Below are 113,718 nucleotides of genomic sequence, written 5' to 3' on the forward strand. Positions count from 1 at the left end.
GGTCGCCGGGACCGCCGGGGCCGCTGTCCTCGTCGGCCTTCCGGTAGTCGCGATCGGCCGCCTTGAGCGCCGGAGTCCAGCTCTCCAGCGCCCTGTGTGCCCTGGCCAGCGTGTCGCGCTGGGTCTCGATCGACTGCGAGTGGACGCTCCCGAGCCCCCAGCCCGCCACGCCGAAGCCCGGCCAGGGCACGTCGAGCTTGCTGTCGGCCGCCTGCAGTCTGGTGAGCAGATCGGTCTGATCGAAGACCTTTCTGCCTGCCTTGTCGAGCTCGTCCTTGGTGAAGGAGATGCCCGACGACATCTCCATCCCTTGGCCGCCGTAGCCCGGCAGGCCCGGCATCCCGTTGGTCATTCGATCACCGGATCCGTCGTGTCGTGGCCGACCGTCCAGCAGCTCTTGTCCTCCGGCACGTACGTGTTCCGCTCCAGGTCGCTGTACTCGCCGCCCGCGCCGCCGCCCATGAACGGCATGAAGGGCATGCCGCCCGCCATCCCCGGTGAGGAGCCGCGCCCGAGGGGGGTGACCAGCGGGGACTGACCACCGCCGATGGCCGGCGAGCCGATCACCGAGGGGATGCCCGGCGTACCGCCGGTGGTGGGGAGGCCGTAGCCGATCTGCGGGTTGAGCGTGGTGGAGGGCGTGGTCACGGTCGGCGGAGCGATCGTGGCGGTCGGCGGCTGGTAGCCGGCCATGTCGGTCTGGCGCGGATCCGTGGGATTCGTGCCGCCGGTGGTCGTCGTGTCGTCGGCGCCGATGACGGGCGGCGCCGTGGCGCCGTTCTCCGAGCCGGGGTTCTGGGTCTGGCTTGGGTCCTGGGCCGCGGGCGGGTCCGTGCCCGGGTCGGCCGGGGTGTCCGGGGCAGGGCTGGTGGGGTCGCCGGGGGCGGAGCCGCCCGGGTTGGAGCCACCGGGATCGGATCCCCGCGGGTCGGAGCCGCCGGACGGGGACCCGCCGGAAGGGGAGCCTCCGCCGCCGGTGCCGCCGGAGCTCGCGCTCGGCGCTCCGGAGCCGCCGTTGTAGGAGCCGCCGCCGTCGTTCACGGGAGTCGTGAAGGCGGGGCCTTCCGTCCCGGGGCCCGTGGGGTAGTTCGGGTCCTGCGTCTCGGCGGGGCCGCTGGGGATGCTGACCGTCGGGAGCTCGTAGGAGACGCTGTGCGGAAGATCGATGTCGTAGATGCTGACGATCTTCTGGTTGAGCTCGTAGAGCGCACGCTGGGCCTTAGTGTTCTCCAGCGACTTCCTGACGGTCTCCTCTTCGCTCCGGGTCAGGCCGGCGGACGGGACCGACACGTCCTCGTCGACCTGGGTCTTGGTGTCAGTGAGGTGCCCCGCGTACGTCTGCAGCGCGGTGCCCATCATGGACAGCTTGCTGGACAGCTCGTTGCCGGAGGCGTGCAGCAGCTCCAGCGCGGTGCGGGCCTTGGCGGCGTCGGGCCCCTTCCAGACATCGGCGATCTTGCCGGCGTGCGCCTCAAGGGCGTTGATGGCCTGCTCGATCTTGCTCGCCGCGTTCTGGTAGGTCTGCCCGGTGCTTTCGATGGTGAAGGAGTCGGTGTTCTGGAGCAGCGCCTTGATCTCGCTCTTGTCCTTGTCGACCCAGGCGCCCTGGGGCGTCCGGTCGAAGGAGAGGATCGTGACGACCTCCCGCTGCTCCCCCATCAGGCCTCACCCTCGTTGGTCTGGCGGGCCCGGTCGTGGTTGTCCGCGCTCGCCTCCACGGCCTCGACCACGCCCTGATACGCCTCGATGAACTTCTGGTAGACCTCGGCGAACTTCCTGCCCGCGTTGTTCGACCCGACGGTCGAGGCGAGCGCCAGGGCGTCCTCCCACTGACCGATCTGGGCCGAGGAGAACTCTCCGCCCGTCGAGATCTGGTTGATGTTTCCGTTGGGTCGCTCACCGCCGCCGAGCATGGCGTCGAGGCTGCTCCTCAGCTCCTGTGCGACCCCTCGTATGCCCGTCGGCGAGTTCTCGCGGGCTCCACCCTCGAACAGGTGTGGATCGACGGCAAGGGGGTCGGTGCCCCCGTCCATCGCATCCCTGCTTGTCATGCTTCACCTCTAGCAGCAGAACTCTCGGCCACCGCGGCTGGCGATGACCGAGAGGATCGACGGTCCGGGTCAGTCCGTCCAGATGCCGATGTTGCGCCGCTCGGCCTGCTCATAGTTGCCCTTGGCGACGTTGACGGCCGAGGCGGCCTGGAACAGTTGCTGGCCCATCGCCTTCTCGTGGGCGTTCCACTTCTGGCGCTTCTCCTCGAAGAACCGCTCGGCCTCGCCTTCCCAGTGCGCGCCGAGCTCCCTCTTGATGTCCGCGTACAGGTCGTCGGTCGCGCGGTCGAGCTCGGTGACGACCTTCTTGAGCTCCTCGTAGGCCTGCTCCATCGAGCCGAAACGGACGTACGTGTAGTCGTCAGGCGTGGTCATGGCGTTCTCCGTCCTGCTCAGCGGTTGGCGTTGATGAGGGAGTCGATGCGACCGCCCTCACCGGCTCCGACGAAACCGCCGGCGATGTCCATGTTCTGGTCGGCCGCGTTCCGGTAGACGCCCGCGCCGATGTTCATCCGGTCGTAGATGTCCTCGAGGATCTTGATGACGCCCTTGAACTCGCCGTCCCACTGGGTGAGGGCCGTGGCGAACTTCTGGGCCGCGCCACCCTTCCAGCCCTGGGTGGTCAGGTCGGCCTTGATCTGCTCGACCCGCTGCCGCATGCCCTCGATGTACTGGGCGGTGTCCTGGCAGTAGCCTGCCGCGTTCGTCAACTGAGTGGGGCTGGCCCCGTACAGTGCCACTGGACCTCCAAGTCGATATGGCGTTGCTGCTACGGCGGGCGGTCACCCCCTGATGGAACCGACTACCCCCGCGATCAACCTCAAAAGGCATGTTAGCCACCATTGACCCCCTTATTCCCAGAAACCCCAAATCACGGATCAGTCGCACTCTTGCAACTTTCCGGTGAACGCCCTGGTGGCGGGCCTGTTATGTCCTGACAAACGCCTGGCCCAGGCGGTGGGCGGACGGCGTCAGAGGTCCATCCGGCGGCGGATGCGGTCGAGCTCGCCCATCACGTCCTCGAACGCCTTGTCGTGCAGCGCCCCAGCTTCCCTGATCTTGCCGAGCGCGGCCTCGGGGTCGGAGAGGTGCTTCATGGGGTTGTCGTCCTCGCCGAACATCTCGCTCGTGGCGGCGTTGAGCCGGCTCTGGAAATCAGCCGTGGCCTCCGCGAGCGTGATCTTGATCAGGTCGGCCAGCTCGCCCGAGGACAGCCGCATCGCCTTCGGATGGATCTCCAGCGTGCGCATGCCCTGATGGTCGTACTCCACGGTGACGAAACCGTCCTCGTCCTGGGCGTGGCCGACGTACGACCCGACCTCCTGCTGGAACTTCTCCAGAAGGGCGATCTGCTCGTCGGCGCCCTTCAGCAGCTTGTCTATGTCGATCTTCGCGAAGTCGCCGAACTCCTGCATCTCACTACCCTTCCTGTCGGGTCATCCGGACAGCCCGCGCACCCATGTGTAGACCTCCAGCACGCCCAGGGCGAGCGGGAAGAGCTGGACGATCAGTACGATGTCCAGGATGTCGGCCGCGCGCCCCCAGAACGGCGAGGGCTTCCCCGTCGGCAGCCACAACCCGATGCCCACGCTCGTCAGCGCCACCCACAACACCCCGATGGCCACGGCCAGCGAGCCGACGATCCCGCCGGAGCTGATCAGCGACAGCGCCAGCATGGAGAACCCGGCCAGGCCCGTGCCGATGAGCCAGATCCGCTGGCCGAACCCGCGGAAGATCCGGGCTCGCATGATGAGCGTGAGCGACAGCGACACCATCATGACGGCCGCCACCCAGCCGTCGGCGAACACCAGCAGCACCAGCGCCATCAGCGCCGAGAGGGCGATGGCCGCGATCATGCCGGTGGCGTAGCGCTGCGCACCCCTGGTGCGCTCCTGGATGGCCGCGGCGTCCAGGCGCTGGTTGTCGCTGCGGAGTTCCTCCGCGGTGGTCGGCATCGCCGGCAGCGGCACCTTGGCGAGCTTGAACGACAGCGTGGGCACCAGCGGGCTGAACGCCAGCAGCACCGCGATGGCCAGCGCCGCCACCCCGGCGGGCGAGGCCGACCACACCATGATCACCGCCGCGCAGATCCCGGCGACCGTGGCGGCGACGGCCGTGCCGAGAAAACCGGGAACGCCGTCGGAGATCACCGCGCCTGCGACGGCGGCCACCAGCGCGGTGCAGGCGAACGCCGAGAGCAGGTGCGGCACGCCGAAGGCCAGCGGGGTCCCGCCCGGCGCGAACAAGCCCGCGACGAACCCGTACGGCAACGCCGCGTGGCCGATCAGGGCGCCGGCCATGGAGTCCCCGACCGCCCGGGACAGCAGGGCCCCGGTGACGACCAGCAGCAGGGTCAGCAGCGCGGCCACGATCGTGACGGTGATCCCCGGCATGCCGGACAGGGCCAGGCCGATCCCGCCCAGGATGAGCAGGCCCGCGGCCCCGCCGGCGCCCACCAGCCTGGTGTGCGCGGCCGACCAGACGCCGCCGTCGCGTATGCCGGTGGCGACCACGTCCGCCACGTCGTCATAGAGGGCGGGCGGCAGGATCGCCTCGCGTGGCCTGAGGTAGAGGATCTCGCCGTCGAGCACGCCCAGCGCACCGAGGCTCTGCCCGAGGTCGAGCGGCGCCCCGCCGAGCCGCTGCAACGTCCACCCAGGGGCGGCCGCGGCGTCGCCGCCCACCTCTCCCAGCGCGCGGAGCAGGCTGGGCAGCACGTTCGGCAGCGGGACGTCGGCGGGAAGCGCCAGATCGGCCTTGCGCCGCGGGCCGACGATCGTCACGTGGCACTGTGCCGGCAGGGGCATCGGCACCTGCGGCAGCGCGCTCTGGTGGAACGGCCCTTGAGGAGGCTGCCCGGGCGGCCCCGGGAAGCCGGGCGGCGGGCCGTGCATCGGAGGAAACCCCGGGTGTGGACCCTGGGCCGGCGGTGGACCGAGTGGAGGCCCCTGAACGATCTGTCCCATCTCAACTCTCCGTCCCCACCAATGGTCACGGACAACAGAGAACATATCTGGTCTTTTCTGGTAAGAACGTCGTGATGAGCATCGTCGTCGTACGCCGCCCAGAACGCCGCCCGGGCCCCAAGCCGCCCCGCGGCGAGGTTCTGATCGAGTCACCGCCCGAAATCCCCGAAGTCCAGGGGCAGGGCTTCTCGATGGTCCTCACCTACCTCCCGATGGTGGCGGGTGCGGCCGCGATGGGCCTGATGTTCACCGCCTACGGCAACGCCAACCCGATCATGTACGTGGCCAGCGGCCTGTTCGCGCTGTCCATGGTCGGCATGACGCTCGGCCAGATGGGCCGCCAGGCGGGCGAGCGGAAATACCGGCTCAACGGCGCCCGCCGCGACTACTTCAGGTACCTGGGCCAGATCCGCAAGCGGACCAGGCGCGCGGCGCAGCAGCAGCGCGAGGCCCTGGAATGGAGCGGGCCCGAGCCCGACTCGCTGTGGTGGATCGCCATGGGCCCCCGGCTGTGGGAACGCCGCCCGCGCGACGAGGACTTCGCGACCGTGCGTCTCGGCACCGGCGTCCAGAAGCTGGCCGTCCAGCTCATCCCGCCGGACTCCAAGCCCGTCGAGGACCTGGACGCGCTGGCGGCCGGCGCGCTGCGCAGGTTCATCAGGGCGCACTCGACGGTCGCCCAGCTGCCCGTGGCCGTGGCACTCGGCTCGTTCGCCAGGATCAGGGTGAACGGCGATCCCGTCGCCGTGCGCGACCTGCTGCGCTCCATGATCGCCCAGCTGACCGTGTTCCACTCGCCCGACGACATGCGGATCATGGTGTGCTCCGGCGAGGAGTGGATGCCGCACTGGGAGTGGGTCAAGTGGCTGCCGCACGCGCTGCATCCCGAGGAGGAGGACGCGGCCGGACCGGTCCGGCTGATGGCCGAGAACCTCGCCGAGCTGGACCGGCTGGTCGGGAGCGAGCTCAAGGAACGCGCCAGGTTCCGGCCCGGATCGGCCGGGGACGCGCTGCCGTACCACGTGCTCATCGTGGACGGCGGGCACGTGCCGCACGACTCCCAGCTCGGTAGCGACGCCATCCAGGGCGTGACGGTGATCGACCTGTCCGGATCGACCGCCGACGTGGCGGAGCAGAACACGTTGCGGCTGGACGTCCAGCCCGACGGCTTCTACATGGTGAAGATCGACCACGCGGGCAAGGAGCACAGGACGCGCTTCGGCGACCCGGACAAGCTCGACTTCCTGCGGGCCGAGGGCCTGGCCAGGCAGCTCGCGCCGCTACGGGCCTCGGCGGCCTCCGCGGGCGAGGCCGAGGACGTGCTGGCGATCAACACCACCCTGACCGACCTGCTGGGCGTCGGCGACCCGGCCCGCGTGGATCCCGCGCTCACCTGGCGGCCGCGAGCCGGTCGGAACAGGTTGCGGGTGCCGATCGGGCTCGGATCCGACGGACGGGTCGTGGAGCTCGACATCAAGGAGTCGGCCCAGGGCGGCATGGGCCCGCACGGACTGGTGATCGGAGCCACCGGCTCCGGCAAGAGCGAGCTGCTGCGCACGCTGGTGCTGGGGCTGGCCGTCACGCACTCCCCGGAGATCCTCAACTTCGTCCTGGTCGACTTCAAGGGCGGCGCGACCTTCCTGGGGCTCGACTCGCTCACCCATGTCTCCGCGGTCATCACCAACCTGGAGGACGAGCTTCCGCTGGTCGACCGCATGCACGACGCGCTGCACGGCGAGATGGTGCGCAGGCAGGAACTGCTGCGCTCGGCCGGCAACTACGCCTCGCTGCGCGACTACGAGCGGGCCAGGGAGCAGGGGGCCGATCTGGCCCCGCTGCCGACGTTGTTCGTGGTGCTCGACGAGTTCAGCGAGCTGCTGTCGGCCAAGCCGGAGTTCATCGACCTGTTCGTGATGATCGGCCGGCTGGGCCGCTCGCTCGGCGTGCACCTGCTCCTCGCCTCCCAGCGGCTGGAGGAAGGGCGGCTGCGGGGCCTGGACACCCACCTGTCGTACCGGATCGGCCTGCGCACCTTCTCCGCGATGGAGAGCCGGGTCGTGCTGGGCGTGGCCGACGCGTACGAGCTGCCCTCGGCGCCCGGCAACGGCTACCTCAAGGTCGACACCACCAACATGACCAGGTTCAAGGCCGCCTACGTCTCGGGCGCCTACCAGGGCGACCACCGCCACACCGGCTCGGACGACGGCCAGGCCGCCCTGCGCGAGGTCGTGGAGTACACCTCGGCGTACGCGCCGCTGCCGCTCGTGCCCGAGCCTCCCAAGGAGACCCCGGCCGCGGAGGTGGACGAACGCGGCCCGCAGGACAGCCTGCTCGACATCGTCGTGCAGCGGCTGGCCGGGCACGGCCCCGCGGCCCATCGCATCTGGCTGCCCCCGCTGGACGACCCGCCCACGCTCGCGCACCTGCTGCCGCCGCTCTCGGTCACTCCGGAGCTCGGACTGTCCACGCCCACGTGGGACGGCAGGGGCAAGCTGCACGCCGTCATCGGGATCATCGACCGGCCGTTCGAGCAGCGGCGCGACCCGTACTGGCTGGATCTGTCCGGGGCGGCCGGGCACGTCGGCGTGGCCGGCGGTCCGCAGAGCGGCAAGAGCAACGTGCTGCGCACGCTGATCTCCGGCATGGCCCTCACCCACACGCCGCGCGAGGTGCAGTTCTACTGCCTGGACTTCGGCGGCGGCGCCCTGGCGGCGCTGGAGGGGCTCCCGCACGTGGGCGGCGTGGCCACCAGGCTCGACGCCGACCGGGTGCGCAGGACCGTCGCCGAGGTGTCCTCGCTGGTACGGCAGCGGGAGCGGGGCTTCGCCGAGTCCGGCATCGAGTCGATCGCCGCCTACCGGCGGATGGTCGCCGACGGCAGCGCCAAGAGCGACGGCTGGGGCGACGTGTTTCTCGTCATCGACGGGTGGCTGACGATCCGGCAGGAGTTCGAGAACCTGGAGGCCGTGATCACCGACCTGGCGGCGCGCGGGCTCAACTACGGCGTCCATGTGGTGGCCACGACCAACAAGTGGTCGGAGTTCCGGCCGGCCATCAGGGACCTGTTCGGCACCAGGATCGAGTTCAAGCTGGGTGACGCGTACGAGTCGGAGATCAGCAGGAAGGCGTCGCTCGCGGTGCCGGAAGGCGTGCCGGGGCGTGGCCTGACCAGGGACGGCATGCACTTCCTCGCGACCCTGCCGCGGATCGACGGGCAGCGCACCGCCGAGGACGTGTCCGAGGGGCTGCGGTCGATGGTGGAGATCGTGCGGCGGTCCTGGCAGGGGCCGTCGGCGCCGCCGGTGCGCCTGCTGCCGTCGCTGCTGCCCGTGGCCTCCCTGCCGTCGCTGGAGAAGACGGGCCCGCAGCGCATCGCGATCGGCATCGACGAGGACGCGCTCTCGCCCGTCATGCTGAACTTCGACACCGACCCGCACTTCGTCGTGTTCGGCGACAACGAGTGCGGCAAGTCGAACGTGCTCAAGCTCATCATGGAAGGCGTGGTCGCCAGGAAGACGCCGGCCGAGGCCATGATGATCGTGATCGACTACCGGCGTTCGCTCCTCGACACCGCGGTGACCGACCACCGCATCGGCTACGCCGCCTCCAGCACCGCGGCCGCCGAGCTGATCCAGGACGCCCGGTCCGCCCTGCTCAAGCGCCTTCCTCCGGCCGACCTCACGCCGGAGCAACTGCGCTCGCGGAGCTGGTGGCAGGGCTCGGACCTGTACATCGTGGTGGACGACTACGACCTCGTGGCCACGTCGAACAACCCGCTGGCGCCGCTGACGGAGCTGCTGCCGCAGGCCCGCGACATCGGGCTGCACCTGGTGCTGGCCAGGCAGAGCGGCGGCGCCAGCCGCGCCATGTACGACCAGGCCGTCCAGCGCATGAAGGAGATGGCCAGCCCGGCGCTGATCATGTCCGGCAACAGGGAGGAAGGCCAGCTCTTCGGCAATGTCCGGCCGCAGCCGCTGCCCGTCGGCCGCGGCTTCTACGTCGACAGGAAGTACGGTGCGCGCCTGATCCAGACCGCCTACATGGAGCAGCCGTGACTCCTGGTCCGGGGACGAAGATGCCCATGATGATCGCCTATTCACGTCTTCACCGAAAGCCGGGAGCCCCATGAGTTACGTGGACGTACACGTTCAGGCACTGGAGGAGTGCGCACGCCAGGCCCTCAGGGTGAAGAACATGCTCGACTTCGACGACGCGTTCGTGAACTCCGACGTCACCGCACCTCAGGGCGACACCAAGTCCGACATCTTCGGCGAGCTCGAAGGCGCCGGCGACCTGGCCGCGAAGATCGACGCGATCTGGGAGTCCGTCAGGTCCGAGCTCGGCGAGGGACGCAACCGCATGACCAACGTCGAGCGGGCGCTCGGCCAGGTCGCCTCCAACTTCCGCGGCGCCGAGACGGGGTCGGGCGCGTGAGCATCGTCGAGACCCTGGCCGGGCTGAAGAACAAGGTCGACGGCGACCCGGCGACGATCAGGAACATCGCCGCCGCCATGCGGACGATGGGCGGGCACGTTGCCACCTCGGCGAACCAGCTCGTCAGAAACGTCACCGAGGTCGGCAAGGCCTGGCAGGGCGACTCGGCCAACGCCTTCGCCGACTACATGACCGCGTACCCCACCGCCGGGCGGAAGCTCAAGAGCGCCCTCACCGCCTGCGCCTCCGCCCTCGACACGGCGGCCACCAAGCTGGAGACCGCCCACACCACGGTCAGCGGGCTCCACGAGGCCGCGACCACGGCCGCGAACGAATACCGGCGCGACCACAGCGACGCCACGCAGACCGACATCGACAACCACGTGAAGCAGCAGCTCGACGATCCGGTCGGCAAGGCCAACCAGGCCGTCACCACGGCCACGAACGCCCTGACCACCGCCAAGACCGCGCTCGACAGGAAGCTCGGCGAGGACGGGTTCGGCTTCTTCAAGGGCATCCGCCAGCCGGGAGGCGCCGACTTCCTGCCGGGTGACCATCCGATCGACTGGGAGAAGACCGCGGGCTACTCCCCCACCTCGCTCGCTTCGGCGGACGCGCCCACCGGCCCGGACTCCGGCCCAGGGGCCGGCGGAGGCGGAGGTGGGGGTGGGGGCGGCGGAGGCGCCGGCGCGCCGTCGTCGTACGGCAACGCCCCGGCTCCCAAGCCGCAGGTCGTCGAGTGGATCAAGGAGGCCATCAGGGTCATCAAGTCACCCGAGATGGCCGCGATCCTGAGGAAGCGGGGTCTGGACGTGAGCGACCTGGACCCGAACGACCCCAAGGACATCCAGCGCATCTGGACCATCATCCACCACGAGTCGGGCGGCAACCCCAACGCGATCAACAACTGGGACATCAACGCCAAGAACGGCGTGCCGTCCCAGGGGCTGATGCAGACCATCCCGCCCACCTTCAACGCGCACGCGCTGCCCGGGTACGGCAAGATCCGGGAGCCGGTGGACAACATCATCGCCGGCGTCCTGTACACCTACAGCCGCTACGGCAATCTCGCCGAACATCCCGGCATCGAGTCCTTGGAGAGCGGGCAGCCTGGCGCCCGGTACAAGCCCTACTGACGCGCAAACCCCCTCAGGAACCGTCCTGAGGGGGTTTCGCCGTCGCGGGCGGGGTCAGCCGCAGTTGGCCCAGTTCGAGCTGGTGCTCTTGCCCCTGTGGCTGCCGGCGAACCGCACACACTTGCCCCTGGCCTGCAGCTTGACCGGCCCGGCGTAGTACATGTAGGTGCCGGACTCCGTCCAGGTGCGGCCGCCCTGGACCTCGAGCGTGGCGGTCACCTCCGTCGGCGTGCCCACGTACGTGGTCTTCATGGTGACCACGCAGTTCTCACCGGAGCCGCCGTTGTAGAGCTGGAAGGTCTCGCCGCCGGGGAAGTCCTGGCTGCGCTGCACGGAGAAGCCCGGCCCGCAGACCATGACCGGCGTGTACGGGTTCCGCTGCGGCGGCGAACCGGTCTTGGTGGGCGAGGGTTTCGGCGTCTTCGTCTTCGTCTTCGTCGGTGAGGGTTTCGGCGTCTTCGTCGGTGTGGGTTTCGGCGTCCTCGTCGGCGAGGGCGCGGGGGTCGGCTCCTCGCTGACCGTCGGGGTGGGCGTGGCCGTCACCGTCGGGGTGGGCGTCACCGTCACCGTGACGGTCGGCGCGGGAGTCGGCGTCGATGAGGGCTCCTGGGTCGCCGGATGGGTGACGACGGCGTCAGACGTGGGCGTCGGGCTGCCGCTCGGCCCGGTCGTCACGGTCACCGTGGGCGTGACCTGCGTCGGCTGCGTGACCACCGGCTGGGTCTGGATCGGCGCCGGCGTCGGAACGGTGCTGAGCTCGGGCGGTGTGGGCGTCTGCGACGTCCAGTCGGACGGCATCACCATGGGGCCCACGTCGGCGTCCGACGGCTTCCCCCACGGCGCGGTCACCTCCGGCTGGGCCTCCTGCTGCTCCTGCTGCGCCGGCTGCTCCGGCACGCCCTCCTGCGCGGCCGCCTTCTCGGCCTGGCCGGCCTCCGCGGTGCCCTCCGCGGACGTGCCCACGGCCACGTTCACCGGCTCGAACCGCTGCGTCGACGCGTACTCGCTGGCGCCCCACAGTCCCGCGCCGGACAGGACCACCAGCACGCCCACCGCGGCGGCCAGTCCCACAGGGAACTTCCGCGGCGGGCGGGAGGAAACCGTCTGCCCCTGGACCGTCGCCTGCCGCTCATGCCTGGGCGGCTCCCACATGGGGCCCGATGGCGGTACCGGCACGCCCTCCATCGGCGGGGCGCCGCCCTGGGCCTGCGGCGGCGCCGTCGGCCCCCAGGCCTGCTGAGGGGGCGGCGACACCGGCAGGGGCACGCCCTCGATGGGCGCTCCCGGCACGGTCATGCCCTCGAGGGGCACCGCGGGGATGGGCACGCCCACGAGCGGCACGCCCGGCTGGGACGGCTGCTGCTGCGGCGTGGGGCCGACGCCGCCCCGCTGGTCCCCGAGGAGCCGCAGCATCGCCGTGTACGTGGTCGGCCGCGCCTCCACCTCCTTGGCCAACGCGGCGAGCACCACCCCGCGCAGGGGCTCGGTCAGGTTCCCCACCTCGGGCAGCCCGTTCAGCACGGACTCGGCGTCCTGCCCGAACGGCGGCTCGCCGGTCGCGGCGAACACCACCGTCGCGGCCCAGGCGAACATGTCGGCGTACGGGCCGGAAACCGGCCCTCTGAGCTGCTCGGGAGCGCGGTAGCCCAGCTCGCCGACGGGCCCGCCGAGGTCGACGTCCGTCACTCTCGGGCCGCCGGCACCGATGATCACGTTGTGCGGGGTGAGCCCGCGGTGCGTGATGCCGGCCAGATGCACCGCGGTCAACGCGGTCAGCATGCCCACCGCCAGCCGCTCGAGCGCGTCGTGGTCGAGCGGGCCGTCCTCGGCCACGACCTGGGCGAGGCTGCGGCCCTCGACGTACTCGCGCACCACGTAGGGGCGGTCCTCGTGCCTGCCGGACTCCAGGGTCCTGGCGACGTACGAGCTGGAGACGCGCTGTACGCCTCTGAGCCGGGCGATCTCCTCGTCGTCCTGCTCCGGGGCGGCGGGCAGCAACCTGATCACTCTCAGGGGCGCGTCGTCGGTCTCCCGGCCGAGGTAGGCAACGCCACGGGGCCCATCGGCCAGCCGTCCTGAGATGGCGTACTCGCCCAGCTTCTCGGGATCACCCGGCCGTAGGGGGTGCATGGTTGTCCCTTCGCTGATCCAAGATCTCAATGGGACATTCAACCAAATCCATCACATACGTATCAGTAGTTTCACCGGCGAACTCCCGGTTTTCACCGAAACGCAACCCTCAGGACGGCCGACCGGGACGCCAACCCCTGCGCCGGCCCAGCGGAATGAGCAGCGCGAGCGCGCCCGCCACGGCGATCGCCACCATGGCGCCCGTCCCCATCACCATGGAGATGCCGATGGCCCTCTCGTCGCGGGGCGGGACCTTGGCGATGGCATCGGCGGGGAGCGCGGAGGGCGGCGGCTCGGCGACCACGGGGGCGTCGGCGTCCTCGTACGGCAGCACGGCCGTCACCGCGAGCACCGGGTTCACCATGCCCGCGCCGCTGCCCGTGCCCGTCGTGCCTTCGGCGGTGGCGATGATGCGGCGGCGCACCTGCTCCTGGGTGAGCTGGGGGAAGCGGGACCGCACGAGGGCGGCGGTGCCCGCCACATAGGGCGTGGCGAAGCTGGTGCCCTTCAGGCCGCGCTTGTACCCCAGCCCCGGCCAGGGGGCGGTGATGTCCGTACCCGGGCCGAGCACGGCGACGGGGGTGGTGGCGTTGGACAGGTCGGCGCGGCGGCCGTCGGGGGTGGCCGCGCCCACGGCCAGCACGCCCTCGTACGCCGCGGGATAGGCGGGCACGTCCTCGTCGTCGGGGCCGGTGACGTTCCCCGCCGCGGCGACCACGACGATGTCCTTGTCGAGCGCCCGCTGGACGGCGGCCCTCAGCCCGGAGTGATCGGAGGCCCGCACCGAGACGTTGATCACCTCGGCCTTCGCCGCGACCGCGTCGTCGATGGCGCTGATCAGCTTGGCGATGTCACCTTCGCTCTTGTTGCTCTGCTTGATCATCACGAGCTCGGCCTCGGGCGCGACCCCGTGGAAGGGGGTGCCGCTGACGTAGCGGGCGCCGATGATGCCGGAGACGGCCGTGCCGTGGCCCACGCAGTCGCGGTGGCCGGTGTGCGTCTCGTCGATGATCTTGGAGATCTGGACCTGCGGGTGGTAGTCGGCGCCGCTGTCGACGACCGCCACCCTGACGCCCGCGCCGCGCGTCAGCCGCCAGGCGTTCTTGATGTCGAGCCGTTTCTGCGCCCACGGCTCGCTGGCGGGAATCGTCAGCGAGCCCTTCTCCGGTCTGCACTCCTCGGGCGCGGCCGCCGCCGGGGCCGCCGCGCCGAGGTGCAGGGCGAGCACGCTCGCCGTGAGAACGCGACCGATCATGACGGGAAAGCGCAGATCAGCCGCAGTTCGCCCACCCCGCACTCGTGCTCCCGGAACCGGCGCTGCCGGAGTAGCGGACACACTTGCCCTTGGCGGACAGCTTGACCGGGCCCGCGTAGTACTCGAAGTTCCCGGAGTCGGTCTTGCTGCTGCCGCCCTGCACCTCAAGCGTCGCGCTCACGCGAGTGGACTTGCCCACGTCCGAGCCCGACTTGATGGTGACGACGCAGTTCTGTCCCGAGCTGTTGTTCCACAACTGGTACGTCGTGCCGCCCTCGAACGAGGAGCTCCGCTGCACCACGAAACCGCTGCCGCACACCTGGGTCGCGCTGTACGGGTTCTTCTTCGCCGCCGGCTTGGTCGTCTTCGTCGGCGTGGGCTTCGGCGTGGGCTTCGGGGTCGGCTTCGTCGTCTTCGTCGGCGTCGGCTCGGGCTCCCTCGTCGGCTCCTTCGTGGGCTTCTTGGTCGGGGTGGGCGTCTTGCTGGGCTTGACGGTCTTGGTCACCGTGGCCGTCGGCGAGGGCTTCTTGGTCGGCTTCCTCGTGGGCTTCCTGGTGGGCTTCCTGGACGTCTTCGTCGGCTGGGCCGTCGCCGTCGCCGTCACCGTGGGCACCGGGACCGTCGTGATCGGCGACGGAGTCGGCACCGCCGTGAGCTCAGGAACCCCCGGCGAGCTGGTGGGGAGGCCGTCGGTAGGAAGCACCATCGGGCCGACGTCGCTGGTGCCCGGGCTCGGCGTGGTCGCCCACGGCGCGGTCACCTCGGCCTGCGGCTGCGGCTGCGTCGGCGCGCCCGTCGCCGACCCCTCGCCCTGGGCGGAGAAGCCGTTGCCCCCGCCGGTCGTGTCCGTGCTGGACGCGGCGATCGGGGAGAACGTCACCTTGCCGGAGTACTGGCTCGCGCCCCACAGGCCGAGGCCGGACAGGAGCGCGACAGCGGTCAGGCCCGCCACGAGCCCGACGGGGAACGGCTTGCGCTGCTGCCCCTCGCCCGGCCTGGGCACGAAGTCGGGGGCCGGGTGCTGGGGCGGAGCCTGCTGGCCTGGACCCGGCGGAGGACCCCAGGCAGAAGGTCCCGGACCCGCCTCCACCGGACTCTGCCCCGGCGGGATCTGACCGATCGGACCCTGACCCGGCGGGACCTGGCCCATCGGACCCTGGCCAGCTGGAACTTGCCCCGGGGGAACCTGGCCGCTCGGGTCCTGTCCCGGCGGGATCTGTCCGATCGGACCCTGGTGCATGGGTTCGGGGCCGCCCTGGCCGAACTGGCCGGGACCGGGCGGCACGGGACCGGGCGGCACGGGACCGGGCGGCATGGGACCGGGCGGCACGGGACCGGGCGGCACGGGACCGGACGGCACGGGTCCCTGGGCGGCCGTGGGAGCGGGGGACGCCGGCATCTGGGGCGGCTGGAGGCCCTTGACGGAAAGCTGGATGGGCAGGATCGCGGGCGTCATCGGCCCGGGCTGCCCACTGGGCGCGCCCTCGGCGGACGCGGCCGGCGGAGCGGGATTCCCTCCCGCCTGCGGGCCGCTCACGGGCACGTTGCCGCCCAGCAACCGCAACATCGCCGTGTGCGTCGTCGGCCGCGCCTCCACCTCCTTGGCGAGCGCGGCCAGCACGACCCCGCGCAGCGGCTCGGGCAGTTCCCCTGTCTCGGGCTCCCCGTTCAGCACGTTGTCGGCCTCGTGCCCGAACGGAGCGGAGCCGGTGGCGGCGAACACGACGGTCGCGGCCCAGGAGAAGATGTCGGCGGACGGGCCGTACCGCAGTCCGTTGAGCTGCTCGGGCGCCCGGTAGCCGATCTCGCCGACCGGGTCGCCCAGCTCGACATCGGTGACGCGCAGGGCCTCACCGGCGAGGATCACGTTGGCGGGCGTGAGCCCGCGGTGCGCGAATCCGGCCAGGTGGACGGCGGTCAGCGCGGTGAGCATGCCCACCGAGACGCGCTCCAGGGCGTCGCCGGTCAGCGGCCCGTCCGCGGCGACGGTCTCGGCCAGGGAGCGTCCTTCGACATGCTCCCTGATCACGTACGGCAGGCCGTTGTCGACGCCGGCGTCGAACGTGCGGGCCACGTACGTGCTGGACACCCGCGCGACGCTCTTGAGTCTGGCCACGAAGCCGGGGTCGGCGGCCGGGTCGGCGCTGAGCGTCTTGACGACCACCTGCGGCGCTTCTCCGGATTTCCGGCCCAGGTGGACGACACCGCGCGGCCCTTCGCCCAGGCGGCCCGTGATCTCGTGGCCGCCGATCCGCTCAGGCTGGGAGGCGTCGTTCTCCGCCATGACCGTCCTTTCCGGGATTGCGTCATGAACGAAGGACATTTAACCAAATAAGCCCCATACGCATCAGGGGTTTCGGCTGCTCGCTTGACAGCCGGCTGTCAACGAGAGCCGGGGAGGCGAAGCGCGACACCGGTCGTGACGGCGGCGCGAGAAGGGGACGGCATCCCGCCGTCAGGCTGCGTGGCGCCCGCGACGTGCGGGAGCCCGCCAGGGCGGCGCCGGCGACGGCGGCCGCCCGCGCCTGTGGAAGAAGCCCCGGCACCCTCGCCAGGGCCCCTGTCCGTAATCATTTCGTGGCGGATTCGATGTTCTGACGGTAGGTGCCGATGACCCGCGAAGCCTCCTGGAGCTCCTCGGTCATGCGCTGGAACGCCGTACGGTAGTTCTGCCACGCCTGCTGGAAACGCTGGGCGCCCGGCCCCGTCCACGCGGTGCCGACCTTGGCGGCCTCGCGGTCGAGCGCGGTCATCGTGGTGCGGACCGCCTCCGACTGCTGGGTGAACTGGGTGGACATCTGCTGCATTTCCGCGGGGTCGCCGCCGAGCATGCTCTGACTCATGCATACCTCCTGGGGGAACCTGTGAAAGCGCCCTCAGGCTAAGGTGGCCCATCTCCCATCGCCCCTGTTATGCCGAGCGGCTATGGTCTAGCGGAGGATCGTTCATCTTCATCGGAAGCGGAGACTTCCCATGCGCGAGGTTGTGGTCACCGGCGGCGGCACCGGCATCGGATACGCCATCGCGGCGGCGTTCGTCTCGCTCGGCGACCGCGTCACGATCACCGGCCGCCGCGAGAGCGTGCTGAAGGAGGCCGCGGAGCGCCTGGGCGCCTCCTGCGTGCCCTTCGACGCCGCCGACCCCGCCGCCGTGAACGAAGCGCTCGCCGACCTGCCCGCGCGCGTCGATGTGCTGGTCAACAACGCCGGCGGCAACACCAACCTCGACCGGGGCCAGCCCGGCGAGCTGGCGGAGACGGCGGAGGCCTGGTGGGCCAACCTCAACGCCAACCTCATGTCCGCCGTGCTCGTCACCACCGCGCTCGCGCCGCGCATCGCCAGGGACGGCCGGGTCGTCTCGATCGGCTCCATCGCCGCACGCGGCACCGGCTCAGGCTCGTACGGCGCCGCCAAGGCCGCCCTGGAGTCCTGGACCGCCGACCTGGCCGCCGAGCTCGGCCCCGGAGGCATCACCGCGAACGTCGTCTCGCCGGGCCTCGTCGTGGACACCGAGTTCTTCCGCGGCCGGTTGACCGAAGACGGCATCAGGGCCCGCGTGGAGAACACGCGTAATGGTCGCCCTGGCAATCCGGCCGATGTGGCCGATACCGTTCTCTTCCTGGCTTCAGCGGGTGCCAGGCACGTGACAGGGCAAGTGGTTCACGTGAACGGCGGCGCATACCTGGGCCGCTGAACCGCAAACTCGGGCAGCAGGAAGGACTTACGTCGGTGCGGAAGGTTCTGATCACCAACCGCGGCGAGATCGCCGTACGCGTGGCCCGTGCGTGCAAGGACGCCGGGATCGGCAGCGTGGCGGTATACGCCGACCAGGACCTCGACGCCCTGCACGTCAGGGTGGCGGACGAGGCGTACGCGCTGGGCGGGCAGTCGCCGGCGGAGACCTACCTCGACGTCGCCAAGCTGCTCGACGTCGCACGGCGCTCCGGGGCCGACGCCGTCCACCCCGGCTACGGCTTCCTGGCCGAGAACGCCGCCTTCGCGCAGGCCGTCATCGACGCGGGGCTGATCTGGATCGGCCCGCCGCCGGCCGCGATCGCGGCGCTCGGTGACAAGGTGCAGGCCAGGCACATCGCCCAGAAGGTCGGTGCGCCGCTGGTCGCGGGCACGAAGGACCCGGTTTCCGGGGCCGCCGAGGTGGTGGCGTTCGCCGAGGAGCACGGGCTGCCGATCGCGATCAAGGCCGCGTACGGCGGCGGCGGGCGCGGCATCAAGGTGGCGCGGCGGCTCGAGGAGGTCGCCGAGCTGTACGAGTCGGCGGTGCGCGAGGCGGTCGCGGCGTTCGGCCGCGGCGAGTGCTTCGTCGAGCGCTATCTCGACCGGCCCCGCCACGTCGAGACCCAGTGCCTGGCCGACCGGCAGGGCAACGTGGTCGTGGTCAGCACCCGCGACTGCTCGCTCCAGCGCCGCCACCAGAAGCTGGTGGAGGAGGCGCCGGCGCCCTTCCTGTCGGAGGAGCAGATCGACGTCCTCTACGCCAGCTCCAAGGCCATCCTGAAAGAGGCCGGCTACGTCGGAGCGGGCACGTGCGAGTTCCTCGTCGGCCAGGACGGCACGATCTCCTTCCTCGAGGTGAACACGCGCCTGCAGGTCGAGCACCCGGTCACCGAGGAGGTCTCCGGCATCGACCTGGTGCGCGAGATGTTCAGGATCGCCGACGGCGAGCCGCTCGGCTACGACGACCCGGTGCTGCGCGGGCACTCGATCGAGTTCCGGATCAACGCCGAGGACGCCGGGCGCAACTTCCTGCCCGCGCCCGGCACGCTGACCGTCATGCGCCCGCCGTCGGGGCCGGGGGTCCGGCTCGACGCCGGCTACGAAGCGGGGATGACGGTCCCGCAGACGTTCGACTCGCTGGTGGCCAAGCTGATCGTGACCGGGCGGACGCGCCAGGAGGCGCTGGAGCGTTCGCGGCGGGCGCTGGCCGATTTCGCGATCGAGGGTATGCCGACCGTGCTGCCGTTCCACGAGGCCGTCGTCAGCGACCCGGCCTTCGTCTCGTCGCCGTTCACCGTGCACACCCGCTGGATCGAGACCGAGTGGGACAACACGATCGCTCCGTACGCGGGTGAGATCGCCACGGGCGAGGCGCCCGAGCGCGAGTCGGTGACCGTCGAGGTCGGCGGCAAGCGGCTCGAAGTGGTGCTGCCCGCGGGCCTGGGCGCGGCCTCCGCCACGACCACCGCCGGGGCCGGCGCGAAGGCGCCGAGGCGCGGCGGCGGGGGCGCCAGGAAGGCGGCGGCGGGCGGCGACGCGCTCGTCAGCCCCATGCAGGGCACCATCGTCAAGATCGTGGCCGGTGACGGCGCCGTCGTCGCCGAGGGCGACACCGTCGTGGTGCTGGAGGCCATGAAGATGGAGCAACCGCTCACCGCGCACAAGGCGGGGACGGTCACCGGGCTCTCCGCGGCCGTGGGGCAGACGGTCACCTCCGGCGCGACGATCTGCATGATCAAGGATTCGTGACGGGCCGCTGCCCCGCGTATTTCCCCGCGGGGCAGCAAAAGGGACATCCACGGTCCAGGATCTTCGCCCGCGTTGTGCTCCCGCGCACTCTTGGGCGGGTAACGTTCGGGTGAGGAACTTTGCCGACCGCCCGTTCGTCCTCATGGGCGAAGGAGGCTTGCTGCCAATGACCCATTCGCTGCGCCGAGCAGGGGCCGCGATCGCGGCTCTGATCGCCGGTCTAATCGTCGTTCTTGCGCTGTCCCCTGCCGCCAACGCGGCGGCCGATCCCCCTGACGCACAGTCAGTCGTGTCTTTCTGGAAGGACAAGCAGGACCCGCTCTACGTCCAGTCGGGCTCGCCCCTGACCTCTGACCAGCAGAGTGAGATCCGTGACGCGCTGAAGGGGGCCGACACCAAGATCTACGCTGTGGCGCTCCCCGACGGCACGGTCGACGACTCCTCCATCAAGGCCTACATGACCGGGCTCAACTCCGCGCTGACCGCGGCGGGCCGGCCGAGGGCCACCTTCGCGGTGCTCGACGGGATGACGCTGTTCGCCGCCTCCAGCGCCCTGCGCTCGCCGGGTCTGGCGGGCGAGCTGGCCAACCGCGCGGTCAGCTCCAACGAGGGCAACGTCGTCGACGGCATGAAAGACTTCGCCAACCGCGTCGACCTGGCCGCGCAGGGCAAGCGCTCCGCGCTCGACTCCGGCAGCCAGGCCAACCCCGGCGCCGGCGGCACCGCCGCGCTGATCGCCCTGGGCACGCTCGTGGTCGTCGGCGGCGGTGGCTACTTCCTCTACTCCAGCAACAAGAGGAAGAAGAAGGCCATCCAGGACGCGAAAGACCTCGCCGCGGTCAAGCAGACCGTCGACGAGGACGTCACCAAGCTCGGCGAGGAGATCACCGCTCTCGACACCGACGTGACGCTGTCCGGCGAGAGCGGCAAGCACATCGACGAGTGGCAGACGGCGCTCGACTCCTACGAGAAGGCCAAGACCCAGCTCGCCGCCGTGGAGCGTGCCGACCAGGTCCGCGAGGTCACCCAGACCCTCGAGGACGGCCGCTACGCGCTGGCCGTGGTGAAGGCCAAGGTCAACAACGACCCCGTGCCCGAGCGGCGCGCGCCCTGCTTCTTCAACCCGCAGCACGGCCCGTCGACCCGTGACGTGCGCTGGGCCCCGCCCGGCGGCACGGTGCGCGACGTACCCGCCTGCAAGATGGACGCCGAGGCAGTGGAGCGCGGCTTCGACCCGCAGATGCGCGAGGTCATGGTCGACGGCCAGCGCCGCCCCTACTACGACGCGGGCCCCGCCTACCAGCCGTACGCCTACGGCTACTACGGCGGCTTCGGCGACATCATGACCGGCATGTTCATCGGCACCATGATGGGCAGCATGCTCGGCGGCGGCTTCGGCGGCTGGGGCGGCGGCTACGAGAGCGCCGGTGGCGACCTCGGCGGCGACTTCGGCGGCGGCGGCGACGCCGGCGGCGGCTGGGGCGACTTCGGCGGCGGCGGCGACTTCGGCGGCGGAGATTTCGGCGGCGGCGACTGGTGACGCGACATCACCGACAGTTCTAGTTCGGCAGGAGGAGCGCTCCCCCGCGAGGCCCGGCACACGGGCTTCCGCGAGGGAGCGCTTTCCGTTTTCTCCCCGACCCGCCGCCACCGGGCGCATGGTTGTGGAGGGCGGGCACGCGTCTGGGCGGCGGCGTGAAGGGCCGTCCCATCGGGCAGCATGAGGGGCATGCTCATCGTCATGGGCGGCCTGCCCGCGACCGGGAAGACGACGCTCAGCCGCCTCCTGGCCCGTCGGATGGGCGCGGTTCACCTGCGTATCGACACCATCGAGCAGGCGATCGTGCGCTCGGGCCTGGCCCGCCCGCCGCTCGGGCCCGTCGGCTACTTCGTCGGCTACGCCCTGGCCGAGGAGCATCTCGGCCAGGGGCTGACCGTGATCGCGGAGTCGGTCAACCCGCTCCTGGTCACCCGTGACGCCTGGCGCGCCGTCGGGGTCGCGGCGGGCGTACCTGTCGCCGAGGTGGAGGTGGTCTGCTCCGATCACGCCGAGCACCGCGACCGCGTGACCTCGCGCTCGGTCGACATCTCCGACCTGCGGCTCCCCGAGTGGCAGGAGGTGGTGGAGCGCGAGTACGAGCCGTGGCACCGGGAACGCATCATCGTCGACACGGCCGGCCGGACACCGGAAGAGTCACTCGCCGCCCTCATCCACCGGCTCGACCAGGCGAGCCTGTAGCGCCCCTCGTGCCTTACGGCTCGCGAGCCGTAAGGCCCTGGTGTGTCCTGGCTTGCGGGGCCGTAGTGCACCTCGTGTGCCCCGGTTCGGGGTTTGGCTAGGCTCCGGCCATGAGCGATCACGTGCGCCTGCTCTGCATGCGCCATGCGGAGTCGGTGAACGTCACCACCCGAGCCGTCGGCGCCCTCCCCGACGCCCGGCTGACGCCGAGGGGACACGAGCAGGCGGCGGAGGCGGCGCGACTGCTGGCCGGCGAAGGTGTCACGCACGTGTACGCCAGCACCGCGCTCCGCGCCCGGCAGACCGCAAGAAGGCGGCGGGCGACGGCGAGGACGGGCACGCGGTCACGGCGCGCACCGTCGCCGCCCTCACGTCGATCGCCGCGGCGCATCCCGGCGCGACGGTCGCCGTGGTCGGTCACGTCGGGAGCCTGACGGCCGGGCTCAACGCCCTGTGCGGGCTGGGCGCGCGGGTGTGGGGGGCGCCGCTGCCGCACGCGGTGCCGTTCCTCGTGGAGTGGGACGGCAGGTCATGGCGGTGCGAGGCATGGCCGGGGTGAACCCGCAAGCAGAAGGGCAGGGCGACATCTGGCCGGGCTGAGCCCGCGAACAGAACTGAAGCCGCATGCAGAATGTCCGGTGTGATCTATCTTGCCCAGGGCCCGCGCGTGGCCCTCCGTTTCATCGGCTTGCAGGACTTCGATGAGCTGGCCGTGCTGCACCGGGAGAGCGCGGACATGCTCGCCCCGTGGATGCCCGGCCGCCCGGTCACCGCGTCGTACGCGTCCTTCGAGTCCTACGTCGCCCGCTTCGACCAGCCGGCGTACGAGGGGTTCCTGATCTGCCTGCGCGACACGGGCGCGATCGTCGGCCGCGTCAACATCAACAACATCGTCCGGGGCACCCACCAGTCCGGGATGATCGGCTACTCCGCCTACGCGTCCACGACCGGCCGGGGTTACCTGACGGAGGGTCTGGGCCTGCTCGTCGGGTACGCGTTCGGGGAGATGGAGTTGCACCGGCTGGAGGCGAACATCCAGCCGTCGAACGCGCCCTCTCTGCGGCTGATCAGGCGTCTGGGGTTCGAGCGCGAGGGGTTCTCGCCGAAATTCCAGTTCATCGACGGGGCCTGGAGGGACCACGAGCGCTGGGCCATCACCGCCGAGATGACGGGTCAGGACCGCAGCAGCTCGTACGCCACGTAGGCGGCGACCCCGTACGCGAGGTGCGGGACGACGTCCGAGATCCAGGAGGACGCCGGCCATTCGCGCGGGTCGGTGACGCCCAGCACCGTCATCGGCACGTTCGAGCCGGCCATGGCGAGTGCCGTGAGCGCGCCCACCCCGGCCGTCCAGGAGGGCCGGCGCCGCGACGAGAGCAGCCCGTAGCAGAGGGCCGCGCCCGCGCCGGTCGCGTAGCCGGTGAGCGCGCCGAGCGCCTCCTTGCGGTGGCCGGCGCGCTCGTCCTCACCGAGGTCGACGTCCGCGAGGCCGACCAGCCGTTCGACGGTCTGCTGCGGCGTGGTGCTGGCGGCCCGCGCCCTGATCGCCATGTCGAGGTAGGTGGCGACGTTGAGCGCGCTGGTCCCGGCGGCGCCCGCGATCAGGCTCTTCACGATGGTGTGCACAGGTGGGGTGCTACCCCTGGTTCAGCCCTTGATGGCCCCCACGATGACGCCCTTGGTGAAGTGGCGTTGCACCAGCGGGTAGATGATCAGGGCGGGCACCACGGCGATCACCACGATGGCCATCTTGATCGCCAGCGTCGGCGGGGCGTCTCCCGTCACCCCCGCCGTCGCGCTGGGCAGCGGGTTGGAGTCGACCACGTACTGCCGCAGGATGAGCGCGAGCGGCCACTTGCGGGTGTCGTCGATGTAGAGCATCGCGTTGAACCAGGCGTTCCAGTAGCCGACCGCGTAGAACATCGCGACGACCGCGGTGACCGCCCTGGACATGGGCAGGACGATCCGCCACAGGATGCGGAACTCGCCCGCCCCGTCGATGCGCGCGCTGTCGAGGATCTCGCCGGGGATGTTCATGAAGAACGAGCGGAGCACGACCACGTTGAACGCCGAGACGGCCGTCGGCAGGATCAGCGACCAGTAGCTGTCCTTCAGCCCGAGCCCGCTCACCATCAGGTAGACGGGGATGATGCCGGGGAAGAACACGAACATCAGCAGCACGCTGAACAGCAGCGGCCGGTGCAGGAACGACCCGGGCCGCGACAGCGAGTACGCCCCCAGCACGCTCACCCCGGTGCTGATCAGCGTGCCGGCGACGGTCACGCCGGTGCTGACGAGCACGGCCCTGCTGACCACGGTGTCGGAGAAGATCTGCCGGTACGCCTCGAACGTGATGCCGTCGGGCACCAGCACGAGCCCGCCCACCCGGTTGACGGTGGCCGACGAGCTGAGGCTGGTCAGCACGATCGTGTAGAGCGGGCCGAGCACGGCCACGACGATCAGGGTCACCAGCGTGCCCTTGCCGAGCTGGGCGGCCGGCGAGGGCCGCTCCTCCCAGGGGGCCAGCCTGGCGGGCCTGCCCGTGCGGCGTCTGGACGTCAGCACTGTCATGATCGTGAATACACCCCTCGCTCGCCGAGCGCGTGAGCCACCCGGTTGGCCGCCAGGATGAGCAGCAGGCCCACCAGGCCCTTGAACAGCCCGGCCGCGGCCCCGTATCCGAGGTCGCCGGTGCGCAGGCCCGACCAGTAGACGAACGTGTCGAACACTTCGGACGCCTCGCTGCCGACGGCGCTGCGCTGCAGCATGAACTGCTCGAACCCGACGTTGAGCGCGTCGCCCAGCCGCAGGATGAGCAGCAGCACGATGACCGGCCGCAGCCCTGGCAGGGTGATGTGCCACATGCGCCGCCACCGGCGGGCGCCGTCGACGGCGGCGGCCTCGTACAGGTTCGGGTCGATGGTGCTGAGCGCGGCCAGGAAGATGATCGCACCCCAGCCGGCGTCCTTCCAGATCGTCTGCGACGTGATGAGCAGGATGAACGTGTCGGAGTTGGTCATCCAGTCGACGGCCTCGCGCCCGTTGTCCCGCAGGATCTGCGCCAGCAGCCCGGCGCCGCCGAACATCTGCTGGAAGATGGCCACGACCAGCACCCAGGAGAAGAAGTACGGCATGTAGACCACGCCCTGCACGAACGCCCTCATCCGGGCCGAGACGATGCTGTTCAGCAGCAGCGCCAGCATGATCGGCACGGGGAAGTAGAAGACGAGCTGGAAGGCGGTGATCGACAGGGTGTTCAGCATCGCGCGCAGGAACTGCGGGTCCTGGAAGAGCAGCGCGAAGTTGGTGAAGCCGATGATCGGGCTGCCGGTGATGCCGCCGGTGTAGGGGTTGTAGTCCTGGAACGCGATGACGTTGCCGAGCGCGGGGATCCACCAGAAGGCCAGGACCACCAGCAGCATCGGCAGGTTCATCGCCAGCAGCGGCCAGTCCCTGCGCGCCTTGTCCCGCCAGGACAGCCGGTGCGGCGGTGCCGCGTGACCCGGTCGGCGGGCGCCGCGCCGGACGGGCCGCTTGGCCGTCATCGTCCCCATGGGAGGTCTTTCACGCCCATGGACGTCACAGCCTGCCGTTCTCGCGGGCGACCTTCATGTAGAACTCGCGCGCCTCGTTGCCACCCTGGTCCTGCCACTCCTTGACGATCTTGGGCCATTCGGAGAGCGGCCGCTTGCCGCGGAAGACCTCGTTCATCTTGTCCTCGGTGGGCGTCGCCAGGCCCGCCATCTTGGAGGGGGTCTCCACGCGGATCCCCACGAACGGGTCGTTGTCGAGGACCGCGGCGGCCTTCGTCTGCCAGTCGTGCTGGGCCTGGACCAGGCCGTCGTACTGGCTCATGGAGTTGGCCGGCGGGCGGCCCGACAGGAACATGTACGTGGGCGCGATCTCCTTGCGCCCGAGCGCGGTCTGCTTGACCTTGCCGTCCTCGACGTCGTAGTGCTTGCCCTCGACGCCGTTGTTGACCAGCTCGTACTCCTGCGTGCCGAAGGGCCCCGAGCACCAGTTGGCCAGCGCGAGCAGCTCGCGGGTGCGGGCCTCGCCGAGCCCCTTCTTGATGAAGCAGAACATGCCGGCCGGCTCGTTCCGCCACATGATCGTCTTGCCGCCGGGCTTGGCCGGGTAGGGGTCGACGGCCTGCATGTCGAACTTGGGGTTGTCGGGCAGGAACCGGCCCAGGGCCTCGTGCCAGGCTCCGGGGCCGTCGCGGTAGATGATCATCTGCCCGCTGCCGAAGATGCCTTTGTTGTCGGCGTCCTTGTTGGCGACGATGTCGGGGTGCACGTAGCCGGCCTCGAAGAGCTTGACCATGAACTCGACCGACGCGGCGAACTCGGCGGTCTCGTACTTGTACTCGAGCGTGCCGTCGCTCTTCTTGCGCCATTCGCGCGGCGCGCCGAAGGCCCGCTGCATCTCCTGCTCCATGCCGCCGCCGAACGCCCAGCGCTTCTTCTTGGCGTCGGTGATGGCCTTGCCGAGCGGGACCAGGTCGTCGCCGCTCCTGGGCTGCTCCAGGCCCAGTTCCTCCAGGATGTCCTGGCGCACGAAGGTGGCGAACGGGAACGGCTCGTTCTGCCAGGGGATGCCCTGGAGCACGCCGCCGAAGACGCCGTACTGCCAGGCCGCGGTGTCGTAGTTGGCCAGCAGCGGGAACTCCTTGGCCTTGTCGCCGGCCAGGTAGGGGGACAGGTCGGCGAAGAGCTTGTTGGCCGCCTCCGTGAACCGCGCGATCGTGATGATCTCCCAGCCCGGGATCTGCATCATCTCCGGCACGTCGCCGCTGGCCAGCAGGGTGCTGACCTTCTGCCCGTAGGTGTTGCCGTCGGAGATGTTGAAGCGGACGGTCCCGCCGAGGCGTTCGTTGACGGCGTCGTAGTAGGAGTTGTCGCCCAGGCCGGGCGGCACCGTGCCCCAGAGCGGCGTCATCGCGGTCACCTCTTTGCCGCTGGTCAGCGGCTTGGCGGTGACGGCCTGGACCATGGTGGCGGGGCGGGTCAGGAAGCCGGGCGCGACGAACTCGCTGCCGGGCAGGTCGGGCTTGAGCCCGGGGATCTCGAACGGGATGCGGGTCGGCACCAGGCTCTTGAGCTTGTCGGCCGCCACGGCGGTGCCCTTGGAGGTCGCTTTCTTCTCGGCGCAGCCCGCTACCAGAACACTCGCTCCGACCAGGCCGAGAAACCCGCGGCGCGTTGTGGTGGTTGGCATGGCTCGCTCCCTTCTCCGAGTGAGGGATGGGCCTCTTAATTAGTTGGTATTTCAGCCAAACAAATTAGTAGACTGTCAGCATAGGCCACAAGGATCGGGACGGTCACAGGTTGGTACTGATGGGAAACCTGCTACGCGGCGGCGCCTTTCGCGAGCAGGTTCCTCGTTAGGGAAGGGAGCCTGCGATGCGGCATGCTGGGGTCATCTCTTGGCGGGAACGGGGCTGATATTGATCACTTCTACGACCGGCCCTCAGCCGGCCGACTTCGCCGACGTGCGCGCCACCAACCTCGCGGTCGTGCTGCGCTTCGTACGCGAGCACGCGCCGTGCTCGCGGGCCGACATCGCGGCGTCCACCGGGCTGAACAAGGCGACGGTGTCGAGCCTGATCGCCGACCTCATCGACCGGCGGCTGGTGCGCGAGACGGGCCTCACGGAGAACCGGGTCGGCAGGCCGGCCACGATGCTCGTGCTCGACGGTTCCCCGTACGCGGCCATCGGGGTCGAGATCAACGTCGACCACGTGTCGGCCGTGGCCACCGGCCTGGCGGGCGAGCGGCTGCTGACGTGGCGGCGCGCGTTCTCCGGGGGTGACTCGGTCAACCAGGGCATCGCCAGCGTCGGGGCGATCATCAGGCGCGTGGTCAGCCGCATGGCCAAGGAGGAGCGCCAGGTGCTGGGCCTGGCCGTGGCCGTGCCGGGCCTGGTCGACGTGCAGGGCACCGCGCGCATCGCGCCCAACCTGGGCTGGCGTGACGCCGACATCGGCGGCGACCTGGCCAAGGCGCTGCGCGACCCCGGCTTCCCCATCCAGGTCGACAACGACGCCAACCTCGCCGCGCTGGCCGAGCAGCGCTTCGGCGCGCACGCCGGAGCCTCCGACCTGGTTTATCTCACCGGCGAGATCGGCGTGGGGGCGGGCATCATCCTCGACGGTCGGCTGCGCAGGGGGCGCCTCGGCTACAGCGGCGAGATCGGCCACGTGCAACTCGATCCCGACGGCCCCCCGTGCCACTGCGGGCGGCGCGGCTGCCTGGAGGTCATGGCGGGCGTCGGCGCCGTGCTGCGCAAGGACCTGTCTCCCGCCGAGGTGCAGATGGAGATCGAGGAGGCGGTGCGGCTCGCCCGCGCCGGCGACCCCGGCACCCTGGCCACGCTCGACGCGGTGGGCAGGAGCCTGGGAAGGGGCGTGTCCATCCTGGCCAACCTCCTCAACCCCGAGGTGGTGGTCCTGGGAGGCTACTACGTGCCGCTGGCGCCCTGGCTGCTGCCGGCGGTGCACGACGAGCTGAGCGACCGCGTCATCGCCGCCGAAGGCGGCGGGTGCCAGGTCGTGGCCTCGACGCTGGGTCACGACGCGGCGGCGCTCGGGGGTGCTGCGCGGGTGCTCGACTCCATCGATTCGGGAAGATTGCCGGGAGGATTGTCGCGAATCCCTTGACCTTGGTCACCGGGACGTGCACCCTTCAGTCAACCCACCGAAATGTCCGCGTAACTTCGCCAGGCCGGTCGTCGAAGCGCTTCGACACTCTCCGAGGGATGACCATGCAAGAACCCTTCCGCGACCCAGCGCTCCCGCTCCCCGCCCGGATCGACGACCTGATGCGCAGGCTCACCCTCGAGGAGAAGACGGGCCTGCTCCACCAGTACCAGGCCCCGGTCGAACGGCTGGGCGTCGGGGCGTTCCGCACCGGCACCGAGGCGCTGCACGGCCTGGCCTGGCTCGGCCCGGCCACCGTGTTCCCCCAGGCCGTCGGGCTCGCGTCGACCTGGGACCTCGACCTCGTCCGCAGGGTGGGCGAGGCGGTCGGCGACGAGGTGCTGGCCTTCCACCACAAGGATCCGGCGGGCGCGGGGCTCAACGTGTGGGCGCCCGTGGTCAACCCGCTGCGCGATCCCCGGTGGGGGCGGAACGAGGAGGGATATTCCGAGGACCCGTGGCTCACCGGCGTCACGGCCACGGCGTTCGCGCTCGGGCTACGTGGGAGCGCTCCCGAAACGCTGAAGACCGCGCCCACGCTCAAGCACTTCCTCGCCTACAACAACGAGACCGACCGTTGCACGACCTCCAGCAGCCTGCCGCCCCGGGTGCTGCGCGAATACGAGCTGCCCGCCTTCCGGCCCGCCATCGAGCAGGGCGCGGCGGTGGCCGTCATGCCGTCGTACAACCTGGTCAACGGGCGTCCCGCGCATCTCAGCCCGCTGATCGGGCAGGTGCTGCGGGCCTGGGCGCCCGGCGACCTGCTGGTGGTCAGCGACGCGTACGCGCCGGGCAACCTCACCGCGCTGCAGGGCTACCACGACACGCCGCCCGAGGCGTACGCGCACGCGGTCAAGGCCGGGATCGACAGCTTCACCCAGGACGACGACCGCGCGCAGGCCACACTCGGGCACCTGCGCGAGGCGCTGCGGCTCGGCCTGCTCGCGGAGGAGGACGTCGACGGCGCCGTACGGCACGCGTTGTCGATCCGGTTCCGGCTCGGCGAGTTCGACCCCGCGACGCCGTACGACGGCATCACCGACAACGTGGTCAACTGCCCCGGGCACCAGGCGCTGGCCAGGGAGGCGGCGCGGCGATCGTTCGTGCTGCTGCGGAACGACGGCCTGCTCCCGCTGGACGGGACCGGCACGGTCGCGGTGATCGGCCAGCTCGGCGACGCGCTCATGGAGGACTGGTACAGCGGCACCCTCCCCTACGCCGTCACCGCGCGCGCCGGGCTGGCCGAGCGCTGCCGGACGGTGTTCTGCGAGGCCGTGGACCGGGTGACGCTGACCGCCGAGGCCGGGCCCGTGGCCGCCGACCCCGCCGGCGGGCCGCTCAGCGTGGGTGGTCCGGAGGCGGGCCGGTTCGACCTGTTCGACTGGGGCGGCGGCGCCTACGCGCTGCGGGCCGTGGCGACCGGGCGGTTCGTGTCGGTGGACGGCCAGACGCTGGTCAACGACCAGCCGGGGCCGAACGGGTGGGAGGTGCGCCAGACGTTCCGCATGGAGGAGCGCCCGCGCGGCACCGTCGCCCTGCGCCACATCTCGACCGGCTGCTACGTCGGCGCGGGCGCCGACGGCGTGCTGCGCCTGGTCGACGACGCCGACCAGGCCGTCTGGCTGGCCATGGACGTCGTCAGGAGCGGCACGGAGGAGGCCGCGAGGCTCGCCGCCGGCGCGGACGTCGCCGTCGTCGTGGTCGGCGACCACCCCCTCGTCAACGGCAGGGAGACCGAGGACCGCATGACCCTGGCGCTCGCCCCCGCCCAGGACGCCGTGGTGCGGGCCGTGCGCGGGGCGAACCCCCGCACCGTCATGGTCATCACCAGCGGCTACCCGCTCACCTGGACCGACGGCGACGTGCCCGCCGTGGTGTGGTCGGCCCACGGCGGCCAGGAGTACGGCCACGCCCTGGCCGACGTGCTCTTCGGCGACGCCGACCCGGAGGGCCGCCTCACCCAGACGTGGTACCGCTCGGAGCAGGAGCTGCCCGACCTGCTCGACTACGACATCATCGCCTCCGACGCCACCTACCAGTATTTCCGCGGGGTGCCGCTCCATCCCTTCGGCCACGGCCTCAGCTACACCACGTTCGGCTACGCCGGGCTGCGCGCGCGCCTCGACGGCGACGTGCTGCGCGCCGAGGTGACGGTCACCAACACCGGCGCGCGGCCCGGCGTCGAGGTCGTGCAGTTCTACACCCACCAGCAGCGCTCCCGCGTCAAGCAGCCGCTGCGCCGCCTGCGCGGCTTCGAGAAGGTACGCCTGGCGCCCGGCGAGAGCCGTACGGTCAGCCTGGAGCTGCCCGTCTCCGAGCTGGCCTTCTGGGACGTGACCAGCGGCAGGTTCGTCGTGGAGCGCGCGCCCCACCGGCTCATGGTCGGCCGCAGCGCCACCGACCTGCGCCTGAGCGCCCCCTTCGAGGTCGAGGGCGAGACCATCCCGCCCCAGTCGGGGCTGCTGCGCGCGGCCTGCCACGACGAGTACGACGCGATCACGTTCGTGGACGAGACGAAGGAGGACGGCGACGCCGTGCGGTCCGACGCGGAGGGTGCCTGGATCCTCTTCCGGCAGGTCGACCTGACCGGCAGCGTGTCCTGCGTGGCGACGGCCGGCAGCGCGGAAGGCGGCATGATCACCATCCGCCGCGGCGACCCGCTCTACGGCCCTGCCCTGGCCACGCTTCCCGTGCCGCGGACCGGCCGCTACACCTACCACGCCGTCACGGCCTCCCTTGCGGACGCGGACGGTGTGCACGATCTTTATGTCGTGTTCGAGAACGACGGTGTGAGGCTGTCCCGGCTCGACTTCGGAGCCGGGGCTTGAGCGGGCGCGCGGTCACGATCTCCGAGGTCGCCAAGCACGCGGGCGTGGCCGTCAGCACGGTCTCCTACGTGCTCAGCGGCAAGCGGACGATCTCGGCCGACACCAGGCGGCGGGTGCTCGACAGCATCAACGCCCTCGGCTACCACCCGAACGCCGGCGCCCGCGCCCTGGCCAGCAGGCGCTCCAACGTGATCGCGCTGGTGCTGCCGCTGCGGGCCGGCATGCACGTGCCCGTCCTCATGCGCTTCGCCAGCGCGGTCGTCACCGCCGCCCGCCGCTTCGACCACGACGTGCTGCTGCTGACCGCCGACGAGGGCACCGCCGGCATCCGGCGGGTGGCGGCCAGCGCGCTGGTGGACGCGCTCGTCCTCATGGACGTCGAGCTGGACGACCGCCGGGTGCCGCTGCTGCGCGAGCTGGCCGAGCCGAGCGTGCTCATCGGATTCCCCGCCGAACCCGCCGGGCTGACCTGCGTGGACCTCGACTTCGCCGCGGCCGGCGCGCGCTGCGTCGAGCACCTGGCCGAGCGCGGCCACGACGAGATCGCCCTGCTGGGGGCGCCGTCCGTGGTCTACGAGCGCGGCACCGGTTTCGCCCGGCGCACCCGGGAGGGGTTCGTGGAGGCGGTGGACGCCCACGGCCTCAAGGGGGTGGCGCTGGCCTGCGAGGAGACGTTCGACGAGGTGTACGAGACCGTCCGCGACCTGCTCCTCGACCAGCCCGCCCTGTCGGGGCTGGTCGTGCACAACGAGGCCGCGGTCGGGCACGTGCTCGCGGCGCTGCGCCAGCTGGACCGGCGGGTGCCGCACGACGTGGCCGTGGTGGCGATCTGCCCCGACGACGTGGCCGAGCGTGCCAGCCCGCCGCTGACGTCGGTGCTGATCCCGGCGGAGGAGGTGGGCAGGGAGGCCGTCCGCCTGGTCATGGACAAGCTGGAGGGCCGCGCGGTGCCCGACTCCACCCTGCTCGCCCCGCAACTCGCCGTCCGCGCCAGCACCTGAGCCCGCGCCCTGTTCAGCGCCGGTGGGCGATGACGCCGACGGGGACTCCGGCGGTCTCCACGGCGCGGATCACCGGCTCGGCCGCGTCGGGCCCCGGCGTGCCGTAGAGCTCGATCAGCTGCAGGCCGGCCGCCATCTTCCCGGCGACCTCGGCGGCGGCCGCCGCGTCCGGCACTCCGACCAGGGTGGTGCTGCCGCCGCCGTCCTTGTCGAGCACGACCCGGTCGGCCGAGGGGTCCGCCCCTTCGTGCACGATGATGAACGCCTCGGACAACGCCTGCCCGGCCTCGAACCTGGCCTTGAAGGACGCCACGCCGGTCAGCGACTCGAACCCGTAATAGATCGCCCCCACCGGCACCCCGCCGCCGGAGGCTCTGACGGCCTCCGCGTGCCGGCGGGCGCCGAAGCCGCCGCAGAGCTCGACGTGGTCCACCCCCTCCGCCACCAGGCCGGTCACCAGCTCCGGCATCTGGGCGGGGTCCCCCACGGCGCGTACGCGGGTGCGTCCGCTCGCGTTCTGGATGACCAGCACGTCGGTCTCCGGGTCGGCGCCGGTCTCCTCGTAGATGATCACTTTGTCGTCGGACATGGCACTCCTCCTTCGCTCACGGTCCATCCTGCGACCTCGACCAAAGTTGAGGTCAACCCGGCGGGTAATCTGGTCCGCGAACGTTGCGCACCCGGATCGAGGGGGTTGATGAATATGGCCCGCCACGGCCTTCGTCAGCATGCCCTGACCGGGTCGCGCGAGCGTAGCGCCCGCGGCCCGGTCGTCCCACCGACGACCAGGAGTGTCGCGTGTCCTCCATCACCATCCTGACCACTGACCGGCTCGTGCTGCGCCCATGGGCCACCGGCGAGATCGCCGCCGTCCTCGGCGGCGATCGGCTGGAGCACTGGGCGGACGACTTCCCCGCCGAGGGCGACCAAGTGATCGCCGGCATCCTCGCCGCACAATTCGAACTGCTCGGCGACCACGGCCATCGCGTGATCGTCGAACGCGAGGGCGGCCGGGTGGTCGGCTCCATCGGCCTGTTCTGGCCGCCCGCCGAAGGCGCCGTCGAGATCGGGTACGGCGTCGTGCCCTCCCGGCGTGGCCGCGGTTACGCGTCCGAGGCCACCCGCGCCCTCGTCGCGCACGCCCTGACCGCGCCGGAGGTGCACGCCGTGACCGCCACCGCCGACCTGTCCAATTCCGCCTCCGTCCGCGTGCTGGAGAAGGCGGGGCTGCGGCGCTGGAGCGCCGACGCCGGGACCGTGCGCTACCGCACCGCCTGACGACCGGCCTGTCAGCCGGCCCGAGAACTCCGAACTCCGCTCCGGGTGAAGGAGAGTGACAACACCGACGGAACGGAGTTCGAGCCCTTGATGCCGGACATACAGGCCGACGACGCGGAGGTGATCGAACGCGCCCGGAGCGATCCGGGCGCGTTCTCCACGCTGTTCGACCGGCACGCCGCCGCCCTGCACCGGTACGTGGCACGCCGCCTGGGCGACTCCTTGGCCGACGACGTCGTGGCCGAGACGTTCCTGACCGCATTCCGGCGGCTCGGACGTTACGACACCGCCCACCGCGACGCCCGCCCGTGGTTGTACGGCATCGCCGCCAACCTCATCGGCAAGCACCGGCGCACAGAGGTCAGGGCGTACCTCGCGCTGGCCAGGACCGGCGTGGACGAGGTGGCCGAAAGCTACGCCGACCGGGTGGAGGCCCGCGTGTCGGCGGGCGCGGCACACCGCGACCTGGCCAACGCACTGGCCACGCTGTCTCCGCAGGATCGCGAGGTGCTGCTGATGATCGCCTGGGCCGACCTGAGCTACGAGGAGGTCGCGCGGGCGCTGGGCATCCCCGTCGGCACGGTGCGCTCCCGCCTGCACAGAGCCAGGAGGAAGACCCGTGCGGCGCTGGGCGGCGTCGACCCTTCGGCCGTCGACGAGAAGGAGGAGACCGGTCGTGGATGACCTGAAGCTGGTGCGCACGTTGCGCTCGGACCCTCCCGAGCCGGACGCCGACCGCCTGCGGAGCCTGCGCGAACGTTCCCTGCCGACCGGCACGGGCCGGGCGAAGGCGCGTCGCCGGCCCGGCCTGCGGCGGAGGTTCTGGCTGGTGCCGTCGGTCCTGGCCGCCGCGGCGGCCGCCGCCGCCGTGGTCGTGGCCGTGAACGCCGCCCATGATCCACCCGCGGGCCGGCCGGCCATCGGCGTGGAAACCGTGCGGGCCGAGACCGTGCTGGCGCGGGCGGCCCAGGTGGCCGAGCGCCGCGAGCCGGACGGAGCGCCACGCCCCGACCAGTGGCTCTACCGGAAGGTCGCCGTCAGGCAGCCCAGCGAATCCGCGAACGAGATCCAGGAGTACTGGACCCGCTACGACGGCACGCGGCAGGCCTCCCGCCTGGGCGAGTTCCCGATGCGCGTGCGCACGATCGAACCCGAGCCGGACGACGACGACCTGGGGCCCAAGGCCTACGCGGCCAAGTTCGCGGAGCTGCCGACCGACCCGGACGAGCTGCTGGACCACGTCAGGGGAGACCGGCACTGGATCGACAAGCCCAAGGAGGACCCCGGCGGCGGGGAGCACCCCGACGCGCGGGCGTACCGCGTGTTGTCGGTCTACCTGTCGCAGGAGGTCGCCATGCCGCCCGGCCTGGAGGCGGCGATCTTCCGGGCGCTGGCGAAGATCCCCGGGATCCGGGTGGACGAGGGCGTGCGTGACGCGGCGGGCCGGGCGGGCATCGGCATCGCGTACGAGCCCGGCGACCGGCATGACGAGCAGGGCCGGCTCGTCGAACGGTCGTACATCGTGCTCGACCCCACGACCTTCCACTACCTCGGCCACCGCACCGACCACCTGCGGGACGTGATGATCAACGGCGAGGTCGCCTTCCCCGAGGGCAGCTTCTACGCCACCGCCGAGCTCGCGGCAGGGGTCGTCGACCGGCACGGGCAGGTGCCGTAGACCGCGGCTCGCCCGCGTGGGACGGCGACCGGGTGACGTCCTAGCATCGGAGGAGTGGAGGTTCCCGGCGCGGAAGAGCGGCCCCCGGCGCCCGTGGCCGTGTTCGAGGAGCAGCGGCCGCGGCTGTTCGCGCTGGCCTACCGCCTGCTCGGCTCCGCCGCCGAGGCCGAGGACATGGTGCAGGAGGCGTACGTACGCTGGAGCCAGGCCGGGCCGGTCGAGGTGCCCGCGGCCTGGCTGACCAGGGTGGTCACCAACCTGTGCCTCAGCCAGCTCACCTCCGCGCGGCGGCAGCGGGAGAGCTACGTGGGGCCCTGGCTGCCCGAGCCGGTGCTGACCGGCGACGGCGCGCTCGGCCCTCTGGAGACCGTCGAGCAGCGCGAGTCGGTGTCCCTGGGCGTGCTCATCCTGCTGGAGCGGCTGACGCCGGTGGAGCGGGCGGTGTTCGTGCTGAGGGAGGCGTTCGGGCACGGCCACGCGGAGGTCGCGGGCATTCTCGGCATCACCGAGGCGCACTCCCGCCAGCTGCACCGCCGGGCCAGGGCGCACGTCGGCGAGCCGCGCAAACGGTTCGAGAGCGATCGCGAGCACCATCGCAGGATCGTGCGGGGGTTCCTGCGGGCGACGCTCGGCGGCGACGTGGCCGCGCTGGAGCGGCTGCTCGCCGACGACGTGGTGGCCTGGGCTGACGGCGGCGGCACCGCGACCGCCGCCCGCCGCCCGGTGTACGGGCGGGCGAGGGTGCTGCGTTACCTGAGCGGGCTCACCAACCGGCCGGAGGCGGCCGGGATCGCATGGGACATCGTGGAGGTCAACGGCGAGCCCGCCGTGGTCGTGCACGACCCCGGCGGCGGCCTGCTCGCGGTCTTCGCCGTGGAGATCGCGGACGGGCGGGTGGCCGCGGTCAGGACCATCGTGAGCCCGGCCAAGCTCGCCTTCGCCGCCACGCAGCTCATGTGAGCACCGTCACAGGCCTGGTGTGTCACGAACGGCCGGGCTCGCCGGTTCAAGTGGGGACTCGATCGGAGGATCCATGACGGACCACATCGTGGTGCTGGGAGCCGGATACGCCGGGCTGGGGGCGGCCAAACGCGCCGCCCGCCGGCTGCGCTCGACGGGCGCGCGGGTGACGCTGGTCAACGCGGCCGACCGGTTCGTCGAGCGGGTGCGGCTGCACCAGCTCGCGGCCGGGCAGCGGCTGCCCGGCCTGCCGCTGGCCGGCCTGCTCGGCGGCACCGGCGTCGAACTGGTGGTGGCCGAGGTGACGGGCCTCGACCTTCAGGAGCGGACGGTCCAGCTGGACGGGCCGCCGTACACGCTGAGCTACGACGTGCTGGTCTACGCTCTCGGCAGCGCCGCCGACCGGGACACCGTGCCGGGGGTGCGCGAGCACGCGTGCCCGATCGCGACGGAGGGCGACGCCGTACGGCTGCGGGCGCGGCTGGCCGAGCCGGGACCGGTGACCGTGGTGGGCGGCGGGCTCACCGGGATCGAGGCGGCGGCCGAACTCGCCGAGACGCGCCAGGGGCTGCGGGTCGAGCTGGTCTGCGCCGGCCCCGTCGGCCCCGGCCTGTCCGTACGGGGCCACCGCCACGTCCACCGGGCCCTCGGCCGCCTGGGCGTCGTGGTACGCGAGCACGCACCCGTCGCCAAGGTCGGCCCCGACGGCGTCCTGCTGGAGACCGGCGACGAGGTTCCCGCGCGGACGGTGGTGTGGGCGGCCGGGTTCCGCGTCTCCCCGCTGGCCGCAGCGTCGGGGCTGCGCACCGACGAGGAGGGCCGCATGGTCGTCGACCGGTCGCTGCGCTCGGTGTCGCACCCTGAGGTGTTCGGCATCGGCGACGCGGCGGCGCCCCGCACGCCCGGCGGGCGGTCGCGGATGTCCTGCCAGACCGGGCTGCCCATGGGCCTGTACGCGGGCGACGCCGTGGCCGACCTGGTGACCGGGCGGGAGCCCCGGCGGGCCAGGTTCCGCTACGTCTGGCAGAACGTCAGCCTGGGCCGCCGCGACGGCCTCACCCAGTTCACGCGCGCCGACGACAGCCCGCTGGACGTCGTGCTCACCGGCCGTGCCTCGGCCGCCTTCAAGGAGACCATCACGCGCGGCACCGTCTGGGCCATGCGCCATCCCGGGCCCTGGCTCTGACGGCCCGGACGACCGGCGGGGCGCCCGCCCTCCGGCGGGGAGCGGGCGCCCCGCGGGTCACGCCGGGGTGCACGTGAGGGTGGCGGGTGCGGCGGGGGCGCCGCTCGCGTTGAAGCCGAACGACGCCGTCCCGCTGGGTGCCAGGTTGCCGTTGTAGCCGGCGTCCACGACGCTCACCTCGGCGCCCGTCTGGGTCTGTGCGCCGTTCCAGAGCTGGGTGATCCGCTGGTCGCCCGGCCACGTCCAGCCGACCTTCCAGCCGTTGATCGCGGACGTGCCGGTGTTCTTGACCGTCACCTCCGCCTGGAAGCCGCCCGGCCACTGGTTGCCGGGTGCGTACGTGGCGGTGCAGCCCGTACCGCTGGTGGGGGTCACGGTGGGTGTGACCGTCGGCGTGACGGTCGGGGTGACGGTCGGCGTGACGGTGACGGGCGGGCCCGTGCGGTCGCCGTAGATGATGCCGCGGCCGTTGGTGCCGAGGTAGACGCGTCCGTGGACGCGCGGGTCGCCGGTGAGGGCCTCGCCCATGTTGCCCCACTGGTGCTCGTCGTCGTTGATCCTGAGCCAGCTCGCCCCGGCGTCGTCCGAGCGGTACAGGCCGGTGACGCCGTCGATGGCGGCCACGGCGAAGACCGCCATGTACGTCCCGCCGGGCGCGGCCTTGCCGAAGCCGACGTTCACCGACCTGGTGATGCCGGGCACCTTGGAGAAGGACGCCCCGCCGTCCGTGGAGTGCCACAGGCCGCCGTCGCCGGCCAGCCACAGGTCGCCCTCGCGGCCGGGCACCGCCTTGAACTTGCCGCCGGCCGGCAGGCCGGTCGCGGCGGTGGCGGCGAACGTGGCGCCGCCGTCGGTGCTGCGGTAGAGGCGGCCGCCGCTCAGGCCGTAGAACGTCATCGGGTCGACCCGGTCGGACTCGACGACCGCGTCCGTGGGCAGGCCGGCGGCGGGCTGCCAGGAGTTGCCGTAGCCGGCCGAGTAGACCGGCGCCACGCCCTTGGGCGCCCAGACGAAGCGGGAGCCGTCGGCCGCAGCCGCGACCGTGCCGCCCTCGTTGACGCCGCCCGGCTCGGTGCCCTGGAACCAGTTGGCGCCGCCGTCCGTGGAGAAGGCCACGTGGCTGTCGTTCGGCCGGTCGGCGTCGGTGAAGTTGCCGGCCCGGACCATGACCGACGGGTTCCGCTCGGCGTAGTCGAGGCTGGTGGTCGAGGTGAACGCCGGCGAGGTGAACATCATCGGCGGCACGGCGTCGAGGTCGGCGTGGCGGAAGCCGGCGATGTCGCCCAGGCCGCTGACCAGGGGCGCGCCGCTCGGCGGGCTGATCAGGTCGAGGACGGCCGTCTCCTCCAGGCCCCTGGCCATGGGCTCGATCGTGAACTGCCCGCCCGCGTCCCAGCGGGTGAGGTTCTCGGTGCCGTAGACGGTGGCGCCGGTGCCGTACATCATCCGGTCGGAGTCGAACGGGTCGATCTCCAGCGACTCGGTCATCCAGCCGAGCTTCGGCGCGGTCTCGGGGGGCTGCGGGTTACCGCCGAACGTCAGCCACGGGTTCTCCGAGATGTCCATCGTGTAGCGGAAGGTGCGGTTCGGGTACGACGACCAGTCCCACACGCGGGTCCAGGTGGCGCCGGAGTCCGTGGACCGGAAGAAGATCACGTCCGGCCACCAGGAGATCTGGGTGGCCACCATGATGGTGGACGGGTTCTGCCGGTCGATGGTGAGACCGCTGTAGCCGAAGTAGTCGTCATCGCTGGAGGACGGGATGGGACTGATCCGGGTCCAGGCGCCCGTCTCGGTGGCGTAACGCCACACGTCGCCCTTGGCCCCGTCGTACGGCCCGCCGGTGTCGCTCGTGGCGATGTACAGGTAGCCGTTCTCCGTGTCGAGCACGCCCTTGTGCGGCAGGTAGCCGGTGGGCTGGCCGGCGACGCGCTGCCAGGTGGCGCCCGCGTCCGTGGTGCGGTAGACGCTGTTGTCCTTGTCGGCGACGCCCACGTAGATGGTCCTGGTGGGGGTGCCCTCGGCGGACGAGCGCGGGTCGTAGGTCACCCAGAGCACGCCGGGCTGGTGGCTGAGGTAGCCGTTGGGGTCGCTCGGATCCTGGGCGTAGTTGCCGGGGTTGGGGAAGCTCGCCACCTCCGACCAGGTCGCGCCGTGGTCGGTGCTGCGCCACAGCCCGTTGCCGTTGGGGGCGCCGAAGTAGAGCACGCTGTTGTCGTTCGGGTCGACGGACAGCGCCTCGCCCATGCCGCGGCCTGGCATGTTGCCGCCGAGCTTGAACGGCAGCTCCGTGACCTGCCAGTTGTCGCCCTTGTCGGCCGAGCGCAGGATGGCGCCGTTGCCGGGGTCCCAGTCGTTGGTGTACATGCCGACGGCGGCGTACACGCGGTCGGTGTCGACGGGGTCGGTGGCGAGGCTGATCACGCCGTTGTAGCCCCACTCGTCCCAGCCCACCCAGTCGAGCAAGGGGGTCCACGACCTGGTGGACTGGTTCCAGCGGTAGGCTCCGCCGATGTCGGTGCGGGCGTAGATGAGGTTCCGCTCCGCCGGGTTGAAGATGATGCCGGGGACGAAGCCGCCGCCGTCGATCCTGACGTTCTTGTACGCGTACGGATCCGAGGCGACGGCCGACACCGGTGACATCCGCACGACCGCCGCCGCGAGCAGGAGGACGGCGGTCGCGAGCATGACGAACAGTCTTCTTCGCATGCGCGGCTCTTCCTTTCCAGGCACGCCAGCAGGCGCCCCGAGGGCTTCAGATGACCCGCCATGCACGAGCAGAGTGCAGGACCCTGACCGTCGCCGCGCCTTCGCGCATGAGCTCACCAGAAGGCTCACACACGCCCGCGCCGATGGTCAATAGTTTGGACAGACAACGAATTAAAGGGCATCAGGACCCGGCATGTCGGGCGAAATCGGTGCCGTTATCTGATGCGGTGATAATCAGGTCGACGCTTCCTTGTTTCCGTTCTCGGTCCGGAAGAGCATCCTGGGATCAGGCCGCGTTGCGGCCGTAAACGCCGGCCGAGGGCCGCCGAAAGGGAAACACTGTGAGCCTGACCGGGAAGATCAAGTCCAAGACGCGGGCGATCCAAGGCTGGATCATGCTCAACTTCGGCCGCGCCACCGGAAACCAGCACCTGGCGTCGAAAGGCGCGGCAACCAGACCTGAAAAAACTCTGAGGCGGCGCAGCAGGCAGATCAAGGACATGTTCAGGCGCTGACCGCCGACCCCGTCAACGACATCGACGGAGAACGACAAGTATGCCGGCCCGACGGGGCCGGCATACTTGTGCGCTTCAGCAAAGAGCTGGAACGTCACGCTCAGCGCGCAAATCGTTCGGACCGACGCCGGGGCCGTCGCGCACACACGCGACAGCCCGGTCGTGCGGTGGTGATCAGGGCCTGCGGTTGCCGGAGGGCTCGTGGGCGCGGCGGCGCCTGGCATCGCGGCCGGACGGAGCAGCCGGGTTGAGCGGCGGCCGGTCGTCGATGGCGTCCTGGCGGCTGCGGGCGGTGGACTGGCTCCAGCGTGACCTGACGTGAAGCAGGGGCAGCATCAGCCCGAGGGCACCGCCGAACATCAGGATGACGCCGGCGACGCGCAGGTGGATTCCGCCTATCGACCCGCCGGTAAGGGCGAAGGTGAGAATGGCGCCGAAGCCAATGACCGCGATGGCTCCGGCGATGGCCAACCAGCGGCCGGGGCGCGAGCTTTTGAGGGCGCTGGACGCTTTCATCGACGGCCGGCCCGCAGGTCCGAGGGTTGATCGGGGATGCGGTTGTAGACGAGCAGCAGGACTGCCGCGCCGATGACGGCGCACAGCCAGGTGGCCGGGTCGAAGAGGCCTTGGACGGCGGCGACGTGCGACGGGCCCAGCGGTCTGGCCAACGCCCCGGCGACCAGTTCAAGGATGATCCAAGCGATGGTGCCCATGGCCGCGCTCCTCTGGCGGTGCATCGATGTCTGCACATGATCGGTCTTTCCGGACCGGTCGAAGCAGCGGCCGGCGGCCGCATGATCATCGGTGCCGGTGGTCGAACTCGTTCCCCTCCAGTCGACACCCACGCGAGCCGCGCCGAAACAGGCGATCCGGAAAGGATCCATCTCCAGAACCGATCACCAGGCTTTCGTGGTGCGCAGCGGCCTGTTCCCCGCGCCTCAGACAGCCTCATCCTTGTGGCCGGTGGCACTCGGAGCGCCTTCGCCGGGCGTTGATCCGGTGGCCGGGGCGACGGGTTCCAGCCAATCGAGCCGCTCGGCCAGCCTCCGTGCGCTGTTGATGACGGTGGCTATGTGGGGAGAGGGGTTGGCGTCGTGCCAGAGCAGCGACCAGGGGTATTGCGTGGCAGGTTCGGTCAGAGGCCGCCAGGTGGTGCCCGGCCGGTTGGAGGTGCGGAAGGAGGAGGGGACGCAGTACACGCAGCGGTGCTGGAGTACGAGGTCGGCGGCTGCGCGGCTGCTCTGCACGGTGCCCTCGTAGATGGTGGGCGCGAATCCGGACTCGCGGCACAGCGTGATGACGAACTGGTTGAGCTCCGGTGACTGCGCTTCTTCGCCGAGTAGCAGGACTTCGTCGGCGAGAGCGGCGACGGGTACGTCGTCGAGGTCGGCGAAGCGGTGGTCGTCGTGCACCAGCACGCCGAGCGGATCGAGTCTGATGAGCTTGGAGGTCACCTCGGCCGGGGGCCGGGCAGCAGATCCGATGGCGATGTCCAGGCGGCCGTCGGCCAGTTGCCGGTACTGCTCGGGGGTGCCCGCTTCTACCTGATGGATGGTGATATCGGGGTCGTTGCTTTGTAGTTCACGAAGGATCTGCGGCATGGTGTCGTAGCCGGCGTCGATGATGCCGACCCGCAGCGTCGGCGCTGAGGCGACGGCATTGCGCGCGGCCTGCCCGGCCCGGCCCACGTGGTCGAGAATCTGCCGCGCCTCGATGAGGAAGGCCGCGCCCGCCGGGGTCAGATCGACGTGATGGGTGGTGCGGTCCAGCAGGCGTACGCCGACCTCGCGCTCCAGCCGCTGGATCTGCTGGCTCAGCGCGGACTGCACGATGTGCTCGCGGGCGGCCGCCCGGCCGAAGTGCAACTCCTCGGCCAGCGTCACGAAATAGCGCAGCTGGCGTAACTCCATGCCCACCACCCCTTCCTGCCTGGGCGGCGCCGAAACGGGCCGTCTCCCCAATCTAAGTGCTTCATGGAGTGTGGCGACTCCGGCGGAGACACTGGTGAGCAGCCATGCCCGGTGACGAAACAGAAAGGGGCGTCGATCAGTCTCCGGCCGGAGCGCGGGCGTGTGGTGGCGCGCCGGCGCGGCGGCGTTCGATGCGCTCGTGATCGGGCCAGTGCACGTTGCTCGCCCAGCCGAGCCGCTCGAAAAGGCCGATCACCGCGGCGGACGGATCGATCTGGCCGCGATCGAGACCGTGGCGCGCGCAGCTCGGCTCGCTGTGGTGACCGTTGTGCCAGCTCTCACCGAAGGACAGCAGGGCCAGCGGCCACAGGTTCGTCGAGCGGTCGTGGCGTCGGGTCCTGAACGGCCTGCTGCCGAGCACATGGCACAGGGAGTTGACGCTCCAGGTGACGTGCTGCAGCAGCGCGACGCGGAGCAGCCCGGCCCACAGGAAAGCGGTCAAGCCGCCATACAGGGTGCCGGTGATCGCCCACCCGGCCAGGAACGGCAGCGCCAGCGACAGCGCGCACAGCACGGGGAAGGCGCGAGCCACCCGCGTCATGGCCGCGTCGGCCAGCAAATCGGGAGCGTAACGCACTGCTGGGGTCGGATCGTCGGCGAACAGCCAGCCCAGATGGGCGTGGGCAAGCCCCCGAAGCTGCCCACGCAGGCCCGTGCCGTACCGATAGGGAGAGTGCGGGTCACCAGGCCGGTCGGTGAACGCGTGATGGCGGCGATGCACCGCCACCCAATCGATCACGTTCCCCTGGAAGCCCATCGACCCGGCGACCGCCAGCGCCACGCGCAGCCACGGCCGCGCGGTGAAAGCGGCATGGGTGAGCAGTCGATGGAAGCCGACCGTCACCCCCAGCCCGGTCACGACGTAGAAGCCCGCCGCCAGCAGCAGATCGGTGAGCGCGACTCCCTGCCCCCACGCCAGGAAGATCGCGACGCCGAGCGCGACGAACGGCAGCACGACGATCGCCGCCGTCAGCCCCACCTGGGCCCGGCCGGCCGGAACATGCTCAGCGGCCCCGGGGAAGGGCGATGCGCCGTCGTAGTCTTGACGGCGTTCCGCCGCCTGCTCGGAAATGGACATGAAGCCTCTCTCATTCTCGCTTCATACGGTCTGGCCGAGAGCCAGGCATTGACCTGCTGGAGGCTGCCGAAGCTCCGGAATGTTGAGCCTCGTGCCCGCACCGAGGAAGCACCCGGTCACCACCAGTCAAGGTGATGGGCCGGCCAGCGGAAACACGCAATCCCAGCTAGCCTCATCACCTACGGCGATAGCGAGCCTGCCGGCACTGCTCCGGATTCCCGGCCAAACCGATGAGGCCAGCGTCCGCGACGTACGCTGGCCGACCCCGGCGCGCCTGGCCGCACGACGCCGCGGCCCCTCCCCATGACCGCTGATCAGTCGTTGGGCGTGGGCCGCACAATCGTCACCGGGTCCTGTCGGGCGAGGGCCTGCTCTGCTTCGGCGCTGAGCAAGCGGGCAGCGGCGGCCACCTCGGTGAGCTGGTCGGGTGTCATCGTGCCCAGACAGGCGGCGAGCCGCTGCCGGTCGCCTCCGCAGGCCAGGCCCGCCACACGCTGAAGAGCGAGCGTGCGCGAGGCGGTGTCGATCGCCGTCAAGACGTCGGCCAGCGCCTGATCCACGGAGGTCGAGCGTTCAACGTCGTTCACCTTGCCGTCCTCGATCTCGGAGTGCTGCCCGGGGCCCATCGTGCCCATGCTGGACCGTGCGCCGGTTGCCCGCAACGCCTCACGGTCAGAAGTCGAGCTCGGCGAGGTGGTCGGCACTCCCGCCGCGCCATTCGACCAGGAAGAGGCTCGCGTCATCACTTGTCGTCCCCCTCCTCTGGCGCATCAGTGTGTGAGACAGGCTCCGTACGATCTGCTGCACGGTTCTGGTCATGGGCCCGACGTGCTCGATGGAGCTGATCAGACGTTCTTCGCCGAACTGCTCGCCGCCGGTCTCGTGCTCTTCGACGAGACCATCGGTATAGAACAGCACCCGATCGTGACGTACAAGCCGGCGTGTGTTGATCCGCGGGGCGGCGCCGCCGAAGCCGACAGGTAGGGTGCCCGCGCCCCCTCCAGCACCTCGACGACCTGGTTGCCGCGGATCAGCAACGGCGCCGGGTGGCCCGCGTTGACCCATTCCAAGAAACCCGACCTCACGTCCAGATGGGCCATCTGTGCCGTGACGAACTGGTCGGGGCCGAACTGTTGAGGGCGTAGTCCAAGCTGTCCCCGGCGACGTCATAGGCGGGCTCCATGACTCCGGCAACCGCGACCTGCGGGATGGCCATGGACAACGGGGGCAACAGCGACCACTGAATCTCCGCGGACACGCTCATCGGCTCGCGACGCCGCGCCAGGAACATGCGGATGCCGTCGGCTACCGGATGCTCCACTCGCCTCGCTGACGAAGGCCTCCCCTGCCCGTGACCCGTCAATGGGCAGGGGATCGCCGCCCATGAGCCCTCTCCCCGGCAGCGGCACCGACATTGCCCCAGCAGCCGCTCGCCGAAGCCTTCCGGCCGGTCCACCACAACCTTGCGGCTCCCCGGCTCGCGTCTCGTCATGACTGATTCAGTTCCCCCGTACTAGGTTTCCTCTCTGCCGGTATCCGGCCTTGGCCCAACACCGGCGTCCTTTGTGTGGTGACCCAGGACCACCGTGGCGGCGGCAGGGATGAGTGGCTCCGATCGGGGGCGGCATCACGCCCCGGTATCCCCGGGGGAGTCACGAGTGAGCGGGTCAGGCGCCTGCAGGTGGAGACCGGGCGTCTGGTCCCAGCCGGTGAGCTCGAGCAGGCGTCGCACCTGTGAGGGCACCGACCTCAACGTCAGAACATGATCACCGTCGCCATCGTGCAGTTCGGCGGCAGCGCGGACCAGAGCGCGCAGGCAACCGACGTCAATGAACGCCAGGCCACTCAGATCGACGCAGAATCCTGTGCCACCGCTCGCCATCGAGGCCAACGCCCGCCCCAATGCGGGCATGGTGGCGCGGTCAAGCTCGCCCTCGATCCGCAGGCCCGCACGGTCGGTAAGCGGGGTGATGCGCAGGAGCCGGTCGGCGGCAACGGCCGGGGCGACCGCGATCACGAGTCTTTGATCACTGCGTCGATGGTGAGTGCGGAAGCGCTGGCGGTGTGCGCGGTTTTCATGCCGGGCTCCTACGGGAGTACGGGAAAGGAGAGGGCCGGTGGCGCGAGTCGGGGTGCGCCCATAACAAGCCCATCCCGCCGTCCGGGTCATCGCGGCGATCGCGGTTGGTGATCGGGCTTGCTGCGATTGCCCGTTTCCGCAGGACAGGCCGAGCGGGTCTACTGATGGGGATCGGCCGGCACACCTTGTGCCGGCTACCGCCTGAGGAGGGTCGCCATGACCCTGAATATCGATGGTACGGAAGTTGGTGCGCGCGGCTGCCTGAACGGTCAGGCGCCGCGATGCAAGCATGTTGATATATCTCCGGCACCCGAACAGGCATTACCCCAGTGCGGAGCATGCCTGATTCTCGGCCTGGCCTGGACCCGCCTGCTGGTGTGCCTGACGTGCGGCTGGGTGGCCTGTTGTGACGATTCGCCGGGCACCCACGCCCGCGAGCATTACCGGGAAACCGACCATCCGGTGGTCACGTCGCTGGATGCGGAGACGACCTGGCGCTGGTGTTACGTACACGAACGAACCGTGTGAGCCGCATCCTGCCGACCCCGGCGTTGTGGGGTTGATCCGGGAGCCAGCGTGAGCCGGCCGGCAGGTCGTAAGGACGGCCAGAGGCTCAGTATCGGTTTGGGGGTGCTGGATGCCCACTCAGGCCCGGACCTGGCGCTCACCCGGCTGAGTCCTGGACGCCCGTAACGGCGCCGGATTCGTCGGTCACGTACATCCCCTTCGACAGATCGATCAGGACCAGGTCGTTGCCGAACGGGTCGGCCACGACCGCCAGACGACCGACGGGAACGTCGGCCGGCTCGGCGACCATGCGGCCGCCGGCCTCGACCACCTGGGCGGCGGCGTCGTCCACCGAGGTGACCAGCCAGGTCGGCACCAGGCCGAGCCGGGTCGTCAGCACGATTTCGGTGTCGGTGTCGGGCAGTCCGAGGCCCGCCTGCCCCAGTTCGTCGTTGCGCCACAGAAGCTCGTGGCCGAGACGGTCCCGGTAGAAATCGAGACCGCTGTCGAGGTCCGGGACCGGGACCATGACCGCGTCGACCTTCCGGATGGCGGGCGACGCCCGGTGGGGCACCATGTCCCGAAGCTATCCGGTCATGGGCGATCAGGAGAGCAGCACCAGCAGCTCACGAGAGGATGAAAGGCTCAAGGATGTTACGGGTCGCGATGGGCCTCCCGCTGAGTCCAGGCGAAAACGGGAGAGCCAAGCGGCTCACCAGCCCACAGGCGCGGAGCCGAGGACGAAAGTTCCGGGCTCACGGGAGAACGCCTCGTAATCGGCGCGAAAAGCGGCAGCATCACCCGCCTCGATCAGGGCGGCCTGGTAGGGATCGGCAGGCAAACGCCTCTTGCCACGGCCTGCCGCTCCCCGATCGCGTAGGACAGGAGTTCGCCGACACCGGGCTGGAAGGTCAGGCCACGCGCCTCCACATGCTCGTGGACGGCCTGACATTCCAGACAGCGGTCTTCTCACACCACTTCACGCCCGAAGCCATGCGTCGGATCGTGCACGACGAACTGTGCCTCATTGAGGCGCAGTTCAAGTCGATGCGGCCCGGCTGACAGCGCGCCCGGATCCCGCCGCTCCCCTGCTCACCTGCCGTACGCCGGCCGCCCGCGACGGCCGAGCGACCGGAGGATCGACCGCGGAGCCGGCGGGCGGCCCGCGGCCCAGAGCGCGATCCCGATGTAGAGCACCTGCTCCGGGACCCGCTGCCACAGCGGCGAGGCCTCCCCGCCGGCGAACGGCACGTCGGCCACGGCCGCGTAGACGTTGGCCGGCAGCATGGCCAGGAAGAGCAGCGCCAGGCAGATCCCTGCGGCCTTGCGGGTGCGGGCGAGCACGAGCCCGGTGGCCCCGGCCAGCTCCAGCACGCCGGTCAGGTAGACCATCAGCGCGGGGAACGGCACGAACGGCGGCATCATGGCCAGCAAGTCGGCGTGGTTCGGCATGACGGTCACCCCGGCCGGCACGAAATGCGCGCCGGCGGTCATGACCAGCATGACGGCCAGGCCGTGGGCCGCGCTGACCCGCCACGTGGCGAACCGCCGCACCCCCAGCGCTCCCAGCAGCCGGAACACCGACGTGGCGACCAGCAACACGATCACAGTCATACGCACCCTCCTTTGGATAGCACTACTATCCCACAAACTGGATAATATCGCTATCCAAGGAGGAGGGTGGTCGCACCTAACCGGTGAACGAGAAGTCCCTGATCCGCAGGTCGCCCCTGAACACGAGGTACAGATCGCCCTTGCCCGCCCGGAGCGAGGCGCTCGCCGTGCCCCACCGGTAGATCCCGCCCGTGGCGGGCACCTGCGCGGTGGCGAGCAGCCGGCCGGTCGGCGAGCCCGAGCGCACCTCGACGGCCCCGCCGCTCACCGACGCGACCCCGGCGGTGAGGCGGGAGCCGTAGGAGGCACGGGTGAAGGAGATCCAGTCGCCCTCCGTGCCCGCCACGACGTCGCCGGCCGCCTTGGTCTCGTCCACGAACGACACGCCCTTGTAGTCGTCGAAGTCCATCGCCCGGGTGGTCCTGGCCAGGTCGCGCACGGGGATCGTCTCGCCGGGCACGCGCAGGGTCGTGCGCTGGCGGATGCGGTCCGACGATGAGCCGACGAGGACGTCGTGGGTGGCTCCCTCGACGGCCCACGTGTTGCGGGTGTGGTCCCAGACGGCCAGGTCCGACCGCTTCAGGGTGAAGGTCACGGTACGGGACTCCCCAGGGTCCAGCGTGACCCGCCGGAAGCCGCGCAACTGCTTGACCGGCTGCTCGAAGCGGGACCGGCGCTGGTGGGTGTAGAGCTGGACCACCTCGTCGCCCCTGGCGTCACCGGTGTTGGTGACCTTCACGCTCACCTGGTCGCCGCGCACCTTGAGCCCCTGGTAGCCGAACGACGTGTAGCTCAGCCCGTGCCCGAAGGCGTAGAGCGGCCTGTCCTTTCCATAGAGGTACGTCATGCCGGTCTTCGTCAGGTCATAGTCAAGGATGTCCGGCAGATCGTCCGACGCCGGCCAGGTCTGGGTGAGCCGGCCGGCCGGATTGACGTCGCCGAACAGCACGTCGGCGACGGCGTGGCCGGTCTCCGAGCCGGCGTGCGTGGTCCACAGCAGGGTCGGCGCGTCCACGATGACGGGATAGCTGGTCTCCAGGACGACGACCGTCCTCGGGTTGGCCTCGCGCACGGCCTCGATCAGCCGCCGCTGCCCCTCGCCCAGCCGGAGGTCGTCGCGGTCGTGGAACTCGCGCCCCGCCACGAACGGGTGGCTGCCGACCACCACGACCGCCACCTCGGCCTCCGCCGCCCGCGCTGCGGCCTCGGCGACGCCGTCGGAGACGACCTCCTTGGCGAACCTCGCCGCCTGCGCCTTGGGGGCCAGGCCGAGCGTGCCGTCGGCGGCGACGCTGACGTACGGGTCGGGCAGCGCGAACCAGCTCTCGACGGCCTCGAAGCCGGCGTACCTGATCAGGTAGGCGCCGTCGGGCTGCCGCTCCAGCGCGAACTGCTGGGAGACGTACCAGCCGTCGGGGTCGGCGTCGTCGGTGTCGAGGGAGCGCCAGTCGCCGCCGAGCAGCCTGCCGTTGCCCGCGTTGCGCAGCGTGGACACGCCACCCGTCCAGTCGGTCAGGTCCCACTGCGAGGCGGCCGTGGGCGCGCGGTCGGTGAGCGCCGCGTTGTCGTCGGGGCCCGTGCCGGTGGCGGTGACGTACCTGCCGGACTCGAGGTGCTTGAGCGCGACGCGCTCCAGGCCCTGGCTGGTCGTGACGTCCCCGACCCGCTCCTTGATCCCGTCGAGCGGCGTCACCTGGTACGGCAGCTGCCCGGAGTACCAGTCCCGGTACACCTTCCCGGCCAGGGGCCCCACCACGGCCGCCGACTTCGGCGCCGCCAGCGGCAGCACGCCGGAGTTCCTGAGCAGCACCGCGGCCTTGCCCGCGGTTTCGCGGTTGAGCCTCCGGTGGGCGGCGCTGTCGATCACGTCCTCGGTGATCTTCTTGTACGGCCCGCCGTCCGGGTCGAAGTGCCCGAGCCGGGTCCGGATCGACAGGACGTTCCGCACCGCCCTGTCCACGTCGGTCTCGGTGATGAGGCCCTGGTCGAGCGCCGCCGTGAGGTGCTGGACCATCGGCCCGCCGTCGCCGCCGTCGATCGTGTAGCTGTCGAGCCCGGCCTTCAGCACGGCGGCGAACGCCTCGGGCTTGGTGTCGTAGTACTTCTCCAGGTCCGTGAGCGCGTGCGGCCCCCAGGCGTCGCTGACGTTGTAGAGCGTCCTGTCCGTCCACGACCTGACCACCGTGTTCAGGTCGGGGTTGACGTGGTTGGGCCGCCCGTTGGCCAGGTTGTACGACGCCATCACGCCGGTCGCCGCGTCCGCCGAGATCGCGGCCTTGAACGCCGGCTCGTAGTACTCGTGCTTGAGCTTCGGCGTCAGGTTGGAGGAGGTGAGGCTGCGATTCACCTCGTTGTTGTAGGCCAGGTAGTGCTTCAGCACGGGCGCGGTCTTCAGGTAGAGGGGGTCGTCGCCCTGCAGGCCCCTGCCGTAGGCGGTGGAGATCGCGCCGGTAAGCAGCGGGTCCTCGGAGTAGCCCTCCTCGTTCCGGCCGGAGCGCGGGTCGCGCAGCAGGTCCACCACGGGCGCCCACACCTGCAGTCCCCACAGCACGGGGTCGGCGGCGTTGTGGCCGCGCACCTCGTCACCGACCGCCGAGCCGACCTTCTTGATCAGCGCCGGGTCCCAGGTGCTGGCCAGCCCGACCGCCTGCGGGAAGACCGTCCCGGCGGCGAACTTCTGGTTCCAGCCGTCGTCGCGGTGGTTGGACCAGGCGACGCCGTGCAGCGCCTCGGTGCCGTTCTTGTGATATTCGATGCCGAGGCGCGGGATCGCCGGCTGCGACTGGTGCAGCAGGCTGAGCTTCTCCGGCAGCGTGAGCCGGCCCAGCAGGTCGTCGACCCGCTGGTCCAGCGGCAGGCTCGGGTTCTGGAACGGCAGGCCGGCCGCCTGGGCGGGCGGCGCGGCGAGCAGCGAGGCCGCCAGGACGAGGGTTGTTGATAACACGAATCGCATACAACGTTCTCCATCACTTGATGGCGCCGACCGTCACACCTCTGGTCAGCGTGCGCTGGAAGATCAGGAAGAAGGCGATCGCCGGGACGACGCCGAGCAGGGCCGAGGCGCTGGACATCGTCGCGTCCATGTATCTCTCGCCCTGCAGGACACCCAGCGCGACGGGCACCGTCTGGGTGTCGTTCGAGATCAGCAGGATCAGCGGCAGGAAGAACTCGTTCCAGGTCCAGATGAAGAAGAAGATCAGCAGCACGCTGAGCGTGGGCCGGCTGATCGGCACCACGATCCGCACCAGCGACCGCAGCCGGCCGGCGCCGTCGATCGCCGCCGCCTCCAGGATCTCCTTCGGGAACTGGCCCAGCACCGCGCTCAGCAGGTAGGTGCCGAACGCCGCCTGGATCACCGTCATGACGACGATCACCGACAGCCGGGTGTCGTACAGGCCCACTGCCTTGGCCAGGTAGTAGAGCGGGTAGGCCAGCGACTCCTGCGGGAGCGTGTTGGCCACCAGGAAGAGCACCAGGATCGACAGCCGGCCCTTCACCCTGCCGATGCCCAGCGCGTACGCGTTGAGCACCGACAGCACGACGGCCAGCACCGACACCGACGCGCTGATGACGAAGCTGTTCCAGAGCTTGGTGCCGAACTCGACCCGGTGCCAGAAGTCCACGATGCCCCGCAGGTAGAGCCCGTCGGGCAGGCTCAGCGGCCCCTGCGAGCTGTACTCCGCCGGCGACTTGACCGCGTTGATCGCCACGATCGCGAACGGGAAGATCATCACGACCGCCAGCACGACCAGCGCGAACAGCACCGCCCAGCGCCCCGGGCCCCTCACGGCTCACGCTCCTGCACGCGCAGGAACAGGAACGTCACCACGACGATGATCAGGGCCAGCACCGTGGCGATCGCGGAGCCGTACCCGACGTTGCTCTTCTGGAAGAAGTTCAGGTACGAGAAGTACGACGGGACCATGGTGGCGTTGCCGGGCCCGCCGCGGGTCAGCACGAAGATCGGCCCGAACACCTTGAGCGCGGCGATCGTGCACGTCAGCAGCACCACGAAGATCTCCGGCCGGATCTGCGGGACCGTGATGTGCCAGAACTTGCGCCACCACGAGGCCCCGTCGATCTCGGCCGCCTCGTAGTAGGACGGGTCCACGCGCTGCAACCCGGCCATGAAGATCACCACTGGATAGCCGAGCTGGAACCAGACCATGACCGCCATGACCGTGGCCAGGGCCAGGTCGGGATCGCCGAGCCAGTCGAGCTCCAGCCCGGAGATCTGGTTGACCGCGCCGTACGACGGGTGCAACATCCAGCCCCACACCACGCCCGCGATGGCCACCGGCAGCACCTGCGGCAGGTAGTACATCGCCCGCAGCGCCGAGGCCGTACGCGTCCCGAAACGCCGGCCGATGTAGTCGAACAGGGCGGCCGCCAGCACGAGGCCGATCGCGGTCGGCACGACGGCCATCGCCACGATCAGCCCCACGTTGTGCTGGAACGACTCCCAGAACCGCTCGTCGCCGAGCAGCCTGGTGTAGTTGTCGAAGCCGATCCACCGCGGCGTGCCCACCCCCGACCAGCGGGTGAAGCTCGCGCCGACGTTCATCAGGAACGGCACGACGATGACGGCGAGGAACAGCAGCAGGCTGGGGACCAGGTAGAGCCAGTATCCCCTCGTAGGCCCCCTCATCAGAAACCTCCGAGGAAAGCCCGGCCTTCAGACGGGGGAGGAATCGGACTCCTGCGGAGCAGGACAGGGGCAGGCGATTCGCCGCCAGGCGGACCGCCGTCTACAACGACAGAGCGGTCTTTAACCGATCGCGCGGTGTGATGTAAGGCGTGGCGCAGATCGTGAAGCGGGCCTACAAGTACCGCTTCTACCCGACCGCCGAGCAGGCCGAAGAGCTTGCCCGGACGTTCGGCTGCGTCCGCCTCGTCTATAACAAAGCCCTTGAGGAGCGCACTCGCGCCTACACCCTGCAAGGCCGCCGCGTCTCCTACGTGGAGTCCTCGGCCGCGCTCACCCAATGGAAGAAGACACCCGAACTCGCGTTCCTGGGCGAGGTGTCGTCGGTCCCGCTCCAGCAGGCGCTGCGGCACCTGCAAGCCGCATTCGCGAACTTCTTCGCCAAGCGGGCCAAGTACCCGGCGTTCAAGAGCAAGAGGAAGTCCCGCGCGTCCGCCGAGTACACCCGCTCCGCCTTCCGTTGGCGGGATGGCCGGTTGACGCTGGCGAAGATGGATGCGCCGCTGAACATCGTGTGGTCCCGCCCCCTTCCGGAAGGGTCGGAGCCGTCCACGGTCACGCTCTCCCGGGATGCGGCCGGACGCTGGTTCGTGTCGATCCTGGTGGAGGAGAAGATCGCTCCGCTTGCCCCGGTGGAGCAGTCGGTAGGCCTGGACGCGGGCATCACGGCGCTGGCGACGCTCTCCACCGGCGAGAAGATCGTCAACCCCCAGCATGAGCGGGCCGACCGCAGGCGGCTTACTAAGGCGCAGCGGGCGCTGGCCCGCAAGGAGAAGGGGTCGAACAACCGGGCCAAGGCCCGGCTCAAGGTGGCGCGGGTGTACGCCCGCATCGCTGATCGCAGGAGGGATCACCTGCACAAGGTCACGACACGGCTTGTTCGCGAGAACCAAGTGATTGCCGTGGAGGACCTGACCGTCCGAAACATGGTCCGCAACCACAGTCTGGCCCGCGCGATCTCGGACGCGAGCTGGCGTGAGTTGCGGTCGATGCTGGAGTACAAGGCCGCCTGGTACGGGCGCACGTCGGTGGCGGTGGACCGCTGGTTCCCCTCCTCCAAGCTGTGCTCGGCGTGCGGCACCTTGCAGGACACGATGCCGCTGAACGTCCGCGAGTGGGAGTGCCCGGACTGTGGCGCCGTCCACGACCGGGACGTTAACGCCGCGAAGAACGTGCTCGCCGCCAAGCTGGGGGAGAGCTGAAACGCCTGTGGAGCTGGTGTAAGACCTCAACGAGAGTCCTCTCGGACGGGCAACCGGCGGTGAAGCAGGAAGGCCGACCGGCGACGGTTGGAATCCCCCGCCTTAGGCGGCGGAGGAGGTCAACTAGAAGCCAAGGTCGGCGAGGTTGTCCTCGTACGGCCCGGCGATCTCGTCCAGCACCTCGGAGGTGGTCTTGCTGCCGTTGATGAGGTTCTGGACGCCGGCCACCAGCACGTCGTAGTAGCCGGGCGCGGGCCAGTCGGGGTAGAAGGCCAGGCCGTCGGCGGCGGTCAGCTTGTTGAAGGTCTCGATGAGCTCCTTGCTCTTCTCGTCGGTGATCGCGGCCGGGTCCGCGGCGACGGGCACGCCGCCGGAGTTGCCGAGCAGGTTCTGGATCTCCTTGCTCATGGTGATGTCAATGAAGTCGTAGGCCAGGTCCTTGTTCTCCGACTTCTCCGGCACGACCCACAGGTTCCCGCTCGAACCGGGCGACATGGTGGCGCCGGGGAAGAGGAAGTGGCCCCAGTCGAAATCCTTGATCTCCGAGGCGAGGCGGCCGTACCACCAGCTGCCGCTGATCATGATGGGGAACTCGCCGTTCATGAACGCCACGCCCATGTCCTCGGCCTTGAGCCCGGAGGAGTTCTTGGCGATGTAGCCCTTCTGCACCCAGTCGGCGAACGTGTCGGCGCCGTAGGTGAACTCGGGGCCGTGGAAGTCGACCTTGCCCTTGTAGGACTGGAACGCCGCCAGCCACGGCTTCTGCGCCTTGGTGAGCGCGAGCTGGTAGAGGATCTGCTGGGCCGGGTATTCGGCGCCGGCGTTCGCGACGGGCGTCACGCCTGCCTCGACGAACGTGTCGAGCGCCGCCGTGAACTCCTCGAACGTCTTCGGCACCGCGACCTTGTGCTTGGCGAACAGGTCCTTGTTGTAATAGACCATCACGAACTCGCCGTAGTTGGGGATGCCGTACCACTGGCCGGAGCCCATCACGCCGCGGTCGTCGTACATCGCGGTGGTTCGCAGGCCGCCGGTCAGCAGCTTGTCCCAGCCGCGCTTGGTGGTCTCCTCCGTCAGGTCGGCGAGCAGGCCCTGCTTGGACAGCAGGCCGGCGGTGGCGTTGCCCTTGTTGTACTCCATGAGGTCGGGCGCCTCGTCGGAGTTGAGCACCATGCTCGCCGTCTTCTGGATCTGCTCGAAGCTCTTCTCCTCGAACTCGACGGTCACGTTCGGGTGGGACGCCTCGAACTTCTTGATCGCCTCGGCCCATGCCTTGCCCATGGCGCTCTGGGCCGACTCGTAGTGCCACAGTCTCAGCACGCGCGGCTGGCCGCTGTCCGCGGGCGACGGGCTGTCGGAGCCCGAGCCGCAGGCCGACAGGGCGAGCACCACGGCGGCCAGCGCCGCGGCGCCTCTCAACTTGACCATGATCCCTCCAGGGGGTGTCACACGATGACGGTTCGCGCGGGGGCTCCGGGCACCGGGACGATCTCGACCTCGGTGACCCGCTTCGGGCCGGTGACGGCGACGCGCAGCTCGTCGCCGTCCCTGGTGGCGACGGCGACCGTCACGCCGTCGGTGTCGTGGATCTCGGTGGTCCCGTCGACGCCCCCGAAGGCGAGGAGGGTGATCTCCGCCGGCACGCCGATCGTGTCCGCGGGCTGGGCGACCGGGATGAGCGCTCCGTGGCGGACGAACAGGGGGACCTGGTCGAGCGGCTTGCTCACCCGGACGTGGCGGGAGCCCTCCAGCACGTCGCCCGTCCAGTAGTCGATCCACGTGCCGCGTGGCAGGTAGACCTGCCGGACGCCCTCGGGCGCGGTCATGGGGGCGACCAGGAGGTCGCGGCCGAGCAGATATTCCAGGTCGGCCTGCCAGGCCACCGGGTCGTCCGGATGGTCCACGCACAGCGCCCGCATCATCGGCGCGCCCGTGCGCGCTGCCTCGACGGCCGCCGAATAGAGGTAGGGCATCAGCCGGTAGCGCAGCCTCAGCGCCGCCACCGCCGCCTCCTCGACCCCGGGGAACTCCCAGGGCTCGCGGGTGGTGGTGCCGTGCAGGCGCAGCAGCGGGGAGAGCGCGCCGAACTGGGTCCAGCGCACGTACAGGTCGTCGGACGGGCGGCCGGTGAAACCGCCGGCGTCGTGGCTCCAGAACGGCACGCCCGACAGGCCGTGCGCGAGCCCGCCCCTGATCGTGCTGCCCATGGCGGCGTAGCTGGTGTACGTGTCGCCGCTCCACTGGGCGCTGTGGCGCTGCCCCCCGAGGTACGACGAGCGCGCCCACACCAGGTCGTGGCCGTGGACCTCGCGGGTGACGGCGGCGACCGCGTCGTTGAACAGCAGGGTGTAGACGTTGTGCAGGTCGGTGCCGGTCATCCCGTTGGCGGCGACCGCGTCGCTGGGCACGCCCTCGGCGAAGTCGGTCTTGAACGCCGCGACGCCCTGGCGCAGCAGCCCGCGCAGCAGGCCCGTGAACCACTCGACGGCCGCGGGGCGGGTGAAGTCGACGATGCCGCAGGGCGGGAAGGAACCGTGCCAGCAGTCGGCGACGTAGACCTCGCCCTCACGATTCTTCAGGAAATATCCGGCTTCAGCGGCTTCCTGGAAGGCGGGGCTCAGATGGGAGACATACGGGTTCATCCACAGACAGACCTTGAACCCCATCCCGTCCAGCTCGGCCAGCATCCCCTCCGGGTCGGGGAAGTTCACCGGATCCCACCGCAGGTCCGACCAGTGGCCGTCGGCCTGCCAGTACGTGTCCAGGTGCAGCACGTCGCACGGGATGCCGCGCTCCCTGATCGTGCGCCCCCTGGCCAGCACCCGCTCCTGGCTGTCCACGCAGAACCCGGAGGAGATCCAGGTGCCGAACGCCCATTTCGGCGGCAGCGCGGGCCGGCAGGTCAGCCGGTCGTAACGGTCCAGCACGTCGGCGGGCCCCGGTCCGGCGATCACGTAGTAGTCCATCACGTCGTCGGGCACCAGGATCTGCACCACGCTGTGCGTCGACTGGCACACGTCGAACTCCACGGGCGCCCCGCTGTCGACGAGCACGGCGTACCCCTTGCTCGACAGGTAGAGGGGAACGTTCTTGTAGGCCCGCTGCGACTCGGCGCCGAAGGCGTCGAAGTTCCACATGACCGGCCGCTGGCCGCGTTTGTCCAGCCGGGTGAACGACTCGCCGAACCCGGCGAACGCCTCGTCGGGCGCGGCGGCGAAGCTCTCGTGGTAGGCCACGGGCGTGCCGCCGGTCGAGGAGCGGCCGAACGGCAGCGTACGGAGCCTGCCGCTGATGTCGGTGTGCCCGCGGTCCTGCTCGGCCAGCGTGGCGCCGGAGGCGTCGGTGAAGCGCAGGTGCCACGGCGCGAGGCTGATTTCGGCGCGCAGGGAGCCCGCGTCGATCACGATGGGCTGGCCCGGCGCCACCTCGGCCCTGGCCTCCGGATACCTGCCGGGTGTCACCAGGGAGATCGCCCTCTCCGAGCGGGGCCTGGCGGTCGCGTCCTCCGACAGCCGCACCCGGATGACGCCCTCCCCCGCCACGCCCACCTGGACGACCAGGGTCTCCTCCGCCGAGGTGACCGCCTTCAGCATCACCTCGGCGCCGTCGGCCGCGACCAGCTCGGCGGCGGTCAGCGCCGACAGCCCGCCCTCGCCTCGCGCGCGGACCGGCAGCTCGGGCGGGTCCGCCACGAAGTACTCGTGGGCGACCAGCGGGGGGTGATAGGGCATGGAGGCTCCTTCGAACGGCTGCGCCAACTCGTGAGTTAGTTTGCTGTCCATACCAACAAACGTCAACGGTCAGCGGCCCCGGGCACCCCGCGCACGCGGGAGCGCCTCCATGCCGGAGAGCTGGATCGACCCGGGAGCCCGCCCGGATCGCGGGGCCGGTCAGCCGCGCAGGAACTCCAGCAGGTCGCCGTTGAACCGCTCCTTCTGGCCCGGGACGAGGGCGATGCCGTGGGAGCCGCCTTCGTAGACCTTGTACGAGCAGTTCTTAATGATCTGTGAGGACTTGTCGCCGGCCGCCGCGATCGGCACGATCTGGTCGTCGTCTCCGTGCACGATCAGGGTCGGGATGTCGAACTTCTCGAGGTCCTCGGTGAAGTCGGTGGCGGAGAACGCGTCCACGCAGAGCACCCCCGCCTGGATGTTCTCGGCCATGCCCATGAGCCAGAAGGCGTCCTTGTTGCCCTGCGTCACCTTGTTGCCCGGGCGGTTGGCGCCGAAGAAGGCCTCCGCGCTGTCGCGCCAGAACTGCGAGCGCTCGGCGAGGATGCCGGCCTTCAGATCGTCGAACACCTCCTGCGGCGTCCCCTCGGGGTTGGCGTCGGTCTTGAGCATCAGCGGCGGGATCGCCGACAGCAGCACCGCCTTGCGCAGGCGGGACGTCCCGTGCCTGCCGACGTAACGGGCCAGCTCGCCACCGCCCATCGAGTGGGCCACCAGCGTGACGTCGTGGAGGTCGAGCGCGGTGATGAGGTCGTTCAGGTCGTCGGCGAAGGTGTCGAAGTCGTAGCCGTCCCACGGCTGGCTGGAGCGGCCGTGCCCGCGCCGGTCGTGCGCTATCGCCCGGAAGCCGTTGTCGGCCACCAGCTTCATCTGGTCGTGCCAGGCGTCGGCGTTGAGCGGCCAGCCGTGCGAGAAGACGACCGGCGGGCCGCTGCCCCAGTCGTAGAAGAAGATCTGCGTGCCGTCGCGCGTGGCTACGTAGGGCATGGTGCTCCCCGTCGATGGTCGTGTCGATGGAATGCCGGTGCGCGTGCACCCCGCACACGGGAGCACCTCACCCGCGAACGAGCCATACCGCAGTTCGCCGTCGGTTAAGGCCAAGGCCGGGTCTACGGGTCTTTGCCGCAGGAAACGGGGGGCCTAGATGGCGACGCCGGGCTGCATGAGGCGGCGGGCGGCCTCGGTGATGGAGCCCGACATCGAGGGGTAGACCGCGAACGTGTGCGCCAGCTGGTCGACGGTGAGCCGCTGCTGCACGGCCACCGACACCGCCAGGATCAGCTCGGACGCGCCCGGCGCCACCACCACGCCGCCCAGCACGATCGCGGTGTGCGGGCGGCAGAACACCTTGACGAACCCGTCGTTGAAGCCCTGCATCTTGGCCCGCGCGTTGGTGGCGAGCGGCAGCTTGACCACGTTGGCCTCGACCTCGCCGGCCTCGATCGCCCGCTGCGCGACCCCGACCGCGGCGATCTCCGGGTCGGTGAAGATGTTGGAGGCCACGGTGGACAACCGCAGCGGCTGCACGGCCTCGCCGAGCGCGTGCCAGACCGCGATGCGCCCCTGCATGGCGGCGACCGAGGCCAGCATGAGCACGCCCGTGCAGTCGCCGGCGGCGTAGACGCCCGGCGCGGACGTGCGGGAGACCTTGTCGACCTTGACGAAGCCGCCCTCGTCGAGCTGGACCCCGGCCTCCTCCAGGCCGATGCCGGAGGTGTTGGGCACCATGCCGACGGTCATCAGCGCGTGCGAGCCCTCGGCCGTGCGGCCGTCCTCCAGCGTCACCACCACGCCGTCGTGGGTGCGCTTGACGGAGGCGGCGCGCGAGCGACCCATGACGTTCATGCCGCGCCGCCGGTAGACCTCTTCGAGCACCTCGGCGCCGTCGGCGTCCTCGTTGGGCATCATCCGGTCGCGGCTGGAGACCAGCGTGACCTCCGCCCCGAGCGAGCGGTAGGCGCCGGCGAACTCGGCGCCCGTCACGCCGGAGCCGATCACGATCAGGTGCTCGGGCAGCTCGTCCAGGTCGTAGAGCTGGCGCCAGGTGAGGATGCGCTCGCCGTCGGGCTCGGCGCCCGGCAACACGCGCGGGGTCGCGCCGGTGGCCACGAGCACGACGTCGGCCCTGATCGTACGGTCGCCCGCGCGCACCACCTGCGGGTCGACCAGCCGCCCGCGCGCCTTGATGATCTCGACGCCCTCGGCCTCCACCCGCGTGGCGATGTCGGCGGACTGTGCCTGGGCCAGCTCCTTGACGCGCTGGTTGACCAGCGGCAGGTCGACGCCGACCGCGCCCGCGTCGCCGTCGGGACCGCCGGAGAACGACACCCCCAGCGAAGGGGCGTCGAGGAGGGCCTGCTTGCGGACGGAGGTCGCGATCAGCGTCTTGGACGGCACGCAGTCGGTCAGCACGCACGCTCCGCCCGGACCGTCCTGCTCGACCAGGGTGACCTGCGCGTCTAGCTGCGCGGCCACGAGTGCTGCTTCGTAGCCGCCTGGTCCGCCACCGATGATCGCGATCCTCGTCACATCCCCCATTGTCCCGTACGCGGTGGGGCAGGCGGCAACCGGGCCACGCCACCCGATCCGGATGGATCGACTCCGGCGGGCGGCGTGGCAGGATGGCGCGGTAGCTGGATGACGAAGCAGCACCCGGCGAGAGGGGTGGATCGTGGCGTGGCTTTCGAATCCTTCGGGCAAGTCCAATGACCTCAGGCTCTATGCCGCCTACGGCACCAACATGGACCCGGAGCAGATGGCCATGCGCGCCCCCCACTCCCCCATCTGGGGGGTCGGCTGGCTGCCCGGCTGGCGCCTGACGTTCGGCGGGATGGACCTCGCCTGGGAGGGCGCCGTCGCCACGATCGTCGAAGACCCCGACGAGCACGTGTTCGTCGTGCTCTACGACGTGCCCGAGTGGGAGGAGACCTCCCTCGACCAGTGGGAGGGCGCGGTCCGCGGGCGCTACCACAAGGTGCGGCTGCGGGTGCAGACCCTCGAGGGCGAGGTCGTGGCCTGGTTCTACGTGCTCGACGGCTACGAGGGCGGCCTGCCCTCGGCCCGCTACCTCGGCAGCCTGGCCGAGGCGGCCGAGCGGGCGGGCGCCCCCGACGACTACGTCAAGGAGTTGCGGGAGCGCCCCTGCACCTCGGTCGGCGGTTAGCGCAGCGGCTGGTCCTTGGTCTCCGGCAGCACGAAGATGTAGACCAGCGTCGAGATCAGCGCCAGCCCCGACATGTACCACGGGAAGAGCCCCGGGTTGCCCATCTCCTGCATCGCGGTGCCGATCAGCGGGGCGGTGCCGCCGAAGAGCGCCACGGTCAGCGAGTAGGGGAAGCCCGCGCCGGCCGCCCGCACCCTGGTCGGGAAGAGCTCCGAGTTCACCGCGGCCGAGATCGAGGTGAAGCCGCCCAGGAAGACCATGCCGACGAGCTGCACGGTCAGCAGGCTGCCGTACGCGTCGGTCAGCAGGCCCAGCAGCGGCACGGGCAGCAGGACGAACCCGAGCCCGAAGGCGATCAGCATCGGCTTGCGCCCGATCCGGTCCGACAGCATGCCGAGCAGCGGCTGCAGGATCATGAAGAAGACCAGCGAGATCGTGCCGATCTGGAGCGAGTCGGCCTTGTCGAAGTCCACGGTGATCTGCGCGTACGTCGGCAGGAACGTGGTCCAGGTGTAGTAGGCGACGGTGCCGGCGATCGTGATGCCCACGATGGTGGCGGCCGACCTCGGGTGGAGCCTGAGGAACTCGAACATCTTCTGCCGTTCGGCCCTGCCCTGCCGGACCTCCTCCGCCACGGCCGAGGTCTCGTCGGCGCCCTTGCGGATCCACAGGCCCACGAGGCTGAGCACGGCCCCCACGAAGAACGGGATGCGCCAGCCCCACGCGTCCATGTCGGCCTGGACCAGCATGGTGGCCAGCACGGCCGCGAGCCCCGAGGCCAGCAACTGGCCGATGGTGGTGCTGACGTACTGGAAGCTCGAGAACAGGCCGCGGCGGCCGGGAGGGGCCGACTCCACGAGGAACGTGGTCGCGGCGGCGAACTCCCCGCCCACCGACAGGCCCTGGATGAGCCTGGCCACGACCAGGATGATCGGCGCCAGCACGCCGACGGCCGCATAGGTGGGGGTCAGGCCCACGAGCAGCGAGCCCACGCCCATCAGCACGATGGTGCCCGTCATCGCGACCTTGCGGCCGTACCTGTCGGCGAACGCGCCGACCAGCAGGCCGCCCAGCGGGCGCATGAAGAACCCGACGGCGAACACCGCGAACGAGCTCAGCAGCGGGACCAGACTGTTGCCCGCGCTCTCGGGGAAGATCTGGCTGGAGAAGTAGATCGCGAGGAAGCTGTAGGCGTACCAGTCGTACCACTCGACGACGTTGCCGATGCTGGCTGCCGTGAGCTGGCGAAGGCGGCTCTTGGGGATGCCGAGTGGTGACTGCGTGGTGGGGGAGGTCGCCACGGATGGCTCCTTTGCTGACAAGTGCGGTGATGGCCTACTGTGCATGGGACGACCGAAACAGTCAATTATCTGGGAATTTATTTACATACCCGACAATGAGATGGTTGTAGGTGGATGTTCTCGACCGGCGCCTGGTCGCCGCGTTGCAAGTCAGCCCCCGCGCCTCGTGGGGCGAGCTCGGCAGGGCCGTGGGCGAGCACGAACGCACCGTCGCCCGGCGGCTCCAGCGGCTCATCGCCGAGGGGATCGTCCGGGTCACGGCCATCTACGACGACCTGCGCACCGGGCACGGCCGCCCCGTCCACCTGCACGTCCAGGTGCGTCCCGGCACCGCGGGCAAGGTCGCGCAGGCACTGGCCGACCGGCCTGACACGCGCTCGGTCTACTCGCTGACCGGCGCCGCCGACCTCGGCAGCGAGCTGGTCTCCCCCTCCCGCGAGGACCTGCACCACATCGTCTCCGCGCAGATCAGCGACATCGACGGCGTCGTGCAGACGCAGACCCAGGTCGTCCTCCACACGTTCACGACCGTCGCGGAATGGCACGCGCCCTACCTCACCGAGCAGGAGGTGGCCGAGCTCCGGCCCCCGCCGCCGCCGGATTGCCTGCCCGACGAGGACGGACTGTCGCCGCTGGAGGAGGAGATCGCCCAGCTGCTCACCCACGACGGCAGGATCGCCTTCACCGCGGTCGCCGAGCGGCTCGACATCTCCGTGCCGACCGCCCGCCGGCGCGTCACCTCGCTGCTCGAACGGCGGCTGCTGCTGCCGCGGGCGGAGGTCGAGCCCGCACTGCTCGGCCTGGAGGTCGAGGCCATGCTCTGGCTGAAGGTCCGCCCGCACGGGCTCGACCTGGTGGGCCGGCGGCTGGCCGCGCACCAGGACGTACGCTACTGCGCCGCCACCACAGGCACCCATTCCCTCATCGTGCAGGTGGTGGCGGCCCACGAGGCCGACCTCTACCGTTTCCTGACCGGCGTCGTCGGCCGGCACGACGAGATCACCGACATCGACCTCACCCTCATCACCCGCGCGCACAAGCGCGGCCACCTGCTCAAGTCCGGACTGCTCACGCTGGATCACCGTTGGGAGAAAACGCCATGACACCTGCCGAGAAGGAAGTCGCCGACCTCTGCGTGGAGCTGATCCGCGTCGACAGCAGCAACTACGGGGACGGCAGCGGGCCCGGCGAGCGCGCCGCGGCCGAGGTCGTCATGGCCAGGCTGGCCGAGGTCGGGCTCGAGTCCACGTACGTCGAGAGCGAGCCGAACCGCGGCAACGTCGTCACCCGCGTCGAGGGCACCGACCCGTCCCTGCCCGCCCTGCTCGTCCACGGCCACCTGGACGTCGTGCCCGCCAACGCCGCCGACTGGTCGGTCGACCCGTTCGCGGGCGAGGTGCGCGACGGCTACATCTGGGGCCGCGGCGCGGTCGACATGAAGGACATGGACGCGATGATGCTGGCGGTGCTGCGCCAGATGAAGCGCGAAGGGCGCAGGCCGCGCCGCGACATCGTCTTCGCCTGGCTGGCCGACGAGGAGGCCGGCGGCGTCTACGGCGCCAAATACCTCACGGCCAACAACCCCGAGCTCTTCGAAGGGGTCACCGAGTCGATCAGCGAGGTCGGCGGCTATTCCCTGGAGGTCGACCCGTCGCTGCGGCTCTACCTCATCGAGACCGCCCAGAAGGGCCTGGCCTGGATGAGGCTGACCGCCGACGGCACCGCGGGCCACGGCTCCATGCTCAACGACGACAACGCCGTCACCGAGATCGCCAGGGCGGTCGCCAGGATCGGCGAGCATGACTGGCCGCTCACCTACACGCCCACGGTCCGCCGGTTCCTCACCGAGGTCGCCGACGCCTACGGCATGCCGTTCGACGAGAACGACCCGCAGCCGATCCTGGACAGGATCGGGCCGCTGGTGCGCTTCGTCGGGGCGACGCTGCGGCACACCACCAACCCCACCCAGCTCGACGCCGGCTACAAGTCGAACGTGATCCCCGGCCAGGCCACGGCCGTGGTCGACGGGCGGTTCCTGCCGGGGTTCGAGGAGGAGTTCTTCAAGACCGTCGACTCGCTGCTCGGGCCCAAGGTGCGGCGCGACTTCGTGCACCACGACATCGCGCTGGAGACCTCGTTCGACGGCGCGCTGGTCGAGTCGATGATCGCGGCGCTGAAGGCCGAGGACCCGGCGGCGCGGGCGATCCCGTACTGCATGTCGGGCGGCACCGACAACAAGACCTTCTTCGCCGACCTGGGCGTGCGCGGCTTCGGGTTCGTGCCGCTGCGGCTGCCGGCGGACATGGACTTCGCGTCGATGTTCCACGGCGTGGACGAGCGGGTGCCGGTGGACGCGCTGCACTTCGGCGTGCGAGTTCTGGACAGGTTCCTCCTAAACTACTGAAACGTGAGTGAAGATCCGTACACCCTGGCAGGCGAGGCCGCCACGGCGCTTCGCGCCACCACCGGTTTCGACACCTTCGACGTGGCGCTCGTCATGGGGTCGGGGTGGGTGCCCGCCGCCGACGCGATCGGCGAGACGGTGAGCGAGATCCCGTTCACCGGCCTGCCGGGGTTCCGCGCCCCCGCCGTGGCGGGGCACGGAGGCAGGATCCGCGTCGTCCGCACCTCCGAGGGGCGGCACGCGCTGGTGTTCCTCGGACGCACGCACCTCTACGAAGGGCTCGGAGTCGACGCGGTGGTCCACGGCGTGCGCACGGCGGCCGCCGCCGGGGTCCGCACGCTCGTGCTGACCAACGCGGCCGGCGGCCTGCGCCCGGAGACGCAGAACGTCGGCGACCCCGTCCTGATCAGCGACCACATCAACCTGACCGGGGCCAACCCGATCACCGGCACCACGTTCCTCGACCTCACCGAGGTCTACTCCCGCCGCCTGCGCGCGCTGGCCCGCGAGATCGACCCGACGCTGGCCGAAGGCGTCTACGTCGCCTTCCGCGGGCCCACGTACGAGACACCCGCCGAGATCCGCATGCTCCGCACCCTGGGCGGCGACATGATCGGCATGTCCACCGTGCTGGAGGCCGTCGCCGCCCGCGAGGCCGATCTGGAGGTGCTCGGCATCTCCCTGGTCACCAACCCGGGGGCGGGCCTGTCCGGCGAGCCGCTCGACCACGAGGAGGTCCTGGAGGTCGGCCGGTCCACGGCGGCCCGCATGGGCGTGCTGCTTGCCAAGGTGGTGGACCGGCTTTGAGCGTGCTGCGGGAGGCGCGCGAGTGGCTGTCCCAGGACCCCGACCCCGACACCCGCGCCGAGCTCTCCCCCCTGGTCGAGCGGGAAGACCTCGCCGCGCTCGAAGAACGTTTCCGCGCCAGACTGGAGTTCGGCACGGCGGGCCTGCGCGGCGAGCTCGGCGCCGGCCCCAACCGGATGAACCGCGTCACCGTCATGCGCGCCGCCGCCGGCCTGGCCGCGGTGCTCGGGCCCGGCAAGCACGTGGTCATCGGCTACGACGCGCGGCACAAATCCGACGTGTTCGCCCGCGACACGGCCGCCGTGCTGACGGGCGCCGGGGTGCACGCCTCGATCCTGCCCGGCCCGCTGCCCACGCCCGTGCTGGCCTTCGCCGTACGCCGGCTCGGAGCGGACGCGGGCGTGGCGGTCACCGCCAGTCACAACCCGCCCCGCGACAGCGGCTACAAGGTCTTCTGGGACGACGGCTCCCAGATCGCGCCGCCGATCGACCGTGAGATCTCGGCCGCCATCGACGCCGTCGGCCGCGTCGACCAGCTGCTGATCGACGGCCCCGGCACGCTGACGGAGCTGGGCGAGGGCATCGTCGACGACTACATCGCCGCCGTGACGTCGCTCCCGCTGGGCGACGCCCGCGACCTGAGGGTGGCCTACACGCCGCTGCACGGGGTGGGCGCCGCCACGCTGACGGGCGCGTTCCTGGCCGCCGGGTTCCCGTCGCCGCTGGCGGTCGAGGAGCAGCGCGCCCCCGACCCCGGCTTCCCCACGGTGCCCTTCCCCAACCCGGAGGAGCCGGGCGCGATGGACCTGGCCGTGGCGCTGGCCGCCAAGGTAGGCGCGGACCTGGTCGTGGCCAACGACCCCGACGCCGACCGGTGCGCGGTGGGGGTGCCGCTGCCCGGCGGCGGCTGCCGCATGCTGACCGGCGACGAGGTCGGTGGCCTGCTGGCCGAGCACGTCATCGCGCACACCACCGGTGACCGGATGGTGGCCACCACCATCGTCTCCTCGACGCTGCTCGGCAAGATCGCGCGGGCGCACGGCGTGCGCTACGGCGAGACGCTGACCGGCTTCAAATGGATCACCAAGGCGGGGCCGGGGCTGGTCTTCGGCTACGAGGAGGCCATCGGCTACTGCGTCGGCACCGACGCCGGCCTCCCGGTCCGGGACAAAGACGGCATCGGTGCGGCCCTGGTGGTGGCGGGCATCGCGGCGGCCGCCAAGCGCGCCGGGCGTACGCTGCTGGACCTGCTCGACGACCAGGCCCGGCGCCACGAGCTGCACGCCACGGAACAACTCTCCTTCCGGGTGTCCGACCTTTCGCTGATCGCCGGCGCCATGTCGCGGCTGCGCGCGGCCCCGCCCGCGATCCTCGGAGGGCGCGCGGTGCTGCGGGCGGACGACCTGGCCAGGGGTGACGGCGGCCTGCCGCCCACCGACGGGCTGCGCTACGCGCTGGCGGGGGGCGCCCGCGTGGTGGTGCGCCCCTCGGGCACGGAGCCCAAGCTCAAGTGCTACCTGGAGGTGGTCGTGCCGGTGGCGGGCGAGGTCACCGAGGCACGGGCCGGGGCGGCCCGCGAGCTCGACCTCCTCAAGAGAGAACTCGCCGCCCTGCTCGACCTCTGACGATCGTTACCCTGCGTTATTCCGGCTAGACGCAGGGTGATATTCGGGAGCGCCGCCCATAGCCCGACACGCCCACGTCAATAATTTTACCCAAGCCGCCCGCGCCCTCCTGGAATGCCGATTGAAGAATGGCACCCGAGGGAATCGCTGTTCCTTTTCCGTACCCCCCAGGAATGCGTTTGTTCCGGGCCAGGAAGCACGTAGTGATTCGCGACCGCGAGACGAACCAGAAAAGGCCGGCGATTTCCGTCCGACGCCGGCCGTCCGCCGTACGACGGCGAAAGGGTGTCGCCCGCTCCGCAGGCCGGAAAGTCACCTCATACCGCCACATGACATGTCATCCGACCCGAAGCCATCAATTATTCTCAGTTCGCGCGCAAACCTACCCCACACGACGCACATTCCTGGCAAGTCACCCCTCGACCGGATCGCGGAAGCAAGGACATCAGCCCGCCTCACCTGTACAATCAACGCCATGACCTTGAGTCCGATCGCGTGGACGCAAGGCCGAGAAGGGGCACGGGAAAGCACATCAAGGCAAGCGTTCCCTGCCCCCTCCTCTGATTCCGGATGATTGTCCGCTGACTCCAGGTGGGCGCCGGAAAACCGTTGGTAGAAGAGGTCTCCCGGGCAAACGGGAGACCTCTTCGCCTTTCTCCTCCACGCGCCGCGACTCAATCAGGCAGCTCACTCTCGGTCCGATCACCTAGCGTGAGCACGAGTCGTCATGCCATGCTTACCGCACCGCGAGGAGCTCCCGCTCTCCTGTTTGCCCAGGAGAAGAGAAACACGAGCGCCCTCATCGGACCGGCGCAGAAAAGCGGCCACATTCCGTGCCGCTTCGACGCACCCACCTGGAGTCACGACAGAAAACCGATGTTCCCGGATTCGAGGAGGTCGCCGATGGCGACATCGCCCGCACGTTCCGGCAGGAGCCGCCGCCGGCAGGCCCCTGCACCCGTCCAGCCGTCCGGCGGGCGACACCCCCGGGGCCGGTCCTCGGTGATCGCCTTCGTGGGCGCGCTGGCCACTTACCTGATCTTCGTGGTCATGCTGCTTCCCCGAGGCTACAGCCCGTGGGTGGCCGTGGCCGTCGCATCCACGGCCTGCCTCGGCGCGGGCCGGGCCACGCAGATGATGACGTTCGGCCCGGCCCGCCAAGGCGCGGCCGGCGCGGTGCTCACCCCTTCGTTCATCGGACGGGTGGCGACGTTGATCGTCCGAGCCGCCGTCACACCGCGCTCCCAGGACAACGAGCCACCGGACGCAACGCCGTAGCCGTTTTCCGACGTCGGTGGTCTCATCCGTGGGACCACCATGGCGGCCGTCAGGATGAAGCAACCATTATTGGTTGTCCCACATATGATTGAACCATCGCTGGATGCTTCGTCGCTGGAGGCTTCCCTATGGACCGCTTCATCGGGCGCAAGCGTGAGCTCGATACTCTCGGCCGCTACTCCAACCGGGTAGGCACCGGAGATCGGCCAGGCCGAGCCATCCTCATGCGAGGGAGGCGTCGGGTGGGGAAGTCGCGCCTCGCGGAGGAGTTCATCCGCCGGAGCGGCCTGCCCAGCCTCTTCTTCACGGCGGCCCAGCAACCGCTGGCGGACCAGCTCGAAAGCTTCATCGCGAGCGCGGCGGCCTCAGACCTGCCTGATGCGTCGCTCTTCGAGCAGGCCACTGCCACCTCCTGGGACAGCCTGCTCGTGCTGTTGGCTCAGGCCGTCCCCCAAGACGCGCCGAGCATCGTCGTCATTGACGAACTCCCCTACATGATCCACCAGGACCCTTATCTCGAAGGCAAGCTGCAGTACGTCTTCGACCGCCACTTCTCGCGCCGCCCGATGCTCCTCATCCTCATCGGTTCCGACATGTCCATCATGGAAGCGATCAACCAGTACGACCGCCCGTTCTATATGCGGGCATCGGAAATGGTGGTCAATCCGCTCACCGTCGCCGACGTGGCGGACAAGCTCGACCTGCCCGCCACGGAGGCCGTCGACGCGCACCTGATCACCGGTGGCATGCCCATGATCCTCGACGAATGGCCGACCGGTGCCACGGCTCGAGAGTTCCTGTGGACCGCCGTTCCGGATCCGACCTCGGCGCTGACCGTGAGCGGGGTGCGAGCCATGGCGGCGGAGTTCCCGCCCGAAGCACAGCCGAGGACGCTGCTGAGGGCCATCGGATCGGGACAACGCACCTACTCGTCGCTCTCCAAGGCCTCCGGAGGAGTGCCCGGCTCGTCAGTCCAGCGCGGTCTGCAGATCCTGCAGGAGAAGCGCATGGTCACGGCGGAGGTTCCGCTCTCCGTCCGCCCGTCGAAAGAACGCCGCTACCACATCGCGGACACGCACCTGCGCTTCTGGCTGTCCTTCATCGAACCCGGCCTGCCGCAAATCGATCGCGCCCGCGGCGACCTCGTGCTGCGGCAGATAGAACGTTCATGGACGGCCTGGCGCGGAGTCGCCGTCGAGCCCCTGATCCGCGAGTCGCTTCGCCGCATGGACGGTCTGCCCGAGGCGACAGGAGCGATCAGGGGCTTCTGGACCAGGTCCAACAATCCGGAGATCGACATCGTCGGCGCCGACCGGGAGCCGGTCGCGAAGCAGGTCACGATGGTCGGTTCCATCAAGTGGCTGGAGAACCGCCCGTTCGATCATCATGACCTGAGCGAGCTCATCGTCCACCGGTCCAAGATGCCCGGAGCCGACTCCTCCACGCCGCTCTACGCCGTCTCCCGCAGCGGCTGCGGGGTGGAGGGCGTCACGCACATCACCCCGGAGCACCTGGTCGACGTCTGGCGATGAGCACGAATGGTCTCAGCGAGGAGACCAACACGAAAGTCAGTCCGCGAGGGGCGGCGGTTGAGACCAACAGCGGGTGTTGGTCTCAACCGTGGGACCTACTCCGGCGCGGCGAGGCGGAACTGCAGGTCGGTGTCCCAGTTGTGCATGTCGGGCTCGACTCGCGGGTCCGTCCGGAAGAGCTCCAGGCGGCAGCCCCAGTGCTCCGTCCCGTCCTTCTCCGTCATGTCCCAGGCGAGCCCCTGCTCCGCGGCCCACTTCAGCAGCGCGTCGATGACGCCGGCGAGCCGGTCGGGGTGGCCGTGGTGCGACACCGTGGCGTAGCGGCCGGCGGGCAGGGTGGCGGCGAAGATGTCGCCCTCGCCCGCCACCGGCGCGGCCACCGGCACGCCTGCCTGCACCACCAGCCGGTCCTCCGGCAGGTTGACGGCGTCGTACCTGAGGAAGGGCGCTCCGGCAGGGGTGTGGCCGCGTTCGGCGAGCCAGCCGACGATCTCACCGATCCGGTCGGCGACGAGGCCGAAGGTGGTCATGGTGATGGTCCCGCGCACCCCGACGTACGGCCGCTCGGGGAATTCGACGATCTGTGGCATGTTCTGTTCCTCCTTCATCAGCCTGTACGGAGCGGCGCCGCGAAACTCATCGGCAGGCCGAAGAACGGGAACAGACCGGGATCCAGGTAGGTGGTCTCGCTCGCGATGCGGCCACCGGCGACGTCGAGGACGACCAGGGCGAACGGCTCGCCGTTCAGGTACTGGCCGAACGCCGGGGAGCCGTTGGCCCTGGCCGGCAGCAGGCGGGAGCCCGCGCACGGGGCATCGCCGCTCGCGGCGGCCGCGGTCAGCACCGTGCGGATGTGCTCGCGCCCGCGCAGCCACCACGCGAACGGCGGCATGGACGACGTCGCGTCCTCGTGCAGCAGCGACACCAGCGCGGCCACGTCGTACCGCTCGAACGCCGACACGTAGCGGGCCAGCAGGCTCTCGTCCACCGTCTCGTCGGCCTCCGCCGCCGGGGGGAGCTTGGCGCGGGCCCGCTGGAGCGCGCTGTTGACCGACGTGACGGTGGTGGACAGCAGGGTGGCCGTCTCGGCGGCCGACCACTTGAGGACGTCGCGGAGGATGAGCACGGCGCGCTGCCGGGGCGGCAGGTGCTGGAGCGCCGCCACGAACGCCAGCCGGACCGTCTCCCGCGTGACCGCGAGCTCGGCCGGGTCGAGCACCCGGACGTCCGGGACGGGCTGGATCCAGCGGCTCTCCGGGAGCGGCTCGCCCAGCGCGTCACCGGGGGTGGCGGCGGGGCCCAGGTCCATCGCGCGGGCGCGGCGCTGCGGGCCCCTGAGCATGTCGAAGCAGACGTTCGTGGCCAGGTGGAACAGCCACGCGCGCAGCCCGCCCCGAGCGGGATCGTACGTCCGCCAGGCTCTGACGAACGTCTCCTGCACCGCGTCCTCGGCCTCGAAGCCCGAGCCGAGCATGCGGTAGCAGTAGCCGGTCAGCGCCACCCGGTGGTGTTCGAGCTCCTCCTCTACGTCCGTCATCCGGCCGGAGCCACCTCGATCTGGAGCTCCGTCACCCATTCGTCCAGGTTCTCCGGGCAGTGCAGGGAGATTTCCCTGGCCAGGGCGAGCGACCGGTAGCCGTGCTCCTCGATCCAGTGGGCCAGGGTCTGGAACGTCTGCCCCACCTCCTCCATCGACCCGTGGTGGATGATCGTGGCCGCCGCCTCGATGGCCGGCAGGTCGACCACCTGGAAGTCGTGGTCGCCGGGCGCCACGGACACCGGCAGGCAGGCGTGGACCATGACGGAGCCGTCGTCCTCCTCCTCGTAGTAGGCGATCCCCGGGCCCACGACCTTGACCGCGGCCGCCTCCACGCGGCGGCAGATCTCGGCGAAGAGGGGCTGGATGACCGGGCCGATGTCCTCTCCCTCGTAGCTGGCCGCCCTGGCGCTGAGCTCGGCGACCCTGATCGGGGCGACGCGCTTCAGCACGACCTCCGCGCTCTCCATGTAGCCCTCCGTCTCGATCGTCCGCAGGCGTGCCTCGACGCTGCGCAGCCTGGCCAGGTCGGCGCTGATCCGGGCTTCGAGCTGGGCGCGGCGCATGCGTACCATGCCGTGCAGCTCCTCCGGGCTGACCTTCTCGTCGAGGATGGCCCTGACCTGCTCCAGCGTGAAGCCGAGGTCCTTGATCGCGACGATGCGGTTGAGCCGGGACAGTTGCGCGGCCTGGTAGGAGCGGTAGCCGTTGACCTGGTCCACGTGCGCGGGGCGCAGCAGCCCGATCGCGTCATAGTGCCGCAACATGCGTACGGACACCAGCCCCAGCCTGGCGAACTCTCCGATGTTGAACATGACGTCTCCGGTCTAGGGCCTCACACGGTGTCAGAGTCAACCTATGGCGATTTGTCGGGAATTGGGATAGCTTCAGGAGGCGACCGAACGTTCGGTAGGAACTATGATCATCGACCTCACGGACCCTGACGGTGACGCGCACGAGCGGATCAGGACGGCGGCGGTGCTGCTGTTCGCCCGGCAGGGCTACGCCGCGACGAGCATCAGGGACCTCGGCCGGGCCGTCCACATGACCAACGCCGGGATCTATCACCACGTGGCGAGCAAGGAGGCCCTGCTCGCCGACCTCATGCGCGTCGCCCAGCAGGGCCTGAACGACGCCACGGAACGCATGCTGGCCACGGCCGGCGCCCCCGCCGACCGGCTGGCCCTGCTGATCGGCTCGCTCACCGCCGTCCACGCCCGCAATCCCCTGACCACCCGCGTCATGGACGGCGAGCTGCGCTCCCTGACGCCGGGCTCGGCCGCCCACGACGAGATCATCGCCCTGCGCGACGTGTACGAGGCCCACTGGAGGCGCACGCTGGCCGACGGCGTCGCCGGGGGCACGTTCCGCGTCGCCGACCAGAAGCTGACCCGTCTCGCCCTGATGTCGATGTGCACCGGCACCAGCGAGTGGTACCGCCCCGACGGGGACTCCACGCTGGAGCAGGTGTGCGCCGAGTTCGTCACGATCGGCCTGGCCGCCGTACGCGCCCCCGCCCAGGTCACGACAAGTCCTGACTACTCCCTGCTGCCCGACTTCCCGTGGGAGCCGCCGGATGCACACAACGATCCCCGACCTGATGAGGCACGCCGCTAGAACGTACGGCACGCGCGAGTTCCTCCGCTTCCCCGACACCTCGCTGACCTTCGACGCCGCGGACACGCAGTCGGACCGCCTGGCCGCGGCCCTGACCGGCCAGGGCGTGCGCCCGGGCGACCGGGTGGCGATCATGCTGGACAACGTGCCGGAATGGCCGCTGAGCTGGCTCGCGATCCTGAAGGCCGGGGCGATCGCGGTCCCGGTGAACGTCCGCTACCAGGCGGCCGACCTGGCTCACGTGCTCGACGACTCGGGCGCGGTGCTGACACTGACCACGGACGACCACGCCGCGATCAACCCGGGCCCGTGCCACGACCCGCGGTCCCTGATCCGGCAGGCGGGCGACCGGAGCCCTCTGGTCACCGTCAAAGCCGATGATGTCGCCAATTTTCAGTACACGTCGGGCACCACGGGATTCCCCAAGGCCTGCATGCTCACCCACGACTACTGGCTCAGGACCGCCCAGATCGTCGCCGACCAGGCAGGCCTTCGCCCCGACGACGTCGTGATCATCGCCCAGGCGTACTCGTACATGGACCCCCAATGGGTCACCGTGCTCTGCCTCGCCGGCGGCATCCCCCTCGTGGTGCTCCCCCGCTTCTCCGCCTCCGGCTTCTGGAACTCGGCCAGGGAGCACGGCGCGACGCTCACGTACGTGCTCGGCACCATGCCCCTGCTGCTGCACAAGCAGCCGCCCCACCCGCGTGACCGCGACAACCGCATGCGGCTCGTGCTCTGCTCGGGCATCCCGCCCGAGTTGCACCGCACGTTCGAGGAACGCTGGGGCGCGCCGTGGCGCGAGCTCTACGGCTCCACGGAGAGCGGCCCCGACCTGGTGGTGCCCGTCGGCGCGGACGACACGGTCGGCACCGGCGCCATGGGCGTCGCGCCCCCGGGCAAGGAGGTCGAGCTCGACGACAACGGCGAGATCCTGGTCAGGGGCGTGCCCATGATGAAGGGTTACTGGAACCATCCGGAGGCGACCATGCACGCCTTCAGAGGCGGCTGGTACCACACGGGCGACCTGGGCATCCGCGACGACCACGGCTACGTCCGCCACGCCGGGCGGCTGAAGGACATGGTGCGCAGAGGCGGCGAGAACATCTCCTGCGCCGAGGTCGAGCGGGTGCTCACCCAGCACCCGGCGGTCCTGCAGGCGGCGCTGGTGCCCATCCCCGACGACCTGTGGGGCGAGCTGCCCAAGGCGTTCCTCCAGCTCCGCCCCGGGCACGCCCCCGACGCCCGGACCGCCATGGAGGTCATCGAGCACGCCAGTGGCCGGCTGGCCCGCTTCAAGATCCCCGCGTACGTGGAGTTCGTCGAGTCGTTCACGCTCACCCCGTCGGCCCGAATCGAGAAACGCCACCTGCTCCACCCCGAACGCGACCAGCGCGCCGCTCCCGCCATCCCCGTCGGCAAGGAGAGATCATGATCGAAGTGACCGAACGCGACGAGGTGGCGCTGATCACCCTCGCCCGTCCCGCCAAGCTCAACGCCCTCACCTCCGGCATGCGCAGGGACCTCGCGGCGGCCGTACGCGGCCACGGCGACGGCAAGGGTGCCAGGGGCATCGTGGTCACCGGCACGGGCCGGGCGTTCTCCGCCGGGGAGGACATCCACCAGGCCGCCGGCCGTTCGCTGGTCGACGAGGTGGCGTCGTTCCACGACATGACCAGGGCCGTGCTGGAGACGCGCGTGCCGGTCGTGGCGGCGGTCAACGGACTGGCCGTCGGCGGGGCCGCCGAGTGGACGCTCTGCTTCGACACGCGCATCGGCACCCCGTCGGCCGACTATTTCCTCCCCGAGAACCACATCGGCCTGTCGGTCTCGAACGCCGCAAGCTACCTGCTTCCCCGCCTGGTGGGCGCGCGGGCGCTGCGGCTGGTGCTCGACTCGACCCGCATGAGCGCGCAGGACGCCCTGGCCGCGGGCCTGCTGGACGAGATCGTCGCCCCGGAGGCGCTGCTCGACGCGGCGATCGCCCGCGTGCACCACTGGACCGCGCCGGGCACGGCCACCGCCGTGCACCTCGGCCTGCTGCGGCCGCCGGTGGGCGAGGTCGAGCGGGCCTTCGAGGCGGAGACGGAGGCGGCCAGGCTCGTGGAGGAGGCGGGCATCGCCCAGGCGGGCATGAAGAGGTTCGTCGACCGTACGCGCCGGCCGGGCCGGAACGCCCCCGGCTAGGCGACGACGATCGCGGCCACCACCAGGGCGATCGCGGCCACCAGCACGGCGATGGAGTCGTAGGACCAGGTGACCCGGGCCGGCGCCGCCTGCTCGTCGCGGCGCCTGGCCGCCTCGGCGCGCTCGCGGATCTGGTCGCCCACCCAGTCGGCGTGGGTTTTGCCCGCGAACGCCTCGACCGCCGCCTGCTCGGACCTGGAGAGCGTCGGCTCGGTCGTGAAACGCCCGCGTTGCTGCCTGGGGGCCCCGCGCCGCTGCGCCTTGGCCCGCTCTCTGGCGCTGCTCATCGGGGTCCACAGCCGCAGCACCCGCTCGTCACCGTGGTGGACGTTGATGGAGTGGGAGACCGTGACGTCGTCGATGGAGGCCCACGGCAGGAACGTGGTGCGGAACGGGTTGCGCCCCACCAGGCCCTCTTCCGTGAACACGGTGGCGGGCCTGAGCGCGATGGCGTAGACCAGCGCCGTCAGCGCCCCCAGCACGGCCAGCGCCACCAGCGACGACTTGCCGGTGTAGTGGGCGATGAGGTCCCATACGTTGAACGCGACGAAGGCCAGCCACACCCACGCCAGGGCGAACGCGGTCCTGGAACGGTAGGACTCTTTCACGGCTGCCACTTGATCTGCGCGAACCCGGGCTTGATCACGCCGTTGATCAGCGCCAGCCGCTCGTCGAACGGGATGAACGCCGACTTCATCGCGTTGACCGTGAACCACTGCAGATCGTCCCAGCCGTAGCCGAACGCCTCGACCAGCTTGTGGAACTCCTGCGACACGCTCGTCGAGCTCATCAGCCGGTTGTCGGTGTTGACCGTGACCCGGAAGTGCAGCCGCCGCAGCAGCCCGATGGGGTGCTCGGCGATCGACGCGGCGGCGCCGGTCTGCAGGTTGGAGGTCGGGCACATCTCCAGCGGAATGCGCTTGTCGCGCACGTAGGCGGCCAGCCGCCCCAGCTTGGCGGACTCGTCGCCGGCCACGGAGATGTCGTCGATGATGCGCACGCCGTGGCCGAGCCGGTCGGCGCCGCACCACTGGATGGCCTGCCAGATCGACGGCAGCCCGAACGCCTCGCCCGCGTGGATGGTGAAGTGGGCGTTCTCCCGCTGCAGGTATTCGAACGCGTCGAGGTGCCGCGTGGGCGGGTAGCCGGCCTCGGCGCCCGCGATGTCGAAGCCCACGACGCCCACGTCGCGGTAGCGCACGGAGAGCTCGGCGATCTCCATGGAGCGCGCCTGGTGCCGCATGGCCGTCAGCAGGGTGCCGACGTGGATGTCACGCCCTTGCGACCCCTGCCTGAACCCCTCGAGCACGGCCTCGACCACCTGGTCGAGGCTCAGCCCTCTGGAGGTGTGCTGCTCGGGCGCGAAGCGCACCTCGGCGTAGACCACCCCGTCGGCGGCCAGGTCCTGGGCGCACTCGGAGGCGACGCGCACCAGCGACTCGCGCGTCTGCATGACCCCGACCGTGTGGTCGAACGTCTCGAGGTAGCGCTCGAGCGAGCCCGAGTCGGATGCCTCCTCGAACCACTGGCGCAGGTTGTCGGGGTCATGGGTGGGCAGCCGGCCGTAGTCGGTCTCCCGGGCCAGCTCGACGATCGTCTCGGCGCGGAGCCCGCCGTCGAGGTGATCGTGCAGCAACACCTTGGGAGCCCGCCGGATCTGGTCAAGCGTGGGGCTCATCAGGCCATGATATGAGCACCGCCCGGTTCTCCGGGTTACGGCTCAGTCGCGACCGGCCGATTCCGGGCTGAACGCGGGCAGGCACACGGCGATGTATTCAGCCCCTTCGGGGCCGGCGCTGTACCTGACCTTCTCCCCCGGCGAGGTCACCACCGACTGCCCCGCCTCGACCTCGGTCGTGCCCTCCGCGTGCTCCACGATCACCGTGCCGCGCAGGACCACGGTGTACTCGGTGAACGACGGCGTCTGGGCGGGCTCCTCCCAGCCGGCCGGCGCCACCATGCGGGCGATGGAGATCGCCTCGTCGCCGCTGCTGACGCGGCCCACGTGCTCGTCAATGATCTTGCCGCCGGGCACCGGAATGCGGGCGGGGCCGCCCTCGATCTTTCTCACCACCAGCCCAGGCTAGCCCCTGCCGCGGTCCCGCGGCCTGCGGGGCGCCCCCGGCAGAGAAGGCCTTTCCGCGGTCCCGGGGCATGCGGGGCGCCCCCGGCAGAGAAGGCCTTTCCGCGGTCCCGTGGCATGCGGGGTGTCCCGCAGGTCAGTGGGCCACGTCGACGATCAGGCGGCTGGGTGTGCCCTGCTCCTGGATCTGGAACGCGGCCCGCCTGTCCAGCACGAGCCCGATGCCGACGCGGCCCTCGAAGTCGCCGGTCCTGACGACGTCGGTGAGGTTGCGCAGTTTCGCGCGGTAGATCGGGCCGCCCTCCCACGTGGGCGCGCCGTCCTCGTCGTGGGCGTTGGCGGGGAAGAGCGTGACGAGGAGGTACGCGCCGCCGCGGACCTCGATCGGCCGGCCGGAGCCGTCCTCCACGAACTCGTCCACCCATCGCACGTTGTAGCCGGGTATCTCGCCGTCGAGGTCGATGACCACGCGGTCGAACGTCCTGTGCCCGGCGTACCGCACGCCGGTCACGATGGCCAGCTCGATGCCGTCGCGCCGGACGTCCACCTCGGCGGTGCTCGTCGGGACGTTGCGGCCGGGAGTGTCGCGGGCCGTGGTGGACGACCTGGTCGGGCCCGGCGATCCGGGCAGGGCGGTCTGCTGGGCCGGGCCGCAGGCGGTGAGCGCGGCGAGACAGGCCAGCGAGGCCAGGGCGCGCGAGCGCGACGACCGGCGGCCGGGCGGGGATGGCGAGCGCATGCCCGGTAGATGCCCCGCCTCGCCTCGCCGCAAGCCGCGTTTCCGCAGACCGCGCCGCTCTCTCGGGCCTGCGACCGCGCGAAACGCGCAAAGGGCCACGCATCACCCGAGGCCCTTCACGGCCGGGCCGTCCCGTGCGCCCTGGCGCCCGCCGTACGGGCCCGGACATGTCCGAGACAGAGCCGGGCGAGCAACCGTCCCGAAGAACCTATGCAAATGCATGAACCGAGGTGGTACCCTCCGCAACATGGACGAGGAGTACGTGGTCGACACCTGGCACTACGTCCTGAGCAAGCACGCCAAGGCCATGTGCGCCCTGGAGCGCGAGCTGGGCGACCGGCACGGCCTGGGTCCCAGCGAGTTCGAGGTGCTCGACCGGATCGTCCACCACGACAGGAAGCTGCGCATCCAGGAGCTCTGCGACGAGGTCCACCTGAGCCAGAGCGCCCTGTCACGGGTGGTGGCGCGGCTGGAGAAGGCCGAGCTGGTCTCGCGCGGCGTGTGCGACGCCGACCGGCGGGGCGTCTACGTGTGCATCACCGACGCGGGGCGCGCCCGGCACGCCGAGGCCCTCCCCACGCAGCGGGCCGTCCTGCTCCAGGTCTTCGCCGGCGCCCCCGCCCCGGTCGCGCCCGGCGGGGGCGTGGTCACGCGGCGGTGACGCGCTCGATGATCAGTGGAGGCCGCTCCACGTCGGCGGGGCCCACCGCGTAGCCGCCGTCCAGCGCTTCCAGCGCCCGCTCGAAGCGGGCCGTCTCGTCGGCGTGGAGGGTCAGCAGCGGCTGCCCCTCGCGCACCGGGTCACCGGGTTTGGCGTGCAGCGTGACGCCCGCCCCCGCGGACACCGGGTCCTCCTTGCGCGCCCGCCCCGCGCCGAGCCGCCAGGCGGCCAGCCCGACGGCGTACGCGTCGAGCCGGGTCAGCACGCCCGTCGCCGGCGCCTCCACCGTGGTCGTCTCGGCCGCCCTCGGCAGCGGGGCGCCCGGGTCACCGCCCTGGGCGGCGATCATGCGGCGCCAGGCGTCCATCGCCGAGCCGTCGGCCAGCGCCTTCGCCGGGTCCTTCCCGGACACCCCGGCGGCGGCCAGCATCTCCCGCGCCAGGCGTACGGTCAGCTCCACCACGTCGGCGGGCCCTCCGCCGGCCAGGACCTCGACGGCCTCCTCGACCTCCAGGGCGTTGCCCACGGCCCGCCCGAGCGGCCGGTCCATGGCCGTCAGCAGCGCGACCGTGCGCACGCCCGCGTCCGTGCCGAGCGCGACCATGGTCTCGGCCAGCTCCCTCGCCGTCTCCGTGGTCTTCATGAAGGCCCCCGAGCCGACCTTCACGTCGAGGACGAGCGAGCCGGTGCCCTCGGCGATCTTCTTCGACATGATCGAGGAGGCGATCAGCGGGATCGACTCCACGGTGCCGGTGACGTCGCGCAGGGCGTACAGCTTCTTGTCGGCGGGCGCGAGGCCCGAGCCCGCGGCGCAGACGACCGCCCCGGCCTCGCGCAGGACGTGCAGCATCTCGTCGTTGGACAGCGAGGCGCGCCAGCCGGGGATCGACTCGAGCTTGTCGAGCGTGCCGCCGGTGTGGCCGAGGCCGCGGCCGGACAGCTGCGGCACGTACGCCCCGCACGCCGCCACGAGCGGCGCCAGCGGCAGCGTGATCTTGTCGCCGACCCCGCCAGTCGAGTGTTTGTCGGCCGTCGGCCGGTCGAGGGCGGACCATTCCATGCGCTCGCCCGAACGGATCATCGCCTGGGTCCAGGCGGCGATCTCGCGCCGGTCCATTCCGTTCAGCAGGATCGCCATGGCCAGCGCGGACATCTGCTCGTCGGCCACGCCGCCGCGGGTGTAGGCGTCGATGACCCAGTCGATCTGGGCGGTGGTCAGCTCGCCGCCGTCGCGCTTGGCGCGGATGACCTCGATCGCGTCCATCACGAGCTCCGGCTGAGGTCGTGCGGGCCGAACGCGTACGGCAGGATCTCACCCATCGGCTTCGGCCCGTCGACGGTCTCGACCAGCAGGTCGTCGCCGCCGAACTCGTAGAGGAGCTGACGGCAGCGCCCGCACGGCATCAGCAGCTCGCCATGGCCGTCGACGCAGGTGAAGGCCACCAGCCGGCCGCCGCCCGACTGGTGCAGCGCCGACACCAGGCCGCACTCGGCGCACAGGCCGACGCCGTAGGAGGCGTTCTCGACGTTGCAGCCGGTGACCACCCGGCCGTCGTCGACCAGCGCCGCGGCCCCCACGGGGAACTTGGAATAGGGCGCGTACGCGTTGCGCATGGCCTCGGCGGCCCTGGCGCGGAGGCTCTCCCAGTCGATGCTCAATGTTGCTCCCCCCTGCGGTAGCTCACGCCGTCGGCCTTGGGCATGCGCAGCCGCTGCGAGGCGACCAGCAGCACGATCAGCGTGAGCACGTGCGGCGTGATGAAGACGAACTCGTTCGGCAGCTGGTCGACGGTCAGCCAGAGCCAGAACAGCACGACCATACCCGCGGCGGCGGCGGCCATCATCGTGTACTGCCTGGCGCCCCTGGTCACCATCTCGGCTGGTTCGCCCGACGCCAGCAGGCGGCGTACCTGCTGGCCGAGGTAGATGAGCAGCAGCACCGCGCCGAACAGGAAGAACGACGTGACCGCCCCCGAGCTGCGCAGTTGCAGGCCGTCGGCGTAGCCGAACAGTGCGGCGCCGGCCGCGAGCCCGCCGGGGCGCCAGTTGCCGAAGATCATGGCGGCCAGGCCGATGAAGCCGCGGCCCGCCGTCTGCCCCTCCACGTACTTGGTGGAGACGAAGACGAGGAACACGCCGCCGAGCCCGGCGAACGCGCCGGAGATGACGACGGCGACGTACTTGATCAGATAGACGTTCACGCCGAGCGACTCGGCTGCCCACGGGTTCTCGCCCGCCGAGCGCAGCCGCAGGCCGAAGGCCGTGCGCCAGAGCACGAAGAACGTCAGCGGCAGCAGGAGGACGGCCAGGACCACCAGCATGTTGACGTTGTGGGTGAGCCCGCGCAGGATGCCCGCGAGGTCGGACAGCAGGAACCAGTGGGTGCTCTCCAGCCGCCCGAGCAGGTCTGGCCCGTCCGACAGCAGCGGCAGGCTGACCCGCGGCGGCGGTGAGGTGATCGCGGGTGAGCTGGTGATGCCCGCGCCCGCCTCCGCCGCCTGAGTGCCCTCCTTGTAGAGCACCTCCGACAGGAAGCGGGTGACGCCGGGGCCGAGCAGGTTGATCGCGACGCCGCTGATGATGTGGTCGACGCCGAACGTCACGGTGGCGATCGCGTGCAGCAGGCCGCCGAGCGCGCCGCCGAGCAGGCCCGCGACCAGCGCGGCCACGGCGCCCCACTGGTATCCGGCCCAGCCGGCGAACCAGGTGCCGAGCACCATCATGCCCTCGAGGCCGATGTTGACCACGCCGGCCCGCTCGGCCCACAGCCCGCCCAGCCCGGCCAGGCCGATCGGCACCGCGAGCAGCAGCGCGGCGGCGAACGTGCCGGACGAGGTGATGTCGTCGTAGCCCGACACGAGCCGGACCAGCGACAGCAGCAGGAGGAGCACGGCGACGCCGACGAGCGCCACGTGGTATTTCCCGACCCTGGTCATGCTCCCACCTCAACCGGAGAGTTCCTGCCGAGCTGCCGGGCGGCCCTGCGTTCTTCGAGTCTGAGCGCGAGGCGGTTGGTCACCTCGTTGGCCACGACGACCAGCAGGACGATCACGCCCTGGATGATCGTGATGACGGACGGCGGCACCTCCGCGATCTGCAGCGCGCCCTGCGCCCGGTCGAGGAACGCGAACAGCAGCGCGGCGATCGCGATGCCCACGGGCTTGTTCCTGCCGAGCAGCGCCACCGCGATGCCGAGGAAGCCGAGCCCGGGGGTGAAGTTGGAGTTGAAGGCGCCCCGGTCGCCGAGGATCTCGGGAAGGCCGATGAGCCCGGCGATCGCGCCGGACATCACCATCGCCGCGATCACCATCGTCTTGGGGTTGACGCCGGAGGCGAGCGCGGCCGGGCCGTTGAGCCCGCTGGCCTTGACGTCGAAGCCGAACCGGGTGCGTTCGAGCACCACCCAGACCACCAGGCCGAGCACGACCGCCACGAGCAGGAATCCCCAGACTCCGCCGCCCCGGGTGGGCGGGAGCACGCCGAACCAGTCGAAGAAGAAGTTGAGGTTGGGGAACATGGCCGATTCGGGGAGATCCGGGGTCGTGGTGGTGAGCTCGCCCTCGGCGCGCTGCCCCGCGAACGGGCCGCGCACGAGGTAGGAGGTCAGGTTGATCGCGATGTAGTTCAGCATGATCGTGGCGATGACCTCGTTCACGCCCCTGGTCACCTTCATGACCGCGGGGATGAGCGCGTAGAGGCCGCCGACGACCGCGGCGACCAGGATGATCACCGTGATCTGGATCGGCTTGGGCGCCGTGAACGTCGAGCCCACGTAGGCCGCGCAGATGGCCGCCAGACGATATTGGCCTTCCACGCCGATGTTGAAGAGGTTCATGCGGAAGCCCACGGCCACCGCCAGACCGGCGATGAACAGCGGCACCGCGCGGTTGAGGAAGGCCGCGATGCCGTTCGACTGCGACCGGGCGCTCGCGCCGAAGTCGAAGAAGGCGGCGAACGCGGCGAGCGGGTCGGCTCCCGCGGCGACGATGGCGACACTGCAGATCGCGATCGCCAGGACGATGGCGACGGCGGCGCCGGCGACGGTGAACAGCGCCCGGTTGAGCCCCGCGGGCATCACGACTCCTCAGTGCCGGCGATCGCGCCGGTCATGTAGCCGCCCAGCCGCTCGGGCGTGATGTCGGACGGGTCGAGCGCGGCCACGAGGCGGCCGCGGTAGATCACCTGGATGCAGTCGGACAGGCCGATCAGCTCGTCGAGGTCGGCGGAGATGAGCAGCACGGCCAGCCCGGCCGCCCTGGCCTCGCGCAGGTGGTCCCAGATCGCTGCCTGGGCGCCGACGTCCACGCCTCGGGTGGGGTGGGCGGCGATGAGGAACAGGGGCTCGCCGCTCATCTCGCGGCCCACGATCAGCTTCTGCTGGTTGCCGCCGGACAGCGCCAGGGCCAGCGTGTCGACGCCGGGCGTGCGTACGTCGTAGTCCTCGATGATGCGCCAGGTGTCGGCCCTGGAGGCCCGCCGGTTGATCCAGATGCCGCTGCGCGCGGGTCGCCTGGTCTGGTGGCCGAGCACGCGGTTCTCCCACAGCGACGCCTCCAGCAGCAGCCCCTGGCGGTGGCGGTCTTCCGGGATGTAGCCGATGCCGGCCTCCCGGCGTCTCAGCGTGGACCAGCCGCTGAGGTCCTGCTCGCCCAGCGCGATGCCGCCGTGCGCCGGGCGGATGCCCATGATCGCCTCGATCAGCTCGCTCTGGCCGTTGCCCTCGACGCCGGCCAGGCCGAGGATCTCGCCCTTGTGGATGTCGAACGACACGTCGTCGAGGAGCAGCCGCCTGCCCTCCTCGCGCAGCAGGTCGACGTAGCGCTCGACCGGCATGCCCTTGGGCGCGGCGCGGTGGCCGTCGGCCTCCATGGTGAGGTGCGACACCTTCAACATCACCGTGTCGGTCACCGTGGACTCGCGCGTCTCGGGCGTGGGCAGCTCGCTGCCCACCATCAGCTCGGCGAGCTGCCGGGCGGTCACCTCGTGGGGATCGACGCTCGCGACGGTCGTGCCGCGCCGGATCACGGTGATCTCGTCGGCGATGTCGAGCACCTCGTCGAGCTTGTGGGAGATGAAGATGACCGTCAGGCCCTCGGCCGTGAGCTCGCGCAGGTTCTGGAAGAGCTCGTCGACCTCCTGCGGGACGAGTACGGCGGTCGGCTCGTCGAGGATGAGGATGCGGGCGCCCCGGTAGAGGACCTTGAGGATCTCCACGCGCTGGCGGTCGCCGACGCCGAGGTCCTCCACCAGCCTGCCGGGGTCGACGCGCAGGCCGTGGGCGGCGGCCAGCTCGGTGATGCGCTTCGTGGCCGCGCCGACGTCGAGCCTGCCGGCTTTCGTCGGTTCGGCGCCGAGAACGATGTTCTCCAGCACGGTGAAGTTGTCGGCCAGCATGAAGTGCTGGTGGACCATGCCGATGCCGGCGTCGATGGCGTCGCTCGGCGAGCGGAAGCTGACGTCCTTGCCGTCGACCTTGATCGTGCCCTCGTCCGGCTTCTGCATGCCGTAGAGGATCTTCATCAGCGTCGACTTGCCGGCGCCGTTCTCCCCCACGATGGCGTGCACCGTGCCCTGCCGGACGGAGATGCGGATGTCATGGTTGGCGACGACGCCAGGGAAGCGCTTGGTGATGCCCTCGAGCTCGACGGCGGGTCTCGCCGCGTCGAGGGTGTCCGAGCTCATGTGCTCACCGCTCCCAGATCGTTGGTCGGTGCTGGCTCACTTCGCCTCTCCTAGAAGCAGGGCGGCATAGGCGAAGGCCCGAAGTTGCGGACTCCGGGCCCTCGCGTCGGTCATGTCCCTGATTACGGCTTGGACGGGACCGTGATCTTGCCGTCGACGATGTCCTTCTTGGCCGCGTCGAGCTTGTCCTTGATGTCGTCGATCTCGCCGCCCGTGGTGGCCAGTCCGACGCCGTCGACCTTGAGGTCGTAGGTGATGTTGGTGCCGCCCTTGGCTCCGCCCTGGAAGGCCTTGATGAACTCGAACACGCCGACGTCGACGCGCTTGAGCATCGAGGTCATGATGACCGACTGGAGGTTGCTCTCCTTGACCGTCTGGCGCTGGTCGGAGTCGACGCCGATGGCCTTCTTCTTGGCCGCGGCGGCCGCCTGGAACACGCCGAGGCCGGAGTCTCCGGCGGCGTGGTAGACGATGTCGGCGCCGTCCTGGAACATCTTCTCGGCCGCGACCTTGCCCTTGTCGGGGGCCTTGAAACCGGAGAAGTCGCCGTCAGGGGTCAGGTACTTCACGTCGATCTTGATGTCCGACTTGACCGACTTCACGCCGGCCACGAAGCCCGCCTCGAACTTCTTGATCAGGTCGTTCTCGACGCCGCCGACGAAGCCGACGTGGCCGCTCTCCGCCTTGGTCGCGGCCGCGACCCCCGCCAGGTAGGAGCCCTGCTCCTCGGCGAACAGCAGGCCGGTCACGTTGGGCGCGTTGGAGGCGGAGTCGACGACCGCGAACTGGATGTCGGGGTATTCCTCCGCGGTCTTCTTGATGTCCTCGCCGTAGGCGAAGCCGACGCCGATGATGGGGTTGTAGCCGGCGTCGGCCAGCTGGCGCAGCAGGTCGCCGCGGTTGGAGCCGTCGGAGGCCGGGCTCAGCTCCTTGATCTCGGCGCCGAGTTCCGTCTTGGCCTTCTCCAGGCCCGCGTACGCCGCGTCGTTGAACGACTTGTCGCCGCGCCCGCCGATGTCGAAGGCGAGCCCGACCTTGAGCGTGCCCTCGGACTCGCCGGCCGGCGCCTCGCTCGCCGTGGTGCCCCCACCTGTGTCGCCGCCGCAGGCGGCCGCTGCCATGAGGATGACGCCGGCCACCGTGCCGACCGCCATCCTGCTGAATCGCTTGCCGAGCAAGGCGACTCCTTCCATTTCCCCGCCGTCTTCCTCCGCTGCGAGTTCGTCGCGCGCGCCAAGGAGCGTACGGCACCTGCACGGAAGATAGTTGGTTGACCAGGGCAGACCAAACCAGCACACAGGGTCGCAACCGCTCCGTTATCGACATCAAGCGCGTCCGTGACCTGAAGCGGGCGTCAGGGCCGGGAAAAGTTTTGCTCAAGTTTGGGTCTCGATCACCCTTGCCCCCAAGCAGATCATGGCGGACATTCCCAGCGACGGCGGAAATTTCCTATCGGAGCACCGTATGCATCCTTGCAAGGTCCTGTCCGTGCCCCTGGTCGCGTTACTCGTCGCGACCTTGACCGGCACCCCGCCCGCCACAGCCGGCACTCCCGCCATCAAGATCGACGGCAACGCCACCCAACCGATCTTCTCCAGGGCCGACGCCATCGCGCAGACCGTGTTCGTCGAGGTCGAGGGGACCGACAGCGACGACGACGGCAAGCCGGACCGCGTCGCCGTGGACATCCTGCGGCCCAAGGAGACCGACGAGGGCCTGAAAGTCCCCGTGATCATGGAGGCCAGCCCCTACTACGCCGGCGGCAACGACGTCTCCAACCACCCCGTGGACGTCGACGAGAACGGCAACCCGCTGCCCGGCCTGCGGGCCGACGCGGCCAAGACGGTGCCCCAGCCCTTCGACGGCTACTACGACAACTACTTCGTCCCGCGTGGCTACGCCATCGCCCTGGTGGAGAACCTCGGCAGCGGACGCGCCACCGGCTGCCCGACCTCCGGAGACCGCAACGAGACGGCCGGGCCCAAAGCCGCGATCGACTGGCTGAACGGCCGCGCCAAGGGCTTCGACGCCGACGGCGAGCCCGTCGAGGCCACCTGGTCCACCGGCAAGGTCGGCATGATCGGCGTCTCGTACAACGGCACGCTGCCGAACGCGGTCGCCGCGACCGGGGTCAAAGGGCTGGAGACGATCGTCCCGATCGCCGCGATCTCCAGCTGGTACGACTACTACCGCGCCAACGGCGGCGTCCTCGCGCCGGGCGGATTCCAGGGCGAGGACCTGGACGTGCTCGCTAAATACGTACTGACCAGGGAGAACGGCCAGGAGGTCTGCGGCGCGCTGATGGACCGGCTCACCACCGAGCAGGACCGGGTCACCGGCGACTACAGCCCGCTCTGGGACGCCCGCAACTACATGAACGACGTCGGCAAGGTCAGGGCGAGCGTCTTCCTCGTGCACGGGCTCAACGACTGGAACGTCAAGACCAAGCAGTTCGCGCAGTGGTGGTACGCCCTGGCCAGGCGGGACGTGCCGCGCAAGATCTGGCTGCACCAGGGCACCCACATGAGCCCCTTCAACCTGCGTACCGCCGAGTGGCTGCGGCAGCTGCACGGCTGGTTCGACCACTGGCTGCACGGCATCGACTCCGGCATCATGCGCGAGCCGCAGGCGGACGTGGAGAGCGCGGCCGGCCAGTGGGCCCAGCACGCCTCGTGGCCGCTGCCGGGGACGGCCACGGTGCCGCTCTGGCTGGGCTCGGGCGCGAAGCTGAGCCTGCTGCCGCACCCGCTGTCGCGCAAGGAGTCGTTCACCGACCAGAAGTCCAGGACGGCCGAGCAGCTCGTGGAGGCCACGGGGACCGATCCGAACCGGCTGGCGTACACGACCGGCACGCTCCCCGCCGACGTGCGCGTCTCCGGCACGCCCACGGTCTCGGTGCGGGCCGCGCTGAAGGACGGCGCGTCGCCGTACCTGACGGCGTTGCTGGTGGACTACGGCACGGACGAGCGCCCGAACGGCACCCTCGTCTCGACCGGCCAGAGCTACTGCTACGGCGAGAGCGTCCCCGACGACTCGGGCTGCACGACGCTGAGGAGGCTCGGCACCGCCGTGACCCCCTACAAGATCGTCACCCGGGGCTGGCTGGACGTGCGCAACCGGCACCGCCCGGACCGGACCGAGCCGCTGCGGCCCGGCAAGGAGTACGGCTTCACCTGGGACTTCCAGCCGACCGACTACGTGTTCAAGAAGGGGCACCGGCTGGGCCTGGTGATCATCTCGACCGACGTCGACTACACCCTGCGTTATCCGCCGGGGACCAGGATCACGGTCGCGCCGGGGCGCTCGTCGCTCCGGCTGCCCGTGGTGTGGGGCCGGCTGACGTGACCGGCTGATCGGATGGGGCGGCCCGCCGCACTCTGCGGCGGGCCGTCACGCCAGGTTCACGCCAGGGCGGAGGTGATCGAGTCGAGCGGGCCGACCTCCCACAGCGCGGTCAGCGCGGTGGTGGCCATCATGCGCACGCCCATCGAGATCGCCTTCTCGTCGACGTCGAACGTGCCCTGGTGGATGTCGTAGGTGAAGCCGTCGGGCGAGCGCGTGCCGAGGCGGGCGAACGCGCCGGGGATCGACTCGAGATACCAGGCGAAGTCCTCGCCGCCGAGCGACTGCTGCGTCGGGACGACCGCGCCCGCGCCCAGCGCGCGCTCGGCGGCCTCGGTCAGCATCTCGACGCTGACCTCGTCGTTGACCACCGGCGGCACGCCGCGCGTGTAGTCCATCGTGGCCTCGACGCCGTAGGCGCCGGCCACCGACTCCAGCAGCGACTTGATCAGGTCGGGGGCGGCGTGCCAGGCGTTCTCGTCGAGGCAGCGGACCGTGCCCTCGGCGACGCCGTCGTCGGGGATCGCGTTGGCGGCCGAGCCGGCCTCGACCTTGCCCCAGACGAGGCTGAGGGACGAGCGCGGGTCGACGCGGCGCGACAGCGCGGCGGGCAGCTCGGTGAGGATCTTGGCCAGCGCGAAGACGAGGTCGGCGGTCAGGTGGGGGCGGGCGGTGTGACCGCCGGGGCCCGAGACCCTGACGGCCAGCCTGTCGCAGGCGGAGGTGATCGGGCCGTTCTTGAGCCCGACCTGGCCGACGTCGACGCGCGGGTCACAGTGGAGGCCGAAGATGCGGTCGACGCCGCTGATGCCGCCGTGGGCCATGACCTCGAGCGCGCCGCCCGGCAGCTCCTCGGCGGGCTGGAAGATCAGGCGTACGCGGCCGGGCAGCAGGCCGGCGGCGGCCTGCTGGGCGAGGAAGAGCGAGGTGCCGAGCAGGATCGTGGTGTGCACGTCGTGACCGCAGGCGTGGCAGACCCCGGCCACGGTCGAGTGGTAGGAAACGTCCTTCTCGTCCTGCAGCGGCAGCGCGTCGATGTCGGCGCGCAGCGCGATGGTCGGGCCGTCGCCGCTGCCCACGTCGCAGATCAGGCCGGTGCCGCGGGGCAGCACCGAAGGGGCCAGACCGGCGGCCGTGAGCCGTTCGGCGATGCGCTGTGTCGTGCGGTATTCGGCGAAGGCCAGCTCAGGATGCATGTGGAGGTCGCGGCGGAACGCCACGAGATCCTGCTCGCTCTCCGCCAGGAACGCGTCGAGTTCCCCCCGAAGCTCACGTCCCCGCATATGTCACCGTCCCGTCCCAAGGCCGCACTGCCCCGAACGTCTCGGGCAACGCGGCTGATGCGCTGTGAAAACTCGTCCATCCCCGCAAGGGCGCCCGGATCGGGCGGCCGCTCGGCGAAGCAAAACACACCCACTGGTGTCAGGTGCGCGAGATCGTCAGCACGGGCTTGCGTTCGTCAGTCGCGAGTGCCGCCGCGGCCCGGGAGCACAGCGGTCGGCCGTGAGCCCGATGGCGATGCTTCGACTTTATCGCTCCCGTGCGGCCCCTCGGCGACAGATACCCCAAAAGTTAGCCGATGGCATGCCCGTAACCTGGGGTGGGTCACGTTGAGTCAGGGGTTGCGTGATCCCGAAATAGTCACAAGGGATCAGTAGATGGTGACCCGTTGTCGCCAGTTCCAAACGTGGTCAGCGATTCCGAATCCTGTCACCTTCCGTCATGGTCATCACACTTCGACGATGGCTGTCTCTGAGAAGAATGCGTGCTTCACTCGCTATATGATCACTAATATCCCGTTCGGGGAGAAGTATGCTGGGTTGAGCATCTTCGAGCCGGTCGAGGGGACCCTGGTGGTCGTGCCCTCGCTCTCGCTTCCGCAGGACGAGCTCCGCCGCATCACGGGAGTCAGGTCGTACGAGGAGCGCCTGCTCTTCCTGCTGCTCACGCTGCGGGAGCCCGGGGTCAGGGTGATCTATCTCTCCTCCGCCCCCATCGATCCCGACATCATCGACTATTACTTCGGTTTCCTCCCCGACCCTGACGACGCCGCCAAGCGCCTCACGCTGATCACCCTCGACGATCCCTGGTCTCAGCCGTTGACCAGGACCCTGCTCTCCCGCCCCGACGCGATGGAGCAACTGCGATCGGCGATCGACGGTGACGCCTGGCTGGTGCCGTTCGTCCTGAGCGAGCTGGAGGAGGAGCTCGCCTCGTCACTCAACGTGCCCCTCTACGGTCCGGCCACGTCCCTTTCCTATTACGGCTCCAAGAGCGGAGCCCGCGAGGTGGGACATGAGGCGGGCGTGCCGATGCCGCGCGGCTTCGGCGACCTGCGCACCGAGGTCGAGATCGAGGAGGCGATGGAGGGGGTGCCGGGCGAGCGGGTGATCGTCAAGCTGAACGACGGCTACTCCGGGCTCGGCAACGTGATCGTCGACAAGTCCGACAGGTCGCTGACCCGCTTCTCCGCGGCGGGAGAGACCTGGGCCAGCTACATCGCCAAGATCCAGGAGCGCGGCGCGGTGGTCGAGGAGTACATCGAGCACCGGCCGCTCTACTACCCGAGCGCGCTCGCCTGCATCACGCCGGGCGGGGACGCGCGCGTGCTGGCCACGCACGACCAGATCCTCGGCGGCGACAGCGGCCAGGTCTACCAGGGCTGCACGTTCCCCGCGGCGGAGGAGTACCGCTCCGAGGTGGGCGCGTCGGCGGGCCGGATCGCCCGCGCCCTGGCCGAGCGGGGCGTGGTGGGCGTGTTCGGGATGGACTTCTTCGCGCTCAAGGCCGACGCCGGGTACGCGGCGCTGCTGTGCGAGATCAACCTGCGGATCGGCGGGACCACGCACCCGTTCGGCGCGGCCATGTTGACGACCGGGGCCGCGTACGATCCGGCCACCGGTCTCCTCATGTCCGGAAATCAGCCGAAGTTCTACACCGCGACCGACAATTGCGCTTCGGTCTGCCTGCGCGGTCGCACCCCCGGCGAGATCGTCAGGACCGCCGAGCGGCTCGGGGTCGGGTTCGACCCCGAGCGGCGCACCGGGAACGTCTTCCACCTGCTCGGCGCCGTGCCCGAGCACGGCAAGCTGGGCTTCACCTCGATCGGGAACTCACGGGAGGAGGCCGACGAGCTGCACGCGCTCACCCGGCGTCTCTACTGCGGCCCGTGACCGAGCGGGGCGCCGCTGCCCGAGCCGCCACCCGGGTCGCCGCCTGTGCCGCCGCGCAGGCCGCGCCAGCCGATGACCGCCAGGATGACGGCGAGCACGACGTTCACCACGACGAGGATGCCGTGCACCACGTAGAAGCTGGTCGGATGGCCGTCGGCCAAGTTAAACCCCAGGTTCACCCACTCGAAGATCATGAAAACGCCGAGGACGATGAGGAATCCGGCGATCTTTCGTGACATGCCCATCTCTCTAGTATCGAAGGTGGATCTCCGGGGGATGTGTCGCCACATGGGCATTCACACGGAGCTACGCTGAGACCGCCATGTGGACCAAAATCGTGCCAATTGCGGCATTCATCACCTCTGTCTCGCTCACCGGCGGGACCTCGTACGCCGCACCGACGGCACCGGTCGGCGGCGAGGCGCTCGGCAGCCATGGCCTGGTGTCGCCCGAGGGCGTCAAGAAACCTCCCAAGAGCAAGGCTACGTCGTACGTCATCGCGGACGTCACCACGGGGAACGTGCTCGCGGCGAAGGACGCCCACGGGCGTTACCTGCCCGCCAGCACGCTCAAGGCGCTGACCGCGCTCACCCTCATCCCCAAACTCGACAAGGACCGCGTGATCCGGCCGAGCCGCAACGCCTGCAACCAGGAGGGCAGCGCGGTCGGCCTGTCCGTCAAGGCGAAGTACAAGGTCGAGGACCTGTTCAGGGGCCTGATGATGTCGTCGGGCAACGACGCTGCCATGGCCCTGGCCGAGACGAACGGCGGCCTGGACAAGACCATGCGCGACATGAACGCCGAGGCCAAGCGGCTGCAGGCGAACGACACGGTGGCCAAGACGCCCAGTGGCCTGGACAAGCCGGGGCAGAGCAGCTCGGCCTACGACCTGGCGCTGATCGCCCGCGCCGGGCTGGCCAACCCCGACTTCAAGCGCTATATCAGCACGAAGACCGCGAACTTCCCCGCGCCCAAGGGCAAGCACTACCAGATCAGCAATCACAACAAGCTGCTCTGGCGCTACAAGGGCATGATCGGCGTCAAGAACGGCTGGACCTCGAAGGCCAGGGCCAGCTTCGTCGGCGCGGCCACCCGTGGCGGCCACACGATCGTGGTGAGCATCATGCGGCACGAGGGCTTCTTCTGGGACGAAGTGGCCAAGCTGCTCGACTGGGGCTTCTCCGTGCGCGGCAAGGCGACGCCGGTCGGGAAGCTCGTCGACCCGCTCCCCGACCCGCAGGCCGCGCCCCAACCGCAGGCCTCCACGTCCGTCACGCCCGCCGCCCAGCCGGCGCTGCTGGACCGGGCCGCCTCGAAGCAGACCGACTCCACCAGGACCGTCGGGGCGCTCGTGATCGGCGGCGGGCTGCTGTTCGGCCTGATCTGGCTCGCGTACGGGATCCGCCGCAAGCGCGGCAGGTCACGGCTCTGACGACGTGCCCGACGTGGGCACCGGCGACGGGGCCGGCGGCGGGCTGAACCCCGCCGTCGACGTCCACGCGGCGACGAACAGCACGAGCCTGGCCGAGAAGTTGATCCAGACCAGCAGGCCGACGATGACGGTGAACGCGCCGTAGACGGGGTTGCTCAGCGTATGCCCGAGCAGCAGGGTCGCCGCCTGCTTGAGCAACCCGAACCCGATGGCGCCGAGCAGCGCGCCCTTGGCGATCGTCCGGAACGGCAGCCCCGCCTTGGCCACCCACCCGAGCAGGATCAGGAACAGCAGCCAGTCGGCGCCCACGCTCGCCACCACTCCCGCGATCCTGAGCCCGAGCGTCACCAGCACGGACGAGTCGCCGAACAGGACGTGCAGCACCCTGTCCGTGGCCGTGGTGGCGAACCCGGCCACCAGCACCGAAAGGATCATCGTCGCCCCGACGATGACGAGCGAGGCGAGGTCGCGCAGCTTGCCGGCGACGAAGCCGAGCGGTGGCGCGGTCGTCATCGACATCTCGCGCAACGCCTCGCGCAACGCGTCGAGCGCGCCGAGCCCGGCGTAGAGGAGACCGAGCAGGCCGATGATCCCGGCGGTCTCCCTGGCCTGGGCGATGCCCTCGAGGTCGAGCTGGGAGGCCAGACCGGGCAGCCGCTCGGCGATCGCCCGCTGCAGCGCGTCGCGGGTGGCGTCGCTGGTCGCCACCACGAACCCGAGCACCGCGTACGACAGCGCGAGGAGCGGGAAGAAGGACAGGAACGCGAAGTAGGTGACCGCGCCGGCCAGCCGGTCGCCCGACTGGAGCTGGTAACGCTGCACCGCCCTGATGAGGTGGTCGATCGACGGCCGGCGGACCCGCCAGTCGTCCACCTTGCGCCGGCTCCAGGCCTTCACCGGCTCGATGCGCTCCGCCAGACTCGCCATCTCACTCTCATTCCCTGGACGATCAGCCTCTCACGGCAGTGCCCGCCGCGGTGCCCCCCGCACTGCCCGGCTGGACCTCCTCTGAGCAGGGCAGAATCCAGGACAGGCGATCTTCGTGAGCCCTAGCCTGTGCAGTCAGGACCGACCCAGGAGGCGCCACGCCCATGGCCGAAATCAGCACCGGGCAGATGGTCAGGCTCCAGCGCGAACGAAGGGGCATGAGCACCACCGCGCTGGCGACCCAGTCCGGCTGCACCGCCAGGCACATCGAGCTGATCGAACACGGCAAACGCACCCCGTCACTCCCCCTCCTGCGGGAGATCGCCAAGGTGCTCGGCGTACGCACCACGGTCCTTTTAGGAGAGACGCCGCGCGACTCCCACGAGCCCAGCCGCCCGCAGATCCGCGACATCGAACGTGCCCTGTTCACCTGCCGCACGCTGACCCCCGACCTCGAACCGCCCGACGCCGAGCAGCTCACCGAGCGCGTCGCGGCGGCCCGCAACGCCTGGTTCGCCTCGACCCGCCGCTACTCGATCCTGATGGCGGCCCTGCCCTCGCTCGTCTCCGACGCCGAGAACCTCGCGCTCGAACGCACCCCGGGCTCCTACAGCGTCGCCACCGACGCGTACCTGCTGGCCCGAGGCGTGCTCAAACATCTGGGCCGGGTGGACCTCGCCCACCTCGCCGCCGATCGGGCCATGCGCTTCGCCGAGGAGTCGGCCGATCCGCTGATGACGGCGTGGGCGTACTGGAGCCTGGGGCAGTCGATGTTGTCCGACGACATGCACCAGATCGCGTACGACGTCGCCCGGCGGGGCCTCGAAGTGCTCGAACCCCACGTCGCCGACGGCGACGACCGCCACAGGAAGGCACTCGGCGCGCTGCACCTGCTCGCCGCCGTCGGCGCGGCCCGCTCGGGCGACGACGACGAGGCCAGGGAACGGCTGCGCGGTCCCGCCACGCAGCTCGCGGAGCGGGTCCACGAGAGGTCGGACGGCTACGACCTGGCCTTCTTCGGGCCCACCAACGTCGCCATCCACATGGCCAGCATCGAGAACGACGCCGGCCGCCCCGACGCCGTGCTGCGCATCGCCGACGACATCGACCTGCGCCGCACGCCGTCCATCGAGCGGCGGACCACCCACCTCGGCCACGTGGCCCGCGCCTGCGAGGACCTCGGCGACGACGCCGCCAGCCTGCTCCACCTGCTGCGCCTCGAGCGGGAGAGCCCCGAGGAGCTCGACCACAAGCCGCTGCTGAGAGAGATGGTCCGGGCGCTGGCACGGCGGGCGCGGCCCTCGTGGGCGCCGGAGGTCCGGTTCCTGGCCGAGCGGCACGGAATCCTGATCTGAGGAACGAACTCTGAGTTCGGTCCATGCGAACTGGGAGATCCTTCGCCTCAGTTCGTCACCGTGCGGCGTCCGGATGCCACTCTGCGTTCATGACCTCAGCGCCGAGTGCCGATCTCGTCATGGAAAAGCTGCTCCAGGAGGCGGTGCGCGAGTTTCCCGGCTGGGATTTCGACCGCGACCCCTCCGGCTGGACGGCCGTCCGCGGCGAGACGCGGTTCACCCGGCCGAGCCTGGCCGCCCTGCGGGCGCTGCTGCGGGTGCACCGGGTCGTGCGGCGCGGCTGACCCCCGCGCGCCAGGTCGTTCACGCCTCCCATGGGAGAGGCAGGAAATCTCCAAGGCACTTCGCGGCGCGGTTGGCCGGTGACCCGGACGGGGATGTTCGGGAGCCCGACCCGGCGTTCACGCGGGGTTCGGCGGGTTCGCTGATCACCGTCCGAGGAGATCACCATGAACGATCAGCGGTTCGGCGTCCACTCCGAGGTGGGCACGCTGCGCAAGGTCATCGTGCACCGGCCGGAGCTCAGCCTCAGGCGGCTCACCCCGTCCAACAGCGACCAGCTGCTGTTCGACGACATCCTCTGGGTCGAGCAGGCGCAGCGGGAGCACGACGCGTTCGTGGCCCTGATGCGCGAGCGCGGCATCGAGGTCTATTACCACCAGCAGTTGCTGGCCGAGGCCCTCGACACGAGCTTCGACGCCAAGTGGCACGCCATCGAGGAGACCGTCACCCACCTGACGGTGGGCCCGATCCTCGTCGACCCCGTCAGGGAGACCCTCGCCGGGTGGAGCGGCGACAGGCTCGCCGCCCATCTGATCGGCGGCCTGACCAAGGAGGAGTTCGGGACGGCCGCGCTGGAGCATTCCTCGCTGGTCGCAGCGGCGGGCGAGAGCGGGGAGTTCATCCTGCCGCCGCTGCCCAACTCGCTCTACCAGCGCGACCCCTCGGCCTGGTTGTACGGCGGCGTCTCGCTGAACCCGATGTTCTTCCACGTCCGGCTGCTGGAGACGATGAACCAGTCCACGATCTACCACCACCATCCGATGTTCGCGCGGCGGGACTTCGGCTTCTGGTATCCGTTCGCGGGCGACGACCAGCGCTTCGACGAGGAGGACTACGGCACGGCGGCGATGGAGGGCGGCGACATGATGCCCATCGGCAACAGGACGGTGGCCGTCGGCATCAGCCAGCGCACCACCACGCGCACCATCGAGCACCTGGCGCTGTCGTTGTTCGCGGCGGAGGTGGCCGAGCGGGTCATCGCGGTCCACGTGCCGAAGAGCCGGTCGTACATGCACCTGGACACCGTCTTCACGCTGCTCGACGTCGACAAGGCCACGGCGTATCCGCCGTTCCTCGAGTCGGCGACCACCTACTCGCTGCGGCCGGGCGACAAGCCGGGCACCCTCGACGTGCGCCGCGACACCGGCTTCGTGGGCGCGCTGGAGGAGTCGCTGGGCCTGGCCCGCCTGGACGTCATCCCCACCGGCGGCGACGACCACCAGCGGGCCCGCGAGCAGTGGGACTCGGGCAACAACTTCTTCGCCCTGGCCCCCGGGGTCGTGGTCGGCTACCGCAAGAACCAGTTCACCAACCGCAAGCTGCGCGAGCACGGCGTCGAGGTCATCGAGATCGACGGTTTCGAGCTGGGCAAGGGCCGTGGGGGCGCGCGCTGCATGACCTGCCCCATCCTGCGCGACGACGTCTGAGGACCCGCCGCACCCCCGGCGGGCCTGTCGTCGTGGAGCCGTCCCTACAGCGTGGGCAGGAAGCCGACCCGGTCGCGGACCTGGGCCATCGTCTCCCTGGCCACCGCCGACGCGCGCTCGGCGCCGATCGCGAGCATCCGGTCGAGCTCCTTCTCGTCGGACAGCAGCTTCTCCGTGCGCTCCCTGATCGGGGAGAACGCCTCCACGACCGCCTCGGCCACGTCCTTCTTGAACGTGCCGTAGCCCTGCCCTTCGTAGCGGGCCACCAGGTCGGGGATGGACGTGCCGGTCAGCGCCGACTGGATGCGCAGCAGGTTGCTGATGCCCGGTTTGTTCTCCTCGTCGAACAGGACCTCCGAGCCGGTGTCGGTCACCGCGCGCATGACCTTCTTGCGCAGCGGGCCGGGCTGCTCCAGGACGTCGAGGATGCCGGCCGGGCTGGAGGACGACTTGGACATCTTCGCCGTCGGCTCCTGCAGGTCGGTGATCTTCTCGACCTCCTTCAGGATGTACGGCTCCGGCAGCGTGAACGTCTCGCCGTAACGGTGGTTGAAGCGCCCGCCCAGGTCGCGGGTGAGCTCGAGATGCTGCTTCTGGTCGGCTCCCACCGGGACCCGGTTGGCCTGGTAGAGCAGGATGTCGGCCGCCTGCAGGATCGGGTAGGTGAACAGGCCGACGCTGGCGGCGCTCTCCCCGAACTTGGCGGACTTGTCCTTGAACTGGGTCATCCTGGCCGCCTCGCCCATCCCGGTGAGGCAGTTCAGGATCCAGGCGAGCTCGCTGTGCTCGCGCACGTGCGACTGCACGAAGATGGTCGACCGCTCGGGATCGAGGCCTGCGGCGAAGAGTTGCGCGGCGGCCACGCGGCTGCGGCGGCGCAGCGCGTCGGGCTCGGTCGGCACGGTGATCGCGTGGAGATCGACCACGCAGTAGAACGCGTCGTGGGTCTCCTGCAAGGTGACCCACTGGCGGACCGCACCCAGGTAGTTGCCCAGGTGGAAGGAGTCCGCTGTGGGCTGGATGCCGGAGAGTACACGAGGTCTGGCCATAGCAGGCAATTGTGTCAGGAATCCTGGTCGGGCGGCGACTCGACGACCGGACGGCGTTTCACCCGTACCCTGGCGATACGGCGGCCGTCGAGCTCGGTGACGCTCATCTCGAAGCCCAGCACCTCCACCTTCTCCCCGACGACGGGCACGTGCCCCAGCATGGCCATGACGAACCCGGCCAGCGTCTCGTAGGGGCCGTCCGGCAGCCGGATGCCGGTCTCGGTGGCGAAGTCGTTGAGGTTCGTCAGGCCGTCGATCTCGATCTCGCCCGCGGGCAGGACCACGACGTCGGCCTCCAGGTCGTATTCGTCCCTGATGTCCCCGATCAGCTCCTCGACGAGGTCCTCCAGGGTGACGATGCCCGCCGTGCCTCCGTACTCGTCCACCACGATGGCCAGGTGCTGGCCCTCCGCGCGCATCTCGTTGAGCGTGGTGAGCAGCCGCTTGGACGCGGGCACGAACTTGGCCGTCCTGATCGGCACGACCGCGCTGATCGGATCGCTCCGCCCGGCCAGCTCGGGATCGAGCAGGTCACGCACGTGCACGAACCCGACCACCTCGTCGTACGACTCGCGGTAGACGGGGAAGCGCGAGTGCGGGAGCGTGGCGGCCAGGCGGGCGGCGTCGTCCAGCGGCGTGTCCGCCTCCATGAACTCCACCTCCGTACGCGGCAGCATCACCTCCCTGAGCTGCCGCTTGCCCGCGGCGAACACCTCCGCGATCAGCTTGCGCTCGTCGGCGGTCAGGTCGGTGTGGCCGACCACCATCTCGCGCAGTTCTTCGGTGGTGACCTCCTCCCTGTCGGCCTTCGGGTTGCCTCCGAGCAGCCGGACCACGCCGTCGGTGGACTTGGACAGCGCCCAGATGATCGGGCGCGACAGGGCGGCGAGCCGGTCGAGGAACGGCGCCACGTACAACGAGAGCCCCTCGGCCCGCTGCAGCGCCAGCCGCTTGGGCGCCAGCTCCCCCAGCACGAGCGACACGTACGAGATGGCCAGCGTCACCAGCACGAGCGACATGACCGGGGCGACGGCCCCGGGCACCCGCCACGCTTCGAGCACGGGCACGAACTGGGCGGCCAGCCGGTCGGCGCCGAACGCGGCCGACAGCATGGTGGCCACCGTCACGCCGATCTGCACGGCGGACAGGAAACGGTTGGGATCGCGGGCGAGCTTGGCCACACGCTCGCCCCTGCGGCCCCGCTGTGAGATCTGGCGTACCTGGCTGTCCCTCAGGGACACCATCGCCATCTCGGCGGCGGCGAAGAAGCCACCGATCAGAATGAAGAGCAGAACCAGGGCGATGTTGGCCGCGACGGTGTCAAACATGGTGGTTGGCAGCGTACTCGGCCACTTTCCCGCGTATGCTGAACGGCAAGCCGTACAAAATCAAACATATTTGAACAGGAGTGAACATGAGGCTGCTGGTCACGGGGGGTGCCGGATACGTCGGCAGCGTCGTCGCGGCGCAGCTCGTCGAGGCGGGCCACGAGGTGACCGTACTCGACGACCTGTCGACCGGGCACGAGGACGCGGTGCCGGAAGGCGCCCGATTCGTCCGGGCGGACATCGCCCACGCGCACGACGCGCTCGACGGCGCCGAGGCGGTGCTGCACTTCGCGGCCAAGTCGCTGGTCGGCGAGTCGGTGGCCAAGCCCGGGCTCTACTGGGCCAACAACCTCGGCGGCACTCTGGCCCTGCTCGACGCCATGCGGGACAGGGGCGTGGAAAGGATCGTGTTCTCCTCGACCGCGGCCACGTACGGCGAGCCCGAGCGCTCTCCCATCCAGGAGAGCGACCCGACGCGCCCGACCAACCCCTACGGCGCCTCCAAGCTGGCCGTCGACACCGCGCTGACCGCGTTCGCGGAGGTGCGCGGCCTGGGCGCGGTGAGCCTGCGCTACTTCAACGTGGCCGGCGCCCACGGCCGCTACCGCGAGCGGCACACGGTCGAGACCCACCTCATCCCCAACGTCCTGAAGGTCGCGACCGGCGAGCGCGACTCCGTGAGCGTGTTCGGTTCCGACTACCCGACGCCCGACGGCACCTGCGTGCGCGACTACATCCACGTGTCCGACCTGGCCAGGGCGCACCTGCTGGCGCTCGGCGCGATCACGCCGGGCGAGCACAAGATCTACAACCTGGGCAGCGGCACCGGCTTCAGCGTCCAGGAGGTGATCTCGGTCTGCCGCGAGGTCACCGGCCACGAGATCCCCGTCGTCGTCGGCGACCGCCGGCCCGGCGATCCGGCCGTGCTGGTCGCCTCGTCCGCGAAGATCCAGCGCGAGCTGGGCTGGAAGGCCGAGCGGGCGGCGTTGGGCGACATCGTCTCCGATGCCTGGAGAGCGCTTTCGCGAAACACCTGATACGGAGGCGCGATTTGTGCTGGGATACCGAAACGTGAGGAGCTTTTCACCAAGGGTCACGAAGCTGCTCTACGGTGCCCTCGTCGTGGCGGGCAGCCTGATGGCCGCCGCCGGCGTGTTGTTCGCGACGTCGCAGCCGGCGCCCGCCCTGCAGCCCACGCCGGCGATCCTGCCCGTGCCGTCGATCCAGTCCGTGCCCGCCGCACCCATCGTGCCCACCGCGGCCTGCCCGTAGCCGGGGCGGGCCCCGGCCTGAACGCGAACGCGCGCCCTCGTTGCGACGAGGACGCGCGTTTCTCGCGTGATCAGGCTCGCACGATCAGGCCCGCACGATCAGGCCCGTGCGCTCAGATGAGGCCCAGCGACTTCACGGCGTCGCGCTCCTCCTCCAGCTCGCGCACGCTGGCGTCGATGCGCTCGCGGGAGAACGCGTCGATCTCGAGACCCTGGATGATCTCGAACGTGCCACCGGCCGCGCGTACGGGGAACGACGAGATGAGCCCCTCGGGCACGCCGTAGGAGCCGTCGGAGACCACGGCCGCCGACGTCCACTCGGCGCCGTTGACCCAGTCGTGGACGTGGTCGATCGCGGCGTTGGCGGCCGAGGCGGCCGAGGAGGCGCCGCGCGCCTCGATGATCGCGGCGCCGCGCTTGGCCACCGTCGGGATGAACGTGTCACGCAGCCAGTCGCCGTCGACCTGCTCGGCCGCGACCTTGCCACCCACCTCGGCGTGGAACAGGTCAGGGTACTGGGTCGCGGAGTGGTTGCCCCAGATCGTCATCTTCTTGATCTCGGTGACCGGCACCTGGAGCTTGGCGGCCAGCTGCGACAGCGCGCGGTTGTGGTCGAGCCTGGTCATCGCCGTGAAGCGGTCGGCGGGCACGTCGGGCGCGTTGCGCTGGGCGATGAGGGCGTTGGTGTTGGCCGGGTTGCCCACGACCAGGACCCTGATGTCGTCGGCGGCGTGGTCGTTGATCGCCTTGCCCTGAGGGCCGAAGATGCCACCGTTGGCGCCGAGCAGGTCGCCGCGCTCCATGCCGGCCTTCCGCGGCATCGCGCCGACCAGCAGGGCGACGTTGGCGCCCGCGAAGGCGACGTTGGGGTCATCGGCGATCTCGATGCCGGACAGCAGCGGGAACGCGCAGTCGTCGAGCTCCATGGCGGTGCCCTCGGCCGCCTTCACCGCCGCCGGGATCTCCAGCAGGCTCAGCTTGACCGGGACGTCGGCGCCGAGCAGTTGGCCCGACGCGATGCGGAACAGCAGCGCGTAGCCGATCTGGCCGGCTGCTCCGGTGACGGTCACCTTGACGGGCGCAGTGGCTGACGACGCCATGGCCTTCCCCTAACTCGCAGGACGATTCGTTGACCTTCGGGATGTTACCCGCACGTCATCAACAGGTTTCCATCGCGGGTACCTTCAGCTCCATTTCGAAATCGACCCTACCGAACCGGCTGGTCAGAAGCCGCTTGACGACACCCCTGGCGTAGAGGTCGGCGATGACGGCCTTGACCGCCTTGCAGGTCTTCACGTCGCCGTTCCTGATGCCGACGGCGTAACGCTCGTTGTTGAGCTTGGCGCCGAGGATCTTGTAGCGCATGCTCTCGCGCTGGGCGAAACCGGCCAGGACCACGTCCTCTCCCGGCACCGCGGCGACCTTGCCGCTTCTGAGCAGGTCCATGCAGGCGGCGTAGTCGCTGGCCGGCACCGGCTCGACCGTCACCTTCTCCTGCACCTCGCCGAGTGACGAGCTGCTCGCGGCGCAGACCTTCTCGCCCTTCAGGTCGGCGATCGTGTCGAAACCGCTGTCCGCGCGCACCAGCAGGTCGCGGTGCGCCAGGTAGTAGGGGCCGGCGAACTGCGTCCTGCCCTTGTCGATGGAGTACGCGGCGACGACGAGGTCGACCTGGCCCTTCTCCAGCGCTTCTGCCCTGTCGGCCCTGCTGACCTGGACGAACTTCGTCTCCTTCGCGCCGAGCTCCGCGGCGACCTCTCTGGCGATGTCGACGTCGAAGCCGTCGAAGCCGTCGCCGTTCCGCAGGCCGACGCCGGGCAGGTCGCCCCGCACGCCGATCACGATCCGCCCGGTGCCGGCCACCTTGTCCACCACGGTCAGGCGGGAGGAGTCGACCGAAGGCTCCGGCATGCCGCCGAACGGCAGTTGCAGCCAGCCGTTCATCATCGCCGCCACCGCGGCGGCCGCGACGAGGACGAGCACGATAGCCGCCGCCGCCCAGGCCTTCGCCCGCCCGCGCCGACCGGGAGCGGCGGACTCCTCAGCCGGGTACGGGGGCCCGCCGCCCTCAGGCGGCCCCGCCTCGCCGGGCGGCGGCCCGGACTCGCCCGGGGGCACCGTCTGCTGCCCCGCCCTTTGATGGCCCGTCGCGGGGCTCTGTCCCGTCGTGGAGTGACCGGCCCCCGTCCCTGGCTCTGCTCCCGTCCCTGTCCCTGTCCCCGTCACGGCGTGGCCCGTCGCGGACCAACCCGTCCCGGCCTGCCGGCCCGCCGCGGCATGGTGGCCCGTCCCGTCGGACGGCCCCTGGTGGGTCGGCACGGCGGAGGCCCGCCGGCTGGGGTGGTCGGTGATCGACCCTGCGGACACCCGGATGAAGGGCGTCGTGTCGTCGCCCGCCAGCTGCACGCCCTTGGTGAGCACGGCCGTGGACGCCCCCGCCGTGGACGACTGCCCGAGCAGCCGCAGCAGGATCTGGTCGGCCGAGGGCCGCTCGGCCGGCGACTTGGCCAGCGCCGAGCTCACCACGCTGCGCAGCGGCTCCGGCATCATGTCGACGTCGACCTCGTGGTTGAGGATGCGGTTGAGCACCACCGCGATCGACTTGCCCTCGAAGACGGTCTCTCCCGTCGCCGCGAAGGCGATGGTCGCCCCCCACGAGAACACGTCGGTGTAGGGGCCGATGTCGTCGCCCGCGATCTGCTCGGGCGCCATGTAGGCGGGCGTGCCGATGGCCCGGCTGGTGATCGTGCCGGTGGAGTCGATGATGCGGGCGATGCCGAAGTCGACCACGCGCGGCCCGTCGGCGGCGATCAGCACGTTGTCGGGCTTGAAGTCGCGGTGGATGATCGAGGCGTGGTGGATGGCGGTGAGCGCGGTGGCGGTGCCGATGGCGAGGCGGTCGAGCGCCGTGCCGGTGAGCGGCCCGTCGGCGTCGACGAGGTCCCGCAGCGCCCTGCCGTCGATGTACTCGCTGGCGATGTACGGGGTGTCACCGTCGAGGTCGGCCTCGATCACCCGGGCCGTGCAGAACGACGCCACCCGCTGCGCGGCCTTCAGCTCCCTGGCGAACCGCGACCGTGCGATGGTGTCGCCGCTGAACTTCACGTGCAGCAGCTTGATGGCCGCACGCTCCCCCTCGTCGTTGACGCCGAGGTAGACGATGCCCTGACCGCCTTCTCCGATCCGTCCGGACAGCCGGAACGACCCCAGGTGGTCGGGATCGCCGGCCACCAACGGCGCGATTCGCGGCATTCGTCATCCCCACGTGTGCTTAACCCCAACGACGCAAACTTTACGACGCCCAGCCACTTCCCAGGGATTTGTTAAGCCTTCGAGACCTTGGGGTTTGCCGGCGTGGCCATGGGCACGGTCGAATGTGCAGCAGACGATCACCAGGAGCCGCTGATCATGGACCGTCCCTACGACATCGTACTTTTCGGTGCGAGCGGATTCACCGGCGCCCTCACCGCCGCCTACCTCGCCCGCGCCGCCGGCCCCGGCACGCGGTGGGCGCTGGCCGGGCGCGACCGGGCCAAGCTGGAGCGACTCGGGCTCGACGTACCCATCCTGCTCGCCGACGCCACGGACGCCGGCTCGCTGGCCGAGCTGGCCCGCCGGACGCGCGTCCTGGCCACCACGGTCGGCCCCTACATCACGTACGGCGAGCCGCTCGTCGCCGCGTGCGCCGACGCCGGCACCCACTACCTCGACCTCACGGGCGAGCCGGAGTTCGTGGACCGGGTCTACGTCCGCCACCACGACCGGGCCGTCAGCAGCGGAGCCAAGATCGTGCACGCCTGCGGCTTCGACTCGATCGTTTTCGACCTCGGCACCCTCTACACCGTCTCCCAGCTGCCCAAGGACGTCCCGCTGACGGTCAGCGCCTTCCTGCGGGCCAACGCGCGCTTCTCCGGCGGCACGCTGACCAGCGCGATCTCCATAGTCGGGCGCGCCAGGCAGGCGGCCGAGGCCGCCGCCCGGCGCCGCTCCGCCGAGATCGGACCCCTCGACCGCAGGGTGAGCGCCCGGGCGGGCGGCCTGCGTTACGTGGGCGGCTGGGCGCTCCCGATGCCCACCGTCGACCCGCGCATCGTCGGCCGCTCGGCCCGCCTCCTCGACCGCTACGGCCCCGACTTCGCCTACCGCCAGCACATCGCCGTCAAGACACTCCCCGCCGCGCTGGCGGTCGTGGCGGGCGCGGGGGCGTTCGCGACGCTCTCCCAGTTCCCCGCCGTACGCGGCTGGCTCCAGAGCAGGGTGAAACCCGGCGGGGGCCCGTCGCCCGAGCAGCGCGCGAAGAGCTGGTTCAAGGTCACGTTCCTGGGCGAGGGCGGCGGCGAGCGGGTCGTCACGGAGGTCGCGGGCGGCGACCCCGGCTACGACGAGACCGCCAAGATGCTCGCCGAGTCGGCGCTCTGCCTGGCCTTCGACGACGTGCCCGACCTCGCCGGCCAGCTCACGACCGCCTCGGCCATGGGCCGGCCGCTCATCGACCGGCTGCGGGCGGCCGGCATCACCTTCACCACACGATCGGGCTGACGCGGCCCTGGACGAGCGTGCGCGCGTGCTTGCGGCGGTTATGGCCGGGCTCCGCCCCCGGCCCTAGTAGGGCAGGCTCCACGTGAGGAACGACTTCCGCAGGTACGGCGCCTTGTACTTCGGGTACGCGACCGTCCGCGGGTCCCCGTCCGAGGTGTAGCGCATGTCCGGGTTGTGCTTGAGCCAGTCGAGCCACGCGTGCGAGCAGAACTGCTTGCAGTCGCCCTTCTTCTCCATGACCTTGATCCGCGGGATGCCGGCCGGGTCGAACGACTTGCTGAACGGGGCCGCGGCGGGCGTGTAGCCGGCCAGGAACGCCCCCTGGTGCTTGAAGTGCTTGCCCCGCATGGCCCACTGCTTCTTGCGCGGCTGGTTGCCGTAGGGCAGGGAGATCGTGGTCGGCTTGACCGAGGACAGCGTGCCGACCTGCTTGGCGATCGAGCCGATCTGCTCCTCGACCTTCTCGTGCGAGAGCCCGCGCAGGTTGAGGTGGTCGCGGGTGTGGTTGCCGATCTCGAACCCGTTGTTCTTCAGCCAGAGCAGCATCTGCGCCTGCTCCTCGGGGGTGCTCTTGCCGAACATGTCGCGCGTCACGTAGAAGGTGGCGACCGGGCGGAAGCCCGGGTTCTTGTCGGCCACGTCGAGCAGGATCTCGACGGCCGTGTCCTTCTGCGGCACGCCCATCTGGTTCAGGGTCAGCTGCGACGGCGAGGAGTCGTCGAAGGTCAGGACCACGGGATGTTTGCCGGCCGGGATGTCGATCCTGCCGGACACCATCTCGGCGGCCGTGATCGGCACGTACCCCTCCTTGACGAGCCGCTCCAGGTCCGCGCGGAACTGCTGCGGCGTCCGGTCGTCCGTCGTGGTCGGCTTGGGGATGACCCGGTGGAACATCAGCACCGGGATCTGCCCCAGTTCGTTCGCCTTCACGGCGGCCGCGGCCTTGGCCTTGGCCGCCTTGCTGACCTTGACCTTGGTGGCGGCGTCGGCCTTGCTGTCCGCCAGCTTGGCGGTGTCGGGCGGCGAGTCACAGCCGGACACCATCGCGACGGCGGCGATCAATCCCAGCCCGCCCAGAATTCCCAGTCGCATCCGAACCCCCCGAGACACGAACGACCGTTACGGTAGGTAGCGGTATGCGCACCTACAGGGAGGCTCATACCCAGGTGATCAAATACGCCACGCGTACGCACCGTCAAGAGATGGTCTGGAGATCTCGGAGAAACGTGCAAGCGGCCCGCATGACCGCAGGTAGGGGTTGTCTTGCGGCACCTGCGCCGCCGTCGCCGCGGGCGGACGGCTTCGTGCGCCCGCCCGCAGGCGTGCTTCAGCCCAGGATGCGCGGGTTGACGGCCTTGGCCATGACCCGGTATCCGGCATCCCCGGGGTGCAGTTTGTCGCCGCTGTCGTAGGCCGGGTTGATCTGGTCCGAGTCCGCCGGGTCGGCCATGATCTTGTCGAAGTCGACGACCGCGCCGTAGGCACCGGAGGTGCGGATCCAGTCGTTGAGAGCGTCGCGGACGCGTTCGCCGCGGGCCCTGAAGTACTGCGAACCCCTGTACGGCAGGAGCGTCGCGCCGGCCACCTTGACGCCCCTGGCGCGGGCACGCTTGATCAGCGCCCGGTGTCCCTCGATGAGTTGCGCGGCGGTGACCTGCGTCTGCGGAACGGCCGTCGGTGAGCACGCGGTTGCCCCCGATTCCCTGGTTCAGCACCGGCCGCTTCAGGTGCTCGTGCCGCCTCCCCGTCCCGCCGGGGAGGCGGGAAGTCACGCGGAGGCAGCCACGTCGTGGAGCGCGGTGACCAAGGGAGCGAGCTCGGGGAGTTGGCCGGCCCGGGCGAGGGTGGCGGCGAGGGTTTCGTCGTGAACGGGGCGGGCCTGGAGGAGCAGGGTCCAGCCCTGGTCGGTGAGCTCGGTGTAGATGCCGCGCCGGTCGTCCTGGCACAGGACGCGCGTCAGCAGCCCGCGCTCCTCCAGGCGGGTGACGAGGCGGGTGGTGGCGCTGCTCGACAGGGCGGCGGCGCGGGCGAGTTGCCGCATGCGCATGTGCCAGCCGTCCTGGCGGGACAGCGCGTCGAGGACGGTGTACTCCACCACGGAGAGCCGGAGGCGGGACTGAAGAGCCTTCTCCAGAGCGGTGTCGATCATGCCGTGGAGCGCCGCCAGGGTGCGCCAGCCCCGAGCGCGGATCTGCACGGCGTCGTCGGAGATGCCCACGATCCATCCTCCTACCAAGATTGCCCGCTTTGAAATATACCGCGCCTGCAAGTATGTTGCTGCTCGCGCGGTTAGTTGCAGACGCGCTCTAATAGCCTGCACAACTAAGGATGGATGAGTCATGCCTCTCGGCCTGCTCGCTCTCGCTATCGGAGGCTTCGGGATCGGACTCACCGAGTTCGTGATCATGGGATTGCTGCCCAAGGTCGCGACGGACCTCGGGGTCACGGAACCGGTCGCCGGATGGCTCATCTCCGGCTACGCGCTCAGCGTCGCGGTCGGCGCCATCGGGCTCACCGCAGCCGTGACCAGGGTCGACCGCAAGCACGTGCTGCTCGGCCTGATGGTGATCTTCATAGCGGGCAACATGATCTCCGCGCTCGCCCCCGGCTACGGTGCCATGCTCGCGGGACGGATCGTCGCCGCCCTGTCGCACGGCGCGTTCTTCGGGGTGGGCTCGGTCGTGGCCGCCGGACTGGTGGCACCCGACCGGCGCGCGGGCGCCATCGCGACGATGTTCGCCGGGCTGACCACGGCCAACGTGCTCGGGGTGCCGCTCGGCACCTTCGTCGGCCAGCAGTTCGGCTGGCGGACCACGTTCTGGATGATCACCCTTATCGGGGTGGCCGCGCTGGGCGGGGTGGCACTGCTGGTGCCCGGACGTACGGCGGGCCGGCCCGTCGCGACACGCTCGGGTGGGTTGCGGACCGAGATCGCCGCGTTCGCGCACCCGCAGGTGTGGTTCTCGCTGCTCCTGACGATTCTCGGCTTCGGCGGGATGTTCGGCGCCTTCACCTACATCGCCTTCACCCTGACCGAGGTGAGCGGCTTCGCCACCACGACCGTTCCGTGGCTCCTCATCCTGTTCGGCGGCGGCCTGTTCGTGGGGAACCTGGCCGGCGGCAAGGCCGCCGACCGATGGACCATCGACGGTACTCTCGCGGTGGTGCTCACCGCACTCGCGGTCGTGCTCGCCGTGTTCGCGCTCACCGCGCGAAGCCAGGTGCTGACCCTCGTCTCGCTGCTGCTGATGGGGGCGTTCGGCTTCGCGACCGCGCCGGGCCTGCAGATGCGGATCATGCACTACGCGGGGCGCGCCGAAACGCTGGCCTCGGGCAGCAACATCGCGGCCTTCAACGTGGGAAACGCGCTCGGCGCCTGGCTGGGCGGGCTGACGATCGGCGCGGGCCTCGGCTTCACCTCGCCCATCTGGGCGGGCACGGGCCTGACGATCGGCGCGGTCGCCGTGCTGGCGGTCGCGGCGCGGCTCGCCGTACGGCCTGCTCAGCGGATCCCGGCGCGCGATGTCGCCGGCACCCTGCCCGACCGCGGCGGCCTCGCCGACCGCGCGCCCGGCACGTTGGGTTGATCACCTGGTCCCCGCCGATCGCTGCGGGCGGTCGGCCACCCCGGCGCGCGCGACGGCCAGGGCCGCTGCCGCGGCGCGGTCGGCCGCGGCTTCGTCCAGCGGCTCTCCGGTGTTGAGGAGGGCGTAGTACAGCGGGGCGGAGACGTCGGCGATCACTCGGCGCGGGTCCGTCCCGGCGGGCAGTTCGCCTCGTTCGATGCCGTCGACGACGCAGCCGGCCCACTGGTCGATGCGGACGGCGTAGAAGCGGCGCAGGGCGTGGGCGGCGTGCTCGTTGCACAGGGAGGCGGCGATCAACGCCTTGAAGAGCCGTCCCTGGCGGGGATCGGTGAGGGTCTTGACGACCAGGTGGGCGTTCTCGCGCAGGTCGTCGTCGACGCTGCCGGTGCGGGCGCGGGGCAGGGACTGCTCGGCCATGTCGTCGAGAAGGTCGGCCACGAGCGCGCCGGGAGTACCCCAGCGCCGGTATACGGTGGTCTTGCCGACCCCCGCGCTGCGTGCGATCTCCGCGAGGTCGAGGGCGTCGAAGCCCTTCTCGACCAGCACGTCACCGGCTGCTCGAAGGGCGGCTTCGCGGACGCGAGCAGTGCGCCCACCGGGGCGGACGGTGCCGGGCTGCGGCGCGGTGACCATGGCTGGCTCCTTGCGGCACTTGTCAGGACCGGAGTTCCCTTACGACGAGGCTGCTTGCCTCCCATCGTAACGGGACTACAGATCCGTTAGATGCCGCGCCCTTCGCCGCCGTGTCCGCGCCCGATCCGGCGCCGTGACGGCCCACAGACATGCGAAACGGCCCCTACCACGCAGCGAAACCACAGGTAGAGGCCGTATTCGACTAGGCGGACATCTTCTTCTTGAGGTTCTCGTCCAGCGCCGCCAGGAAGTCCTGGGTGGTCAGCCACTGGGCGTCGCCGCCGACCAGCAGCGCGAGGTCCTTGGTCATCTGGCCGCCCTCGACGGTCTCGACGCAGACCTGCTCCAGCTTGTCGGCGAAGTCGATCACCGCGGGGGTGCCGTCGAGCTTGCCCCGGTGGGCCAGGCCGCGCGTCCACGCGAAGATCGAGGCGATCGGGTTGGTGGAGGTGGGCTTGCCCTGCTGGTGCTGGCGGTAGTGGCGGGTCACGGTGCCGTGCGCGGCCTCCGCCTCGACGGTGCGGCCGTCGGGGGTCATCAGCACCGAGGTCATCAGGCCGAGCGAGCCGAAGCCCTGCGCCACGGTGTCGGACTGCACGTCGCCGTCGTAGTTCTTCGCCGCCCAGACGTAGCCGCCCTCCCACTTCAGCGCCGCCGCGACCATGTCGTCGATGAGGCGGTGCTCGTAGGTGAGGCCGGCCTTCTCGAAGTCGGCCTTGAACTCCGACTCGTAGACCTCGGCGAAGATGTCCTTGAAGCGGCCGTCGTACGCCTTGAGGATCGTGTTCTTCGTCGAGAGGTAGACCGGGTAGTTACGGGACAGGCCGTAGCGCATCGACGCGCGGGCGAAGTCGCGGATCGACTCGTCCAGGTTGTACATCGCCATCGCGATGCCGCTGCCGGGGAAGTCGTACACGTCGAGCTCGATCGGCTCGGAGCCGTCCTTCGGCGTGAACGTCAGGGTGAGCGTGCCCTCGCCGGGGACCTTCAGATCGGTGGCGCGATACTGGTCGCCGAAGGCGTGACGGCCGACGACGATCGGCTTGGTCCAGCCCGGGACGAGCCGCGGCACGTTGGACATGATGATCGGCTCGCGGAAGATGACGCCGCCGAGGATGTTGCGGATGGTCCCGTTGGGGGACTTCCACATCTTCTTGAGGCCGAACTCCTCGACCCGCGCCTCGTCCGGGGTGATGGTGGCGCACTTCACGCCCACGCCGTGCTTCTTGATGGCGTTGGCGGCGTCGATGGTGACCTGGTCGTCCGTCGCGTCCCGATGCTCGATGCCGAGGTCGTAGTACTTCAGGTCGACATCGAGGTAGGGAAGGATCAACTGGTCCTTGATGAACTGCCAGATGATCCGGGTCATCTCGTCGCCGTCAAGCTCGACGACTGGACCCTCCACCTTGATCTTGGGCATGCGAATGGTTCCCCTTCAATGAATTGATGCGTTGAGGCTATCGGACCGTCAAGTCACCGGGCTAAAAGGGACAGGATCAGCGCCTTGAGCTCGTTGTTGTACAGCAGCAGCGAGGTCAGGACCAGCACGAAGCCGAAGACCGACAGCGTGATGACGTCGGTCCGCCTGCTCCGCACGGACAGTTGCCCGCCGTATCCGGCGAAGCGGAGGGCGGCGGCGACCATGATGACGGCGCCCATGGTGAACCCGCCCCAGCGCAGGTTCACGAAGTAGGTCACGAGCACGCCGACGACCGCACCCACCAGGATCAGCGGGTACGGTCCCCAGCTCTCGCGTTCAGTCCCCTGGCTCAACGCATCCGCTCACAGTCACATCAGTCATCGCACCTGTTGATGGTCACATTCTCCCCGGCCCGGCTCACCGCTCGTGCCGACGTCCGCCTTCGCCTGGCTCATCGTTCGTCGACCGGTTTCCATTTCTGGTCCGTCTCGCCGATGTACTCGCTGTCCGGGCGGATGAGCCGGTTGTCGGCGTGCTGCTCGATGACGTGGGCGGTCCAGCCGGACATGCGGCTGATGGAGAAGACCGGCGTGAACAGGTCGGTCGGGATGCCCAGGTAGTGGTAGACGGACGCGGCGTAGAAGTCGACGTTCGGATAGAGGCCCTTCGTCTCGAAGACGACCTCCTCCATCTCCTTGGACATCCGGTAGTAGATGTCGTCCCCGGACGACTCGGCCAGTTCGGCGGACATCCTGCGCAGGTGGGTGGCGCGCGGATCCTCGGTCTTGTAGACGCGGTGGCCGAAGCCCATGATCTTCTCGCCGGCCGCGAGCTTGTCGCGCACGGCCTGGGCCACGCTGCCGGGCGTCAACGACTCCAGGGTCTTCATGACCTGCTCGTTCGCCCCGCCGTGCAGCGGGCCCTTGAGGGTGCCGATGGCGGCGACGATGGCGGAGTGCATGTCCGACAGCGTCGCGGCGCACACGCGGGCGGCGAACGTGGAGGCGTTCATGGTGTGGTCGGCGTGCAGCACCAGGCACTCGTCGAAGATCTCGACCTCACGGGGGTCGGGAGTGCGACCGGTCACCTGGAGCAGGAAGTTCGCGGCGATGCTCAGCGAGGAGTCGGGGTCGGGAACGCTCCCGCCGCTGCGGGCGGCGTGGAAGCGGGCGACCAGGAGGGGTTGCTGCGCGGTCAGCCGGGCGGCCTTGCGCAGGTTGGCGTCCGGGGTGATGGAGTCCTTGTCCGGATCGTCGGCGCCCGAGAGCGAGACCAGCGAGCGCAGCGCCTCCATGGGTTTCTGTTTCTCGGCGATTTCGGCGATGTTCGCCGAGACCAGGGCACCGAGCTCCCTGCCGCGCGCCAGCTCGGCGCCGTACGCGTCGAGCTCGGCCCGGTTGGGCAGCTTGCCGCGCTGCAGCAGATGTGCGGTCTCCTCGAACGTCGCACGGCCGGCCAGGTCGTGGATGTCGTATCCACGGTAGAAGAGCCGGCCGGCCTTTCCGTCGATGTCGCTCAGCGCTGTGGACGCGGCGACGACATCGGCCAGACCTTTCGTGGGCTTGTCCGCCATGGGTGTTTCCTCCGCTTATCTTCCCTCGGAGTCTACCCGTGAGCAGGCAAAACCGGCTTCAAAGGTCCAGACCAATTTCACGTCGGATTCTCCTTTCAGCAAAGGAGATTCCGCATCCCCTCGTTTGGGTAAGCCGGAGCTGTAGTAATAGTTACGGCGGGCTACCTGGGGAGGAACTGCCGTGCCCAGGAGTAGGCGTGCCGTTCATACGCTGCGTCAACCCAGGGGAGGAACCGCCAGTGGAGGGGCCGTTCATACGCATCGAGGACACCGGCGAGGTGGTCCCCTTGCGCCCCGAGATCACGACGGTGGGGAGGGGCCGGGGTGTGGACATCCGGCTCACCGACCCCAGCGTGTCTCGACTCCATGCCGAGTTCGTCAGACGAGGACCTTACCTGTATGTCGTCGACCTGGGGCTGTCCAGGAACGGCACACGGGTGAACGGCAGGCCGATCGCCCGGAGGGTCCTTGACGACGGCGACGTCGTCTCCTTCGGCGCGGCCCGGGGTCGCATCGGTGGAGTCCCCCGTGAGGACTTCACCCCTGAGGTCGAGCTGCGCAGGGCGGCCGCGCCCGAGCTGACCAGGCGCGAGGTCGATGTGCTGACCTCGCTCTGCAGGCCGGCGCTGTCGGACGAGGCGTTCGTCGCCCCGGCGACCGCACGCGAGATCGCCGACGACCTGGTCGTGACCGAGGCCGCGGTCAAGCAGCATCTGCTGCGGCTCTACCAGAAGTTCAGGATTCCCGAGGGCACCAACCGGCGCACACGGCTGGCCAACGAGGTCGTCGCGCTCGGACTGGTACGCCCGACCCCCGTGGTGCCGCCACAGAGGTCGTCGGGAGCCGCCGAGCAGCCGTCGCCCGCTGGGCGAAGGGCTTCTTAGGTGCCTGAAAGGCCACCTGCGTAGACCGGATCGCGACCGGGGCCACGGCGAGGGGTTCCGGCAGCGTCGGAACCTCCACGAGCGGTGGCGGGGGCATGCACTCGGGCGGGGCATGCCAGGTGATCGCCGGCCGGATGACCGGCCGGCGACACGTACGGGCGCAGCACGCCCGCGGACCGGTTCAGATCACCCGGAAGCCGTTGCTGGGCCTGCTGGTCCTGTTGGCGCGGTCGACCGCCACCACGTAGTAGTGGTCGCCGCGTCCGCCGTCGGGGTCGGTCCAGCGCACCTGCCGGTCGCCGGGCACGACGGCCACCAGGTGGCGCGCGTCGGCGAAGTCGCCGGACCGCGCGTCCCTGTCGAAGCGGAAGACGGCGAACACGAACGGCTCGTCCCGGCCGGTCGCCACCGCCCGCACCTCGACCCCACCGTGACGGCGCAGCGCGTACGCCAGCACCGGCCGGCGCGGCGGCTCCCCCTTGGCGAGCCTGGGCAGCACGGGCGCCAGCGCGGGTCGCTGATAGTGGTCGGCGACCGCGGTCGAGATGGAGCCGATCCTGTCGACCTTGACATCGTTGGCGTTGTACCAGATGTCGCCGCCGATCTCGGGGTGGTCCCTGTTGAGGGTCAGGTGCCTGGACAGCTCGTCCGGCGCCTGCCACTCCGCCGCCTGGGCGGGGTCGCCGGCCTTGTAGGCGGCCTGGCCGATCCACAGCTGCGTCTTCGTGCCCGCGGCGACGTCGGACCACCAGGGGACGAGCTTGGAGTAGTCGGCCGGCGGCTGCCCGATGTACCAGTAGAGCTGCGGCGCGATGTAGTCGAGCCAGCCCTTCTTGACCCAGCCGCGGGTGTCGGCGTGCAGGTTGTCGTACGACTGGCCGCCGTTGGTGTCGGAGCCGAGCGGGTCGCTGGCCTTGTTGCGCCAGATGCCGGATGGGCTAATGCCCCACGCGATCTCCGGCTTGGACTCCAGCACCCGCTGCTGCATCTCCTGGACCATGAGGTCGACGTTGTGGCGCCGCCAGGTGGCCAGGTCGGGGAAGCCGGCGCCGTGCTCGGCGAACGCGGCGCTGTCGTCGAAGGCCGTGGTGTTGGTCGGGTAGAAGTAGTCGTCGAAGTGGAGGCCGTCGATGTCGTAGCGGGTGACCGCGTCCATCATGGCGTCCTGGCAGAACTTCCGCACTTCCGGCATGCCGGGGTTGTAGTAGAGCTTGCCGCCGAACGGCAGGATCCAGTCGGGGTGCTTGCGCCCGGGGTGGTCAGGGTGCAGCTTGGCCGGGTCGGCCTGCATCGAGACGCGGTAGGGGTTGAACCACGCGTGGAAGGCCAGGCCGCGCTTGTGGGTCTCCTCCACGGCGAACCCGAGCGGGTCGTAGCCGGGGTCCTGGCCCTGCGTCCCGGTCAGATACTGTGACCACGGTTCGAACGGCGACGGCCAGAACGC

Annotated in this window: 103 protein-coding genes and 3 pseudogenes (2 of these 106 only partly in view); 42 read left to right on the forward strand and 64 right to left on the reverse strand. The window is 70.3% G+C overall.

What is annotated here, in order from left to right; all coding sequences use genetic code 11:
• From E1292_RS01215 to eccD, 7 genes are all read right to left on the reverse strand, one after another.
• Positions 1 to 352, reverse strand: the start of a protein-coding gene (locus E1292_RS01215) for a hypothetical protein (RefSeq protein WP_132591081.1). 689 nt of this gene lie to the left of the window's left edge; the window shows 352 of its 1,041 coding nt (coding positions 1–352); its start codon is at positions 350 to 352; the stop codon falls past the left edge of the window.
• Positions 349 to 1,659, reverse strand: coding sequence for a WXG100 family type VII secretion target (locus tag E1292_RS01220; protein WP_132591083.1), 1,311 nt, complete (start codon positions 1,657 to 1,659; stop codon positions 349 to 351). The genes E1292_RS01215 and E1292_RS01220 overlap by 4 nt, the downstream gene beginning before the upstream one ends.
• A complete protein-coding gene (locus E1292_RS01225) occupies positions 1,659 to 2,051 on the reverse strand; it encodes a hypothetical protein (protein ID WP_132591085.1) in 393 nt (130 codons plus the stop codon). The genes E1292_RS01220 and E1292_RS01225 overlap by 1 nt, the downstream gene beginning before the upstream one ends.
• 69 nt (positions 2,052 to 2,120) lie before the next feature.
• Positions 2,121 to 2,426 carry a WXG100 family type VII secretion target gene (locus E1292_RS01230; RefSeq protein ID WP_132591087.1) on the reverse strand — a complete coding sequence of 102 codons (306 nt, stop codon included), beginning with the start codon at positions 2,424 to 2,426 and terminating at the stop codon, positions 2,121 to 2,123.
• Between the two features lie 17 nt (positions 2,427 to 2,443).
• On the reverse strand, positions 2,444 to 2,761 hold the full coding sequence (locus E1292_RS01235; RefSeq protein ID WP_165974310.1) for a WXG100 family type VII secretion target: 318 nt from the start codon (positions 2,759 to 2,761) through the stop codon (positions 2,444 to 2,446).
• 261 nt (positions 2,762 to 3,022) lie between these two features.
• On the reverse strand, positions 3,023 to 3,466 hold the full coding sequence (locus tag E1292_RS01240) for a YbaB/EbfC family nucleoid-associated protein (protein ID WP_132591091.1): 444 nt from the start codon (positions 3,464 to 3,466) through the stop codon (positions 3,023 to 3,025).
• 21 nt (positions 3,467 to 3,487) lie between these two features.
• Positions 3,488 to 4,945, reverse strand: a complete 1,458-nt coding sequence (gene eccD, locus E1292_RS01245; RefSeq protein WP_246089844.1) for a type VII secretion integral membrane protein EccD — start codon at positions 4,943 to 4,945, stop codon at positions 3,488 to 3,490.
• Positions 4,946 to 5,091: 146 nt separating this feature from the next.
• On the opposite strand from eccD, the gene eccCa reads away from it, so the two are divergent.
• The 3 genes from eccCa to E1292_RS01260 all read left to right on the forward strand — a co-directional run bounded on the left by eccCa (position 5,092) and on the right by E1292_RS01260 (position 10,587).
• Positions 5,092 to 9,072, forward strand: a complete 3,981-nt coding sequence (gene eccCa / locus E1292_RS01250; protein WP_132591095.1) for a type VII secretion protein EccCa — start codon at positions 5,092 to 5,094, stop codon at positions 9,070 to 9,072.
• 70 nt (positions 9,073 to 9,142) lie between these two features.
• Positions 9,143 to 9,451, forward strand: a complete 309-nt coding sequence (locus tag E1292_RS01255) for a hypothetical protein (protein ID WP_132591097.1) — start codon at positions 9,143 to 9,145, stop codon at positions 9,449 to 9,451.
• Complete coding sequence (locus E1292_RS01260; RefSeq protein ID WP_132591099.1) at positions 9,448 to 10,587, forward strand: WXG100 family type VII secretion target; 1,140 nt, start codon at positions 9,448 to 9,450, stop codon at positions 10,585 to 10,587. The genes E1292_RS01255 and E1292_RS01260 overlap by 4 nt, the downstream gene beginning before the upstream one ends.
• A gap of 54 nt (positions 10,588 to 10,641) precedes the next feature.
• Here the strand turns inward: E1292_RS01260 and E1292_RS01265 are convergent, their stop codons facing one another.
• From E1292_RS01265 to E1292_RS01280, 4 genes are all read right to left on the reverse strand, one after another.
• Positions 10,642 to 12,717, reverse strand: coding sequence for a serine/threonine protein kinase (locus E1292_RS01265; protein ID WP_132591101.1), 2,076 nt, complete (start codon positions 12,715 to 12,717; stop codon positions 10,642 to 10,644).
• Between the two features lie 109 nt (positions 12,718 to 12,826).
• Positions 12,827 to 13,972: a S8 family serine peptidase gene (locus E1292_RS01270; protein ID WP_132591103.1), complete on the reverse strand. Its 1,146-nt coding sequence runs from the start codon at positions 13,970 to 13,972 to the stop codon at positions 12,827 to 12,829.
• A 16-nt stretch (positions 13,973 to 13,988) separates the two neighbouring features.
• Positions 13,989 to 16,256: a protein kinase domain-containing protein gene (locus E1292_RS01275; RefSeq protein ID WP_165974311.1), complete on the reverse strand. Its 2,268-nt coding sequence runs from the start codon at positions 16,254 to 16,256 to the stop codon at positions 13,989 to 13,991.
• Positions 16,257 to 16,542: 286 nt separating this feature from the next.
• Positions 16,543 to 16,815: a WXG100 family type VII secretion target gene (locus tag E1292_RS01280; protein ID WP_165960088.1), complete on the reverse strand. Its 273-nt coding sequence runs from the start codon at positions 16,813 to 16,815 to the stop codon at positions 16,543 to 16,545.
• A 130-nt stretch (positions 16,816 to 16,945) separates the two neighbouring features.
• On the opposite strand from E1292_RS01280, the gene E1292_RS01285 reads away from it, so the two are divergent.
• The 6 genes and pseudogenes from E1292_RS01285 to E1292_RS01315 all read left to right on the forward strand — a co-directional run bounded on the left by E1292_RS01285 (position 16,946) and on the right by E1292_RS01315 (position 22,898).
• A complete protein-coding gene (locus E1292_RS01285) occupies positions 16,946 to 17,665 on the forward strand; it encodes an SDR family NAD(P)-dependent oxidoreductase (protein ID WP_132591107.1) in 720 nt (239 codons plus the stop codon).
• Positions 17,666 to 17,700: 35 nt separating this feature from the next.
• Positions 17,701 to 19,455 carry an acetyl/propionyl/methylcrotonyl-CoA carboxylase subunit alpha gene (locus E1292_RS01290; protein WP_132591109.1) on the forward strand — a complete coding sequence of 585 codons (1,755 nt, stop codon included), beginning with the start codon at positions 17,701 to 17,703 and terminating at the stop codon, positions 19,453 to 19,455.
• Between the two features lie 289 nt (positions 19,456 to 19,744).
• Complete coding sequence (locus E1292_RS50765; RefSeq protein ID WP_165974312.1) at positions 19,745 to 20,995, forward strand: hypothetical protein; 1,251 nt, start codon at positions 19,745 to 19,747, stop codon at positions 20,993 to 20,995.
• Positions 20,996 to 21,184: 189 nt separating this feature from the next.
• Complete coding sequence (locus E1292_RS01300; protein ID WP_132591111.1) at positions 21,185 to 21,694, forward strand: P-loop nucleotide/nucleoside kinase family protein; 510 nt, start codon at positions 21,185 to 21,187, stop codon at positions 21,692 to 21,694.
• 137 nt (positions 21,695 to 21,831) lie between these two features.
• Positions 21,832 to 22,253, forward strand: a pseudogene (locus tag E1292_RS53325) (histidine phosphatase family protein).
• Positions 22,254 to 22,334: 81 nt separating this feature from the next.
• Entirely contained in the window at positions 22,335 to 22,898 is a 564-nt protein-coding gene (locus E1292_RS01315; RefSeq protein WP_220446598.1) for a GNAT family N-acetyltransferase, read from the forward strand.
• On the opposite strand, the gene E1292_RS01320 is transcribed toward E1292_RS01315, so the two are convergent.
• From E1292_RS01320 to E1292_RS01335, 4 genes are read right to left on the reverse strand one after another with little or no spacing between them, the layout of a single operon-like run.
• Positions 22,868 to 23,320 carry a hypothetical protein gene (locus E1292_RS01320; RefSeq protein ID WP_132591117.1) on the reverse strand — a complete coding sequence of 151 codons (453 nt, stop codon included), beginning with the start codon at positions 23,318 to 23,320 and terminating at the stop codon, positions 22,868 to 22,870. The two genes, E1292_RS01315 and E1292_RS01320, sit on opposite strands and share 31 nt — an antisense overlap.
• Before the next feature lie 21 nt (positions 23,321 to 23,341).
• Complete coding sequence (locus tag E1292_RS01325) at positions 23,342 to 24,265, reverse strand: carbohydrate ABC transporter permease (protein ID WP_132591119.1); 924 nt, start codon at positions 24,263 to 24,265, stop codon at positions 23,342 to 23,344.
• Positions 24,262 to 25,239 carry an ABC transporter permease gene (locus E1292_RS01330; RefSeq protein ID WP_439331875.1) on the reverse strand — a complete coding sequence of 326 codons (978 nt, stop codon included), beginning with the start codon at positions 25,237 to 25,239 and terminating at the stop codon, positions 24,262 to 24,264. Before E1292_RS01330 ends, E1292_RS01325 begins: the two co-directional genes overlap by 4 nt.
• A gap of 34 nt (positions 25,240 to 25,273) precedes the next feature.
• Positions 25,274 to 26,914, reverse strand: coding sequence for an extracellular solute-binding protein (locus E1292_RS01335; protein ID WP_132591123.1), 1,641 nt, complete (start codon positions 26,912 to 26,914; stop codon positions 25,274 to 25,276).
• 229 nt (positions 26,915 to 27,143) lie between these two features.
• On the opposite strand from E1292_RS01335, the gene E1292_RS01340 reads away from it, so the two are divergent.
• The 3 genes from E1292_RS01340 to E1292_RS01350 all read left to right on the forward strand — a co-directional run bounded on the left by E1292_RS01340 (position 27,144) and on the right by E1292_RS01350 (position 32,223).
• Positions 27,144 to 28,355 carry an ROK family transcriptional regulator gene (locus E1292_RS01340; RefSeq protein WP_132591125.1) on the forward strand — a complete coding sequence of 404 codons (1,212 nt, stop codon included), beginning with the start codon at positions 27,144 to 27,146 and terminating at the stop codon, positions 28,353 to 28,355.
• A 104-nt stretch (positions 28,356 to 28,459) separates the two neighbouring features.
• Positions 28,460 to 31,222: a glycoside hydrolase family 3 protein gene (locus E1292_RS01345; protein ID WP_132591286.1), complete on the forward strand. Its 2,763-nt coding sequence runs from the start codon at positions 28,460 to 28,462 to the stop codon at positions 31,220 to 31,222.
• Complete coding sequence (locus E1292_RS01350) at positions 31,219 to 32,223, forward strand: LacI family DNA-binding transcriptional regulator (RefSeq protein WP_132591127.1); 1,005 nt, start codon at positions 31,219 to 31,221, stop codon at positions 32,221 to 32,223. The genes E1292_RS01345 and E1292_RS01350 overlap by 4 nt, the downstream gene beginning before the upstream one ends.
• 13 nt (positions 32,224 to 32,236) lie before the next feature.
• Here the strand turns inward: E1292_RS01350 and E1292_RS01355 are convergent, their stop codons facing one another.
• On the reverse strand, positions 32,237 to 32,812 hold the full coding sequence (locus E1292_RS01355; protein ID WP_132591129.1) for a DUF6506 family protein: 576 nt from the start codon (positions 32,810 to 32,812) through the stop codon (positions 32,237 to 32,239).
• A gap of 209 nt (positions 32,813 to 33,021) precedes the next feature.
• Here E1292_RS01355 and E1292_RS01360 point away from each other — a divergent pair, with 209 nt between their 5' ends.
• The 5 genes from E1292_RS01360 (at position 33,022) to E1292_RS01380 (ending at position 37,325) form a co-directional block, all read left to right on the forward strand.
• Positions 33,022 to 33,501: a GNAT family N-acetyltransferase gene (locus E1292_RS01360; RefSeq protein ID WP_220446599.1), complete on the forward strand. Its 480-nt coding sequence runs from the start codon at positions 33,022 to 33,024 to the stop codon at positions 33,499 to 33,501.
• Positions 33,502 to 33,591: 90 nt separating this feature from the next.
• The gene (locus E1292_RS01365; RefSeq protein ID WP_132591131.1) at positions 33,592 to 34,185 is read left to right on the forward strand and encodes an RNA polymerase sigma factor; all 594 of its coding nucleotides are present in this window, start codon (positions 33,592 to 33,594) and stop codon (positions 34,183 to 34,185) included.
• Positions 34,178 to 35,179: a CU044_5270 family protein gene (locus tag E1292_RS01370; protein WP_132591133.1), complete on the forward strand. Its 1,002-nt coding sequence runs from the start codon at positions 34,178 to 34,180 to the stop codon at positions 35,177 to 35,179. The genes E1292_RS01365 and E1292_RS01370 overlap by 8 nt, the downstream gene beginning before the upstream one ends.
• Before the next feature lie 54 nt (positions 35,180 to 35,233).
• Entirely contained in the window at positions 35,234 to 36,139 is a 906-nt protein-coding gene (sigJ, locus tag E1292_RS01375) for an RNA polymerase sigma factor SigJ (protein ID WP_165974313.1), read from the forward strand.
• Between the two features lie 73 nt (positions 36,140 to 36,212).
• Positions 36,213 to 37,325: an NAD(P)/FAD-dependent oxidoreductase gene (locus tag E1292_RS01380; RefSeq protein WP_132591135.1), complete on the forward strand. Its 1,113-nt coding sequence runs from the start codon at positions 36,213 to 36,215 to the stop codon at positions 37,323 to 37,325.
• A gap of 57 nt (positions 37,326 to 37,382) precedes the next feature.
• Here the strand turns inward: E1292_RS01380 and E1292_RS01385 are convergent, their stop codons facing one another.
• The 10 genes from E1292_RS01385 to E1292_RS50770 all read right to left on the reverse strand — a co-directional run bounded on the left by E1292_RS01385 (position 37,383) and on the right by E1292_RS50770 (position 45,614).
• Complete coding sequence (locus E1292_RS01385; RefSeq protein WP_132591137.1) at positions 37,383 to 40,034, reverse strand: cellulose binding domain-containing protein; 2,652 nt, start codon at positions 40,032 to 40,034, stop codon at positions 37,383 to 37,385.
• 286 nt (positions 40,035 to 40,320) lie between these two features.
• A complete protein-coding gene (locus E1292_RS01390; protein WP_132591139.1) occupies positions 40,321 to 40,647 on the reverse strand; it encodes a hypothetical protein in 327 nt (108 codons plus the stop codon).
• Between the two features lie 76 nt (positions 40,648 to 40,723).
• Positions 40,724 to 41,065, reverse strand: a complete 342-nt coding sequence (locus E1292_RS01395; protein WP_132591141.1) for a hypothetical protein — start codon at positions 41,063 to 41,065, stop codon at positions 40,724 to 40,726.
• Entirely contained in the window at positions 41,062 to 41,433 is a 372-nt protein-coding gene (locus tag E1292_RS52470; protein ID WP_220446600.1) for a GlsB/YeaQ/YmgE family stress response membrane protein, read from the reverse strand. The genes E1292_RS01395 and E1292_RS52470 overlap by 4 nt, the downstream gene beginning before the upstream one ends.
• A 54-nt stretch (positions 41,434 to 41,487) precedes the next feature.
• Positions 41,488 to 42,459, reverse strand: a complete 972-nt coding sequence (locus E1292_RS01405) for a LysR family transcriptional regulator (protein ID WP_132591143.1) — start codon at positions 42,457 to 42,459, stop codon at positions 41,488 to 41,490.
• 136 nt (positions 42,460 to 42,595) lie between these two features.
• On the reverse strand, positions 42,596 to 43,597 hold the full coding sequence (locus tag E1292_RS01410; protein ID WP_132591145.1) for an acyl-CoA desaturase: 1,002 nt from the start codon (positions 43,595 to 43,597) through the stop codon (positions 42,596 to 42,598).
• A 314-nt stretch (positions 43,598 to 43,911) separates the two neighbouring features.
• Positions 43,912 to 44,232, reverse strand: coding sequence for a hypothetical protein (locus tag E1292_RS01415; protein ID WP_165974314.1), 321 nt, complete (start codon positions 44,230 to 44,232; stop codon positions 43,912 to 43,914).
• A gap of 37 nt (positions 44,233 to 44,269) precedes the next feature.
• Positions 44,270 to 44,515, reverse strand: a complete 246-nt coding sequence (locus E1292_RS55595) for a SpoIIE family protein phosphatase (protein ID WP_369334327.1) — start codon at positions 44,513 to 44,515, stop codon at positions 44,270 to 44,272.
• Complete coding sequence (locus E1292_RS55600) at positions 44,443 to 44,697, reverse strand: SpoIIE family protein phosphatase (protein ID WP_369334328.1); 255 nt, start codon at positions 44,695 to 44,697, stop codon at positions 44,443 to 44,445. Before E1292_RS55600 ends, E1292_RS55595 begins: the two co-directional genes overlap by 73 nt.
• A 527-nt stretch (positions 44,698 to 45,224) precedes the next feature.
• Complete coding sequence (locus E1292_RS50770; protein WP_165974315.1) at positions 45,225 to 45,614, reverse strand: STAS domain-containing protein; 390 nt, start codon at positions 45,612 to 45,614, stop codon at positions 45,225 to 45,227.
• A gap of 279 nt (positions 45,615 to 45,893) precedes the next feature.
• On the opposite strand from E1292_RS50770, the gene E1292_RS01430 reads away from it, so the two are divergent.
• Positions 45,894 to 46,205, forward strand: a complete 312-nt coding sequence (locus E1292_RS01430) for a UBP-type zinc finger domain-containing protein (protein WP_132591151.1) — start codon at positions 45,894 to 45,896, stop codon at positions 46,203 to 46,205.
• A gap of 136 nt (positions 46,206 to 46,341) precedes the next feature.
• Here E1292_RS01430 and E1292_RS01435 read toward each other — a convergent pair whose 3' ends face one another.
• A complete protein-coding gene (locus tag E1292_RS01435; protein ID WP_132591153.1) occupies positions 46,342 to 46,761 on the reverse strand; it encodes a VOC family protein in 420 nt (139 codons plus the stop codon).
• A gap of 89 nt (positions 46,762 to 46,850) precedes the next feature.
• On the opposite strand from E1292_RS01435, the gene E1292_RS54750 reads away from it, so the two are divergent.
• Positions 46,851 to 47,246 carry a TetR family transcriptional regulator C-terminal domain-containing protein gene (locus E1292_RS54750; RefSeq protein ID WP_165974316.1) on the forward strand — a complete coding sequence of 132 codons (396 nt, stop codon included), beginning with the start codon at positions 46,851 to 46,853 and terminating at the stop codon, positions 47,244 to 47,246.
• A 30-nt stretch (positions 47,247 to 47,276) separates the two neighbouring features.
• Here the strand turns inward: E1292_RS54750 and E1292_RS01445 are convergent, their stop codons facing one another.
• The 4 genes from E1292_RS01445 to E1292_RS01460 all read right to left on the reverse strand — a co-directional run bounded on the left by E1292_RS01445 (position 47,277) and on the right by E1292_RS01460 (position 52,446).
• A complete protein-coding gene (locus E1292_RS01445; protein ID WP_132591157.1) occupies positions 47,277 to 47,798 on the reverse strand; it encodes a DoxX family protein in 522 nt (173 codons plus the stop codon).
• Between the two features lie 76 nt (positions 47,799 to 47,874).
• Positions 47,875 to 50,751, reverse strand: coding sequence for a glycoside hydrolase family 3 protein (locus E1292_RS01450; RefSeq protein WP_132591159.1), 2,877 nt, complete (start codon positions 50,749 to 50,751; stop codon positions 47,875 to 47,877).
• A 13-nt stretch (positions 50,752 to 50,764) separates the two neighbouring features.
• On the reverse strand, positions 50,765 to 51,586 hold the full coding sequence (locus E1292_RS01455) for a carbohydrate ABC transporter permease (protein ID WP_246089848.1): 822 nt from the start codon (positions 51,584 to 51,586) through the stop codon (positions 50,765 to 50,767).
• A complete protein-coding gene (locus tag E1292_RS01460) occupies positions 51,583 to 52,446 on the reverse strand; it encodes a carbohydrate ABC transporter permease (RefSeq protein ID WP_132591161.1) in 864 nt (287 codons plus the stop codon). The genes E1292_RS01455 and E1292_RS01460 overlap by 4 nt, the downstream gene beginning before the upstream one ends.
• Positions 52,447 to 52,595: 149 nt before the next feature.
• Here E1292_RS01460 and E1292_RS01465 point away from each other — a divergent pair.
• Positions 52,596 to 53,791 (forward strand): annotated as a pseudogene (locus E1292_RS01465) (RNA-guided endonuclease InsQ/TnpB family protein); the annotation flags it as partial.
• A gap of 37 nt (positions 53,792 to 53,828) precedes the next feature.
• Here E1292_RS01465 and E1292_RS01470 read toward each other — a convergent pair.
• From E1292_RS01470 to E1292_RS01485, 4 genes are all read right to left on the reverse strand, one after another.
• Positions 53,829 to 55,133, reverse strand: coding sequence for an ABC transporter substrate-binding protein (locus E1292_RS01470; RefSeq protein WP_132591165.1), 1,305 nt, complete (start codon positions 55,131 to 55,133; stop codon positions 53,829 to 53,831).
• Positions 55,134 to 55,150: 17 nt separating this feature from the next.
• Positions 55,151 to 57,436, reverse strand: coding sequence for a TIM-barrel domain-containing protein (locus tag E1292_RS01475; RefSeq protein WP_132591167.1), 2,286 nt, complete (start codon positions 57,434 to 57,436; stop codon positions 55,151 to 55,153).
• A gap of 159 nt (positions 57,437 to 57,595) precedes the next feature.
• Positions 57,596 to 58,423, reverse strand: coding sequence for an alpha/beta fold hydrolase (locus tag E1292_RS01480; RefSeq protein WP_132591169.1), 828 nt, complete (start codon positions 58,421 to 58,423; stop codon positions 57,596 to 57,598).
• 153 nt (positions 58,424 to 58,576) lie between these two features.
• Positions 58,577 to 59,965, reverse strand: coding sequence for an NAD(P)H-quinone dehydrogenase (locus E1292_RS01485; RefSeq protein ID WP_132591171.1), 1,389 nt, complete (start codon positions 59,963 to 59,965; stop codon positions 58,577 to 58,579).
• Positions 59,966 to 60,107: 142 nt separating this feature from the next.
• On the opposite strand from E1292_RS01485, the gene E1292_RS01490 reads away from it, so the two are divergent.
• A complete protein-coding gene (locus E1292_RS01490; protein ID WP_281283997.1) occupies positions 60,108 to 60,599 on the forward strand; it encodes a gamma-glutamylcyclotransferase family protein in 492 nt (163 codons plus the stop codon).
• Here the strand turns inward: E1292_RS01490 and E1292_RS01495 are convergent.
• Positions 60,596 to 61,900, reverse strand: a complete 1,305-nt coding sequence (locus E1292_RS01495; protein ID WP_246089849.1) for an MFS transporter — start codon at positions 61,898 to 61,900, stop codon at positions 60,596 to 60,598. The two genes, E1292_RS01490 and E1292_RS01495, sit on opposite strands and share 4 nt — an antisense overlap.
• A 110-nt stretch (positions 61,901 to 62,010) precedes the next feature.
• Here E1292_RS01495 and E1292_RS01500 point away from each other — a divergent pair, with 110 nt between their 5' ends.
• The 6 genes from E1292_RS01500 to E1292_RS01525 all read left to right on the forward strand — a co-directional run bounded on the left by E1292_RS01500 (position 62,011) and on the right by E1292_RS01525 (position 69,546).
• Entirely contained in the window at positions 62,011 to 63,003 is a 993-nt protein-coding gene (locus tag E1292_RS01500) for an Lrp/AsnC family transcriptional regulator (protein ID WP_132591175.1), read from the forward strand.
• Entirely contained in the window at positions 63,000 to 64,304 is a 1,305-nt protein-coding gene (locus E1292_RS01505; protein ID WP_132591177.1) for a M20/M25/M40 family metallo-hydrolase, read from the forward strand. Before E1292_RS01500 ends, E1292_RS01505 begins: the two co-directional genes overlap by 4 nt.
• Positions 64,305 to 64,307: 3 nt before the next feature.
• A complete protein-coding gene (locus E1292_RS01510; RefSeq protein WP_132591179.1) occupies positions 64,308 to 65,111 on the forward strand; it encodes a purine-nucleoside phosphorylase in 804 nt (267 codons plus the stop codon).
• Positions 65,108 to 66,736, forward strand: coding sequence for a phospho-sugar mutase (locus tag E1292_RS01515; protein WP_132591181.1), 1,629 nt, complete (start codon positions 65,108 to 65,110; stop codon positions 66,734 to 66,736). Before E1292_RS01510 ends, E1292_RS01515 begins: the two co-directional genes overlap by 4 nt.
• A 903-nt stretch (positions 66,737 to 67,639) precedes the next feature.
• The gene (locus E1292_RS01520) at positions 67,640 to 68,014 is read left to right on the forward strand and encodes a hypothetical protein (protein WP_132591183.1); all 375 of its coding nucleotides are present in this window, start codon (positions 67,640 to 67,642) and stop codon (positions 68,012 to 68,014) included.
• A 128-nt stretch (positions 68,015 to 68,142) separates the two neighbouring features.
• A complete protein-coding gene (locus E1292_RS01525; RefSeq protein WP_181958170.1) occupies positions 68,143 to 69,546 on the forward strand; it encodes an ATP-binding protein in 1,404 nt (467 codons plus the stop codon).
• Between the two features lie 95 nt (positions 69,547 to 69,641).
• Here the strand turns inward: E1292_RS01525 and E1292_RS01530 are convergent, their stop codons facing one another.
• Genes E1292_RS01530 through E1292_RS01540 form a run of 3 tightly spaced genes read right to left on the reverse strand, consistent with a single transcriptional unit; the run spans position 69,642 to position 71,898 of the window.
• Positions 69,642 to 70,136: a GyrI-like domain-containing protein gene (locus E1292_RS01530; RefSeq protein WP_132591187.1), complete on the reverse strand. Its 495-nt coding sequence runs from the start codon at positions 70,134 to 70,136 to the stop codon at positions 69,642 to 69,644.
• 17 nt (positions 70,137 to 70,153) lie between these two features.
• Entirely contained in the window at positions 70,154 to 71,083 is a 930-nt protein-coding gene (locus E1292_RS01535; protein WP_132591189.1) for a sigma-70 family RNA polymerase sigma factor, read from the reverse strand.
• Positions 71,080 to 71,898, reverse strand: coding sequence for a MerR family transcriptional regulator (locus E1292_RS01540; RefSeq protein ID WP_132591191.1), 819 nt, complete (start codon positions 71,896 to 71,898; stop codon positions 71,080 to 71,082). The genes E1292_RS01535 and E1292_RS01540 overlap by 4 nt, the downstream gene beginning before the upstream one ends.
• Positions 71,899 to 72,001: 103 nt before the next feature.
• Here E1292_RS01540 and E1292_RS01545 point away from each other — a divergent pair, with 103 nt between their 5' ends.
• The 3 genes from E1292_RS01545 to E1292_RS01555 are packed head-to-tail and all read left to right on the forward strand — an operon-like array spanning position 72,002 to position 74,887.
• Positions 72,002 to 72,700 carry a TetR/AcrR family transcriptional regulator gene (locus E1292_RS01545; RefSeq protein WP_132591193.1) on the forward strand — a complete coding sequence of 233 codons (699 nt, stop codon included), beginning with the start codon at positions 72,002 to 72,004 and terminating at the stop codon, positions 72,698 to 72,700.
• A complete protein-coding gene (locus E1292_RS01550) occupies positions 72,660 to 74,135 on the forward strand; it encodes a class I adenylate-forming enzyme family protein (RefSeq protein WP_246089850.1) in 1,476 nt (491 codons plus the stop codon). The genes E1292_RS01545 and E1292_RS01550 overlap by 41 nt, the downstream gene beginning before the upstream one ends.
• Entirely contained in the window at positions 74,132 to 74,887 is a 756-nt protein-coding gene (locus tag E1292_RS01555) for an enoyl-CoA hydratase/isomerase family protein (protein WP_132591195.1), read from the forward strand. Before E1292_RS01550 ends, E1292_RS01555 begins: the two co-directional genes overlap by 4 nt.
• Here the strand turns inward: E1292_RS01555 and E1292_RS01560 are convergent.
• The 4 genes from E1292_RS01560 to E1292_RS01575 form a co-directional block, all read right to left on the reverse strand.
• Positions 74,884 to 75,495 (reverse strand): PH domain-containing protein, encoded by a 612-nt coding sequence (locus tag E1292_RS01560; RefSeq protein WP_132591197.1) that lies wholly within the window; start codon positions 75,493 to 75,495, stop codon positions 74,884 to 74,886. The two genes, E1292_RS01555 and E1292_RS01560, sit on opposite strands and share 4 nt — an antisense overlap.
• Entirely contained in the window at positions 75,492 to 76,565 is a 1,074-nt protein-coding gene (locus E1292_RS01565) for an adenosine deaminase (protein ID WP_132591199.1), read from the reverse strand. Before E1292_RS01565 ends, E1292_RS01560 begins: the two co-directional genes overlap by 4 nt.
• A 42-nt stretch (positions 76,566 to 76,607) precedes the next feature.
• Positions 76,608 to 76,961: a cupin domain-containing protein gene (locus E1292_RS01570; protein ID WP_132591201.1), complete on the reverse strand. Its 354-nt coding sequence runs from the start codon at positions 76,959 to 76,961 to the stop codon at positions 76,608 to 76,610.
• Between the two features lie 145 nt (positions 76,962 to 77,106).
• A complete protein-coding gene (locus E1292_RS01575) occupies positions 77,107 to 77,709 on the reverse strand; it encodes an AMIN-like domain-containing (lipo)protein (protein WP_132591203.1) in 603 nt (200 codons plus the stop codon).
• A gap of 247 nt (positions 77,710 to 77,956) precedes the next feature.
• On the opposite strand from E1292_RS01575, the gene E1292_RS01580 reads away from it, so the two are divergent.
• The gene (locus tag E1292_RS01580; RefSeq protein ID WP_132591205.1) at positions 77,957 to 78,370 is read left to right on the forward strand and encodes a MarR family winged helix-turn-helix transcriptional regulator; all 414 of its coding nucleotides are present in this window, start codon (positions 77,957 to 77,959) and stop codon (positions 78,368 to 78,370) included.
• On the opposite strand, the gene E1292_RS01585 is transcribed toward E1292_RS01580, so the two are convergent.
• From E1292_RS01585 to E1292_RS01610, 6 genes are all read right to left on the reverse strand, one after another.
• Positions 78,357 to 79,634 carry a thymidine phosphorylase gene (locus tag E1292_RS01585; protein ID WP_132591207.1) on the reverse strand — a complete coding sequence of 426 codons (1,278 nt, stop codon included), beginning with the start codon at positions 79,632 to 79,634 and terminating at the stop codon, positions 78,357 to 78,359. The genes E1292_RS01580 and E1292_RS01585 overlap by 14 nt on opposite strands.
• On the reverse strand, positions 79,634 to 80,029 hold the full coding sequence (locus E1292_RS01590) for a cytidine deaminase (RefSeq protein WP_132591209.1): 396 nt from the start codon (positions 80,027 to 80,029) through the stop codon (positions 79,634 to 79,636). Before E1292_RS01590 ends, E1292_RS01585 begins: the two co-directional genes overlap by 1 nt.
• Positions 80,026 to 81,306: an ABC transporter permease gene (locus E1292_RS01595; protein WP_132591211.1), complete on the reverse strand. Its 1,281-nt coding sequence runs from the start codon at positions 81,304 to 81,306 to the stop codon at positions 80,026 to 80,028. The genes E1292_RS01590 and E1292_RS01595 overlap by 4 nt, the downstream gene beginning before the upstream one ends.
• Complete coding sequence (locus E1292_RS01600) at positions 81,303 to 82,445, reverse strand: ABC transporter permease (protein ID WP_132591212.1); 1,143 nt, start codon at positions 82,443 to 82,445, stop codon at positions 81,303 to 81,305. Before E1292_RS01600 ends, E1292_RS01595 begins: the two co-directional genes overlap by 4 nt.
• Positions 82,445 to 84,052: an ABC transporter ATP-binding protein gene (locus tag E1292_RS01605; RefSeq protein WP_132591214.1), complete on the reverse strand. Its 1,608-nt coding sequence runs from the start codon at positions 84,050 to 84,052 to the stop codon at positions 82,445 to 82,447. The genes E1292_RS01600 and E1292_RS01605 overlap by 1 nt, the downstream gene beginning before the upstream one ends.
• A gap of 122 nt (positions 84,053 to 84,174) precedes the next feature.
• Positions 84,175 to 85,230 (reverse strand): BMP family lipoprotein, encoded by a 1,056-nt coding sequence (locus E1292_RS01610; RefSeq protein WP_132591216.1) that lies wholly within the window; start codon positions 85,228 to 85,230, stop codon positions 84,175 to 84,177.
• Between the two features lie 286 nt (positions 85,231 to 85,516).
• Between E1292_RS01610 and E1292_RS01615 the strand changes: the two genes are divergently transcribed.
• Positions 85,517 to 87,397: a Xaa-Pro dipeptidyl-peptidase gene (locus E1292_RS01615; protein ID WP_132591218.1), complete on the forward strand. Its 1,881-nt coding sequence runs from the start codon at positions 85,517 to 85,519 to the stop codon at positions 87,395 to 87,397.
• 56 nt (positions 87,398 to 87,453) lie between these two features.
• Here E1292_RS01615 and E1292_RS01620 read toward each other — a convergent pair whose 3' ends face one another.
• Positions 87,454 to 88,677, reverse strand: a complete 1,224-nt coding sequence (locus E1292_RS01620) for a M20 family metallopeptidase (RefSeq protein ID WP_132591220.1) — start codon at positions 88,675 to 88,677, stop codon at positions 87,454 to 87,456.
• A 537-nt stretch (positions 88,678 to 89,214) separates the two neighbouring features.
• Here E1292_RS01620 and E1292_RS01625 point away from each other — a divergent pair.
• On the forward strand, positions 89,215 to 90,567 hold the full coding sequence (locus E1292_RS01625) for a peptide ligase PGM1-related protein (RefSeq protein WP_132591222.1): 1,353 nt from the start codon (positions 89,215 to 89,217) through the stop codon (positions 90,565 to 90,567).
• Here the strand turns inward: E1292_RS01625 and E1292_RS01630 are convergent.
• Complete coding sequence (locus E1292_RS01630) at positions 90,552 to 90,806, reverse strand: SCO4848 family membrane protein (protein ID WP_246089851.1); 255 nt, start codon at positions 90,804 to 90,806, stop codon at positions 90,552 to 90,554. The genes E1292_RS01625 and E1292_RS01630 overlap by 16 nt on opposite strands.
• A gap of 98 nt (positions 90,807 to 90,904) precedes the next feature.
• Between E1292_RS01630 and E1292_RS01635 the strand changes: the two genes are divergently transcribed.
• Complete coding sequence (locus E1292_RS01635; protein WP_246089853.1) at positions 90,905 to 91,999, forward strand: D-alanyl-D-alanine carboxypeptidase family protein; 1,095 nt, start codon at positions 90,905 to 90,907, stop codon at positions 91,997 to 91,999.
• Here E1292_RS01635 and E1292_RS01640 read toward each other — a convergent pair.
• Positions 91,988 to 92,926, reverse strand: coding sequence for a YihY/virulence factor BrkB family protein (locus E1292_RS01640; protein WP_132591226.1), 939 nt, complete (start codon positions 92,924 to 92,926; stop codon positions 91,988 to 91,990). The two genes, E1292_RS01635 and E1292_RS01640, sit on opposite strands and share 12 nt — an antisense overlap.
• 164 nt (positions 92,927 to 93,090) lie before the next feature.
• Here E1292_RS01640 and E1292_RS01645 point away from each other — a divergent pair, with 164 nt between their 5' ends.
• From E1292_RS01645 to E1292_RS01655, 3 genes are all read left to right on the forward strand, one after another.
• The gene (locus E1292_RS01645) at positions 93,091 to 94,281 is read left to right on the forward strand and encodes a helix-turn-helix domain-containing protein (RefSeq protein WP_132591228.1); all 1,191 of its coding nucleotides are present in this window, start codon (positions 93,091 to 93,093) and stop codon (positions 94,279 to 94,281) included.
• Between the two features lie 89 nt (positions 94,282 to 94,370).
• Complete coding sequence (locus tag E1292_RS01650; RefSeq protein ID WP_132591230.1) at positions 94,371 to 94,565, forward strand: hypothetical protein; 195 nt, start codon at positions 94,371 to 94,373, stop codon at positions 94,563 to 94,565.
• Positions 94,566 to 94,730: 165 nt separating this feature from the next.
• Positions 94,731 to 95,990, forward strand: coding sequence for an arginine deiminase (locus E1292_RS01655; RefSeq protein ID WP_132591232.1), 1,260 nt, complete (start codon positions 94,731 to 94,733; stop codon positions 95,988 to 95,990).
• Positions 95,991 to 96,034: 44 nt separating this feature from the next.
• Here E1292_RS01655 and trpS read toward each other — a convergent pair whose 3' ends face one another.
• Positions 96,035 to 97,039 carry a tryptophan--tRNA ligase gene (gene trpS, locus E1292_RS01660; RefSeq protein WP_181958171.1) on the reverse strand — a complete coding sequence of 335 codons (1,005 nt, stop codon included), beginning with the start codon at positions 97,037 to 97,039 and terminating at the stop codon, positions 96,035 to 96,037.
• 14 nt (positions 97,040 to 97,053) lie between these two features.
• Positions 97,054 to 98,367, reverse strand: a complete 1,314-nt coding sequence (locus tag E1292_RS01665; protein WP_132591236.1) for a hemolysin family protein — start codon at positions 98,365 to 98,367, stop codon at positions 97,054 to 97,056.
• Positions 98,368 to 98,453: 86 nt separating this feature from the next.
• Between E1292_RS01665 and galE the strand changes: the two genes are divergently transcribed.
• Together galE and E1292_RS01675 are read left to right on the forward strand one after the other, a co-directional pair.
• On the forward strand, positions 98,454 to 99,404 hold the full coding sequence (galE, locus tag E1292_RS01670) for a UDP-glucose 4-epimerase GalE (protein ID WP_132591238.1): 951 nt from the start codon (positions 98,454 to 98,456) through the stop codon (positions 99,402 to 99,404).
• 34 nt (positions 99,405 to 99,438) lie between these two features.
• Positions 99,439 to 99,639, forward strand: a complete 201-nt coding sequence (locus tag E1292_RS01675) for a hypothetical protein (RefSeq protein ID WP_132591240.1) — start codon at positions 99,439 to 99,441, stop codon at positions 99,637 to 99,639.
• A 112-nt stretch (positions 99,640 to 99,751) separates the two neighbouring features.
• Here the strand turns inward: E1292_RS01675 and E1292_RS01680 are convergent, their stop codons facing one another.
• Positions 99,752 to 100,738, reverse strand: coding sequence for a malate dehydrogenase (locus E1292_RS01680; protein WP_132591242.1), 987 nt, complete (start codon positions 100,736 to 100,738; stop codon positions 99,752 to 99,754).
• 58 nt (positions 100,739 to 100,796) lie between these two features.
• A complete protein-coding gene (locus E1292_RS01685) occupies positions 100,797 to 102,890 on the reverse strand; it encodes a serine/threonine-protein kinase (protein WP_132591244.1) in 2,094 nt (697 codons plus the stop codon).
• A gap of 156 nt (positions 102,891 to 103,046) precedes the next feature.
• Between E1292_RS01685 and E1292_RS01690 the strand changes: the two genes are divergently transcribed.
• Complete coding sequence (locus E1292_RS01690; RefSeq protein ID WP_132591246.1) at positions 103,047 to 104,177, forward strand: saccharopine dehydrogenase family protein; 1,131 nt, start codon at positions 103,047 to 103,049, stop codon at positions 104,175 to 104,177.
• Between the two features lie 63 nt (positions 104,178 to 104,240).
• On the opposite strand, the gene E1292_RS01695 is transcribed toward E1292_RS01690, so the two are convergent.
• From E1292_RS01695 to E1292_RS01705, 3 genes and pseudogenes are all read right to left on the reverse strand, one after another.
• The gene (locus tag E1292_RS01695; RefSeq protein ID WP_132591248.1) at positions 104,241 to 105,269 is read right to left on the reverse strand and encodes a polysaccharide deacetylase family protein; all 1,029 of its coding nucleotides are present in this window, start codon (positions 105,267 to 105,269) and stop codon (positions 104,241 to 104,243) included.
• 235 nt (positions 105,270 to 105,504) lie between these two features.
• A pseudogene (locus E1292_RS01700) lies at positions 105,505 to 105,822 on the reverse strand (GDSL-type esterase/lipase family protein); the annotation flags it as partial.
• 123 nt (positions 105,823 to 105,945) lie between these two features.
• Positions 105,946 to 106,395, reverse strand: coding sequence for a MarR family winged helix-turn-helix transcriptional regulator (locus tag E1292_RS01705; protein ID WP_132591252.1), 450 nt, complete (start codon positions 106,393 to 106,395; stop codon positions 105,946 to 105,948).
• A gap of 121 nt (positions 106,396 to 106,516) precedes the next feature.
• On the opposite strand from E1292_RS01705, the gene E1292_RS01710 reads away from it, so the two are divergent.
• The gene (locus E1292_RS01710; RefSeq protein WP_132591254.1) at positions 106,517 to 107,764 is read left to right on the forward strand and encodes an MFS transporter; all 1,248 of its coding nucleotides are present in this window, start codon (positions 106,517 to 106,519) and stop codon (positions 107,762 to 107,764) included.
• On the opposite strand, the gene E1292_RS01715 is transcribed toward E1292_RS01710, so the two are convergent.
• The 4 genes from E1292_RS01715 to E1292_RS01730 all read right to left on the reverse strand — a co-directional run bounded on the left by E1292_RS01715 (position 107,765) and on the right by E1292_RS01730 (position 111,390).
• The gene (locus E1292_RS01715) at positions 107,765 to 108,397 is read right to left on the reverse strand and encodes a TetR/AcrR family transcriptional regulator (protein WP_132591256.1); all 633 of its coding nucleotides are present in this window, start codon (positions 108,395 to 108,397) and stop codon (positions 107,765 to 107,767) included.
• Positions 108,398 to 108,599: 202 nt separating this feature from the next.
• Positions 108,600 to 109,817, reverse strand: a complete 1,218-nt coding sequence (locus E1292_RS01720) for an NADP-dependent isocitrate dehydrogenase (protein ID WP_132591258.1) — start codon at positions 109,815 to 109,817, stop codon at positions 108,600 to 108,602.
• 53 nt (positions 109,818 to 109,870) lie between these two features.
• Complete coding sequence (locus tag E1292_RS01725) at positions 109,871 to 110,170, reverse strand: DUF3017 domain-containing protein (RefSeq protein WP_132591260.1); 300 nt, start codon at positions 110,168 to 110,170, stop codon at positions 109,871 to 109,873.
• 98 nt (positions 110,171 to 110,268) lie between these two features.
• Positions 110,269 to 111,390: a citrate/2-methylcitrate synthase gene (locus E1292_RS01730; RefSeq protein ID WP_132591262.1), complete on the reverse strand. Its 1,122-nt coding sequence runs from the start codon at positions 111,388 to 111,390 to the stop codon at positions 110,269 to 110,271.
• A gap of 239 nt (positions 111,391 to 111,629) precedes the next feature.
• Between E1292_RS01730 and E1292_RS01735 the strand changes: the two genes are divergently transcribed.
• Entirely contained in the window at positions 111,630 to 112,274 is a 645-nt protein-coding gene (locus tag E1292_RS01735; protein WP_132504575.1) for an FHA domain-containing protein, read from the forward strand.
• 181 nt (positions 112,275 to 112,455) lie between these two features.
• Here E1292_RS01735 and E1292_RS01740 read toward each other — a convergent pair whose 3' ends face one another.
• On the reverse strand, positions 112,456 to 113,718 hold the 3' portion of the coding sequence (locus E1292_RS01740) for a glycoside hydrolase family 10-like protein (RefSeq protein WP_132591264.1). It continues 270 nt past the right edge of the window; only the last 1,263 of its 1,533 coding nucleotides appear in the window; its start codon lies off the right edge, out of view; the stop codon is at positions 112,456 to 112,458.

Origin of the sequence: Nonomuraea deserti, from assembly GCF_004348685.1 — a bacterium.
In the GTDB taxonomy this organism is placed as follows: domain Bacteria; phylum Actinomycetota; class Actinomycetes; order Streptosporangiales; family Streptosporangiaceae; genus Nonomuraea; species Nonomuraea deserti.

Coding starts and splice junctions, on each gene's coding strand:
- E1292_RS01520 (WP_132591183.1), top strand. CDS start 67,640: ATGGCGACATCGCCCGCACGTTCCGGCAGGAGCCGCCGCCGGCAGGCC.
- E1292_RS01255 (WP_132591097.1), top strand. CDS start 9,143: ATGAGTTACGTGGACGTACACGTTCAGGCACTGGAGGAGTGCGCACGC.
- E1292_RS01230 (WP_132591087.1), bottom strand. CDS start 2,426: ATGACCACGCCTGACGACTACACGTACGTCCGTTTCGGCTCGATGGAG.
- E1292_RS01565 (WP_132591199.1), bottom strand. CDS start 76,565: ATGAGCCCCACGCTTGACCAGATCCGGCGGGCTCCCAAGGTGTTGCTG.
- E1292_RS01525 (WP_181958170.1), top strand. CDS start 68,143: ATGGACCGCTTCATCGGGCGCAAGCGTGAGCTCGATACTCTCGGCCGC.
- E1292_RS01600 (WP_132591212.1), bottom strand. CDS start 82,445: ATGCCCGCGGGGCTCAACCGGGCGCTGTTCACCGTCGCCGGCGCCGCC.
- eccCa (WP_132591095.1), top strand. CDS start 5,092: ATGAGCATCGTCGTCGTACGCCGCCCAGAACGCCGCCCGGGCCCCAAG.
- E1292_RS01550 (WP_246089850.1), top strand. CDS start 72,660: ATGCACACAACGATCCCCGACCTGATGAGGCACGCCGCTAGAACGTAC.
- E1292_RS01220 (WP_132591083.1), bottom strand. CDS start 1,659: ATGGGGGAGCAGCGGGAGGTCGTCACGATCCTCTCCTTCGACCGGACG.
- E1292_RS01505 (WP_132591177.1), top strand. CDS start 63,000: ATGACACCTGCCGAGAAGGAAGTCGCCGACCTCTGCGTGGAGCTGATC.
- E1292_RS01445 (WP_132591157.1), bottom strand. CDS start 47,798: ATGACTGTGATCGTGTTGCTGGTCGCCACGTCGGTGTTCCGGCTGCTG.
- E1292_RS01365 (WP_132591131.1), top strand. CDS start 33,592: ATGCCGGACATACAGGCCGACGACGCGGAGGTGATCGAACGCGCCCGG.
- E1292_RS01595 (WP_132591211.1), bottom strand. CDS start 81,306: ATGACCAGGGTCGGGAAATACCACGTGGCGCTCGTCGGCGTCGCCGTG.
- E1292_RS01665 (WP_132591236.1), bottom strand. CDS start 98,367: ATGTTTGACACCGTCGCGGCCAACATCGCCCTGGTTCTGCTCTTCATT.
- E1292_RS01405 (WP_132591143.1), bottom strand. CDS start 42,459: ATGGAGTTACGCCAGCTGCGCTATTTCGTGACGCTGGCCGAGGAGTTG.
- eccD (WP_246089844.1), bottom strand. CDS start 4,945: ATGCACGGCCCGCCGCCCGGCTTCCCGGGGCCGCCCGGGCAGCCTCCT.
- E1292_RS01450 (WP_132591159.1), bottom strand. CDS start 50,751: ATGCGATTCGTGTTATCAACAACCCTCGTCCTGGCGGCCTCGCTGCTC.
- E1292_RS01685 (WP_132591244.1), bottom strand. CDS start 102,890: ATGCCGCGAATCGCGCCGTTGGTGGCCGGCGATCCCGACCACCTGGGG.
- E1292_RS01640 (WP_132591226.1), bottom strand. CDS start 92,926: ATGGCGAGTCTGGCGGAGCGCATCGAGCCGGTGAAGGCCTGGAGCCGG.
- E1292_RS01270 (WP_132591103.1), bottom strand. CDS start 13,972: ATGATCGGTCGCGTTCTCACGGCGAGCGTGCTCGCCCTGCACCTCGGC.
- E1292_RS01410 (WP_132591145.1), bottom strand. CDS start 43,597: ATGTCCATTTCCGAGCAGGCGGCGGAACGCCGTCAAGACTACGACGGC.
- E1292_RS01380 (WP_132591135.1), top strand. CDS start 36,213: ATGACGGACCACATCGTGGTGCTGGGAGCCGGATACGCCGGGCTGGGG.
- E1292_RS01580 (WP_132591205.1), top strand. CDS start 77,957: ATGGACGAGGAGTACGTGGTCGACACCTGGCACTACGTCCTGAGCAAG.
- E1292_RS01575 (WP_132591203.1), bottom strand. CDS start 77,709: ATGCGCTCGCCATCCCCGCCCGGCCGCCGGTCGTCGCGCTCGCGCGCC.
- E1292_RS01650 (WP_132591230.1), top strand. CDS start 94,371: ATGACCTCAGCGCCGAGTGCCGATCTCGTCATGGAAAAGCTGCTCCAG.
- E1292_RS01605 (WP_132591214.1), bottom strand. CDS start 84,052: ATGAGCTCGGACACCCTCGACGCGGCGAGACCCGCCGTCGAGCTCGAG.
- E1292_RS01285 (WP_132591107.1), top strand. CDS start 16,946: ATGCGCGAGGTTGTGGTCACCGGCGGCGGCACCGGCATCGGATACGCC.
- E1292_RS55600 (WP_369334328.1), bottom strand. CDS start 44,697: ATGGCCCATCTGGACGTGAGGTCGGGTTTCTTGGAATGGGTCAACGCG.
- E1292_RS01470 (WP_132591165.1), bottom strand. CDS start 55,133: ATGGTCAAGTTGAGAGGCGCCGCGGCGCTGGCCGCCGTGGTGCTCGCC.
- E1292_RS01555 (WP_132591195.1), top strand. CDS start 74,132: ATGATCGAAGTGACCGAACGCGACGAGGTGGCGCTGATCACCCTCGCC.
- E1292_RS01385 (WP_132591137.1), bottom strand. CDS start 40,034: ATGCGAAGAAGACTGTTCGTCATGCTCGCGACCGCCGTCCTCCTGCTC.
- E1292_RS01615 (WP_132591218.1), top strand. CDS start 85,517: ATGCATCCTTGCAAGGTCCTGTCCGTGCCCCTGGTCGCGTTACTCGTC.
- E1292_RS01690 (WP_132591246.1), top strand. CDS start 103,047: ATGGACCGTCCCTACGACATCGTACTTTTCGGTGCGAGCGGATTCACC.
- E1292_RS01535 (WP_132591189.1), bottom strand. CDS start 71,083: ATGACGGACGTAGAGGAGGAGCTCGAACACCACCGGGTGGCGCTGACC.
- E1292_RS01240 (WP_132591091.1), bottom strand. CDS start 3,466: ATGCAGGAGTTCGGCGACTTCGCGAAGATCGACATAGACAAGCTGCTG.
- E1292_RS01330 (WP_439331875.1), bottom strand. CDS start 25,239: ATGACGGCCAAGCGGCCCGTCCGGCGCGGCGCCCGCCGACCGGGTCAC.
- E1292_RS54750 (WP_165974316.1), top strand. CDS start 46,851: ATGGGCCTCCCGCTGAGTCCAGGCGAAAACGGGAGAGCCAAGCGGCTC.
- E1292_RS01395 (WP_132591141.1), bottom strand. CDS start 41,065: ATGAAAGCGTCCAGCGCCCTCAAAAGCTCGCGCCCCGGCCGCTGGTTG.
- E1292_RS01530 (WP_132591187.1), bottom strand. CDS start 70,136: ATGCCACAGATCGTCGAATTCCCCGAGCGGCCGTACGTCGGGGTGCGC.
- E1292_RS01715 (WP_132591256.1), bottom strand. CDS start 108,397: ATGGTCACCGCGCCGCAGCCCGGCACCGTCCGCCCCGGTGGGCGCACT.
- E1292_RS01355 (WP_132591129.1), bottom strand. CDS start 32,812: ATGTCCGACGACAAAGTGATCATCTACGAGGAGACCGGCGCCGACCCG.
- E1292_RS01540 (WP_132591191.1), bottom strand. CDS start 71,898: ATGTTCAACATCGGAGAGTTCGCCAGGCTGGGGCTGGTGTCCGTACGC.
- E1292_RS01225 (WP_132591085.1), bottom strand. CDS start 2,051: ATGACAAGCAGGGATGCGATGGACGGGGGCACCGACCCCCTTGCCGTC.
- galE (WP_132591238.1), top strand. CDS start 98,454: ATGAGGCTGCTGGTCACGGGGGGTGCCGGATACGTCGGCAGCGTCGTC.
- E1292_RS01415 (WP_165974314.1), bottom strand. CDS start 44,232: ATGGGCACGATGGGCCCCGGGCAGCACTCCGAGATCGAGGACGGCAAG.
- E1292_RS01630 (WP_246089851.1), bottom strand. CDS start 90,806: ATGTCACGAAAGATCGCCGGATTCCTCATCGTCCTCGGCGTTTTCATG.
- E1292_RS01620 (WP_132591220.1), bottom strand. CDS start 88,677: ATGCGGGGACGTGAGCTTCGGGGGGAACTCGACGCGTTCCTGGCGGAG.
- E1292_RS01730 (WP_132591262.1), bottom strand. CDS start 111,390: ATGGCGGACAAGCCCACGAAAGGTCTGGCCGATGTCGTCGCCGCGTCC.
- E1292_RS01325 (WP_132591119.1), bottom strand. CDS start 24,265: ATGACAGTGCTGACGTCCAGACGCCGCACGGGCAGGCCCGCCAGGCTG.
- E1292_RS01300 (WP_132591111.1), top strand. CDS start 21,185: ATGCTCATCGTCATGGGCGGCCTGCCCGCGACCGGGAAGACGACGCTC.
- E1292_RS01345 (WP_132591286.1), top strand. CDS start 28,460: ATGCAAGAACCCTTCCGCGACCCAGCGCTCCCGCTCCCCGCCCGGATC.
- E1292_RS01460 (WP_132591161.1), bottom strand. CDS start 52,446: ATGAGGGGGCCTACGAGGGGATACTGGCTCTACCTGGTCCCCAGCCTG.
- E1292_RS01430 (WP_132591151.1), top strand. CDS start 45,894: ATGACCCTGAATATCGATGGTACGGAAGTTGGTGCGCGCGGCTGCCTG.
- E1292_RS01480 (WP_132591169.1), bottom strand. CDS start 58,423: ATGCCCTACGTAGCCACGCGCGACGGCACGCAGATCTTCTTCTACGAC.
- E1292_RS01585 (WP_132591207.1), bottom strand. CDS start 79,634: ATGGACGCGATCGAGGTCATCCGCGCCAAGCGCGACGGCGGCGAGCTG.
- E1292_RS52470 (WP_220446600.1), bottom strand. CDS start 41,433: ATGGATCCTTTCCGGATCGCCTGTTTCGGCGCGGCTCGCGTGGGTGTC.
- E1292_RS01545 (WP_132591193.1), top strand. CDS start 72,002: ATGATCATCGACCTCACGGACCCTGACGGTGACGCGCACGAGCGGATC.
- E1292_RS01655 (WP_132591232.1), top strand. CDS start 94,731: ATGAACGATCAGCGGTTCGGCGTCCACTCCGAGGTGGGCACGCTGCGC.
- E1292_RS01680 (WP_132591242.1), bottom strand. CDS start 100,738: ATGGCGTCGTCAGCCACTGCGCCCGTCAAGGTGACCGTCACCGGAGCA.
- E1292_RS01435 (WP_132591153.1), bottom strand. CDS start 46,761: ATGGTGCCCCACCGGGCGTCGCCCGCCATCCGGAAGGTCGACGCGGTC.
- E1292_RS01275 (WP_165974311.1), bottom strand. CDS start 16,256: ATGGCGGAGAACGACGCCTCCCAGCCTGAGCGGATCGGCGGCCACGAG.
- E1292_RS01645 (WP_132591228.1), top strand. CDS start 93,091: ATGGCCGAAATCAGCACCGGGCAGATGGTCAGGCTCCAGCGCGAACGA.
- E1292_RS01265 (WP_132591101.1), bottom strand. CDS start 12,717: ATGCACCCCCTACGGCCGGGTGATCCCGAGAAGCTGGGCGAGTACGCC.
- E1292_RS01710 (WP_132591254.1), top strand. CDS start 106,517: ATGCCTCTCGGCCTGCTCGCTCTCGCTATCGGAGGCTTCGGGATCGGA.
- trpS (WP_181958171.1), bottom strand. CDS start 97,039: ATGGCCAGACCTCGTGTACTCTCCGGCATCCAGCCCACAGCGGACTCC.
- E1292_RS01695 (WP_132591248.1), bottom strand. CDS start 105,269: ATGCGACTGGGAATTCTGGGCGGGCTGGGATTGATCGCCGCCGTCGCG.
- E1292_RS01280 (WP_165960088.1), bottom strand. CDS start 16,815: ATGAGTCAGAGCATGCTCGGCGGCGACCCCGCGGAAATGCAGCAGATG.
- E1292_RS01475 (WP_132591167.1), bottom strand. CDS start 57,436: ATGCCCTATCACCCCCCGCTGGTCGCCCACGAGTACTTCGTGGCGGAC.
- E1292_RS01335 (WP_132591123.1), bottom strand. CDS start 26,914: ATGCCAACCACCACAACGCGCCGCGGGTTTCTCGGCCTGGTCGGAGCG.
- E1292_RS01720 (WP_132591258.1), bottom strand. CDS start 109,817: ATGCCCAAGATCAAGGTGGAGGGTCCAGTCGTCGAGCTTGACGGCGAC.